Below are 111486 nucleotides of genomic sequence, written 5' to 3'. Positions count from 1 at the left end.
CGCGAACATCACGAAGAACAGCGTCAGCGGCAGCATCGCGGTCTCGGCGGCGGCGGCGACGATATTGGGCGAGACGAGCGAGGCGAGGAAATCGAGCACCTTGGGCACCTCGCCCACGCTTTGAGGCGTGTTCGCGAGGAACGCCCCCGCGCCCTGCGGCACGGGAAAGGCGCGCAGCAGTGCGGGCATGGCGATCGAGGTGAAGGCCCCGCCGGCCAGCTGCACGAAGACCATGATAGCGATCATCCGGCGTGCCGCCGTGCCGACGCGCGCGGCGAGGATCATCTGCGTGAGACCCAGCACCAGCAGCGCCGCGACCAGCGGGATGATCGTCATTTGCAGGGCGCGCAGCCACAGCCCGCCGACCAGGCCGGCGATCGCCGCCACCTCCTCCGGCGCGCCGAACGCCCCGCCGATGATCCCGAGGCCCAGCCCGCCCACCAGCGCGGCGAAGGTCAGCGTCACCGGCAGGCGGATCTCGACCAGCGCGAACCGCCCGTGGCCGGCGTGGTCCGCGCCGGCCTCTAGATCTTCACGTTCCTGCAATGCCCTGTCCTTATGCGGGCGCAGCGCCCTTCCCTTCGGGCCCTAACCGCGCCAGAAGCGCGAGACAACATGGGCCGCGTGCAGACGACAGAGGATTTGATGGCAAGAAAGCTGTTCGGAACCGACGGAATCAGAGGCCGTACCAACGAGGGCGCGATGACCGCGGCGACCGCGATGAAGGTCGGGCAGGCCGCCGGGCGCCACTTCGTGCGCGGCGGGCACCGCCACCGGGTGGTGATCGGGAAGGACACGCGCCTGTCGGGCTACATGGTCGAAAGCGCGCTGGTGGCGGGCTTCACGAGCGTGGGGATCGACGTCATCATGACCGGCCCGCTCCCCACCCCCGCCATCGCGCTGCTGACCCGCGAGATGCGCGCCGACTTGGGCGTGATGATCTCGGCCAGCCACAATCCCTTCGCCGACAACGGGATCAAGCTGTTCGGCCCCGATGGCTTCAAGCTTTCCGACGAGGCCGAGCTCGAGATCGAGCGGCTGATGGAAACCGACATCCCGCTCGCCCCGCCCGAGATGATCGGCCGCGCCCGGCGGATCGAGGACGCGCGCGGGCGCTACATCCACGCGGTCAAGACCTCGGTCGCCGCCGAGATCAGTTTCGACGGATTGAAGGTGGTGGTCGATTGCGCCAACGGCGCGGCCTATCAGGTGGCGCCGTCCGCGATCTGGGAGCTGGGCGCCGAGGTGGTGACGCTCGGCGTCAGCCCCAACGGCACGAACATCAACGACGGGGTCGGTTCGACAGCCATCGCCGCGCTCCAGGCGAAGGTGGTCGAGGAAGGCGCGGATATCGGCATCGCATTGGACGGCGACGCCGACCGCCTGATCGTGGTCGACGAGAAAGGCCGCGCGGTCGACGGCGACCAGATCATGGCGCTGATCGCCGGGCGGATGCAGGATCGCGGGAGCTTGCGCGGCGGCGGCGTGGTGGCGACGGTGATGAGCAATCTCGGGCTCGAACGCTACCTTGCCGGGCGCGGGCTCGAGCTGATCCGCGCCAAGGTCGGCGACCGCTACGTGCTCGAGGCGATGAAGGCGGGCGGCTACAATGTCGGCGGCGAGCAATCGGGGCACATGATCCTGCTCGACTACGCGACCACCGGCGATGGCACCGTGGCGGCGCTGAGAGTGCTGGCGAGCCTCGTGCGCTCGGGCAAGCCGGCGAGCGAGCTGCTGCACGTCTTCGACCCCGTGCCGCAGCTCCTGAAGAACGTGCGCTACGAGGGCGGCACGCCGCTCGAGAACGAGGCGGTCAAGGCGGTCATCGCCGAGGCCGAGGCATCGCTCGCCGGCAAGGGGCGCCTCGTGATCCGCCCCTCGGGCACCGAACCCGTCATCCGCGTGATGGCCGAAGGCGACGACCAGCGCGAGGTCGAACACGTGGTCGACACGATCTGCGAAGCGGTGCGGGCGGCGCTTTAGGAAGGGGAACCCGTTCGTGTCGAGCCCTTCGGCAGGCTCAGGCTGAACTGCCGACATTCTGTCGTCAGTCGAGACACGGGTCGCCCAGGCCTCTCGACTGCGCTCGAGGCGAACGGAACTTGGAGATTGAGGCAGATGCTCGAAATGCGTCCCGATTGCGAGATGTGCGGCGCGGGCCTGCCTGCCGAGGCGCCCTGCGCCTTCATCTGCTCCTTCGAATGCACCTTCTGCGCCGAATGCGCCGAGGACTTGGACGACCGCTGCCCCAATTGCGACGGCGAGCTGATGGACCGCCCGACGCGCGCCAAGGCGCTCCACGCCAAGTTCCCGCCGAGCACCGAGCGCAGGTTCAAGGGGTGAGCGCTGGCGCGTATCGTCTTTTGTAGTGGCGATCGTCAGCTGCACGATGATCACGCCCCGTGCGTGCGCCAGTGGTCTTGTGGACTTGGCTCGCCAGCGTGTGTAGTTGAGCGTGTCTATAGAACCGACGAGACAAGCATGGCGTCCCTCCAATCGCAAGTTGTTGACGATCTTTACCAGTCGTTGCTTCGGCGCGCTGCGGACCCCGATGCCATAGCGGTCGGGACGGCTTTCCTCGACGACGGAGGTACCGTCGCCGGCCTACGCCAGATGATCCTTGCATCGGAAGAGTACAAATCAAAGAATCCTCTGCTTGATCACCACCTCGCACACATTCCCGAGGTCTGGAACCAGCACAATATTTCTTTCTTCACGCACCGGGGACGCTTCCGTCCACTCAGTTTGATGATCGAGACGGTCAATATCTGCAACAACGATTGCCTGATCTGCCCATACTCTTCGCAGACCCGCCGCAAGCAGGCGATGCCGCTTGATCTGTTTGCCGATATCGTCGATCAATACGTGGAAATCGGCGGCGGTCCGGTTGGATTGACGCCGATGGTGGGGGAGCTTTTCCTGGACAAGCTTCTCCTGGATCGACTGCAGATCCTCAGAAAGACATCTGCGATCAGCGAAGTCTCCGCGATAAGCAATGCGAGCATGGCTTATCTTTATTCTGACGAGGAACTGACAGAGCTGCTATCTTACTTCGATCGGATCGCGATTTCGATATACGGCCTCGATCCCGACGAATTCAAGTTGATGACCCGGAAAGACGGTTACGGCCGCTTTCGCGAGCAATTGGTGCGCATCCTTTCCATCATGGGTCCGGAGCGCGTCACGCTCGGCGCTCGGCTGCTGCGCCAGCGACCGGAACCGGAAGTCAGCGAATGGTGCAATGCCCTGGCGCAGGAGGCAGGCGTCGACAAGGCGAAGGTCCGCATGAGCACGACGACGACGTATGCGAACTGGGGCTTTTTCGACACGACGCGCGCGCTCCCGCTCGACGCAAGGTGGGAGCCGGACAGGCAAAACACGGCGCAATGCGCCCTTCCCTTGATCAGCCTGCAGGTGCTGTCGGATGGGACTGTGTCTTTTTGCGGATGCGCGAACTTCGATGGCAAGTCCGAACTCACCCTGGGCAATGCCAAGGACCGACGCCTCAGATCGCTCCTCGACGATGAAAGAGTCCGCCAGCTATGGAACTGGTCCAAGTACGGGGTGCCGGAATTTTGCAAGGGCTGCACCTTCCATATGCCCGTGAAGGCGCTCGAAGGGTTGCCCCAAGCCTTCGCGGAGCCCCTGGCCACGTTCGGAGGATAGCGGCATAGCGCCGCAGCGATGTGCGAAGGCATCGTCGCTCGGGCCCCCGTGCCGATTCTCTCGCGCGTGCTGTAAGATCAGCGGTACGCCCGGCAGCAACGGCTTGCCATGCTTTCTCGTTGACCAGCCTCCCTCCCCCTGTTCGCATCCTCGCCATCGCGGGATCGGGTTCGCCCGGCCGCCCGTCCCGGTCCATGCACGGCAAGCCCCACGGCGCGAAACCTTCCCGCCCCCGGGCACCTTTGCGATGCGCAGCGCCACAACGAGGAACACGCCATGGACAACGCCCGCATCTGGGAATTCGAGGAAAGCCTGTGGGTCGGCGAAGCCGAACACTACCGCGACCTGATCGACCCCGAATGCCTGATGGTCCTGCCCGCCCACCCTTTCGTCTTCACCGGCGAGGAGGCGATCGCAGCCGTGCAGGACACGCCCCGCTGGGATGCGGTCGCCTTCAGCCACCAATCGGTCGCGCGGCCGCAGGAGGGGCTGATCGTCATCAACTACAAGGCCGACGCGCAGCGCGGCGATCAGGCCTACACCGCCTATTGCACGAGCACGCTCCGCCGCCTTGCGCATGACGAATGGCGCGTGGTGCAGCACCAGCAGACCGTGCCGCTGACCCAGGGGTGACTGGCGCGCGTCACGGGTGGTAGGGGCGCGGCGGAATGCTATGGCTGACGGCATGAGCCATTCCGCCGCCCCCCACCCTACCCGCATCCTCGCCATCGCCGGTTCGGACTCCTCGGGCGGCGCTGGCATTCAGGCTGATATCAAGACTATCACCATGATGGGCGGCTACGCGATGACCGCCGTCACCGCGATCACCGCGCAGAACACGATGGGCGTGCAGGGCATCGCGCCCATCGCACCCGCGATGGTCGCGCAGCAGATCGCCGTCTGCGTCAGCGACATCGGCGTCGATGCGGTCAAGATCGGGATGCTGCACGATGCCGAGGTGATCGCCGCCGTCGCCGCCGCGCTCGCGCCGCTGGCGGTGCCGGTGGTGCTCGATCCCGTCATGATCGCGACGAGCGGCGCGGCGCTGATCGAACCGGACGCGCTCGAAGCCTTGCGCGCCCTGCTGTTCCCGAGGGCCAGCCTCATCACCCCCAACCTTCCCGAACTCGCCGCGCTCGCCGGTCGCTCGTTCCACGGAACGGATTCGATGATCGCGGCCGCCGGGGAACTCGCCGAGGCGAGCGGCGCGGCGGTGCTGGCGAAGGGCGGGCACGCGGACGGGGCTAGGATCACCGACGTGCTGGTGGTGCCCGGCCAGGCGCCGCTCGCCTTCGAACACGCGCGGATCGACACGGTGCACACCCACGGGACGGGCTGCACCCTGTCATCGGCGATCGCGACGCTGCTGGGGCGGGGCCTGCCGCTCGCCGAAGCCGTAGGCGAGGCGCGCGCCTTCGTCTTCAAGGCCATCGCGGCGGCGCCGGGCTACGGCGCGGGGCATGGCCCGCTCGGGCATCAGGCGGTGCGGGGGGACGACCTCTCAAGCCGCTCGCCCTGAGCCTGTCGAAGGGCCGTCTTTCACTTGAGCCTGGCGTGAGGGTAGCAGGGCAAGACAGCCCTTCGACAAGCTCAGGGCGAGCGGACCATGGGGGTAGTCCTCAATCCGCCGTCGGATCCTTGATCTCGTAGAAGTCGCTGATGCACTTCCACGCTTCCTCGGCGGTTTCGCACCAGGTGATGAGGTCAAGGTCGCCCTTCGAGATCACACCCTCCTCGGCGAGCGCCTCGAAGTTGACGACGCGCTCCCAGAACTCCTTGCCGAACAGGATGATCGGCATCGGCTTCATCTTGCCGGTCTGGACGAGGGTGATAAGCTCGAAGAACTCGTCGAAGGTGCCGAAGCCGCCGGGGAAGACCGCCACCGCGCGGGCGCGCAGCAGGAAGTGCATCTTGCGCAGCGCGAAATAGTGGAACTGGAAGCTGAGGTAGGGCGTCACATAGGGATTGGGCGCCTGTTCGTGGGGCAGGACGATGTTGAGCCCGATCGATTCGGAGCCTGCGTCCGACGCGCCGCGATTGCCCGCCTCCATGATCGACGGGCCGCCGCCGGTGGTGACGACGAACTGCCTCAGCCCATTCTCGATGATGCCCTTCTCGCTGACCAGCCGGGCGAGGCGGTAGGCTTCCTCGTAATATTTCGCCTTTTCGGCGAGACGCTCGGCCACCTTCCTGTCGTAGTCGTCGCCGTCCCTGGCTGCCGCCAGCCGTGCCTCGGCCTGGGCGGGCGAGGGGATGCGGGCCGAGCCGTACATGACGAGGGTCGAGCCGACGCGCGCCTCGTCGAGCAGCATCTCGGGTTTCAGCAGCTCGAGCTGGAAGCGCACCGGGCGCAGTTCGTCGCGCAGCAGGAAATCGGTGTCGCGGAAGGCGAGCTTGTAGGCGGGATGCGCCTGCTGCGGGGTGCGCTCGGGGCCGCCCTCGGCGAAGCGGGTTTCCTCGCCGGCACGGTAGAACTTGCGGTCGGTCAGGTCGTTGTCGGTCATGCCCAGCCCCCTGCCAGACCCCCGCTAGCCCCGCAATAGCCGAGGCTTGCGGGCGTGTTTCACGTGAAACATCGCGGGCGGGCGGGGAGAGGGAGCGCTGGTGGTGGTGGTGGCTGGATGCCCCGCAAGGATTCGAACCTTGATTGACGGACCCAGAGCCCGCGAAGCAGTATTGAAGACGTTAAGTTTTTCTCGGTTGTGTTGCAGCCGTGTTGCAATGAAATGCGGGGGACCGAGCTGTAGCCCTCATCGGCCCTCCCGCCAATCATCATCGCATGGCCTTCAACAGCGCCTTCCGCTTCCCGGCACGCTAGACAGTGACGACAGTCGAGCCTTCCACGACAAGCCGCGCCCCCCGCAGACGATCAAGGCGCCGCAGCATCGTGCGCAGCTGTTCCTCCACCCTTCGGCACTCTTGGTCGCAGACAAGGTAGCCATCTTCGACCTCCGTCCCGAGCTGCATGATGATCTCGGTGTCGTCGAGCTTGAAACCACGCTGCGCGAACCGCTCGACCGCATGTTTGGTGACTGCCAAGCTCATGCACCTGCCCCCTCGTCTTCGGTCGCCGCCAGCGTGTCCTCGATCTCGCGACTAAGCTCGTCGAAGAATGCGTCACTTTCCCCTTTGCGACGATTGCCCTCCTCCCTGATCCACCCGGCCCGTTCGGAGCCGGTCCCCTTGAGCAGGTTGGCGGGGATGTCGCGGAACGGAAGACGGCCTGAGAGGATGTGCTCGGCTGCCTCAGCGTCACCGTCGAGCCACTCGATCGCGTCGGACCGGCAAATCTCGTAGTGGGGCTCGAAGTCCAGCCACCAAGTCTCGAAAGTCACGTCGTCGGGCATCTGAGGGATGAGGCTGGCCAGCGCGTCTGAAAGAGGCACCCGCCATCCGTAGTCGGGATCGAGAAATTCGCGGGTCGCACCTTCCAACTCCAGGCCGAAGATGTCGCACCGCCGAATGGAGCGCTCTTCGAGAAGCAGGAGTTCGTCATCGATGCGTTGCGCGTCGTCGAGGTAAGACGGAAGGGCGTCACGCATCTTTGTCTCGGCGTCGCGAAACCCCCGCATCCGATCACGCCTCTGCTGGAGACTTGTTTCCGCGGCCCACATGAAGAGGAATGGCGCGATCTGCACTACCTGCGACGGAGTGACACTGTAGCGGAGCGCGATCAGGGAGAACGAATTGCGGATGCGGTCGGATATCGGCTCGTCGATCAGGGCCGCTTTCCGGTCATCCGAAAGGGACGCCGCCTCTACTTCCGCAGATCCGAACTGGATCGCGCATTCATCGCGCAGGAGGCGGCGTGACAGGTGCCTCGCAAAAACCCGTCGCCAGATGCACGAATAGAACGCCATGTCGGCGCGTAAGATCTCCGCAAGCAGGCTTCGTGACCACAAGGGTCCACGGCGACGAAGGCCACGGCGGAATGCCCAGAAACGCCAGCGCAATGTGCTCCTGGAGCGCAAAGACGCGATGCTCGAAGTGCTGTATCGCGATGACGCTGAACGCGCCATGATCCACTCCGCCATGGCCTCGCGGCGATGCTCGGGTCCGCGCCGACCTGCATGGCGAGCTACCACCCGATCGCAGGCTGGCTTGCCCACGTCGCCCCCGTCCATCGCCTGCGGCTTTACCGCTCGCTCGACTACCGCGGCATGGAGATCCTCGCGGCCGCTCCTAACGAGGACGTCGCCAAGGCGATCTACAACACCACCCAGTTCGCGGCGCTCCAAGCGAGCCACCAGTGGTATATCGATGAGGTGAGCACGGAGCAGGCCGACGAGCGCTCGCCGGAGATCAAGCGGCTGCTGGAGGGCGAGCAGATCGGCATCGTCGATTTCGACGAGGAACTGGAGCGGTGGTTCGTCTGGTAGGTCATGCCCCGGCGATGCGGTAGCCTACCCCCGGCTCGTTGACGATGAGTCGGGGTCTGCCAGGATCGACCTCCAGCTTGCGCCTGAGCGCGCGCACGGCAACGCGCAGATAATTGAGGTCGTGGCGGTGGGCTGGTCCCCAGACTGTCTCCAGCAGCCGCTCGTGGGTCACGACGCGGCCTGGCTTGTCGGCGAGCGTCCAGAGCAGATCGAACTCGCGGGGGGTAAGCTCCACGGCGCACTCGCGCACCGTCACGGTGTGGGTCTCGCGGTCGATGTGCCCATCCGCGAAGTCCCGGCGCGCGCTGTTGGCGAGCGGCCCGGCCTTGCGCCGGAGCGCGGAGCGGATCCGGGCAAGAAGCTCCTCGCTGTCGAAGGGCTTGGTAACGAAATCGTCGGCACCGAGGTCGAGCGCGACAACCTTTTCTTGCGTGGCATCGCGAGCCGTGAGCACGATCACCGAGAGGCCGAGCGCGGCGAGTTGGGGCACCACCTCCAGCCCGTCGCGATCGGGCAGGCCGAGATCGAGCAGCGCGACCAGCGGCGCCGGTGTTGCCTGCGCCAGACGCAGGGCTTCGGCGGCGGTCCCAGCTTCGGTATGGGTGATCGCCGCGCGGTCGAGCGCGCCGACCAGCAGGCGGCGGATGGCCGGTTCGTCATCGACGATGAGGACGTCCTTACGCATGAACCTCGCTCTCTGCCCCGGGATCGAGCGGCAGGGCAATGGCGAACTCCGCGCCGCCACCCGCACGGTTGCTCGCTGCAATCGTGCCGCCGAGCGCCTCGACAAAGTTCCTCGCGATCCACAGCCCCAGACCCGATCCGCCAACGCGGTCGCTGCCTTCGAGCCGCTCGAAGCGGTCGAACAGCGCCTCATGGTCGGCGGGAAGACCCGGCCCCCGATCAAGCACGCGGCAAATCGCCGACGTATCGTCGCATTCGAGAGCCACTTCGATCGGGCGCTCCTCCGGCGAGAATTTGAGCGCATTGTCGAGCAGATTAATCAGCGCATGGCGCAGCAACACTGGGTCGGTGGAGATCAGCGGACAAGCGGGATCGACGCGGGTGACAACCCTCCCGCCGCTCTCGCTCTGGCGCAGGTCACGCAGAACGGCAGCAACGATGTCGGTGAGATCGACAGTTTCCGGTCGCGGCTCGATCCCTCCATCCTCGATCCGTGAGGCTTCGAGCAGGTCGCCGAGGAAGCGCTGGAGGCGGCGCGCCTCGCTGCGGGCGATGCGGACCTCCTCAGCGTAGATACCCTTGTCGGGGATGGCCTCGGCGGCGGCGATGACTGCGGTGAGCGGGGTCTTCAGATCGTGCGCGATGCTGCCGAGCAAGGCCCCCCGCAGCCGGTCGCGCTCGCGCAGCGTGCCGACCTGCCGCGCCTCCTCCTCGAGCACCAGCCGCTCGTGGGCGAGCGCCGTCTGGTCGAGCAGCGAGGCGAGGAGGGTCGCATCGTCGGCGCGGATCACCCGGCCTTGTTCGCGGCGGGCGAGACCCAGTGCGCCCATCAAGCCTAGGGAGGTCTTCAAGGGATGGAATTGCCAGTCGGACGCATTGAGCGTGCCAGTGTCGCGTCCGGTAGGAACAGCTTGCTCCAAGGTCCAGCGAGCAGCGGCTTCATCCACCGTATCGAGAGCGGTGTAGCCTTCGTTGCCACGCAACACCAGCCGTTCACCCTCCCGCGCGACGATCACCGCTTCGACATCGAGCAGTGCGCCGATCTCGCGGCAGGCGACGCGGGCGGTTTCGTCCCGGTCCGAGATACCGCCGAGCAGCCCCGCATATCGGGCCAGTGAGGCGTTGAGGCGGGCCACCCCGGCACTGGTTTCCGCTTGCCGCCTGACCCGGCTGGCCAGCGCGCCAATAATCATTGCAACGAGCGCCAGCACGACGAAGGTGACGACGTTAGCGCTATCGCTGATGAGAAGGGTGAAACGCGGTGTGGTGAAGAAGTAATTGTAGGCGAGAGCCGCCCAAAGAGCCGCCCAGAGGCCCGCCGACGTCCGCAACAGGACAGCGGCAGCAATCACCGGCACCAGTAGCGCCATGTCGATAACGGCCGGGGGCACCAGACCCTCGGCGGCGAAGAGCACAGCGACGGCGATGGCGACCGGCACCAGCGCCAGCAGGGGCGCCTGCCATGGATTGGCATCGCGGTCCTGCGCAGGCTTCTCGTCGGCCTCGTCCAGCGGAACGACATGCACCGCCACGCCGCGCGCCTTGCGGATCACGTCCTGCGCGACCGAACCGTGGCGCCATTCGAACCAGCGGCTGCGGCGGCTCTTGCCGATCACGATCTGGCTCGCCCGCAAGTTCCGTGCTTCATCCACCAGCGCCTGCGCGACATCGGTTGCGGCCACGGTTAGCAGCGAGGCACCGAGCGAAGAGGCAAGCGCAAGGTTCTCGGCCAGCTGCTCGCGCTGCTGCCCGGCGATGCTGCGCGCACCCCCGCTTTCGACCACCACCGCGGTCCACGGCGCGTGGGCGAGGTCGGCGAGACGCTTGGCATGGCGCACCACCTGCGCGCCGCCTTTCCCTGCGCTGATCGCCACCAGCAGCCGCTCGCCCACCGTGAAATCGCCCTCGGCGCCGGTGAGGGCGAGTTCGTCAAGCAGTCGGCGGTCGACCGATCCGGCGGCGAAGCGCAGCGCCAGTTCGCGCAGGGCGGCGAGCTTGGGCAGGGTGAAGAAGTTGGCGAGCGCGCGGCCCGCGGTCTCGGGCAGGTAGACCTTGCCCGCCGTCAGCCGCTCGATCAGCGCCTCGGGAGGAAGATCGACCAGAATGATCTCGGCCGAGGCGAGGATCGAATCCGGCACCGTCTCGCGCACCCGCACATGGGTGAAACCAGCGACGACGTCATTGAGGCTTTCGATGTGCTGGATGTTGAGCGTGGTGGCCACGTCGATCCCGGCGACCAGCAGTTCGGCGACATCCTGCCATCTCTTGGGGTGGCGACTTCCCGGCGCATTGGAGTGGGCGAGCTCGTCAACAAGGATGAGGTCAGGGCGCCGTTCGAGCGCGGCGTCGATGTCGAACTCTTCGAGGGTGTGCCCCTCATAACGGATGCTTTTGCGGGGCAGCACCGCGAGGGGTTCGAGCAGCGTCGCGGTTTCGCTGCGGCCATGGGTCTCGGCGATGCCGACCACTACGTCTTTGCCTTCGGCCCGCTTGCGCGCCGCTTCCTGGAGCATCCGGTAGGTCTTGCCGACCCCCGGCGCCATGCCGAGGTAGACTGTCAGCCGCCCGCGCTCCCCGCGTTGCGCGAGCCGGAGGAAGCGCTCGGCGTCGTTGGCAGGGCGGCTGGTGTTCATGGGGCTGGACTACCGCTCCTGCCGGTCGAGCGCCAGATTGAGCTGGAGCACGTTGACGATCCGTTCGGGGGCAAGCGGCCCGCCGACGCTGGTCGCCTCGGCTTCGATCAGCCGCTCCACCTCGCCGCGCGACAGGCCCCGCGCCTGGGCAACCCGTTCGGCCTGGTAGAGCGCACCGGCGAGACTGATGTGCGGATCGAGCCCGCCACCCGAGGCCGCCACGAGATCCGCAGGAAGCGGCCTGTCCCGCGTTGCACCATAGGCGGTGATCGTCTCCTCGGCGCGCTTGGTCAGATCGGGGCTGGTCGGAGACTTGTTGCTCCCCGCCGCACCCATTGCGTTGTAATCGACGGCCGACGGACGCGGCCAGACATAGCGCGGGCTGGTGAATTTCTGCGCGACGAGCTCGCTGCCCACCGCCTTGCCGCCGACCGCGATGATCGAGCCATTGGCACCAAAGGGGGCGGCGACTTGCGCAAAGCCGAGGATCAGCCCGGTGTAGAGCACCACGCAGACGAGGAAGGTGACCAGCCACAGCCGGATCGCGGGAAAGATGTATTGCATCGGGATTAGCTCCTCAGCGCATCAGGGTGACATGCTCGGCGATCGGGCCGAGCGCGGCAGCGGGGAAGAAGGTGAGCGCGCCGAAGATCACGATCACGACGAAGAGCATCACTCCGAAGGTCGGCCCTTCGACACTCAATGTGCCCGCGCTCTCGGCGCTGCGGCGCTTGGCCATCAGCGAGCCGACGATGGCGAGCGGCACGATGATCGGCAGGAAGCGCGCGATCAGCATGACAAGGCCGGTGGCGATGTTCCACGCGGGGGTGTTGTCCCCCAGTCCCTCGAAACCCGAGCCGTTGTTGGCCGCGGACGAGCTGAGTTCGTAGAGGATCTCGGAAAACCCGTGCGCGCCGGTGTTGTTGAGGGTGTCGAGGCCCCAGGGGGTCGCGGCGAACAGGGCGGTGCCGCCGAGGATCAGCAAGGGATGGCTGATGAGGGCCAGCACGACCAGCCGCATCTCGCGGCCTTCGATGCGGTGACCGAGATATTCGGGCGTGTGCCCTACCATCATGCCCGCCACGAACACCGCGAGCGCGATGTAGAGGAACATGTTGATCATGCCGACGCCGACCCCGCCGAAGGTCTCGTTGAGCCACATCCCCGCCATCGGCACGAGCCCGGTGAGCGGGTTGAGGCTGTCGTGCATCGCCCCGACCGAGCCGTTGCTCGTCGCGGTGGTGAGGACCGCCCAGAGCGGCCCGGTAATCGCTCCGAGGCGCAGTTCCTTGCCTTCCAGGTTGCCGATGTCCTGCTGCACCGGAAGGTCGGCGAAGGCCATCGTCGGCGCGCTCTCGAAGGTGGCGGCGGCGGTGAGCTTGATCACGAGCAGCGCGGCCATCACGCCGAAGATGACCGCTGCGTGCTTGGGGCGGCCGATGATGCGCCCGAACATCCAGACGCAGGCCATGGGGATGAGGATGAGCGAGACCATTTCGGCGAGGTTCGACCAGAAGCTCGGGTTTTCGAGCGGGTGGGTCGAGTTCGGCCCGAAGAAGCCCCCGCCGTTGGTGCCAAGCTGCTTTATGGCGACGAAAGCCGCCACCGGCCCGCGCGCGATGGTTTGCGTGGCGCCTTCCAGCGTGGTGACGCTGGCCGCCCCGTCGAGGGTCATCGGCACACCCGCAAGCGCCAGCCAGACGCCCACGACAATCGCCAGCGGCAACAGCACGCAGAAGGAGGCGCGCTGCACGTCGAGGAAGAAGTTGCCCATGCTGGACTGCCCCCCGATACCCCGCGCCAGGGCAGCAAGCGCCGCGATGCCGGTCGCGGCCGAGACGAATTGCAGCCACATCAGCCCGCCCAACTGCGCGAGGTAGCTCCAGGTGCTCTCGCCCGAATAGTGCTGGAGGTTGGTGTTGGTCGTGAAGGAGGCAGCGGTGTTGAACACGAGGTCGATGCTGGCCGCACCCTGACCGTCGGGGTTGAAGGGCAGGAGATGCTGGGTGGCGAGCAGCAGGAAGACGAAGCCGAACATCACCACGTTGAAGGCGATGAGGCTGAGCGAATAGGTCTTCCAGTCCTGCTCTCCCGCGCCTCCCGTGGCGGCAGTGAATAGCCGATCGGCAGCGGCGAAGCGGCCCGAGAACAGCGCGGCCATGTATTTGCCGAGCGGCCACGACAGGAGCGCCGTGCCGCCGACGACGAGGATGATGGTGAGGATGCTTGCAAGCATGTCAGATTCCTTTGCGGCTCAGGCGAGGCCGAGGCCGGCGACAGCGAGGTCAATGAGCTTGATGCCGACGAACGGCGCGATCACGCCGCCGCCGCCGTAGATCGCAAGGTTGCGCAGGAGCTGGCTCGCCGCGGGCATGGGGCGGTAGGCGACACCCTTCAGTGCCAGCGGCACCAGCAGGGGGATGATGATCGCATTGAAGATGATCGCCGATAGGATCGCACTGTTGGGGCTCGCCAGCCCCATGACGTTGAGCGCGCCGAGCCCCGGATAGAGCACCACGAAGATCGCCGGCAGGATCGCAAAATACTTGGCGACGTCGTTGGCGATCGAGAAAGTGGTGAGCGCGCCGCGCGTCATCAGCAACTGCTTGCCGATGCCGACCACCTCGATCAGCTTGGTCGGGTCGCTGTCGAGATCGACCATGTTCCCGGCCTCGCGCGCGGCCTGGGTGCCGGTGTTCATGGCGACGCCGACATCCGACTGGGCGAGTGCAGGCGCGTCATTGGTGCCGTCGCCGCACATGGCAACCAGCTTGCCCTCGGCCTGTTCCTTGCGGATGTAGGCAAGCTTGTCCTCGGGCGTCGCCTCGGCGAGGAAGTCGTCTACCCCTGCCTCGGCGGCGATAGCGGCGGCGGTGAGCGGATTGTCGCCGGTGATCATCACCGTGCGGATGCCCATGCGCCGGAGTTCGACGAAGCGTTCGCGAATGCCCGCCTTGACGATGTCCTTGAGGTGGACCGCGCCGAGCAGCCGCCCGTTCTCGACCACCGCCAGCGGCGTGCCGCCGGCCTGCGCGATCCGGTTAGTGACGCGGCGCAGTTCGGTAACGGCGGCTTCGGGGTAGTCCCCAAGGCGAAGAACGGCATCGACCGCACCCTTGCGGATGCTGCGACCCTCAAGGTCGATGCCGCTCACCCGGGTCTGGGCGGTAAAGCCCACCACCTGGGCATCTGCCGAGAGGGGTTCGCCCGCACCCGCCAGAACCACGATGGAGCGTCCCTCCGGCGTCTCGTCGGCAAGGCTCGCGAGCCGGGCGGCGCCCACCAGATCGGCCTCGGCCACCCCGGTCAGCGCCACGAACTCGCTCGCCTGCCGGTCGCCGATGGTGATCGTCCCGGTCTTGTCGAGCAGCAGCGTGCCGATGTCCCCCGCCGCTTCCACCGCACGGCCCGACTTGGCGAGCACGTTAAAGCGGATCAGCCGGTCCATCCCGGCGATACCGATGGCGGAGAGCAGCCCGGAAATGGTGGTCGGGATCAACGCCACGAACAGCGCGATCAGCACCGGAATGGCGATGCTCCCGCCAGCATAGGCAGCGAAAGCGGGTAGCGTGCCGACCGCGATAAGAAACACGAGCGTCAGGCCGGTGAGCAGGATCGTCAGCGCGATCTCGTTCGGCGTCTTCTGCCGGCTCGCGCCTTCCACGAGCGCGATCATCCGGTCGAGGAACCCGCTGCCTGGCTCGGCAGTGACCCTGATCTGAAGCTGGTCGGAGATGACGGTCGTCCCCGCCGTCACCGCCGAACGGTCGCCGCCCGCCTCGCGGATCACGGGCGCGCTCTCGCCGGTGATCGCAGCCTCGTTGACCGAGGCGACCCCTGCGACGACCTCACCGTCTGCCGGGATCTGCTGCCCGGCGACCACGATCACGACATCGCCGCGCTTCAGCTGGGTTGCCGGGATCTCCTCGGTGATGCCGCGCTTGTCGATCCGGTGCGCGACGAGCTGGTCCTTGGTGGCCCGAAGCGAAGCGGCCTGCGCCTTGCCGCGCCCCTCGGCCAGCGCCTCGGCGAAATTGCCGAACAGCACCGTCACCCACAGCCAGACCACCAGCTGCCCCTCGAACAGGATGTCGCCCGTGCCCATCGACAGGTGGTAGAACAGGATCAGCGTCGCCGCCGCCGCAACCACTGCGGTGGCGAACATCACGGGGTTGCGCGCCAGCGTGCGCGGATCGAGCTTGACGAAAGCATCGCGCGCGGCCGGGCCGATCAGCGCCCGGTCGAACATGCCGGAGTTTGCCATCAGAACCGCTCCGGGCGCAGCAGGACGAAAGTGAGATAGGCGAGCAGGCCGAGCGCGACCAGCGCGGCCAGCAGGAGATCGAAGGTCATGGGGACTCCCAATGCGCAAACACGATGAGGCCCCATGCCGCCAACCAACGTGAAATCTCGCCGCTGGAAACCGGCCTTGCGCATTAAATCTGCGTGAAATCAGCCCGCGAACCCAGGCCGGAATGTCACGCCTTCACGCAGATTTCACGCGATGCACGGTGTTTCCGCATCGCGATTTCACATTGGCTGGCGCCATTGGCGCGGCATCGGCGGCGCAACGATTGCCGCGCTTCAAGAGGAATTGCGTGATGAATCTGTCGAACCTGCCGCTCGCTGCAACGGCGCTGCTTGCAAGCCTTGGCGCGCCGCTCGCCGCTCAGGAAACGGATGCGCCGGTCGCCGAGGAAACGGTCGCTCTGGACCCCGGCCCGATCTGCACCGACCGGCCGACCAAAAGCAACGCGGTCTGCACTGTTCCCGAAGGCATGGTGCAGGTCGAAGCTGATCTGTTCAGCTGGAGCCGGATCGCAACCGGCCCCGCCCGCGCTGACGTGCTGCTCTATACCAACCCGACCGTGAAATACGGCCTCGGCACCAACAGCGACATCCAGCTGAACATCGCGCCGCTGGTCGAGGTGCGCACCCACGCGGGCGGCGAGACCGTCAGCCAGACCGGCGTGGGCGACCTGACGGTGCGCTTCAAGCAACGCCTCACCGGCGCCGAGAGCCGCGTGCAGGTCGCCCTGCTGCCCTTCGTCAAGGCCCCCACTGCCGAGATAGGCATCGGCAATGGCGAGTGGGAAGGCGGCCTGATCGTTCCGGTGCAGGTGCCGGTCGGCAAGGCCACGCTGACGCTGGTGCCGCAGCTCAACCTGCTTGCCGATGCCATTGCGCCCGAGGACCGCCATCTGGAGCTCCAGGGCGTGGTCAACCTCGCCTATCCTATCGCCGCGCGCACCACGATGGCGGTGGAACTGTGGACCTCGCAGAACTGGGACCCGGCCGGGACGGTGCGACAGTATTCGGCCGACGCGGCGCTGAGCTACCTTCTGTCCGACGAGCTACAGCTCGATGTCGGCGGCAATTTCGGCCTTAACCAGGCGACGCCCGATGTGCAGGTCTATGTTGGGATTTCGGCGCGGTTCTGATGAGGTGTGGTGGGTGCATCGACACGGGGTTGTGGCACCTGCCGTGAACCCTGGGAGACAAACGGCGGCGGAACCTCCCCAGACCTTGTTGACCATACGGCTGCGTTTGCATACGTCGCCTGGAGGATGGAAGTCCGAGGTTTTTCCGACCCATCGCACCCGGGTGCCGGCAATCAGGCGGGGTCCGGGGTCTTCCCCCATCCAGCAAGGTTTGCCACCGCTACCGACGCCGTGAGCCTACAGCAGCGCAAGCAGGCGCGCGTCAAAGGCGTCGGCGCCCGCAAGGGTCGGGTAGAACCGCGGCGCGGGGTCGCGTTCGAGGCGGTTCGGCACCGATTTGTCGTCTCGGATGCACGGGTCCAGAGGCAGCTGCGTCGGCCCCTTCTTGCGGAGTTGGAGCACCGCCTCCTTCCAGCACGGCATCAGCAGCTCGCGCCAGAAATGCCCCGCGAGGCGCTCGCAGCAGAATAGGAACTGATCGTGGCGAGTGGGTTACCGACGGCCCTCGCATACGGCAGCTATCGCGTTACGCCGTGAGGATGGAGGTCGTAGACCGGATCGCCAAGCGGGTTTCGGGATGCGGCATCGGCCCCGCTCATGGACGGTCGTGGGTGGACTGGCGAATGGCGGCTTCCCGCCTAGTCGATTAGGCTGGGCAGCCTTGTGCAGCCCAGCCCGCTCGACCGACCACTCAGGTCTTTGCCAGATCCCGGAATTGCTCAGCGACAGGGGCGAACATCTGGCTCATCATGTTGCCGACCGGGGCCGAAGCGGTGGTCATCGAACCGGCCACAATCGGCGGCTCGGGCGCGTATTCGGCCTGGAGCACCAGCGCCTCGGCATAGTCACGGCCGCGCAGCTGTTCGGTCAGCGCAATGGCGAAATCGAGCCCCGCCGAAACGCCTGCGCCGGTCAGGATGTTGCCGTCCCTGACCACGCGCTCATTGACGGGAATCGCGCCGAAATCCTCCAGCACCGGGAAGGTTGCCCAGTGCGAGGTCGCGCGCTTGCCCTTAAGCAGTCCGGCCTTGCCGAGGATCATCGAGCCGGTGCACACGCTGGTGATGTGCTTGGCGCGCGAGGCGCGGTCTTTCACCCAGGCAATGGTGCGCTGCGACTTCATCACGTCCATCGTTCCCGTGGTGCCGCCGGGGAAGAACAGCACGTCGAGATCGGCGGGGGTGTCCTCCAGCGTCACCGTGGGCGAGATCGCAAGGCCGAGGTCCGAGGCGACCGGTGCCAGATCGGCTCCGGTCGTCACCAGATGCACCTTCGCCCCGAACAGGCAGGCGAAGAAGTAGTGCGGGCCCACAAGATCGAGCGCGGTGAAGCCGGGGTAGAGCAGCATCGCGATCTGTTCGTTGCGGAACAGGTACTCGCCGAACAGGTCCTGCATCGACTGCTGATGCGCGGCCATCGCCTGCTGTTCCTCAAGGCTCGGCGAACCGGCGGCGGGGCTGTGGCCTGCATGGCCGGCGGCGCTCTGCGCCATCGCCTTTTCGAGCGCGAGCCAGGGAGCGAGCAGCGCCGCCCCCGTCATGCCGCCCAAGAGGGCGCGTCTGTCGAGTGTCATGGGTCTGTCTCCTCTCAGAAGCCGAAGCCGAGTGTGACGAAGGCCGAGCGCGGGTTGCCGGGGCGCACCACGTCCTGCGCGAAGTATTGATAGGGCACGAAGTAGTCCGCGCCGAACAGGTTATCGACCCTGAGGCCGATGCGGATGCCGCCGATCTCATAGCTCGCCTGCGCGTCGGCGACGACATAGCCATCGACCTCGGCGCCGTTGGGCAGCGCGATCACGCTGTCGCTGGCGGCGGTCAGCCCCGCACCCAGTTCCAGCCCCTTCATGCCCCCGTCGAGGAAGCGGTAGCGCGCCGCGATCCGCCCGCGATGATCGGGCACGCGCGGAAGGCGGCTACCGACCGGGATCACCGTATCGGCGGTGACGCGCGCATCGCTGTAGCCGTAGCTCGCCAGCAGCGAGAAAGCGGGGTTCGGTTCGTAGATGACATCCGCCTCGATCCCCTCGCTGCGCTGGGCGCCGGTCTGGATCGAGGTGAAGAAGGTGGTGGGATCGGGCGTCGGCACGTTGGTGCGATCGAGCCGGAAGGCGGCGATGGTTCCCGACAGGCCGGTGTCGCCAAGCGCGAACTTGACTCCGCCCTCCCAGCTTTCCGACCGCTCGGGCACGGGGCTGGTGGTGCCGTTGAAGAAGATCGACAGGCGCGATCCGGTGGCATAGCCCGCGAACAGGCTGACGCCCTCGGTGACGTCGAAGGTGACGCCCACGCGCGGGTCCCATTCGTGATAGACCTCGTCATTGCCTGCCCCGCCGACGAACTCAGTCAGGCCGAGCCGCGAATAGCGCAGCGAGGCGAGCACGTGGAGCCGCTCGCCGATGGTCAGCTGGTCCTGCACGTAGGCCGCGAGCGTCTCGTAGCGGTTGGTGTTGAACTGTGAGAGCGCCGGGATCGGGAAGAAGTCGAAATCGGCCGCCGGATCGGCATAGTCGAAGGCCTCGACATTGAAGAGGTCAAACCCGATCGCCGCATCGTAATCCGCCCGGTCCCACTGCACCCCGCCGAGCACGACGTGCTCGATGGTGCCGGTGGTGAACTCCGCCGTCAGCGAGCCGTCGACCGTCCATTCGTCAATCGAGGCGGGCAGCTGCGCGCGGATCTGCGGGCAGGAGGTGGCGTTCAGCCCCGAGGCCGCCCCGCAGGGGAAGAAGGCGAGGAAGGGCGAGGTGGCGAATTCGCGGAAGTCGTTCTCGTAGCGGCGACCGCGCAGATTGAAGGTGAGACCGTCGGAAAGGCGTTGGGTCCATTCGATCTGGGCGGTGAGGTTCTCGACCTCGGTATCGGGGGCGTTGGTCGCGCCGGTAAAGCGCTCGGGATCGACGCGCGGGTCGTCCATGAAGATCGCCGGAAGCCCCGCATATTCGAGCTGCGCGATGCGGGTATAGGTGAAGCGGCCCACGATTTCGGTGTTCTCCGAAGGCGCGAAGCGCACCGAAGGCGCGATCAGCAGGCGGTCGATCTCGACCACGTCGATATTGTCCTCGGAGGACTGGTATTCGGCAACCACGCGGGCGGAGAGACTGTCGGTCAGTGCCGCCCCGGCATCCGCCGCGATCGAGTAGGTCTCGAAACTCCCCGCGCGCACCCGCCCGTCGAGGAAGGTCTCGCCATTGGCGGTCTTCGACACAAGATTGATCAGCCCGCCCACCGGCGAGCCGATCCCGCCGCCGAACAGCGTGGAGGTCGGCCCCTTGGCGACTTCGATGCGCTCGACATTCCACAGGCTGCCCGGATCGATCACCGCGGTGTCGCCATAGCCGATCAGGCCATCGGTGAAGATCTCCGCCTCGAACCCGCGCACGATCGGGTTGACCAGCACGATCTCGGACGGGAGCGAGGGCACCACGCCCGAGACGTTGCGCAGGGCCTCGTCGAGCGTGACCAGTTCCTGGTCCTTGATGAGCTCGGCGGTGATGACCTGGATCGATTGCGGCACCTCGATCAGCGGGACGGGGGTGCGGGTGACGCTGGCCTCGTCGACGGTGTAGCTGCCACGGGAACCGGTGACGGTGATGTTGCCCGGGGTCCAGCCGCCGGTCTCGGGTTCGGGCGCGGGGGCCTGCTCCTGCGCGAAGGCGGGCGTGGCGAGCGCGGTGGCCGCCAGCAGGGCGGCAAGGGAAATGCGGTTCATTGTCGTCGTGTCCTTGATGGGGAGAGGTTTCAGCCCACCAGCCGCTTGAGCTTGGCAAGCGCGCTGGGGTTGGTTTCATCGTAGGCGATGATCGACTGGAGCTTGCCCGATGCGTCCATCAGGTAGACGCTGGCGGTGTGGTCGATGGTGTAATCGCCGCCCTTGGTCGGCACCTTCTGGTAGAAGGCGCGGTAGGCCTTGACTGCGGCGTCGACCTCCTTGTCGGTACCGGTCAGGCCGAGGATCGGGGTGCCGAACAGTTCGACATAGCGGCCGATATCCTCGGGGCTGTCATAGCCCGGATCGACCGAGACGAAGACGATCCGGAACTTGTCCCCGTCCGGCCCAAGCTGCTTCCTCAGCTGCGCCATGCGCGACAGCGTGGTGGGGCAGACATCGGGGCAGCGGGTGAAGCCGAAGAAGATCGCGAAGGGCGTGCCCTTGAGCGTCTGGTCGGTCACCCGCGAGCCATCCGGCGCGGTCAGCGCGAAGGGGCCACCGATCAGGTCGGCATAGGCCGCCCGATCGCTCGCGGGCGGGGTGCGGTTCGGGGCGAACATGGCGACAAGGCCGATGCCCACCACCAGCACCACCACGCCCCACAGGGCGAGCCGCAGGGTCTTGAGCCCCTCGGCCTGCCGCTGCGGCGACATGTCCTCCTCCAGTTCGGGGAAGGGATCAGCCATGGGGCTTGTCCTTCCCGTGCGTGCTGTGATCCATCGCGGGCATTGTGCCGGCAGGGCGAACCTCCAGCTCGGTTTCCAAAGCGCCCGCGCCCGCGAAGGTCAGGGTGAGGGGCACCTTGTCGCCCGCCTTCAGCGGCTGCTTGAGGTCCATCAGCATGACGTGGAAGCTGCCCGGCTTGAGCGTCACTTCGCCCCCTGCGGGCACTTCCAGACCGTCAGCGAGCTGGCGCATCTTCATCACGTCGCCCTCCATCGTCATGGTGTGGATCTCGACCCGCCCGGCCACCGGCGTGCTGCCGCCGGTCAGGCGGTCGGCGGCGGTGCCGGTGTTGGCGATGGTCATGAAGGCGCCGCCCGCGTTCTGGCCTTCGGCGGTTGCGCGTGACCAGGGTTCGGCCACGGCGATGATGCTGGCGGCGGTTTCGGCGGCGGCGGGGGCATCGCCCTCGGGGGCAGCGTTGCAGCTGGCGAGGAGGGCAGCACTGCCCAGCAGGGCAACGGCGAGGAGGTGACGGGTCATCGTTTGGTCTCCGAGAGATCAGAAGGACTGGGGAGCCGCACCCTGGCGGGCGGCGGCAAGTTCACGGGTGATGAGATCGGCGACCGCGCGGCGCTCCTCGAGGCCCAGGCAGGTCGCGATCTCGATCCGGCGGGCGCGGTGTTCGAGGAACAGCCGCAGGCGGGCAGGCACCGCATCGTCGATGACGAAGCGCGTGCCGAAGATCGGCCATTCGACCGTCTCGTGCGCAAGGCTGCGCCACAGCAACCGGCCCTGATCCAGCGCCAGCCACTCGGCAGCGGGCCTGGTGCGGCGATGCCAGTCGAGCACGCCGACGAGCAGCGCCATCGAACCGATCGCGAAGCCGGGCACCAGCCATTGCCCGCGCAGCGCCGGCAGGATCGCCATCGCCATGAACACGGCGATCAGCACGGTGAAGGTGACGCGCGCGTCCCGCGAGAGGTGCGAGCGGTTTTCCTGCAAGTGCAGGATCAGCCCGCCTTGCCTGGCGCGCTGCGCGGGGATTCCCCCGTCCGGCTGCCCGGCAAGGCAGCTATGAATGGCATACATCGAAAGAAGCTCCGACAGCCCGCCGCGCCCCTCTAAGGGCGCAGAGCCGGGCTTACCGACACGAAGGGGTTCAGCGTGTCAGACGGAGAGGGGCGGCCCGCGCAATTGCGGTCGCAGGAAGGGCAGATCGCGCCGGGGCAGCGCAGGGAGCGGGGCAAGCCCGATCAGCAGGATAAAGGCGATCGCGCCCGCCAGCAGCAACGGATCGGCCCCGCCGAGCGCGGAATGGCCGAGGCCGGAGAATGCGCAATGCGTTGCCTTGGAGGCGGCATCGGAATGATCGCCGCCCATATCCCGCTTGCCCGGAATGGCGATCTGCATCTGCTTGGGGCTACCGCTCGCATCCGAGCAGATCCTCACCGTCAGAAACCGGTCACCGCCCGCCGCAAGCATGAACCCCGCCGGCACCACGGCCTTCACCGCCAGCGCAAGCGCCAGCAGCACCAGCGTCAGCCGGGCATGGTCACGGATCAGGGCGCGTAGGCGGGCCATTCGAGGTGCCCATAGCGTTGCAGTGACCTTATGTCACGTTACGGTCGATGCATGGGCTGTTGCGAAGCGATCAAATGGCCGCGCCTCGACCGATCAGTACCCGACACGGAAAAGCATCATGGTAGGGGCAATTGCCGGAAGGTGTTGGCCGGATTGGGGTCGGTTGCTGAACGGCGGCCTTTATTCTCTGAAGCCACATAGCAGTCAGTTCCAGTGCGGCTGCCGATCGCTTTACCCACGCATCAAGGGGCAGGCGGCAGGACCAGACCCACATACGCACACCGTCGCATTGCCGGGTATACGCCGTTCTCGCGGCGGCGGATAGACCGCACATGATCCGCCATCTGGAAGCCCTTTGTCTCTCACCTTTGTCTCGCAGTGCGAGACAAGAAGCACGGCGGACTCTGTAACCTACGGGCACCGAGGGGCTCACCAACTGCACTTATTCAATCGGTTAGCTGTGTCGCAGGGCTGATTGTCTCGCACCGTTGTCTCGCAGGGCGCATGCGGCGGTAGGCGCTAGTCTCTCCTCATTAGGGGTGCGGCGCCCGGAGTCGGTGCCACTGCAACCTGCCGCAGCCATCCGCGGTCGCGCAACTCGCCCGAGCAGGCAAACGCTTCAAGCGGTCGGCTCTCGCACCACCGTCGCGAGACCCCTAGCGGCCATGAACGGGCAATCGAAATAGTGGAATCAGGGTGAAGCGCAGCCGGGAAGCCAAGCGCCTCCGACGGGACTGCGAGATCTACCGTTTTCTGAGGGTTGCGGCCTTTAAGGGGAGGGTGTGGCACGGCAATCTTCGGGAGCCGATCGAGCCTCTATCAGTCTACCTCGGGTGTCTACCTCGGGAAGCCGGGCCACAAACACAACCGAATCCTCACACACTTCCCCAAGCGCAAGCAACCGAACGGCAACCCCATGCCACAGTGGGACGACCTATCGAAGTGGCTGGCAGAGGGTCGAGATGTCCGCGTGGTCATGAGGGATCACATCCCGCACAAGTAGCCGCCACGTCGTCGCGGCAACCGACGAGCACGCGGCAATGGTCATCGATGATCACATTCAGGCGCTCGACGTGAAGGGCGTGCTCTACACGCTCGAACGGGTTGATCATACCCTGCCTGAGGAGTGGGGTGGCGGCGATGAACTCGACAACATCCTCGAAAACGCGCCGGCGGGCCTGGTAAGCTTCACCGACATCGGATGGGTGATTCACAGCGCACCTGTCCACAAGCTGCGCCTGTTCGCATCGCACGACCACCGCGGCAAGCCGATCTATGCGGCTGCACCCAGCGTCACGGTCGCCCTCGCGATCATGGTCAACACGCGGCTGCCGGACACCAGCCGCGTCCACACGTTCAAGATCACCGACGTGACCGACACCCTCCCCGAGCCGGAGCGCAAGAACCTCGACGAGGTGCTCGCGGCGGGCCAGGCCGGGGTCGCGGATTGCGACGAGGAACACGACGGCTGGTGGGTCTGGTAGCGCAACGATGTTGAACACCAAGCGGTAAGAACTTCGCCCACTCGGATGTGGTTGGCCCAGAGTGTGCCACCTGCAAGCGTCGCATCGGTGAGGCTTGGGCTGACGCAAGCAACGGGCACTGCCAGTTCTGCATGCCGACTGATCGCAACTTCGCGCTGATCGATCGCACCATCGACGCTTAGGGTTAAGCTTCGCGCCCATGCGCGTGCGGCTGTGAGGGTGGAAGTCCAAGAACGGGTCACCCACTCGCACCCGGATAGAGGCAACCAGGCAATGTTCTGCGCAATTGCCCGTCCACCGGCGTGTTGCATCTGTGTTGCATGGAGTCGCCGAGACAGCACCGGAATCGACGGGAATCCGCAGGATTGCGCGGGATGCGATAGAAAAGCCCCGCGGGGGGCTTTCGTGGAGCTAACTTACTGATTTTCTGATGAAAAGCTGGATGCCCCGCAAGGATTCGAACCTTGATTGACGGAGTCAGAGTCCGCTCTCTTACCATTAGAGGACGGGGCATTGGCCGGGCTGCGAGAATCTGTCCCGAGGCGTCAGCGAGCGCGCTCCCTAGTTTCGTGCATCGGATAGGTCAAGCGCTGACGTGCCCCCGCCTGCTTGCGCAGGCTCGAGGCTTGGAGTAGCTTGGCGTCAAGTGCCATTCGCATGGGGGAGGGCCTCGGGCGCATGGTGAGATGAAAGCGTTGCGAACATGGCGGAGCATTTACCGCCGGACACAGAGAGAAGTGCTGGGAATAATCGGGGCGGCAAGTCCGGCAAGGTAGCCGATTTCCGCTACAAGCGCCCCCCTCAGCAAGACCCGAGAAGCGGCGGCCGCGACGGTCGTCCCAAGGATTCACCCCGGGAACAGCGCCGTCAGTCGAGCCCCGCCACCGGCGGCGGCCCCCGGCCTCGACCCGATCTCGCCGACATCGGCGCGCTCAGGGCGCAAGGCGAAGCCTATGCGGCGCTCGACCTCGGCACCAACAATTGCCGCCTGCTGATCGCCCGGCCCTCGGGCCGCGACTTCACGGTGATCGACGCCTTCAGCCGGGTGGTGAAGCTCGGCGAGGGGCTCGCCACCAGCGGGCGCCTGTCGGAGGCGGCGATGGACCGCACGCTCGCGGCGCTCGCCATCTGCGCCGACAAGCTCCAGCGCCGCAACGTGCGCCTCGCCCGCTCGGTGGCGACCGAGGCCTGTCGCCGCGCCGAGAACGGCCCCGCCTTCATCGAGCGGGTGCGGCGCGAGACCGGCATCGCGCTCGACATCATCAGCGCCGAGGAAGAAGCGCGCCTCGCGGTGCTCGGCTGCCACATCCTGCTCGAATCCGGGGATGGCCCGGCGGTGATCTTCGACATCGGCGGCGGATCGACCGAGCTCGTGCTGGTCGAGGCGGGCCGCGAGGGCGGCGCGCGGGTGCCCTGCATCCTCGACTGGCAGAGCGTGCCGTGGGGCGTCGTCTCGCTCACCGACACCGTCGGGCGCGGCGAGGACAGCGAGGCGGCGCGGATCGCCCGCTTCGCGGCGATGCGTCAGATGGTCGCCGACAGCTTCGCGCCTTTCGCGAATCGCGTCGCGGCGGCGGCGCAGCATCCCGATATCCGCCTGCTCGGCACCAGCGGAACGGTGACGACCCTCGCCAGCCTGTATCTCGAACTGCCCAGCTACGACCGCAAGGCTGTCGACGGGCTGATCGTCCCTGCGCCCGCAATGCGCGACATCAGCGCGCGGCTGTCCGTCATGACCCCGTTCGAGCGCGCGACGCTGCCCTGCATCGGACAGGACCGGGCGGATCTGGTGGTGGCGGGCTGCGCGATCCTCGAGGCGATCCTCGACCTGTGGCCGGCGCGGCGGCTCGGGGTGGCCGATCGCGGCATCCGCGAGGGCATCCTGCGCAGCCTGATGGCGGCCGAGCAGCACTCCGAACGCAGCCTCAAGGCGCTCGCCCGCCAGCGCGGCGGCCAGGGCGCGGGGCCGACGAGGCGATGACGCGCGGCGCGAAGGACACCGGCAAGCGGGTCAAGACCGCACGCGGGCGCACCGCGAGCCAGGTGCGCTGGCTCGAGCGGCAGCTCAACGATCCCTACGTCAAGCAGGCCAAGGCCGATGGCTACCGCAGCCGCGCGGCCTACAAGCTGATCGAACTCGACGAGCGCTTCGGCCTGCTCAAGAACGCGAGCCGCGTGGTCGATCTCGGCATCGCCCCGGGCGGGTGGTCGCAGGTGGTGCGGGCCAAGCGGCCCAAGGCCGAGGTGGTGGGCATCGACCTCCTGCCGGTCGAACCGCTCGAGGGTGTGACGATCTTCGAAATGGACTTCATGGCTGACGAGGCCCCTGCCCGCCTTGCCGAGGCACTCGGCGGCAAGCCCGATCTCGTGCTGTCGGACATGGCCGCCAACACCGTCGGCCACAAGCAGACCGATCACCTGCGCACCATGGGCCTCGTCGAGGCGGCGGCGTGGTTCGCGGCGGAAAACCTCGCCCCGGGCGGGGCCTTCGTCGCCAAGGTGCTGGCGGGCGGGACCGATGCCGATCTGCTCGCGCTGCTCAAGAAGCATTTCACGACCGTCAAGCACGCCAAGCCCCCGGCGAGCCGCAAGGGCTCGTCGGAGTGGTACGTCATCGCTCAGGGGTTCAAGGGCTAGGCCGCGCGCCGCACGGCCCGCCGCCACCGCCTTATTCGGCCGGGGTCTCGGTCGCCGCCGGGGTCTCGGCACCCGCGGGGGCCGCTTCATCCGCAGGCGCGGCCGAAGCCGCCGCATCGGCGACGAAGGTCGGCACCGGCAGGTTCGAGCCCTGCGCGTTGAGGTACATCGCCACCGCCGCGCGGTCCTCGACCTTGGCGAGCCCGTTGAAGCTCATCTTCGTCCCGGCGGCGAAGGCCTTCGGGTTCTTGAGCCACTGGTTCATGTTCTCCCAGTCCCAGTTGCCGCCCTTGGAGACGAGGGAATCGGAGAAAGCGAAGCCGCCACCCTGGGCAATCGGCTGACCCATGACGCCATGGAGATTGGGCCCGATGCCGTTGGCGCCGCCGGCGTTCACCGTGTGGCAGGACTGGCACTTGGCAAAGACCTTCTCGCCCGCCGCAACCAGCTCGGCCGCCGGCATCTTGTTGAGCGCTTCGGCCATGCTCATTTCGGCTGCACCCGAGCCCGCGCTCTCTTCGACCGCGCCTTCGATCACGTAGCCGAGCTTTTCGGGACGCTGCGGCTTGTCGCCGTGGAAGAACTTGCCCGACAGGATCGAGAGACCCAGCCCGAGACCGGCTGCGAACAGCACCCAGCCGGCGGCGGTGTTGAACAGAGTGCCGCCCGCATCCGGAGCTGCGGCCTTGGCTTGCGAAGAGTTGTCCTGTGTCATCCCGCGCGGCTCTTAATGTCGCGCTCCCACACGCGCAAGACCGATCGTGCCTCAATTTCTTGCGCCTTTTGCAAGCAGCCTCTAGGCGCGTGCACCATGCGATCCTTCCCCGGCCCTGCCCTTGCCATCGTCGACCGGATGCGCGCCGCTGCCGCCGCCGATCCGGCGCGGGCGATCGCCTTCCAGGGCTCGCCCGGAGCCAATTCGCACCGCGCCGCGACCGAAGCTCGGCCCGACCTGGCGCCGCTCCCCTGCTTCAGCTTCGAGGACGCGCTCGAGGCGGTGAAGGACGCCCGCGCGGGCGCGGCGATCATCCCGATCGAGAACTCGCAGCACGGACGCGTCGCCGACATCCACTTCCTGCTGCCCGAAAGCGGCCTTGCCATCGTCGGCGAATACTTCATGCCGATCCACCACGCGCTGATGGCGCTGGGGGAGGCAGCGCCGGGCCGGCGTTTCGAGGCGGCCTATTCGCACCCGCAGGCGCTCGGCCAGTCGCGCCATTACCTGCGCGCGCGCGGGATCGTGCCGCTGAGCCACGCCGATACCGCCGGTGCCGCCGCCTACGTCGCCGAGCGCGGGGACATGACCGTCGCCGCCATCGCCCCGGCGCTTGCCGCCGATCTCTATGGCCTCACCATCATCGAGAACAATGTCGAGGACAGCGCGGACAACATGACCCGCTTCGTGATCCTGGCGAAGGAGGCGCTCGCGCCTGCGGCGCTCGCGGGGAGGCCGGTCATGACCACCTTCGTCTTCGAGGTGAAGAACATCCCCGCCGCTCTCTACAAGGCGCTTGGCGGCTTTGCCACCAACGGCGTCAACATGACCAAGCTCGAAAGCTACCAGCAGGGCACGAGCTTTGCCGCGACCACCTTCTACGCCGATATCATCGGCGCGCCGGGCGATGCCGCCGTCGACCGCGCGCTTGAAGAATGCGCCTTCCATTCCAAGGAATTGCGCATTCTCGGCAGCTACGAACAGGCGCGCCCGCGGGGCTGAGGCGCTTTGCCGTTGCGCAGGCGCGGCGGGCGTGTCACCACGCTGGCCGGGATGACCGCAGCCTCGGCAAACCTCTCCGACCCGCCCGCCGTGCCCTCGGGATCGCCGCCTGCCGGATGGGAGGCGCTGCACGCCGACGGCGCGATCCAGTTCGCGCCGGTCGCCGTCCAGCCCGCACTGCCGTCCGAGCCGGGCTGGCTGCTGCGGGCATTGAACCGCCTGTTCGGGATCCTCGCCGAGCTCTTCGCGCCGCTCGGCAGGGTCTTCGCGGGTGCCTGGGGGTGGCTGCAATGGGTGTTGCTGGCGCTTGCGATCCTGTTCGCGCTGGTGCTGCTGGCGCGGCTGCTCGGCCCGGGCCTCGGCACCAGGAACAAGCGCAAGTCCGGCGGTCCGCAGCAGGAGGAGTGGCACCCCGATGCCGCCGCCAGCCTCGCCCTCCTCGAGGATGCCGACCGGCTCGCCGCCGAAGGACGCTACGAGGATGCGACCCACCTCCTCCTCCAGCGCAGCGTCGGCCACATCGCCGCCGCGCGGCCCGACTGGGTGGAGCCGTCCAGCACCGCGCGCGAACTGGCCGCGCTCCCCGCCCTGCCCGATGCGGCGCGCGCCGCGTTCCGCACGATCGCCGAGCGGGTCGAGCGGTCGCTCTTCGCGCTTGGCACGCTCGATCGCGGCGACTGGGAGGCCGCCCGCGCCGCCTATGCCGAATTTGCGCTGGCGCGGCTCGGGCCCGAAGGGCGCCCGACATGACCGCCACGGGCGCGGCCGCGTCCCCCGCCTTCTCGAGGGGCGGCGCGCTCGCGCTGGCGGGCGGCGGGCTGGCGCTGCTGCTGGCGCTGCTCTACCTGATCAGCGCGGGCGCCGAATTCGGCGGCGGCGAGCGGGGCGGCGGGCAGGCCCATGCGGCGGCGAACGGCCTCAACGGCTATGCGGGCCTCGTGCGGTTGACCGAGGCGCAGGGCTATACGGTGACCCGCTCGCGCAGCGGCGCGGGGCTGAAGACCGACGGCCTTCTGGTGCTCACCCCGCCGCTCGCCGCCGATCCCGAGGCAATCGGCAAGCTGCTCGCCGAGCGCCGGTTCACCGGGCCGACGCTGCTGATCGTGCCGAAGTGGACGGCGCTGCCGCCCCCGCCCGATCTGCCCTCCACCGAGCGCGCGAAGTTCAAGCGCGGCTGGGTGCGGCTCGCCGGTGCCGAGCCGAGCGGCTGGCCCGAAGCACTACCTGCCCCCTACGCCTTCACGCTCGCACTGGACGGCACCGAGGCGGGCGCGGTGCCCACACGGTGGAGCGGCATGGGCCGCACCGGCGCCCTGCCGACCGCGGCGGTGCTCCACGCGAAGATCGGCGCGGGCCAGCGCACGCTCGTCACCGATGCGCGCGCACGGACGCTCGCCTTCGCGATCGCGGCCGAGGGCGGCAACCCGGACGAAGAGCCCTTCCCGGTCGCGGTAATCGCCGAGCCGGATCTTTCCAACAATTACGGCCTCGACGATCCCGCCCGCGCCGCGGCGACGATCGCGATCATCGACGCGCTGACGGATGATGGCGAGATCGGGGCCGTCACCTTCGACATGACGCTGAACGGCTTCGGCGCCTCGGAGAACCTCCTCACCCTCGCCTTCCGCCCGCCTTTCCTCGCCGCGACGCTGAGCCTGCTTGTCGCGCTGCTTATCGTCGGCTGGCGCGCCTTCCAGCGCTTTGGCCCGCCCGCTGCCGCCGCGGGGCCGGACATCGCCTTCGGCAAGCGCCAGCTGATCGTCAACGGGGCGGGCCTGATCCTGCGCGCCCGCCGCTTCCGCCTGCTGGGTGCGCCCTATGCCGCCATCGCGGCGCGGCGCATCGCCGAACGGCTCGGTGTGCCCCGCGCCGAACCCGAGGCGATCGACGCCGCCCTCGCCCGGCGCCTGCCGGACGAGGAACCCTTCACCCGCCGCGCCGCGCGGCTCGAGGCGGCGGACAAGCCCGCCGCGATCCTCGCCGCCGCCCGCTCGCTCGACGATCTTGCCGCCAAGTTGCAACAGGGACCCACCACCCGATGACCATGACCCTCGACGATGTCCGCAGCCTCGCTGACGCGATCCGCGCCGAAACCGCCAAGGCGATCGTCGGGCAGGAGGCGATGGTCGATATGCTGCTGGTCGCGCTGCTGTCCGAAGGCCACGTGCTGCTCGAAGGACCGCCGGGGACCGCCAAGACCTTCCTCGCCAACAGCTTCGCGAGCGCACTCGGCCTCGATTTCGGGCGCATCCAGTTCACGCCCGACCTGCTGCCGGGCGACATCCTCGGCTCCAACCTGTTCAACTTCCAGACCAGCCAGTTCACCCTGACGCGCGGGCCGATCTTCCGCGACCTGCTGCTCGCCGACGAGATCAACCGCACCCCGCCCAAGACCCAGGCCGCGCTGCTGGAAGCGATGCAGGAGCGGCGCGTCACCCTCGACGGCGAGACGCACCTTTTGCCCGATCGCTTCATGGTCATCGCGACGCAGAACCCGATCGAGAACCAGGGCGTCTATCCCCTGCCCGAAGCCCAGCTCGACCGCTTCCTGTTCAAGCTGCTGGTGCCCTACCCCGCCGAGGCCGAGGAAACGCGGATCGTCGCCACCTACGGGCAGCGCTCGGGCCCGCAGCGGCCCGCCGATCTGGGCGTTCGGGCGGTCACAGACGCTGCCGGGATCGCGGCGGCGAGTGCGGCGCTGGATGAGGTCACACTCGCCGAGGCCATCGTGGGCTACGTCGTGCGGCTGGTGCGTGCCACCCGCGAGCATCCGGAACTGACCGTCGGCGCCTCCCCGCGTGCCGCCGTGCTGCTGGCCAACGCCGCCCGCGCCCGCGCCGCGCTGGAAGGGCGCTCCTATGTCATCCCCGACGACGTCAAGGCTCTCGCAGTGCCGGTGCTGCGCCACCGCCTCACGCTGTCGCCCGCCGCCGAGATCGAGGGGCGCGACATGGAGGCGCTAGTCGCCGAGCTGGTCGAGGCGACCGAGGCGCCCCGCTGAGGTGACGCGCCGCTTCGCCTTCCTCGGCCCGCTGTTCGCGCCGCTGCGGCCGCTGCTGGCGATCGCCCCCACCGAGCGGGCGGCATGGGTTGCGGCTGCCCTCGCGCCGGTCGCGGTGGTGATCGCCGCGACCGCGCCGGGCGCATGGGTGATCGCCCCGGTGCTCGGCGCGGCGCTGCTGGCGCTGGTGGCGCTCGATGCGGTGCTGGCCGGACGGCTGGGCACATGGGCGCTGACGGCGCCTGCCGATGGCGAGGTGGGCCAGCCTGTGAGGCTCGTCGTGACGGCCAACTTCGCAGACCGCGCGCCGGCACGCGCGCAAGCGGCCATCGCCTGCGACCCGCGGCTCGCCGCCGAAGGCCGGGTGGTCTTCGCTCTCGTCCCGCAGGCTCTGGAGCCCGGCTGGAGGGGCGAGGCCGTGTGTACCCCCAACCGGCGCGGCACCGCACCGATCGAGCGGCTGTGGCTGCGCTGGGAGGGGCCGCTAGGGCTCGGCGCGCGGCAGGTCGCCATGGCGCCGCAACGCGGGGTGCAGATCTGGCCCGACTTGTCGCCGGTCCGCTCGCCCGACCTCCAGACCTTCCTGCGCAACGCCGAGATCGGCCTCATCGCCCGGCGCATCCGCGGCGAGGGCACGCAGTTCGAGGCGCTCTCCGAATACGAGGCGGGCATGGACCGCCGCCGCATCGACTGGAAGGCGAGCGCGCGGCACACCCGCCTGTTCGCGCGCGAGAACGAGAGCGAGCGCAACAACCAGATCGTCTTCGCCTTCGATTGCGGGCAGGCGATGTGCGAACCGATCGACGGCTTGCCGCGGATCGACCGGGCGGTGAGCGCGGCTTTGACCTGCGGCTATGTCGCGCTGAAGGGCGGGGACAAGGTCGCGCTGTTCGGCTTTGCCCGCCGCCCGCTGCTGTTCACCCCTTTCATCGGCGACGCGCGCGCCTTCCACCGTCTGCAAAGCGCGGCGGCGAGCCTCGACTACGAAAGCGCCGAGCCCAACTTCACCCTCGCCCTCGCAACGCTTACGGCGAAGCTCAAGCGGCGGTCGCTGGTGGTGGTGTTCTCCGACTTCACCGATCCCACCGCAGCCGAACTGATGGTCGAAAGCCTCGGGCGGCTGGTCGGCAAGCACCTCGTGCTGTTCGTCACCATGACCGACAGCGAGATCGAAGAGCTGGTCACCGCCTCACCCGGTGACATCGCAACCCTTGCGCGTGCGGTCACCGCCGACAGTCTCGCACAGCAGCGCAAGCTGGTCCTCCAACGGCTGCGACGGCTGGGGATCGACGTGCTGGAGGCGCCGTGGGAGAGCATCGGCCCGCGCCTCATCGACCGCTATCTCGCGATCCGGGGCAGCGAGGCGATCGGATGAAGGCGCCGATCCTCTCTGCGTGGTTCGGCCGCGGCACGGTCGAGGCGCCCGCCGACATCGCCGGCGCGACGCTGCGCTCCGACCGCTTCCGGCTGGAGCGCGAAGGCGAGTGGCGCAGGCTCGAGGCGATCGTCGCCCGCATGGAGAAGGGCGGCCTCAGGCGTATCGACGACGCCGACCTGATCGCTCTTCCAGCGCTCTACCGCACCGCCGCCTCGAGCCTTGCCGTGGCGCGCGAGACAAGCCTCGATGCGGCGACCCTCGCCTATCTGGAAGGGCTGGTGCAGCGGGCGTGGTTCCAGGTCTACGGGCCGCGCATGGGCTTCACGCGCTGGCTGCGCGGCTTCCTGTTGGGGGGCTGGAGCCGCGCGGTCCGCGCCTTGTGGCTCGATATCGCGATCGCCCTGTTCGTGATGGTCGCGGGGACGATCGTCGGCTGGCTGCTCGTCGCCCGCGACGAGGCGTGGTACTATCGCATCTATCCGGCCGGGAGCGGCGATCCGCGCGTGCCGGGGGCGAGCCGCGAGCAATTGCTCGCGACGCTCGGCCATGACGAGGGCGCCTTCGGCCTTGCAGGGTTCGCGGCGCAGCTGTTCAGCAACAACTCGGCTGTGTGCATCCTCGCCTTTGCGCTGGGCTTCGCCTTCGGCATCCCCTCGCTGCTGCTGCTGGTCCACAATCTCGCGCTGCTCGGCGCGCTGCTGTGGCTGTTCCACGGGCAGGGGCTGACGGTGGAGCTCGCCGCATGGCTTTCGGTCCACGGCACGACCGAGCTCACCGGCATCATGCTGTCGGGCGCGGCGGGGCTCCATATCGGACGGGCGATGGCGTTCCCGGGCACGCTCCCGGTGCTCGATGCCGCGGCGGCGGCGGGCCGGCGGTCGGCGGTGGTGATGGTGGGCGTCGTCATCATGATGGTCGTCGCCGCCGTGCTAGAGGCCTTCCCGCGCCAGCTGGTCGAGGATACCGCCGGGCGGTTCATGATCGGGGCAGCGATGCTGACCTTCTGGCTGGCCTACTTCATCCTCTATCGCCCCGCGCCGGCCACGGGTGAAGCGGCAGAGGCCGGATGAGCCGCCGCGCTGCCCCGTCCCGCACACGCGACCGCGCCCGCCCGCCGGGCGACGATCGCCGCACGCGCACGCTCGTCACCCCCGAAGGACTTGCCGTGTCGCTCACCCTCGCGCCGCGCGGCAGCCGCGCGGGGGCGCTGGTCATCGACGTGACGATCATCCTCTTCACCCTGATCGCGGTGGCGCTCGCGCTCGCTTGGGCGCTCACCGGGGCGCTCGACGGGACCGGCCTCGATCCCGATCAGCTCTCGCGCGGCGCGGGAGAGTTCATCGGCGTGGTGCTGACTCTGTTCGTCTTCGGCTTCTGGTACGGCTACTTTCTGGTGCAGGAGTTGGGCCCGCGCGGCGCGACCTTCGGCAAGCGCATCGTCGGCATCCGCATCGCCGCGCGCGGCGGCAGGCGGCTCACGCCCGAGGCGGTCATCGCCCGCAACCTGCTGCGCGACATCGAGATCTTCTATCCGCTGGTGTTCCTGTCCCAGCTCGCTGCGCTCGGCCAGAGCGGCGAGGAAATTGGCGTTCTCGGCTGGGCGGCGACCGGCTGGTTCGCGCTTTTCGCGCTCTTCCCGTTCTTCAACCGCGATGCCTTGCGCGCCGGCGACATCATCGCGGGCACCTGGGTCGTCGAACGCCCGCGTGCGCGGCTCGCCGCCGTGCTGTCCGCACAGGGCGCCGCCGCGCGCGCCGGGGAAAGCGCGGTGACGGGGGTGCGCTACGACTTCGGTGAGGCGGAGCTTTCGGTCTACGGCGAAAAGGAGCTCCAGACGCTCGAGCGGATGCTGCGCGAGGCGAGCCCGGAGGCCCTGCAGGCGGTTCATGCGACGATCTGCCGCAAGATCGGCTGGGATCCGGGTGCAGGCGACGAGCGGGCTTTCCTCGAGGCCTTTTATGCGCAATTGCGCAGCCGGCTCGAAGCCGACATGAGGTTCGGCAAGCGCAAGGCGGACAAATACGCATGAGCATGGACCGGAGGCACTTCATCGGCGGAACGCTGGCACTGGGCGCGGCGGCCTGCATCCCGCCCGACCAGAGCCCGATCGGCAGGCTCGAGACCGAGCTGCGCCTGATCGAAGGCAAGTCGGGCGGCACGCTGGGCGCCGCGCTCTATAACACGGCGAGCGGGATGACCGTCGGCATCAACCGCAACCGCCGCTTCGGGCATTGTTCGTCGTTCAAGCTGTCGCTGGCGGCGATGGTGCTCGCCTATGACGCGAGCGGCCGGGCCGATGCCAGCCGAATGGTGGCTTGGAGCGAGGCGGACCTCATGCCGGTCTCCCCCTTCACCCGCGAGCGGCTCGCGGACGGGGCCTCGTTGCGCGAGCTCGCCCGGGCGACGCAGATCACCTCGGACAACGCCGCCGCCAACGTGCTGCTGCGCGATTTCGGGGGCCCCGCTGCGCTCACGCAGTTCTGGCGCGACATCGGCGACAATGTGAGCCGCCTCGATCGGACGGAGCCTGCGCTCAACAACGTGCCGGTGACCGAGTTCCGCGACACCACCACGCCCGAGGCCATGGCCCTGACCGTCGCGAAGCTGGTCTACGGCAACGTGCTGCCGGAGGCAGCGCGCGAGGAGCTGAAGGGCTGGATGATCGCGACCGAAACCGGGCTCAAACGGGTGCGCGCCGGCCTGCCCAAGGGCTGGGTGGCGGGTGACAAGACCGGCACCTCATTGGACGGCGCGGGCGGCAATGCGATCTATGTCGATATCGGCTTTGCGGAAGGACCGAAGGACGCGCCGCCGATCACCTTCGCAACCTACTTCATCGCCCGCGAGGCGCACGACGACATGGACGAAGGCGCGCTGGCCACGCTCGCCGAGGTCGGCCGGGTGATCAAGGAGTTCGCCGAGCCCGAGAAGGGCCTGCCGCTGGTGGGCAAGCTGTATTGACCTTCTCGCCCTCCCGCTTGCGGGAGGGGGCCGGGGGGTGGGCACATGGGGGATGTGAGGCATCCCCACCCCCCCAACCCCTCCCGCAAGCGGGAGGGGAGAAGCTGGCTCAGTGGTTGGGCGCCTTCGACACGCGCGCCTCGCCGCCGAAGATCGCCACCTCCCGCATCCCCGCGCTGGTCGCCCGGCCGCGGTACATCCCGGTGGTGTTGAAGCTGTAGACCGGATCGCCCTCGGGCGTGACGAGGATCACCCCGCCGTCGCCGCCCAGCTGCGCGACATCCGCCATCACCGCGTCGGCAATGTATTGCGCCTCCGCAGCCTTCACGCCGCCGTCCTCGGCGTCTTCGCCCGCAAGCGCGACCTTCGCCTCGCGGGTCGCCCTGAGCCGCGCGCAGATCTCGTGCGCGACGCCGACGCGGATGAAGAACTCGCCCCAGCCGGTCGCCGACACCGCGCAGCTCCGGTTGTCGGCATAGGTGCCGGCGCCGATCAGCGGGGCATCGCCCACCCGGCCCCAGCGCTTGCCCGTCATCCCGCCGGTGGAGGTGCCGGCCGCAAGGTTGCCCTTCTGGTCCAGCGCCACCGCGCCCACCGTGCCGAACTTGTGGTCGACATCGAGCGCGGAGAGCTTCTCCGCCTTCAGCCGCTCGAGCGCCTCGCGGCGTTCGGGGGTGGCGAAATATGCGGGCGGCGTGACGGCGAAGCCCTTCGTGGCCGCAAAGTCCTCGGCCCCCTTGCCGATCAGGAAGACGTGCTCGCTGCCGGTGCGCACCGTGTCGGCAAGCAGGATCGGGTTCTTCACCGTCTTCACCCCGGCGACCGCGCCCGCGCTGCGGTCACGCCCGTCCATGATCGAGGCGTCGAGCTCGTTGGTGCCGTCCCAGGTGAACACCGCGCCCTTGCCGGCGTTGAACAGCGGCGAATCCTCCATGATGATGATCGCCGCCTTGACCGCGTCCAGCGCCTCGCCGCCGCCCGCGAGCACCTTCGCGCCCGCATCGAGCGCGGCTTGCAGCGCCGCCTCGTAGGCGACCCGCTTTTCCGGCGTCATCTGCGCCGGATCGAGCGTGCCGGCACCGCCGTGAATGGCAAGCGACCATTTCGCGGCAGGGTCCTGGGCGCGGGCGGGCTGGGTCATGAGGGCGAGGGCAATCAGCGCGGCGAGTTTCTTCATGGGCTGGCGGTGTAACGTGCCCCTGCGGCTTTCGCCAGCTTAACAGCGCGCCCGCGCGGGGCTAGGGCACAGCCATGATCCTGCGCCCTGCCACCCCCGCCGATGCCGCGCCCCTCGCCGCGCTCGGTGCGGAGACCTTCGTCGCCGCCTTCGGGCACCTCTACCGGCCGGACGACCTCGCCGCCTTTCTCGCCGAGGTGCATGACGAAGCGGCCGTCGCCGCCGAAATCGCAGGTGAGGAATGCACCCACCGCCTCGTCGAGGTGGACGGCGGACTCGTCGCCTTCTGCAAGCTGCGCCATCCGACCAAGTTCATGGCCCATTCGGACGCGCGCGATCCCATCGAGCTCGCCCAGCTCTACGCCTTGCCGGGCTACACGGGACGCGGCGTCGGCGCACAACTGATGGACTGGGCGCTGGCCCACGCGCGGGCGGGCGGGCACGATGCGGTTCTGCTCAGCGTCTATGCCGACAACTTCGGCGCACAGCGCTTCTATCGGCGCTACGGCTTCGCCAAGATCGCGGACATCACCTTCAAGGTGGGAGATCACCTCGATCCGGAGTATCTCTACGCATTGAAGCTATGACGAGAGGGAGAGGAACATGAGCGATTTCGGCTGGGCGAGCACCACCGACGAGGTGCTGGCAGGCAAGGACCTGTCGGGGCGCACGGTGTTCATCACAGGGGCCAATTCGGGACTCGGGCAGGAGACCGCGCGGGCCTTCGCCGCGCGCGGCGCGCACGTGGTTATGGCGGGGCGGGACCAGGCGAAACTCGATGCGGCGGTCGCGGCGATCCGTGCGGAGGTGGCCGACGCGCAGCTCGACACCCTCACGCTCGACCTCACGTCCCTTGAAAGCATCCGCGCCGCCACCTCGCGCGCGCGCCAGCAGTTCCCGGCGATCGATCTGCTCATCAACAATGCCGGCGTGATGGCGACCCCCTTCCTGCACACGCAGGACGGGTTCGAGATGCAGCTGGGCACCAACCACTTCGGCCACTTCGCGCTGACCGCCGAGCTTATGCCCGCGATCGAGCGCGGGAGCCTGAGGCGCATCGTCAACCTCTCGAGCCGCGGGCACCACATGGCGCCCTTCGATTTCGACGATCCCAACTTCGTGCATCGCCCCTACAACCCCTGGGCGAGCTACGGCCAGTCGAAGACCGCCAACGTGCTGTTCACCGTCGGCCTCGAACAGCGTTTCGCGGTGCTCGGCATCCATGCCTATGCGGTGCATCCCGGCGGGATCGACACCAATCTGGACCGCCACATGACCGAGGAGATGCGCGAGGGCCTGATGCAGCGCATCGCCAAAAGTGACCCCGGCTTCCGCTTCAAGACCATTCCCCAAGGCGCGGCGACGAGCTGCTGGGCGGCGACCGCCGAGGAACTCGAGGGCCGGGGCGGGGTCTATTGCGAGGACTGCCATGTCGCCGAGGTCGATGACGAGCGCAGGGACGGCGGGGTGCGCTCCTATGCGCTCAACCCAAGCTTCGCCGAGCGGCTGTGGAAGCTGTCCGAGGAATTGACCGGCGCCAGGTTCCCCAGCTGATCCGGCTCACTCGCGCAGGAATTCCTTGAGCAGCCCGATCGTGTCCTTCGCCTCGCGGGTGGGGGTGATCGCCATGAAGACGTGCGGGGCGGCCTCGTATTCGTAGAACTTGGCGTCGACGCCTGCCGCCCTGAGGCGCCGCACGAAGCTGCGCGAATCGATGATGAACAGGTCGTGCCGGCCGGTCCAGATGCGGGTCGGGGGAAGCTGGGCGAGGTCTTCGGCGCGGGCGTAGAGCGGGCTGACCGCCGGATCGTCGATAGCCCGGCCCGCCGCCACCAGCTTGCCGCAGGCGCGCAGTGTGCCGATCTTCAGCATCAGGTCGAAGGGCTCGATGGCGGCGATCGCCGGGTCGGCGAGGCCGAGGTCGAGCCACGGCGCGAACAGCGCGAGCTTGCCCGGCAGCGGGCCGCCGGCCTTGACCAGCCTGAGCGCCAGCGCGAGCGCCATGTGCCCCCCGGCGCTATCGCCATTGAGGATGATCCGCGCTGGATCGTGCGAAGCGGCAAGTTCGGCATAGACCGCATCGGCGAGCGCGTCCTGATCGCTCGCGGACGCTTCAGGCACCACGGGGTAGAGCGGCACGGTCACGCTTATCCGGCACTGCTTCACCATTTCGGCGACCAGCGGCCAGTGCTCCTTGAACATCGGCCGCACGAAGCCGCCGCCGTGGAAGTAGAGCATGCGCCACGCCCCCGGCCCCAGCAGCGGGTGCAGCGTCACCACCTTGTGCCCCAGCACCTCGCGCTCCTCGATGCGGAACTTCTTGCGGAAGGTCTCGGGCATCGGTGCGTCGAGCGGGAGCTTGCGTCCTGCCATCACCGCGTGGAAGCCCGCCTCGTCGGCGGGGAAAACCGGCGGGCGGCGCCCGATCAGCCATTTCACCGCGCGCATCAGCAGGCTCGGGCTCGCACTTCTGAGGACGATCGCGGTGTCGGTCAGCATGGTCTTCCCCCGTTTCGCCGCCCACCCTGCCGCCGGCGCCTCGTGTGTCAAGCGCCCGGCGTGCTTCTCATTGCTCCGCGCAGCTTTGCCGACTATATGGCCGCCCATGTCTTCCATCCGTCCGTGGCGCACGATCGAGCGGCGCAAATCGCGTCAGATCATGGTGGGGAATGTCCCCGTTGGCGGTGATGCTCCCATCACCGTGCAGACCATGACCAACACCCCCACCGAGGACATCAAGGCGACGATCGACCAGATCCGGCGCTGCGAGGAGGTGGGCGCCGACATCATCCGCGTCTCCTGCCCGACCGAGGAATCGACCCGGAACTTCAAGCAGATCACCCGCGCTGCGCGCATCCCGGTGGTCGCCGACATCCACTTTCACTACAAGCGCGCCCTCGAGGCCGCCGATGCGGGCGCGGCGTGCTTGCGGATCAACCCGGGCAATATCGGCTCGGCCGACCGCGTGGCGGAAGTGGTGCGCGCCGCCAAGGCCAATGGCTGCGCGATCCGCATCGGCGTGAACGCGGGCAGCCTCGAAAAAGACCTGCTCGAGAAATATGGCGAGCCCTGCCCCGAAGCCTTGATCGAAAGTGCATTGGATCACATCAAGCTGCTGCAGGACCACGATTTCCACGAATACAAGGTGGCGGTGAAGGCCTCCGACGTGTTCCTCGCGGTCGCCGCCTATCACGGCCTTGCCGAAACGGTCGATTGCCCGCTGCACCTCGGCATCACCGAAGCGGGCGGCCTGATCGGCGGGACGGTGAAGTCCTCCATCGGAATCGGCAGCTTGCTGTGGGCTGGGATCGGCGACACCATCCGCGTCAGCCTTTCCGCCGAGCCCGAGCAGGAGATCAAGGTCGGTTTCGAGATGCTGAAAGCTCTCGGCCTGCGCACTCGCGGCGTGCGGATCGTCTCGTGTCCCTCGTGCTCGCGCCAAGGCTTCGACGTGATCCGCACCGTGGAGGCGCTCGAGCAGCGGCTCGAGCACATCAAGACGCCGATGAGCCTCTCGATCCTCGGCTGCGTCGTCAACGGCCCGGGCGAAGCGCGCGAGACCGATGTCGGCCTGACCGGTGGCGGCGCGGGCAAGCACATGGTCTATCTGCGCGGCGTGACCGACCACACGATCCAGGACGAGGACATGCTCGATCACATCGTGCGCCTCGTGGAAGAGAAAGCCGCCGAGATCGAGCGGGGCGAGCAGGTCGCCTTCGATCCCCACGCCGCGCCGCAGCCCGCCGTCGCCGCCGAGTAGGGCGTGGGCTGGGCCTACCTGCTGCTCGCCGGCCTCTTCGAGGTCGGCTTCACCACGGCAATGCGCTACACGCAGTCGGTCCGCTTCGACTGGCCCAATCTCGCCTTCGTGGTCTGCGTGGTGCTGAGCTTCGGCTTCCTTCAGGAAGCGCAGAAGACCATCCCGCTGGGCACCGCCTATGCGGTCTGGGTCGGGATCGGGGCGGTGGGCACGATTGTGGTCGGGGTGGCGCTCGGGTTGGAAAGCCTGAGCCTTGCGCGGGGGCTGCTGCTGGCAGGGCTGGTGGGATGCGTGATCGGCCTCAAGGCGCTGCATTGACCTTGCGGATCGCCGCCGCCCTGTCGGCCTTGGCGCTGGCTGCCTGCGCGACCACGCCGCCAGGTGCGGCCCATCCCGAGGCGCGCGCCTATGCTGTCGGCGCCGACGCCAAGGCCGATGTCGAGGCGGCGCTCGCCCGCGTGGGTGCATCCGGCAAGCGGGTGCTGCTGGTGCTCGGCGCCGACTGGTGCCACGACAGCCGCGCGCTCGCCGGGTGGCTCGCAACCCCGCGCTTCGCCGCGCTGCTCGCCGCGCGCTACGAGGTGGTGTTCGTCGATGTCGGGATGCCGCAGATGGGCGAGGGGCGGAACCTCGACGTGCCGCGCCGCTTCGGCCTTGCCGACATGAAGGGTACCCCTGCCCTCCTCGTCCTCACGCCCGAGGGCACGCCGGTGAACCTCGACACCGCCGCCAGCTGGCGCAATGCCGCGAGCCGCGACGAGGACGCGATCTTCGCCGAGCTGGCGAGGCTCGCAGACACGCCGGCGCCATGATCGAAGCCCTTCTCCTCGCGCTCGCGCTCGCGATGGACGCCTTTGCGGTCGCGCTCACCCAGGGCGCGAAGTTCCGGCCGAGCCTGCGCGGCGGGCTCGCGATTGCGCTGACGTTCGGGATCTTCCAGGCGGTGATGCCGCTCGCCGGATGGGCTTTCGGCATGGTCGCGCTCGCCTATGTCGAGGCGGTCGATCACTGGATTGCCTTCGGGCTTCTGACCTTCCTCGGCGCAAGGATGCTGGGCGGCCATGTCGGCGACGAGGAAGCCTCGCGCGCGCTCACCGGGCGCACGCTGCTGCTCGCGGGTCTTGCCACGAGCATCGATGCGCTGGCGGCGGGGATCACCTTGCCCGCCCTTGGCGTCCCGCCGCTCCTGGCGGTGGCGCTGATCGGCGGCGTGACCGCGCTGATGAGCGGCGCCGGGGTGCTGCTCGGCCGCCGCGCGGGCGAACACCTGGGCGAATGGGCCGAGCGTGCGGGCGGGCTCATCCTGATCGGCCTCGGCGTCAAGATCCTCGCCGAACACTCGGGCTGGATCTAGGGCGGGAGCGATGCTCCACGTCGTCCACCACGCCGACTACATGGCGCCCCGGCCGGAGCGCGGAAGCTTCCGCTTCGACAAGTACTATCTTGTCATGGAGGAGCTGCGCGCGAGCGGCTATCCCGTCACCATCCACGCGCCCGAGCCGATGCCCCGCCAATGGCTCGAGGCGATCCACGATCCGGACTATGTCGACGAGGTCTTCCGCGCCGATGTCCCCCGCCACAAGGAGCGGCGGATCGGCTTTCCCGTGACCCCCGCGATCGCCTCGCGCGTGCGCCACACCAACGGCGGCACCTGGCTCGCAGCGCAGCTTGCCCGCCACCACGGCTACGCCGCCAATTCCGCCGCCGGGAGCCACCATGCGCTGCACGACACGGGCGCGGGCTACTGCGTGTTCAACGACCTTGCCGTTACAGCCAACCGCCTGATTGCGGAAGGGGACGCGCGCCGGGTGCTGATCGTCGACCTCGACGTTCACCAGGGGGACGGCACGGCAAGCCTCACGGCGGGCCGCGAGGACATCTTCACCCTCTCGCTCCATGCCGAAAAGAACTTCCCGGTGAGGAAGGCCCGCTCCAGCCGCGATGTCGCGCTTCCCGATGGCACGGACGACGATGGCTACATGGCCGCTCTCACCCGGCACCTTCCCGAGGTCGTTGCCGATTTCGCGCCTGATTTCGTGCTCTACCAGGCGGGTGTCGATCCGCATCGCGAGGACAAGCTCGGGCGGCTCGCACTGACCCACGAGGGTCTTGCGGCGCGCGACCGCTTCGTGGTCGGCGAGGCGCGCCGGCGGGGCCTGCCGATAGCCAGTGCGCTGGGCGGAGGCTATGGCGACGATCCGCGCGCGGTGGCCGGCCGGCACGCCGCCTCGATGCTCGCGATGGCGCAGCAAAATGCCGCGTTTCCGCCTCCCCCGACGATGAGCGGAGACTAACATACGATAGAATGCGTAAGGCCTTATTGGGAACGCAGGGGCAGACGTTTACGTTACGTGGTGATGAAGCGGCGCGACCTTCTGAAAGGCACTCTGGCAGCGGGGGCAGCGCTTGCCTTGCCCACCCGCGTCTTCGCCTCGGTCGCGCCCGGTTCGCCGCGCGATCGCGTCCTGTTCGACATCGCCAAGCGCGAGTTGCTGCGCGCGGGCGATGGGATCTGGAAGCACGACATCGTCGGCATCGCCGATTTCGGCCTGCACTCCGCCAAGCCCCGCTTCCACTTCGTCAATCTCGAACGCGGCGAGGTACGCTCGCACCATGTCAGCCACGGGATGGGCTCGGACTGGCAGCACGACGGCTGGCTCAAGCAGTTCTCGAACATGGAAGGTTCGAACGCGACCAGCCGCGGGGCCTATGTGACCTGGGAGTGGTACAAGGGCCGCTACGGCACCTCGGTGCGCTTGGGCGGCCTCGACCAGACCAACAGCGCGGCCTTGCAACGCTACATCGTCATGCACCACGCCGACTATGCCGAGCCTGCGCACCTGGCGCGCTACGGCAAGCTCGGTCGCTCCAACGGGTGCTTCGCGATGGGCACCGAACAGTTCCACGAGGCGCTGATGCACCTCTCGGGCGGGCGGCTGCTGTTCGCCGACAGCCTTGGGCTCGAGGAGGACGGCAGCATTCAGCCGATCCCCGCGCTGGCGATGTACGACCGCCAGCCGCTCGACTTCGGTCCGGGGCCGGTCGCCAGCGCCTACTAGAGCGTCCGTCTCTCACCCGATCCTTGCTGGGTCTGACGCAGCGACACGCGACGAAGAAACTCAGGATCGAACGCGCCGGACCGCCGGACCGACCGCGAAGTTGAAGGCTAACTGCGGGTCGGCCTGGTCCTCAGGTGTCCTTGAGGTCATCCTCGATCACGATAACCTCGCTCGTCGGCTTGTCTGAGCGATTGCGCACGCGCGGCTTGTCGAGGCTGGCGAGCACCGGCGCGTCGCGGCCGTAGACGTCCTTGAAGGTCGCCATCTCGCCGTTGATGTCCGAGGCCATGGTGAAATAGGTGATGTAGGCCGCCCAAGGCTTCTCCAGCTTCACCTTGGTGTATTTGCGCGAATTGGAGATCGCGACCGCCTCGTCCTTGGTCGCGCCCTTGCCGAGGATCGCCATCGTCATTGCCAGCTCCAGCGCCCGCTCGGTGCGCACGCAGCCGTGCGAGAGGGCGCGGAAATCGTTGGCGAAAAGGTGGCGCGAGGGCGTGTCGTGGAAGAAGATCGCGTGCTCATTGGGCATCTCGAGCTTCATGAGGCCCAGCGAATTGCCCGGACCCGGCTGCTGGACAACGGTGATCATCCCGTTCGCCGAGCGCGTTCCGACATAGCCATTGGCCCGCGCCCAGCCGGGGTTGCCGAGGACCCTGGCGCCCAGCCCCTCGCCCTTCACGATCGACTGCGGCACCGTCCAGGTCGGATTGAACACCACGCCCTCGACCGTTTCGGCGAGCTGCGGGGTGGCGGTGCGCCCGGGCTTGCCGACGATCGTGCGGTAGGTGCTGATGATCTTGTTGCGCACGGTCAGCCGCAGCTGGAACTCGGGCACGTTGGTGATGAGGTATTGCGAGCCCAGGTCGCGCGCCAGCCAGCGCCAGCGGTCCATGTTGGCGCGGATCAGCTTGCGCTTGGCGGCGTTGCTCGCGGGCGTCGCGGCGAGCTCGGCCTTGAGGCGAACGTAATCCGGGTGGGTCGGATTGAGCTTGGCGAGCGCAGCGGCGATGTCGCCGCCCTTCAACGCCTCGGCGAGCACGTCGCCGGTGCGGTAAAGATCGCGGTCGGGATCGACCACGAACCACTGCTGGCGCGCGTCCATCGGGGTGCGCCCGTCACGCAGGTCCTCGACCAGCCAGGCGAAGCTCTGCGAGGCGAGCTGGTTCAGCTCATCCGACGGGCCCGAGGCGATCGCGGTCCTCAGCGCAGGCAGATCATAGTCCTTGGGGTCGAGCCCCTCGGCACCGATCCCCTCGATCAGCGCGGCAAGCTGCCGGGCCTGCGCCACGGTCCACGCCTGCACCAGCGGCGCCTCGGCCGGGAGCGCCTGAACGACCGGCTGCGCGGTCGTCGCCGGGAAAGCCTGGGTGAAGGCGTCGGAGGAAGGCTTGGGCGAAGGCGCGGGCGCAGGCGTCGGCGTGGTCGGGGCGGGCACCACGAGCGGGCCGCCGGTCTGCTGGCCGCCCGGGATCATCGTCTGCTTCGCCGCATCGCCATCCTGTGCGAGCGCCGCTGTCGCCACCAGCGCCGCCACGGCGCTGCCGCCTGCGAATTTACCCAGAAGCCTGATCATCACTCTTCGCTTTCGTCGCCCCTGCCGCGCCAATTGCAGCATTGTAGTGCGCGCGCAGCCTTACCCGCTGCGCCCGGTCCCTATCAACCATGTTCGCTTTCACCTGCATTAATGTTCACAGGCGTGACCTTGCGACTTGCCACGCCTATGGAGCCCGTCATGTCGCCGCGCAGCCACCCTCTTCTGCCCTTCGCCGCCGCGCTGATGGGGGTGGGGTTCCTGTCGGCGATGGACGCCTTCATGAAGGAGGCCGCGCTGCTCATCGGGGCCTACACGGCAACGGTGATGCGGGCCTTCATCGGTGCGGGGCTGATCGCCCCGCTGTGGCTGGCGCGGCGCCCGGCCATGCCCACCCGCGCGGTGTGGAAGCTCCACCTCGTGCGCGGCGTGGTGTCGGCCTTCATGGCGCTGACCTTCTTCTATGCGATCACCAAGCTGCCGCTGGCCGAAGCGATCGCCTTGAGCTTCATCGCCCCGCTGATCGCGCTCTATCTCGCGAGCGCGCTGCTGGGGGAGACGATCAGCCGGGCTGCGATCGGTGCTAGCGTGCTGGGCTTCGCCGGCACGCTGGTGATCGTTGGCGGACGGATCGGGCAGGGAGAGTTCGATCGGGACGCGATGCTTGGCACCGCGATGTTGTTCGTCTCGGCGCTGCTCTATTCCTACAATTTCATCGTCATCCGGCGGCAGGCGCAGGTCGCGGGGCCGCTGGAGATCGCGACCTTCCACAGCGGCATCGGCGGGGTGGTGCTGCTGACCCTCGCTCCCGTCCTGTGGGAGACGCCGCGCGCCGAGGCGTTGGTGCCGCTGATGGTGGCGGGCGCGCTGACGGTCGCGGGCTCGCTGTCGATCGCCTGGGCCTACGCCCGCGCCGAGGCGAGCGCCCTGGTGCCGACCGAGTATTCGGGCTTCGTCTGGGCGGCGATCTTCGGCTGGGCCTTCTTCCGCGAGCCCGTCACCTGGCCGACGCTGGCAGGCACGGCGCTGATCGTCACCGGCTGCTGGCTCGCCGCCCGCGCGCCCCGCGCCGCCGCGGCCGCCACCGCATAGGCCCTTTACCCAAGGGCACCCCCCTTGACCTCGCGCGCGCGGCAGCGCAGGGACGCGGCGCAAATCCTACGCCCTTGGTGGATCGGGGGCGGGACAACCTCGAAAGGACGGACCTCTCCCATGACCGCAATCGGCCAGGATTCGCTCGGCACCCGCCAGATGCTTGACGTGAACGGCAAGCAGTACGCCTATTACTCGCTGGCGAAGGCCGCCGAGCAGCTGGGCGACATCAGCGAGCTGCCGATCTCGATGAAGGTGCTGCTCGAAAACCTGCTGCGCTTCGAGGACGGCGGCTTCACCGTCGCGCGTGAGCATATCCAAGCGCTGGTCGACTGGCAGGCGAACCCCACTACGGGCGAGGAAATCCAGTATCGTCCGGCGCGCGTGCTGCTGCAGGACTTCACCGGCGTGCCCTGCGTGGTCGACCTCGCCGCGATGCGCGATGCGATCAAGAAGCTCGGCGGCGACACCGCCAAAATCAACCCGCTGGTGCCGGTCAACCTCGTGATCGACCACTCGGTGATGGTCGATGAATTCGGCCATCCCAAGGCGATGGAAGCCAACATGGCGCTCGAATATGAGCGCAATGCCGAGCGCTACGACTTCCTCAAGTGGGGCTCCAAGAGCTTCCAGAACTTCACCGCCGTGCCCCCAGGCACCGGGATCTGCCACCAGGTGAACCTCGAACACCTCGCCCGCGCGGTGTGGTCTTCGGAAGGGCCGGACGGCGTGATGGTCGCCTATCCCGACACCTGCGTCGGCACCGACAGCCACACCACAATGATCAACGGCCTCGGCGTGCTGGGCTGGGGCGTCGGCGGGATCGAGGCCGAGGCCGCGATGCTCGGCCAGCCGGTTTCGATGCTGATCCCCGAAGTCGTCGGCTTCTACCTCGAAGGCGCGATGGCCGAGGGCGTCACCGCGACCGACCTGGTGCTGACCTGCGTGCAGATGCTCCGCAATGTCGGCGTCGTCGGCCGCTTCGTCGAGTTCTACGGCCCGGGCGTCGCCAACCTGACCCTCGCCGACCGCGCCACCATCGCCAACATGGCCCCCGAATATGGCGCGACCTGCGGCTTCTTCGGGATCGACGACAAGACCCTCGATTACCTGCGTTTGACCGGCCGCAGCGAGGACACCATCGCGCTGGTCGAAGCCTATGCCAAGGCGCAGGGGATGTGGTTCGATCCGGCCAACGAGCCGGTCTTCACCAAGACCCTGTCGCTCGACATGGCCGCCGTCGTCCCCAGCCTCGCCGGCCCCAAGCGCCCGCAGGACAAGGTGATCCTCCAGGAGGTCGATGACCTGTTCAACGCTGACCTCACCAAGGCCTATGGCAAACCCGCGCCCGCGCGCGTCGCGGTCGAGGGCAAGGACCACGACATCGGCGACGGCGACGTGGTGATCGCCGCGATCACCTCCTGCACCAACACCTCGAACCCCGACGTGCTGATTGCCGCCGGGCTGGTGGCTAAGAAGGCCAACGAGAAGGGGTTGAAGCCCAAGCCGTGGGTCAAGACCTCGCTCGCCCCCGGCTCGCAGGTCGTCACCGACTATCTCGTGAAGTCGGGCCTGCAGGAGCATCTCGACGCGGTGGGCTTCGACCTCGTCGGCTATGGCTGCACCACCTGCATCGGCAACTCCGGGCCGCTCGCCGCGCCGATCAGCGCCGCGATCAACGGCAACGACATCGTCGCTGCCTCGGTCCTTTCGGGCAACCGCAACTTCGAAGGCCGCGTCTCGCCTGATGTGCGCGCCAACTTCCTCGCCTCGCCGCCGCTGGTGGTCGCCTATGCGCTGAAGGGCACTGTCACCGAGGACATCACCACCACCCCGATCGGGCAGGACCAGAACGGCAATGACGTGATGCTCGCCGACCTCTGGCCGACTAACGCCGAAGTCGCCGCGCACCGCGCCGCCAACATCGACCGCTCGATGTTCGAATCGCGCTACGCCAACGTCTATGACGGCGACGAGCACTGGCAGGCGATCACCGTCGAGCCCTCGGACACCTACCAGTGGCGCGCCGGTTCGACCTATGTCGCGAACCCCCCGTATTTCGAGGGCATGACCATGACCCCGGCGCCGGTCACCGACATCGTCGATGCCAAGCCGCTGGCGATCCTCGGGGATTCGGTCACCACCGACCACATTTCGCCCGCCGGCTCGATCAAGGAGGACAGCCCCGCGGGCAAGTTCCTGATGTCGAACCAAGTCACCAAGCGCGACTTCAACTCCTACGGCTCGCGCCGCGGCCACCACGAAGTCATGATGCGCGGCACCTTCGCCAACATCCGCATCAAGAACGAGATGGTCCCGGGCGTCGAAGGCGGCTTCTCGACCTATGGCGGCGAGACCATGCCGATTTACGATGCAGCGATGAAGCACAAGGAAGACGGCACGCCGCTGGTGGTCATCGGCGGCAAGGAATACGGCACCGGCTCCAGCCGCGACTGGGCGGCCAAGGGCACGATCCTCTTGGGCGTTCGGATGGTGATCGTCGAGAGCTTTGAGCGTATCCACCGCTCCAACCTCGTCGGGATGGGCGTGCTACCGCTCCAGTTCAAGGAAGGCGACACCCGCCAGAGCCTCGGCCTCACCGCCACCGACAGCTTCTCGATCCGCGGCCTTGCCGACCTCACCCCCGGCCAGGACGTCACAGTCGAAGTCACCCGCGAGGACGGCACCCAGTTCAGCTTCACCGCGCTGTGCCGCATCGATACCGCAAACGAGATGGAATATTACCGCCACGGCGGGATTCTCCATTACGTTCTGCGCAAGCTCGCGGCATAAGGAAGGCCGCCATGCGCCTCCGTTCCGCCTTGCGCCTCGCTGCCGCCCTGCCGCCGCTGCTGGCGCTGGCGGCGTGCGGGGGCGAGAGCGATGCGGACAGGCGCCACGCCCCTTCGGCGCCGATGGGCTTCGAACTGGCAGCGGCGAGCACGGCGGACAAGGCCGCGCCGGTCGCCGCTTCGGTGGTCGAGGTCAGCCCCGAAGCGCTCTGGGCACAGATCGAGGCCGGCAAGGTGCGCGTCATCGACGTGCGCACCCGCGAGGAAGCGGTCGCGGGCGTGATCCCCGAGGCCGAGCACATCCCGCTCGACCGCTTCGATCCGGCCAAGCTCGATCTCTCCGACGGGCGCAAGGTGGTGCTCTACTGCCGCTCGGGGCGGCGATCCGAGATCGCAGCGGAAAAGCTCGCCGCCTTCACCGGCCAGCCGGTGGAGCACCTGGCGGGCGGAATGCTCTCGTGGGAAGCGGCGGGCCTGCCGATCGACAAGCCCGAACAGCTCGCGGACTAGCGGACCCGGCAGCGCGAACGAAAAGGGGCGGCCCGCGATGGGCCGCCCCTTTTTTTTTCAGCATGGTCGCCGCGCGTCAGCCGACGAATTTGCGCCGCCCGAGGATCGCTGCGGCGGCAAGGCCGAACAGCACCGTCATCGGCGGGGCGGGCACGTCGTGACCGCCGGTCGAGCCGCTCGAGCCGCTGCTCGACGAGGACGAAGACGAGGACGAAGAGCTGCTGCTGCTCGACGAGGAGCTCGAACCCGAAGAACCGCTGCTGCCCGAGGAGCCGGAGGAACCGGAAGAGCCGCTCGAGCTGCTGCTCGAGGACGAACTCGACGAGGACGACGAGCTGCTGCTGGTGCTGCTGGTCATGTCGCCCGAGGACGAGGAGGAGCCCGAGCTGCTCGACGAGGACGAGGACGACGAACTGCCGCTGCTGCCCGAAGAACCGCTGCTGCCGCCCGAGGAACCGCTGCTGCTCGACGAACTGCTGCTGCTCGACGAACTGCTGCTGGAGGACGACCCGCTGCTGCCGCCCGATGAGCCCGAGCTGGACGAGCCGGACGACGAGGAGCCCGAGGACGAGGAACCCGAGCCCGATCCGCCCGAGCTGGTCCCCGGCTTGCCGGGCTTGCCGCTGCTCCCGCCGCCGGAGGACGAGGACGAGGAGGACGACGAAGACGAGCTGGAGGATGAGGACGAGGACGAGGACGACGACGAACCCGAGCTGGTCACCGCCCCGGTCGACGAACTGACGTTGCCCGAGGAACTCGAGACGTTGCCCGAGGAACTCGAAACGTTGCCCGAGGAACTCGAAACGTTGCCCGAAGAACTCGACACGTTGCCGGAAGAGCTCGAGACGTTGCCGGACGAAGACACCGCCCCCGTCGAGCTCGACACGTTCCCCGAGCTCGACACCGCACCGGTGCTGCTCGAGACTTGGCCGGTCGAGGAGCTGATCGTGCCCGAAGACGATGTCGTGGTCGTCGAATTGTCGACGATCACGGTCACGCCGCCGCTGCTGCTGCTGCCGCCTGTGGTGCCGCCGTTGCTGGTGCCGCCGTTGCTGGTCGAACCGCTGGTGCTGCCGCCCGAGGTCGAGGTGGTGGTCGACACCGACACGTCGCCCGAGGACGATCCGCCGCCGCCGAAGAACCCGCCGAAGAACCCGCCGCCGAAACCGCCACCGCCGAAACCGCCGCCGAAGCCGCCACCCCAGCCGCCGCCCGGCCCGCCGCCGCCGGTGATCGGCGGCAGCGCGGGCAGCGGTGCAGGCATATAGGCGACCTGCTGGAGCGGCGGGCACTCGGCCGCGTCGTAATAGGCCTGTACCGCACCCGCCGGACGGCTGGCCGCACCGGCGGCACCCGCCGGACCGACCGGCTGGCATTCGATGGTGCGTTCGACGATGCGGCGCTGGCGAACTTCGGGCGGGGTCGGGATGATCCGCTCGCGCGTCTTGATGTAGCGTGCGCCGCTCACCGGATCGACCTTAATGAGCTTGCCGTCGATGTTGGTCGAGAAGTCCGGCTGATCGGTGTTCATCGGCTCGGCCATACGGACCGCACCACCTTGGAGCAGCGCCACACCCGCCGCAGCGGCGGACAGTTTCGCGATGGCCATCTTGAGCGACATGGTCGTGTACCCTGTTTGCCTGCGGACGACGGGGCCGGGGCCAGGCCGTCCTTACAATTCCAGCCTTCTTGTGATGTCATAAGGCCGGCAGGGGCAATGCGGATTAACCATCTCCGCGCACTCGGAGCCGCCTGAATCCGCCACCGGAACGCCGATTTCAGGGTCGCTGTCCCGAACTGGCACCGAAAGGCCGGGTCAGGTTAGCCTAAGCGTTAATGCGGGTTCGGGAGTCAGTCCTCGAACAGCCCGGACTGCGCGGGGGGTGATTCTCTGGGCGGGGTCAGTTCGAGGTGCGCCCAGCCCGCATCGTTGAGAACGCGGCCCCGCGCGGTGCGGGCGACAAGGCCGAGCTGGATGAGGTAGGGTTCGACCACCTCCTCGATGGTATCGCGCGGCTCGGCGAGGCCCGCCGCGAGCGTCTCGATCCCCACGGGGCCGCCCTTGTAGGTGGTGGCGATCATCGCGAGGTAGCGGCGGTCCATGGTGTCGAGCCCGAGCCGGTCGATCTCGAGCCGGGTGAGCGCCTCGTCAGCGACGTGGCGCGTGACGCTGGCCGCCCCGGCGACATGGGCAAAGTCGCGCACGCGCCGGAGCAGCCGCCCCGCGACGCGCGGGGTTCCGCGACTGCGCCGCGCGATCTCGCGCGCGCCCTCGGGCTCGATGGCAAGGCCGAGGAGGCCTGCAGCGCGGGTGATGACGCGGTCGAGTTCGTCATGGGTGTAGAAGTTGAGCCTGACGGGAATGCCGAAGCGGTCCCGCAGCGGCGTGGTCAGCAGGCCCTGCCGCGTGGTCGCCCCGATCAGAGTGAAGGGCGGCAGGTCGATCCGCACCGAACGCGCCGAGGGCCCCTCGCCGATGATGAGATCGAGCGCGCGGTCCTCCATCGCCGGGTAGAGCACCTCCTCGACCATCGGCGAAAGGCGGTGGATCTCGTCGATGAACAGGACGTCGTTGGGCTCGAGGTTGGTGAGGAGTGCCGCGAGGTCCCCCGCCTTGGCGATCACCGGGCCGGAGGTGGCGCGGAAGCCGACGCCCAGCTCGCCCGCGATGATCTGCGCGAGCGTGGTCTTGCCGAGGCCGGGGGGGCCGAAGAACAAGGTATGGTCCATCGCCTCCCCCCGCGCGCGCGCGGCGGCGATGAAGACGGCAAGGTTCCCCTTGGCTGCTTCCTGCCCGACGAACTCGCTGAGCCTGCGCGGGCGCAGCGCCGCGTCCGGGTCGCCGGGCTGGCGGGTGGGGGAGTGGAGGGGGTCCGTCATGCGCTATACCCTACCGCATCCAACCGTGACCGCGCTGCGTCGAGTATAATCGTCTCAAACTTGTCGGGAAACTTTAAAGCGACAGCCTCAAAGGAGAGGTAAAGCATTTCTCGGTCGAGCAGCATCCGGAAGCCTTCCGACGGCGGTCCAGCTACAAGGTCCGCAACACACCGGACTTCCCCATGCCGTGCGATTTTCTGGCGTGTTCGCGCGAGAAGAATGGTTTTCCCGCGCTCCTGCTTCAAAACGTCCTCAAGCGCGTAGATAGATTGCCAAACTGCGTGTTCAAAGGTCCCGGGTTTCTCCGCGGGAAGTACCTCGTAGAGCCGCAGACGCGCGGCCGTGGCCAGAGCAGGCTCCCCACCTGCCTCTGCGTTCTTGGCAATTTGCCTCAGCTTGTCTGGCTCGGCACAGCGGGCGACGAACTCCATCATTTTGGAGACCTGATTATTCATCACCCCGCCGCCTTCTTGAGCGCGACCCGGATGAGGTCACCCTCGCTCGCACCCTCGCCCAGTTCTTCCAGCGCCCGCGCCACCGCCTGCGCCGCCACCGCCGGCTTGAAGCCGAGGTTCTCGAGCGCGCTCGCCGCGTCCGCGCCGAGGCCGCCTTGCGGCCGAGGCGCGCTCCCGCCACCGGCTAGGCTGCCATGGCCGGCCGGGCCGGGCATGGCTCCGGCTTTCTCCTTGAGCTCGTTGACGATCCGGCCCGCCAGCTTCGGCCCCACGCCCTGCGCCCGTGCCACCATCGCCGCGTCGCCCTTCCCGCAGGCCTCGCGCAGTTCGCCGGGCGAGAGCGCGGACAGGATCGCCAGCCCCACCTTGCTCCCCACCCCCTGCACGCCAGTCAGCAGCCGGAACCAGTCGCGCTCTCCCCTGTCGGCAAACCCGAGGAGGCGCATGTCGTTCTCGCTCACCTGCAATTCGGTGTGGACGGTGCAGGCCTCCCCCATTTCGCCCAATGCGGCCAGCGTGCGGCTGGAACAGTGGACGAGGTAGCCGACCCCGCCGACGTCGACGATCGCCCAGTCCTCACCGGTCGCATCGAGCCTGCCTGAGAGCTTCGCAATCATGGTTTGTTCCTTACCGTATCGCCGCAACTTGGCTAGAGCCAACCCTCCTACAATCCCCGTCCGCCTCGCGCGCCCGCTCTTCGTCCGTTCGCCTCGAGCGAAGTCGAGAGGCTCCTGCGCAAGGTGGCTCGACTTCGCTCGACACGAACGGTGTTCGGGCAGGGCCTCGGCGCTCGACACGAACGGGAGTTTGGGTAAAGAACCGCGCGCATGAGCTGGAACACCTTCGGGCGCGTCTTGCGCTTCACCACCTGGGGCGAGAGCCACGGGCCGGCACTCGGCGCGGTGGTCGACGGGTGCCCGCCGGGGCTCGCGATCTCGGAGGAGGTCATCCAGCCCTACCTCGACGCCCGCAAGCCCGGGACCAGTCGCTTCACCACCCAGCGGCGCGAGGATGATCTGGTGCGCATCCTCTCAGGGGTGTTCGAGGGCAGGACCACCGGCACGCCGATCAGCCTGATGATCGAGAACACCGATCAGCGCTCCAAGGACTACTCCGAGATCGCCCAGCGCTACCGCCCGGGCCATGCCGACTACGCCTATGACGCCAAATACGGCATCCGCGACTACCGCGGCGGCGGGCGTTCCAGCGCGCGCGAGACGGCCGCGCGGGTGGCGGCAGGCGCGGTGGCGCGGCTGGTGATCCCCGAAGTCACCATCACCGCCTATGTCTGCGAACTCGGCGGCGACCGGATCGACGTGGCGAACTTCGACGCGGCCGAGATCGCCAACAACCCCTTTTTCTGCCCCGACCCGGCAGCGGCGAAGCGCTGGGAGGAGAAGGTCGACGCCGCGCGCAAGGCCGGATCGTCCCTCGGCGCAATTGTCGAATGTGTCGCCACCGGCGTCCCCGCCGGATGGGGCGCGCCGATCTATGCCAAGCTCGACAGCGACCTCGCCGCCGCGATGATGAGCATCAACGCGGTCAAGGGCGTGGAGATCGGCGACGGCTTCGAAGCCGCGCGCCTCACCGGCGAAGAGAATGCCGACCGGATGCGGCCCGGCCCAGACGGCAAGCCGGTCTACCTCGCCAACCACGCGGGCGGCACGGCAGGCGGCATCTCGACCGGGCAGCCGGTGGTGTGCCGGGTGGCGTTCAAGCCGACCTCCTCGATCCTGACGCCGGTGGAATCGATCAACTCTGCGGGCGAGGCGGTGGAAGTCGTCACCAAGGGCCGCCACGACCCGTGTGTGGGCATCCGCGGCACCCCGGTGGTGGAGGCGATGATGGCGCTGGTGCTGGCGGACCACAAGCTGCTGCATCGGGGGCAGATTGGTCACTGATGGCACAGATGGCGACGCGCTGACCCGCCCTGCGGGAATACCGTTGGCCTCAGAGGCTTTTCCGATTGGTTCCCGCGGCACTCATTGAAAAATCCGATTTTCGCAATCGCACAAATCTACTTTTGTGCAGCGCGCAAATGCCTATCTGGGCAACGTCGGCAACGACCCCCTTTCCTCACGACCCAACACAAGGACAAACTCCCATGGGTATCATCGGTTCGACTCTCAAGCCGTTCACCGCCACCGCCTTCCAGAAGGGCAAGGACTTCTTCACCGTCACCGACGCGGACCTCGCCGGCAAGTGGTCGGTGTTCTTCTTCTACCCGGCCGACTTCACCTTCGTGTGCCCGACCGAGCTCGAAGACATGGGCGAAAAGTATGCCACCCTCCAGGCGATGGGCGTCGAAGTCTATGCCGTCTCGACCGACACGCACTTCAGCCACAAGGCGTGGAGCGACACCTCGGACAAGATCGGCAAGCTGACCTTCCCGTTCCTGGGCGACCAGAACCACGTGCTGTCGAACAACTTCGGCGTGCTGCGTGAAGGCGCCGGCCTGGCCGACCGCGCGACCTTCGTGGTCGATCCCGATGGCGTGATCCAGATCATGGAAATCACCTGCGAGGGCGTCGGCCGCAACGCCAACGAACTGACCCGCAAGATCAAGGCCGCGCAGTATGTGCGCGCCAACCCCGGTCAGGTCTGCCCGGCGGCGTGGGAAGAAGGCAGCGACACGCTGGCCCCCTCGCTCGACCTGGTTGGAAAGATCTAAGGGGGTCGGCAAGATCTAAGGCCGCAAGGCCACACCAGACCGGCCGCGCGGGGCTTCTCCCCTCCCCCTCGGCCCCGCGCCGGTCGTAAAATCCCGAAGGCCATTCAAGGAGCCCTCGGGTCGTAGCCGGGACCGGATGTCCGCCCCTCCCCCCTTTAGGGCAGGCTATCCGGTCCCGCGTTACCCTGACACACGGATCACACCATTCTCGCGCGGATCGCCCCGCGCCCGGAGGACACCCATGCTCGATGCTGCCATGCAGGCCCAGCTCAAGACCTATCTCGGCAATCTTCGCGAGGGCGTCGAACTGATTGCCAGCCTCGACGACAGCGAGAAGTCGCGCCAGACACGCGCGCTGATCGAGCAGATCGCCTCGCTGCACGATCTCGTCACCGCGCGCTTTGACGGCACCGATGCGAGGAAGCCCAGCTTCGTCATCCGCCGCGCGAGCGATGCGGAGAAGTGGGTGCGCTTTGCCGGCCTGCCGATGGGCCACGAATTCACCTCGCTGGTACTCGCGCTGCTGTGGGCCGGCGGCCACCCGCCCAAGGTGGATGCCGACCTGATCGAACAGGTCCGTGCGCTCGAGGGCGACTACCACTTCGAGATGTTCTTCTCGCTGACCTGCCACAACTGCCCCGACGTGGTGCAGGCGCTGACCCTGATGGCGCTCGAGAACCCGCGCATCACCGCGACCCTGATCGAAGGCGGCACCTTCCAGGACGAGGTCGAACGCCGCGACATCATGGCGGTCCCTGCGACCTTCCTAAACGGCGAGCCCTTCTACAATGGCAAGATGGAGCTGGCCGAGATCCTCGCCAAGCTCGACAAGAATGCGGGCGCCAAGCAGGCCGAGAAGCTCGCCGCCAAGGCACCCTTCGAAGTGCTGGTGGTCGGCGGCGGTCCGGCGGGCGCGGCGGCGGCGGTCTATACCGCGCGCAAGGGTTTTCGGACGGGCATCGCTGCTGAGCGTTTCGGGGGGCAGCTGATGGACACATTGGGGATCGAGAACCTCCCCGGCACCCCCTACACCGAAGGCCCGAAGCTGACCGACAGCCTGAAGAAGCACGTCGGCGAATACGAGATCGACCTGATGGACCTCGCCCGTGCGGTCGAGCTTCGCGCGGCGAAGGACGTGGGCGGCGATCATGAAATCGTGATGGCCAACGGCGCGACCCTTCGCGCCCGCTCGCTGATCCTCTCCACCGGCGCGCGCTGGCGCAACCTCGGCGTGCCGGGCGAGGCGGAGTATCGCAACAAGGGCGTGGCCTATTGCCCGCACTGCGACGGCCCGCTGTTCAAGGGCAAGCGCATCGCGGTGATCGGCGGCGGCAATTCGGGCGTCGAGGCGGCGATCGACCTCGCGATGATCGTCGGCCATGTGACCCTGATCGAATTCGACACCAAGCTGCGCGCTGACGAGGTGCTCCAGTGCAAGCTGCGCTCGCTCGCCAATGTCGAGATCATCACCAACGGCCAGACCACCGAAATCCTCGGGGCCGATGGCAAGGTGAGCGGCCTCGTGGTCAAGAACCGCGCCAATGGCGAGGAACGCCGGATCGCGCTGGAAGGCGTGTTCGTCCAGATCGGCCTCGTCCCCAACACCGAATGGCTGCGCGAGACCGGCCTCGAACTCAGCAAGTTTGGCGAGATCGTGATCGACGACCACGGCGCGACCAACATCCCCGGCATCTACGCCGCGGGCGACTGCACCACCGTGCCGCACAAGCAGATCGTCGTCGCGATGGGCGAAGGCGCGAAGGCGGGTCTGGGGGCGTTCGACTTCCTCATTCGCAACGAGCCGGTGGAAGAAGTGGCGCAAGCAGCGTAAGGCACATTCCCACCCCCGGCCCCTCCCGCAGGCGGGAGGGGAGAAACAGCGCGAAACAGTCCCCCTCCCGCCTGCGGGAGGGGCTGGGGGTGGGCCCGAAGCGGCCCGCCCTTTTTCATATGCGCGCCGCCCCCACTAATCGCCCCGCTCAATCAAACCTTCCGCATTAATCGATTGGACGCAAGTTCCTGAAAGCGTCATTCTCTCCCCATAGGCTACGCGGCAGCGACGCGAGTCTGCATTTCGCCATGTCAGAGGAGAGACTATCATGGACGCAAAAACCGGAGAGATGAGCGGGGGCTGCCCGTTCCACGGCAGCGTGGATATGCGGGGCCTGCTGGGCCGCACCAACCGCGACTGGTGGCCGCAGGCATTGCAGGTCGACATCCTCACCGAGCAGGGCAAGAGCGCCAATCCCTATGGCGAGGACTTCGACTATGCCGAGGCGTTCAACGCGCTCGATTACGCTGCGCTCAAGGCCGACCTCACCGCGCTGATGACCGACAGCCAGCCCTGGTGGCCCGCGGACTACGGCCACTACGGCCCCTTCTTCATCCGCATGGCCTGGCACGCCGCGGGCACCTACCGCACCGGTGACGGGCGCGGCGGCGGCAATTCCGGCCAGCAGCGCTTTGCCCCGCTCAATTCCTGGCCCGACAACGGCAACCTCGACAAGGCGCGGCGCCTGCTGTGGCCGATCAAGCAGAAATACGGCAAGAACATCAGCTGGGCCGACCTCTTCATCCTCGCCGGCAATGTCGCGATCGAGAGCATGGGCGGCCCGGTGTTCGGCTTCGGCGGCGGCCGTGCCGACGTGTTCGAGCCCGAGAGCGTCTACTGGGGCACCGAGGAGCAGTGGGTCAACGAAGGCGTCGCCACCCGCATCCAGCCCAAGGAAGGCCGCGCGCTCGAAAACCCGCTCGCCGCGATCCAGATGGGCCTCATCTACGTCAACCCCGAAGGGCCGCAGGGCAACCCGCATGACCCCGAGGGCATGGCGCGCGACATGCGCGAGACCTTCGCCCGCATGGCGATGAACGACGAGGAAACCGTCGCCCTCACCGCGGGCGGCCACGCCTTCGGCAAGGCCCACGGCGCGCACCCCGCCGACACCTTCGGCGGCGCTCCCGAGAGCGAAGACCTGCACCTGATGGGCTTCGGCTGGCTCAACGATGCCGACGAGATCGCCGCGGGCAACATCACCACCTCGGGGATCGAGGGCGCCTGGACGCCGAACCCGACCCAGTGGGGCAACGACTACTTCCGCCTGCTGTTCAAGTATGACTTCGAACTGGTGAAGTCCCCCGCCGGGGCTTGGCAGTGGCAGCCGATCAATCCCGATCCCGAAGACATGGCCCCCGACGCCCGCGACCCGTCGAAGAAGGTGCCGACGATGATGACCACCGCCGACATGGCATTGAAGAACGACCCGGAATATCGCAAGATTTCCGAGAAGTTCCTGAACGATCAGGCGGCGCTCGACGATGCCTTCGCCCGCGCGTGGTTCAAGCTGTGCCACCGCGATATGGGGCCCAAGATCCGCTACCTCGGCCCGGAAGTGCCCGAAGAAACGCTGATCTGGCAGGATCCGGTTCCGGCTGGCACCACGCCTTCGGATGCCGAAGTCGCCCGGTTCAAGGACGCGATCCTTGCCAGCGGCCTGTCGGTCCGTGAGCTGGTCAAGGCGGCCTGGGCCTCGGCCTCGACCTATCGCAACTCCGACCACCGCGGCGGCGCCAACGGCGCGCGCATCCGGCTGGAGCCGCAGCGTTCGTGGGCGGTCAATGACCCGGCGGAGCTCGGCAAGGTGCTCGATACCATCGAAGCCCACCGGGGCAGCCTCAGCATGGCTGATGCCATCGTGCTGGCGGGGTCAGCAGCGGTCGAGAAGGCGGCGAAGGATGCCGGGTTCGACGTCACCGTGCCCTTCCTCGGCGGGCGCGGCGATGCAACCGAAGAGCACACCGACGCGGCGAGCTTCGAACCGCTCGAGCCCTTCGCTGACGGCTTCCGCAACTACCTCAAGACCAAGGCGCAGGTCCGCACCGAGGAGATGCTGATCGACCGGGCACACCTGCTCGGCCTGTCGGTCCCAGAGATGACCGTGCTGGTCGGCGGGATGCGCGCGCTGGGTGCGGTGAGCGATCACGCCCATCACGGCCACCGCATCGGGGTGCTGACCGAGACCCCGGGCAAGCTCACGCCCGACTTCTTCCGCAACCTGCTCGACATGGGGACCAAGTGGTCGCCGGTCGACGACAGCGGGGACGAGGAATATGTCGGTGTCGACCGCGCGACCGGCGAGGAAAAGTGGCGCGCCACCCGCACCGATCTCGTCTTCGGCTCGAACTCGATCCTGCGCGCGCAGGCCGAAGTCTATGCCGAGAGCGGGAACGAGGGCAAGTTCGTGTGCGACTTCATCTCGGCCTGGACCAAGGTGATGAACGCCGACCGCTTCGACGTGACCTGGGCCAAGTACCACGCCTGAGCGATCAAGCGGTGACACAAAAAGGGGCCTCCGGTGGCGACACCGGGGGCCCTTTCTTCATCTCCCCCTCCCCTCGGGGAGGGGGTCGGGGGGTGGGGGCTCCCCCGCCAGCGGCCGCGCACGAGGCCGCTCGGCCTCGCTCCATCCCCGCACCCTCCATGAAGGGTAGGGGGAATGCGCAGGGACCGCCCGCTGCGCACCTGCCTCACCGCGCCGATGATCTTCGGCATCGCCGCCTTCCTCGTCCCAAGCCAGCTGATGCACGTCCTTGCCTTCGCGTCATCTTGAACGGCGCGGCGCACCCTCTAGTGTGCCGCGCCATGACGATCCGCACCGCCCTGCTCCTTGCCGGAGCCGCCGCTTTCCTCGCCCCGCCGCTCCTTGCCGAGGACATCCCCAATCCCGCCGACACCCGCCCCGAGGCCACCAAGGGCATCGGCCCCGGCGCGCGGCCGGTGGGTGCCGCGTGGAGCCGCAGCCCGGTGGTCGCCCCGCACGGCATGGCCGCCACCGCCCACCCGCTCGCGACGCAGATCGCGCTCGACATCCTCAAGGCGGGCGGCAGCGCGGTCGACGCGGCGATCGCCGCCAACGCGGCGCTCGGATTGATGGAGCCGACCGGCAACGGGATCGGCGGGGATCTGTTCGCGATCGTGCTCGACCCCGCGACCGGCGCGCTGGTGGGTCTCAACGGCTCCGGTCGCTCGCCCAAGGGGCAGACGCTGGCACAGCTCAAGGCCAAGCTGCCGAAAGGTGCGACCAGCCTGCCGCCGGTCGGCGCGCTTCCGGTAACCGTCCCCGGCACGGTCGACGCGTGGTTCGCGATGCATCGGCGCTACGGCAAGCTGCCGATGGAACAGGTGCTCGCCCCCACGATCCGCTATGCCCGCGAGGGGCACCCCGTCGCGCCGGTGATCGCGATGTATCTGGAGCGCGGGCTGAAGAACTACGAGGCGCAGCAAAAGCGCACCCCGTTCGAGTTCGAGAACGCAAAGCGGACATGGTTTGCTCGCGGCCGCGCGCCCCGGCCCGGCGAGATGTTCCGCAATCCCGATCTGGCAAGCACGCTGGAAGCGATCGCCCGGGGCGGGCGCGATGCCTTCTATGCCGGGCCCCTCGCCAAGGTGATGGTCGACTACCTGCAAAGGCAGGGCAGTGCCTTTACCCTCGCCGATTTCGCCGCACACCAGAGCGAGTGGGTCGAGGTCGCCTGCGTCCCCTATCGCAAGGGCTACGAGCTGTGCGAACTGCCGCCCAACAGCCAGGGCTTCGCGGCGCTCCAGATGGTCAACATCCTCAGGAACGTGGAGCTCAGCCAGTGGGAGCGGGGCAGCCCCGAGGTGATCCACTACATCACCGAAGCCAAGCGCCTCGCCTTCGAGGATGCTGCGCGCTTCTACGCCGATCCGGCCTTTGCGCGGACGCCGGCGGAACTGCTCAGCGAGGAATATGGCAAGCAGCGCTTCGCCCTGATCGATCCCGCAAAAGCGACCCCTGCCTTTACCCCCGGTGCGCTGGTCGCCCCCAAGCTGGAGGGCGAGGGCGACACCACCTACATGACCGTCGCCGACAAGGACGGGATGATGGTCAGCCTCATCCAGTCGAACTATCGCGGCATGGGCTCAGGGCTGGTGGCGGACGGCCTCGGCTTCATGTTCCAGGATCGCGGCGAGCTCTACAGCCTCGATCCCGCGCACCCCAATGCCTATGCGCCCGCCAAGCGCCCATTCCAGACGATCATCCCGGCCTTCATCCGCAAGGACGGCAAGCCTTGGGCCAGCTTCGGGCTGATGGGTGGCGGAATGCAGCCGCAGGGGCACGTGCAGGTGCTCGTCAACATCGTCGACTACGGCATGAACCTGCAGGAAGCGGGGGACGCCGCGCGGCTCCACCACGATGGCGGGCGCCAGCCGACCGACGCGCTGGCGGGGAGCCCCGCCGACACCGTACCCATCGACACGCTGGGCGTGCTTCAGGTGGAACCCGGCATTCCGGCAGCGACGGTCGAGGCGCTCAGGGCGATGGGCCACAAGGTCGAGGTCGAGACCACCGGCATTCCTTTCGGCGGCTATCAGATCATCGCCCGCGATTCCGTCACGGGCGTCTACACGGGGGCCACCGAGATGCGCAAGGACGGGCAGGCGAGCGGCTACTGAGGCAGCGGCAGGGGCTCGGTCTGCCCCGCATACGAAACCGCTTGACGGCCATCGAGGCTGATATAAATGTGATATCACTTTTATATCGGAATGGAGATTCGTCATGCCTCCCCACGAAACCCCCGCGCTCAACCGCAGCCGCGAATATGCGGCCACCACGCAAAGCGGCTATGTCATGCTGCTGGTCAGCCTTGCGCTGGTCGCTCTCGGGGCGTGGCTGTTCATCGGCGCCGTCGAGGGCGAGGGCCCGCCCGCCGGCCTGCCGCTGATTGCCGCGCTGGTGAGCGGCTTCATCGGCCTGTTCATCCTCACCGGCTTCTACATGATCAACCCCAACGAGGCCGCCGCGATCCAGCTGTTCGGCGCCTACAAGGGCACCGACCGCAACGAGGGGCTGCGCTGGGTGCTCCCCTGGCTTGCCCGCAAGAAGATCGCGGTGCGCGCCAACAACGTGATCTCCGAGAAGATCAAGGTCAACGACGCGCGCGGCAACCCGATCGAGATGGCCGCGCAGGTCGTGTGGCGCGTCACCGACACCGCGCAGGCGCTGTTCGACGTCGACGACTACCGCGAGTTCGTGACCGCCCAGATCGAGGCGGCGGTGCGCTCGATCGGCTCGCGCTATCCCTATGACGACATCGAGCACCTCGAGGTGACGCTGCGCGGCAACCACGAGGAGGTCGGCGCGGAGCTGCGCCTCGCCCTGATCGAGCGCTTGCAGGTCGCCGGGATCACCGTCGACGAATGCGGCCTCACCCACCTTGCCTATGCTCCCGAGATCGCCGGCGCGATGCTGCGCCGCCAGCAGGCCGAAGCGGTGATCGCCGCGCGCGCCAAGCTGGTCGAGGGCGCGGTCTCGATGGTCGAACTCGCGCTCACCCAGCTTTCCGAGAAGGACGTGGTCCATCTCGACGACGAGCGCCGCGCGGCGATGGTCTCGAACCTGATGGTGGTGCTGTGCTCGGAACGCGACACGACCCCGGTGGTCAATGCGGGGAGCCTCTATTGACCCCTGTTCCGTTCGTGTCGAGCGAAGTCGAGACACTTCGCTCCGGCACGGCGGTTGCAAGACATCTCGACTTCGCTCGATGCGAACGGAGAGAGATCGACAGATGACAGCGAAGAAGGCCTTCCCCCTGCGCCTCGATCCGGCGCTTCACGATGCGGTGCAACGGCTCGCCGATGCCGAGCTGCGCAGCGTGAACGCCGAAATCGAGGTGCTGCTGCGCGAGGCGCTGGCGAAGCGGGGGGTCAAGGTCGAACGCAGCCAGCCCGCGCGGCGCGGCCGCCCGCCGGCCGATCAGGGTGCCGGTCCGACCGAAATGTGACAGGCGGACACTTGTTTCCGATCGGTCGAAGAATCGTCTTGCGCGCCTGTCCGGGGGGCTGCAATGCCCTGATATCACGCGGGAGGAGGCATCGCACGCCGCCCCCCGCCTCGGGAGTAGGTGATGCGCGAAAGGGACAAGCCCTTCGTCCTCTACAGGGGCGGGTTGGTGAGCCTCCTTATCGTCCCGCGCGGGATCAGGGGCTGGGGTCAGTTCGCCCTGTGGCTCGGCCTTTGCGTTCCCCTCTTCGTATGGCTGGGCGATCATGTCCGCACCCATCCCGACGGGCCCGATTACCTCGCGGGCGTCATGCTCTTCGTGTTCGGCGTCATCGTCTGGCTGATCGGCGGGCTGTGGTGGATGCTCGCGCGGGCCGAGGTGATCGAGATGGTCGAGGTGCGCCGCAGCCGGCAATACGAGCGGTGGGAGCGCGAACGGGCACGGCGCCGCCAGCAGGACACCGCCCGGCAGGACGCCGCCCGCCACGACTAGGAACACGCGGCGCTTGCTGGCATGAGGGCGCCATGTCGCCCCGCCACCTTGCCGCACTCGCCTGTGCCATCTGCCCGGCCATCCCCGTCGCCGCCGGACAGACGGTCGCCGAGCCCGCCCCAGCATCCGCGCCCGCGCCCGCGCCGCTGCCGGAGGAGCTGGTGCTGGAGGGCGACGCCATCGTCACCGTGCTTCTGGACGGCGTGCCGCTGCGCCTCGCCGTCCGGGCCGAGGCCTTCGGCGCGCCGATCGTCAATCCCGATGTCGCCGCGCGGCTCGCCCTTGCCGCCACAGGAGAGCGCGGCTGGCGTTATGGCCCGGTGGTGGTCACCGGCAGTTCGGCCGAAGCGAGCGCCGATTTCGGCGCGGGGCCGACGCCGCTGACGGTGTCCTGGGCCGACCGCCCCGTGATCGCGGGCGCGGACGGGGTGATCGGCGTCCACGCCCTGCCCTACGCCCGCGTCACCTTCGCCTACCGCCTGCCGCACGATGACGAAGTGGTGCAGCGCTTCGCGCTCAAGCGCAGCGGCGGGCGGGCCAACACCCGGCTCGGCACCGAGGTCGGCGTCGGCAAGAAGCGGCTGATGATGATCTTCGCCCCGGAGCGCCGGGAAAATCTCGTCACCGCGCCCACCGCGAACTTCATCGCCACCCACCAGGAGGGCGGGTTCGAACCGGATTCGCAGGGCATCGCGGTCATGGACTTCGGCGTCGAGCGTCCCACCCGCACGATGCGCATCGCCGTGCCCGTCGCACTCGGCAGCCTCATCGTCGATCGCTTCGCGGTGCGGATCGAGGACTACGGCCAGCCCAACCGGGTGGGCGAGATCGCGGCGGACGACCCGCGCTTCGATCCCGACAACATCCTCGTCTCCGCCCGCAAGGGACGCGGGCGGCCCGATCTGCTGACCCGGATCGGCGGCGACCAGATCGCGCATTGCTCCCGCCTCACCTACGATCTGGCGGGCGGCGAGATCCGCTTGAGCTGCCGTCCCGCGCCGCTCTGATCACGCCCGTGCAGGCACCGGAAGCGCTTGACGCACGGCACGTTCCAGGCCCGCCTTCAGTCGCTTGATGCCAACCCGGAGCGTGTCGCGATACTGAAGGAGATCCGCCTCAGCTGCGGGGCCCTGCCCTCCGGGTGAGCCGTCCCCTTCGCGCGATGGCGTAGGCACGGGCGGGGATATGGTCGCGGTCCGGCTCCAGCATCCGGCAGGTGCAATCCGCCGCGACGAGCGACCCGTAAAGGCGGGTGAAGACGGCCGCGTACCAGGCGAACAGGCTGTCGGGCGGCGGCAGGCTGTCGGGCGCTGCGCTGCGATCGATGGTGAAGGCCCACGCGCCGGTCGGCGCGAAGGCTCCCGCGCCGACGAAGGTCCAGGCGTGCTTGCGGATCGCGGCCATCAGCAGCGGCGCGGCGACCATCGCTGGCACGTGGCGCAGCAGCCAGACGGCCGCGCGCGGGATGCGGTGGGCGATGATGTAATCAGCCGTCCGCGCGCCTGCCTCCTCGGCGATGACGAAGGCGCCCATCGGATCATGCAGCGTCAGCCAGCGGTGGAGGCGCAGCGCCTCGATCTCGGGGATCATGTGCTCGCCCGAGGGGAGGCGGTCGATCTGTGCGTCGCTGAGGATCGCGGCGGTTTCGGCAGCCCCGAGCCGCTCCTCCATCACCGCCACCGCCTGAAGCACCGCATTGGGCCCGATCAGCGCGCCGGATTTCCGGCGTGGATGAAGCCTCGCCTCAATCGACATCGATCCGATCCCGCCGGCGTGTCTCACCCCGCTGTTTCATCTGCGCGCGGACAGCCTCGCGGCGCTCCTGCGCCTGAGCGGCACGGTCGGCGGCGGTCTCCCAGTCGGCGGCCGCGTCGATCGCGGCGGCGCGGCTTTCGTCGAAGTGGAATGCGACGCTCTTCTTGGTCTGCGGCCCCCAATATCCCGCCTTGCCCAGATCGTAGAAGGTCCGCTTGAACCCGGCGCGCAGGAAGGCCCACAGGCATCCCAAGAGATACCGCCGCCGGAAGCCGGTGCCGCGCCACGGGTAGTGGAACAGCGCCTTGCGGCTGTAGAACCTGCGGTAGTTCTTCATCACCCCGTCGAGCAGCTCGCCCCGCTCCATCGCCGCGGGCTTCATGATCGGGGTGACGAAATTGTACTTGCTGAAATCGTGGACCTCGACCTGGTCCTTCAGCGTCTCGAACAGGGGCGTGTAGGGCCAGGGCGTATACATCGCCCAATTGGCGAGATCGGGCTGCCAGTCCCACGCCATCTGGAAGGTCTCCTCCAGCGTCTCGGGGGTTTCGTTGTCGAGCCCGACGATGAACTGCGCCTCGACGAAGATGTCGGCCTCGCGCAGCAGGCGGATCGCCTCCTTGTTCTCCTCGACCCTGGTTTCCTTGTTGAAGCGGTCGAGCTTCATCTGTGCGGCGGCTTCCGTGCCCAGGCTGACGTGCACCAACCCGGCACGACGGTAGAAGGGGAGCAGTTCCTTATCTCGATAAATGTCGGTGACGCGGGTGTTGATCCCCCACTTGACCTTGTCGGGCAGGCCGCGGTCGATCAGCTCCTGACAGAATTTGATGAAGGTCTTGCGGTTGATCGTCGGTTCCTCGTCCGCAAGGATGAAGAAGCCGACGCCGTGCTTTTCGTGCAGCTCCTGGATTTCGTCGACGACGTCCTTGGGATCGCGCACGCGGTAATCGCGCCAGAACTTCCACTGCGAGCAGAACGAGCAAGTGAAGGGGCAGCCGCGCGCCAGATTGGGGATGGCGACGCGGGTGCCGAGCGGGATGTAGGTGTACTGGTTCCAGTCGAGGATATCCCAGTCGGGCTTGATCGAGGCCATGTCCTTGATCGTGTCGGCGGCCTCGGTGGCGACCACTTGCTCACCCTCGCGGAAGGCAAGGCCCTTGATGGCACGCGCGTCCTTGGGCCAGCGGCCCTGCTCGATTGCGGTGAACAGCGCGACCGCGATTTCCTCCCCCTCGCCGCGCACGATCACGTCGATATGCGGGGCTTCGGCGAGCACCTGCTGGTACATGAAGGTCGCATGGATGCCGCCCAGCACCCGCACCGCCTGCGGCACGTGGAGCGCGGCGATCTCCAGCACGCGCTCGGCAGCGTAGATCGAGGGGGTGATCGCGGTGGTGCCTACCACATCGGGCTGGAGCGCGGTCATGCGCTGGCGCAGCTCGTCGTCCGAGAGCCCCTCGGTCATCGCGTCGATGAAGGTGATGTCGTCGAACCCGGCGCGCTTCAGCGGGCCGGTCAGGTAGGCGACCCAGGCGGGCGGCCACGTCCCGGCGATCTCCGCGCCCCCCGAGCGATAGTTGGGATGGACGAACAGGATGCGCATGGACTCAACTCCCCCTCTTGGATGCTGCCAGGGTGGGGGAGACGGCGCGCGGGGGCTTTGCGCTGGATCAAAACGTCTTTCGCCCCTTCCCCATGGGGAAGGGGTTGGGGATGGGGGTTCGACGTCCGATAGGGCAGAGCCCCCACCCCCAGCCCCTCCCCTAGGGGAGGGGAGAATCAGCCCTTCGCCGCCGCGTGCTCCGCGCGGGCAAGCTCGTGGAGCCAGTCGGCGTGGCGCGGGGCCTGCTTGGTTCGGCTCCACTCCTCGAGCATCACCGGCGCGACGCGGGCGAGTTCCGCATATTGCTCCGGCGTGCCGATATCGGCGGCGAGTTCCACGCGGTGGCCGTTGGGATCGAAGAAGTAGATCGACTTGAAGATGCCGTGATGCGTCGGCCCGAGCACGTCGATCCCTTGCGCCTCGATATGCGCCTTGGCCGCGAGCAGCGCGTCCTCGGATGGCACCTTGAGCGCGAGGTGCTGCACCCATTGGGGCGTGTTCGGGTCCTTGCCCATCTCGGGCTGGTTGGGCAGCTCGAAGAAGGCGAGAATGTTGCCACCCCCCGCATCGAGGAAGATGTGCATGTAAGGATCATATTCGCCCGTGGAGGGCACGTGATCCTCGGCAAAAGCGGTGGTGTAGGTCATGCCGAGCACGCGGGCGTACCACTCCACGGTCTCCTTGGCGTCCTTGCAGCGATAGGCCGCGTGGTGGATGCCGGCGAGGTTGACGGGGTGGGTGGTCATATCAAACTCCGTTCGGGCTGAGCTTGTCGAAGCCCCGCACTTTCATCAGTCCCGCCAGTCCAAGAGAAGGACGGCCCTTCGACAAGCTCAGGGCGAACGGGAGTGGGGAGAGTTACTCCGCCGGTTCCTCGACATTGAGCACGCCGCGCTCGATCTGGTCGCGTTCGAGGCTTTCGAACAGGGCCTTGAAGTTGCCCTCGCCGAAGCCCTCGTCGCCCTTGCGCTGGATGAACTCGAAGAACACCGGCCCGACCTGCGCCTGCGCGAAGATTTGCAGGAGGAGGCGGGGCTGGCCGCCTTCCGTGGTGCCGTCCAGCAGGATGCCGCGCATCTTCAATGCGTCAACATCCTCGCCGTGGCCGGGAAGGCGTTCGGCGAGCATGTCGTAATAGGTCGCGGGCGGCGCGGTCATGAAGGGCACGCCGAGCTTCTGCAGGCGGTCCCAGCAGGCGGGCAGGTCGTCGCAGATCAGCGCGATGTGCTGGATGCCCTCGCCGTTGAAGGCGCGCAGGAACTCCTCGATCTGGCCCTTGCCGCCCTCGCCTTCCTCATTGAGCGGAATGCGGATCTTGCCGTCGGGCGCGGTCAGGGCCTTGCTGGTGAGGCCGGTGTATTCGCCCTTGATGTCGAAGAAGCGGATCTCGCGGAAGTTGAAGAGCGTCTCGTAATAGTCCGCCCAGTACTTCATCCGCCCGCCATAGACGTTGTGGGTGAGGTGATCGATGGTGTGGAAGCCCGCGCCTTCGGGGCGGCGCTCGACACCGGGGAGGTACTCGAAGTCGATGTCGTAGATGGTGAGGCCGTTGCCCCCTTCCGCGCCCTCATAGCGGTCGACGATGTAAAGGATCGCCCCGCCGATGCCGCGGATCGCGGGGATGCGCAGCTCCATCGGGCCGGTCTGGACGGCGACGGGCTCCGCGCCCTTGCTGATCAGGTGTTCATAGGCCTTGGCCGCATCGCGCACGCGGAAAGCCATGCCGCAGGCCGAGGGGCCATGCTCGCGGGCAAAATACCATGCGGCCGAGCGCGGCTCGTAATTGGCGATGAGGTTGATGCCGCCCTGCCGCCAGAGGTGCACGTCCTTCGAGCGGTGCTGGGCAACACGGGTGAAGCCCATCGCTTCGAACACCGGCTCGAGCACGCCCTTCTCGGGGGCGCAGAACTCGACGAATTCGAAGCCGTCGAGGCCGACGGGGTTGTCGAAGAGGTCTTTGCTCTGGGCGTTCATCGCGTCGCGCTCCCTGTTGGTGGAGATAGTTTCAATTGAAACCATCTACCGCAAGCGACCGAGTCGCGCAAGATTGCGGCAGGGCTGCGGGCATGACTTGCGGTGATGGGCCGCAAGGCGCGGCGCGCGATCAGGTCACCCGCCCCATCGTCCTCCCGCGCGCGTCGTGCGACAGGGCGAGCCGCGCCCCGAAGGGCTCGCCGCCCGCGAAGGCCGCGGCGGTCGCGGGGTCACCGAGATCGGCATTGCCCACCACCCGCTCGCCCGCGTCGCTCCGGCCGATGAAGATCGCCTGATCGCCCTTGGGGCTGCGGTTGATGGTGTAGGTCTCGACCACCGCGCTCGCCACCGGCCCCGTCGCCACAGGCACCTTCTCGGTCGCCTTGGGGAGCACGGCGAAGCGGTCATTGCCGCTCCAGTCGGCGGGGTCGGTGGAGTAGATGCCGGTCGCATATTTGCTCATCCACCCGCCGTTCGCGCCGACCAGCGCGAAGCTGCCGCGAGCCGCGCGCACCCGCTGCACCGCTTCGGCGATGGCGTGGGCCGAGTAATTGTTCCCCGCCCCGCCGAAGAACGGCAGGCCCCCGGTGAGCGTCAGCCCCCTCGGATCGTCGGCGGAAAGGCCGAAGTGGTCGCACTGGTTGAACACGGGGATCGCGAAGCACGAGTAGAAGTCGAGATAGGCCATCTCGTCCATCCCCTTCCCCGCCCGCGCCAGCGCCGCCTCGACGCTGGCGATCGAGGCCGGGCACGCCGACAGGTCGGGCCGCTCGGACAGCTTGAGCTCGGTAGCGCCAGTGACGGCGTGGATGTGGACCCACCGCTCCTCCGGCACGCCCAGCTCGCGCGCCAGCCCGGCGCTGGCGACGATCACCGCTGCCGCCTGGTTCACCTGATCGCGCGCCACGGTCATGCGGGTGTAGGGCTCCGCGACGACGCGGTTCCGGTCGGTGACGGTGGCGAGTTCCTCGGCCGTCCGTTCGACCGGAGCCGCCGAATGCGGGATCGCCGCTGCCACCTTCGTGAACGGCGCGAACAGCCTGCCGATGGCCAGCCGGTAGTCCTCGAGCCCCATGCCGAGCCGGTGCCGCCGCGCGTTCTCGGCTAGCGCATAGAGCGGGATCGCCCCGGTCGCGCCGTGCAGCATCAGCGCAGGCTCGAGCAGGTCCTCGACGCCGAAGCCCTGATCCTCGCAGTCGCCCGGCACGTCCTCCGACCAGTCGGGGATTTCCCCCTTCGCGGTGAGCGCCAGCACGGTCGAGATCGCCTCGCTCCCGACGATCACAGCGCAGCGGCTCTCCCCTGCGGCGATGGCGCTCGCAAACTCGCCCACCAGCTGCTGGTTGGTCTGCCCGCCGGTGGTGGTGAGGATCGCGCGCTTGGGATGAGCGCCCACCCGCCCCGCAATCGCGCGCGGCACATTGTTCGCCGCCCCGAAGGGCGGCTTCCTGTCGGGCCGCGACATCTCGAAGGCGCGGATCCCGGCGAGGGTGTCGATGGCGCCTGCCACCGACCCGCTCGCCCCGCTGTCGGCAATCGCCGCCCCGAGCGCTCGTCCCGCAAGGTCCATGTAGGAAAGGGCGGCATAGCCGGGCTCGCCGACCCGCTCCGAGTATTGGCCCACCCCGATGATCACCGGGGTGTTGTCGGCAACGTAGCCCCCCGGCTCAGTCGACAAAGCCGTCGACCCGCTCGACGATGATCGCCGGAGCCATGCCGCCCGCCGCGCACATGGTGACGAGGCCGTAGCGCCCGCCGCGGCGCTCCAACTCGTCGACGATCGTGCCGATCAGGATCGAGCCGGTTGCGCCGATGGGGTGGCCCAAGGCGATCGAGCCGCCGTTGACGTTGACCTTGTCCCAGTCGAGCCCGAGATCGCGCACGAACTTGGCGGCAACCACCGCGAAGGCCTCGTTGATCTCGAACAGGTCGATATCGTCGGTCGTCAGCCCCGCCTTGGCCAGCACCTTCTTCGCCGCCGGCACCGGCGCGTTGAGCATCAGCGTCGGATCATCGCCCATGTTGGCGGTCGCGACAATGCGGGCGCGGGGCTTCAAACCGTGCTTCTCGGCATAGGCTTTGCTCGTGATCAGCACGGCGGCCGCACCATCGACCACGCCCGAGGAATTGCCCGCGTGGTGGAAGTGCTTGATCTCCAGATCGGGATACTTGCGGTTGACCAGCTTGCGGAAGGTCGTGCCCTCGGCATCGAGCGGCATATCGGCGATCTTGGGGAAGGCGGGCTCGAGCTTCGCCAGATCCTCGCGGGTGGTCTGCGGGCGCGGATATTCCTCGCGGTCGAGAATCACCGTGCCGTCGTCCGCCACCACCGGCACCACCGACTTCGCGAAGCGGCCCTCGCTGATCGCCTCGGCAGCGCGCTGTTGCGAGCGGTAGCCGACCTCGTCGAGTTCCTCGCGGGTGAAGCCTTCCAGCGAAGCGATGGCATCGCCGCAGATGCCCTGGTGCGACTGCGGGTGGACCGCCTGGAGCCGCTCGTTGTAGCTGCCCATCATCGGCGGCTTGATCCCTGCGCGCATCTTCTCCTGGCTCATCGCGGCGGTGAGGCTCATCATCTCGGTGCCCCCGGCGACGACGCAGTCCTCCATGCCGCTCATCACCTGCGCGGCGGCGAGCGCGACGCTGGTGATGCCGCCGCCGCAGAACCGGTCGAGCGTGGTGCCGGACGAGGTGATGTCATAGCCCGCATCGAGCGCGGCCATCCGGCCCATGTCGCCCGCCTGCATCCCGTCCTGCGTGCTGACCGACCAGATCACGTCGTCGACGGTCTTGGTATCGAGGTTGTTCCTGTCCTTGATCGCCTTCAGGACCGTGGCGGCGAGGTGCTGCGGGTGGCACGCGGCCAATGCGCCCTTGCCCTGCTTGCCGATCCCGCGCGGGGTGCGGACGGCGTCGATGATGTAGGCTTCGGCCATGGAATGATCCTCTCTCGTCTTTGCGCGAAATTGCGGTTGACGCCTGCGTAAACCCACTGCACCAATCGCACAAGAATTGCGTTTCAAAATGCAATCACATTTTCGAGCAGGAGAGAGAGCCGTGAGCGAGACCGCCGCCCCCGAAGTGCTGACAGACGTCGAGGACGGCGTCCTCATCGTCACCATCAACCGCCCCGATGCCAAGAACGCCATGAGCAAGGCCGCGGCCGAGGGGATCGCGGCGGCGATGGACCGGCTCGACGCCGAGGACGACCTCAGGGTCGGCATCCTCACCGGCGCGGGCGGGACCTTCTGTTCGGGGATGGATCTGAAGGGCTTCCTGCGCGGCGAATCGCCCACCGTGGAAGGCCGGGGTTTCGGCGGCGTGGTGCAGGCCCCGCCCAAGAAGCCGCTGATCGCCGCGGTCGAGGGCTATGCACTCGCCGGAGGCCTCGAGCTGATGATCGCCTGCGATCTGGTGGTGGCGAATGCGGGCGCGAAGTTCGGCATCCCCGAAGTGAAGCGCGGCCTGGTGGCGGCGGCGGGGGGCGTGATGATGCTGCCCGACCAGATCCCCGAACGGATCGCGATGGAGCTGGCGCTGACCGGCGACTTCATCGACGCCGCGCGCGCCTACAGCCTCGGCCTCATCAACGAGGTGACCGAAGGCCCGGCGCTCGACGCGGCGAAGGCGCTCGCGGCGCGGATCGCGGCGAACGGCCCGCTTGCGGTGCGGGTGTCCAAGCAGATCGTCAAGGAATCGCGCGGCTGGGCGATGGAGGAGCGTTACGCCAAGCAGGGCGCGCTGATCGGCCCGGTGTTCGTCAGCCACGACGCGCGCGAGGGCGCCGCCGCCTTCGCCGAGAAGCGCAAGCCCAACTGGACCGGCCGCTAAGTCCGTTCTTGCAGGGGGCTTGCCCGCGCAAAGTGCGTGCTTGCCCCCCGCCAGCCACCCCTTTGACCCATTGTTTCACGTGAAACATCAGGAGAGACCGATGCCTGTCATCGAAGTGCCCCAGCCCGCCTTCATGGAAGACGAGGAAATCGCCATTTTCGCCGACGCGGTCGGCAAGTTCTACCAGCAGCACGCCCCGGAAAAGCGCGTCCTCAAGTGGCGCGAGGACGGCCAGGTCGAACGCGAGTTCTGGCGCGAGGCCGGGGCGGCGGGTCTGCTCGGCGTGTCGGTGCCCACCGAATATGGCGGCCACGGCGGGGACTTCCGGCACGACATGGTGGTGATCGACCAGCAGGCGAAATACGGGGTCGAGGGCTTCGGCGCCTCGCTCCACAACACCATTATCCTGCCCTATCTGGTGCGCCATGGCACTGAGGAACAAAAGAAAAAATACCTGCCGCGCCTCGTGACCGGCGACCTCGTCAGCGCCATCGCGATGAGCGAGCCCGATGCGGGGAGCGACCTCCAGTCGATCAAGACCACGGCGTTGAAGGACGGCAACGGCTACCGGCTGAATGGCTCGAAAACCTGGATCTCGAACGGGCAATTGGCCGACTTCATCATCGTCGTCGCCAAGACCGATCCCAGCGAGGGCGCCAAGGGCATCTCGCTACTGCTGCTCGAGACCGAGGGGGCAGAAGGCTTCCAGCGCGGCAAGAAGCTCGACAAGATCGGGCTGGACGCGCAGGACACGAGCGAGTTGTTCTTCGACAACGTGTTCATTCCGGCCGACAATCTCCTCGGCGGGATCGAGGGGCGCGGGTTCTACCAGCTGATGGGCGAGCTGCCACAGGAGCGCCTGGTGATCGCCATGAACGCCATCACCGGAATCGAGAAGGCGCTCGACGTGACGGTCGAATATGTCAAAAATCGCAAGGCCTTCGGCAAGACGATCTGGGACTTCCAGAACACCCAGTTCACCCTCGCCGACCTCAAGGCGCGCGGCACGGCGGCGCGGGTGTTCGTCAACGACTGCATCGCCAAGCTGCTCGAAGGCAAGCTCGACGTGGCGACCGCGAGCATGGCGAAGTACTGGGTGACCGAACTCCAGTCGGAGGTGGTCGACAAGTGCCTGCAATTCCACGGCGGGGCGGGCTACATCAACGATTACGCCATCGCCCGGATGTACCGCGACACCCGCATCGCGCGGATCTATGGCGGGTCGAACGAGATCATGAAGATGCTGATCGCGAGGTCGATGTAAACGCAGCCGCCTTGCGCGGCTGCGTCCTCGCCGAATCTCAGGCCCTTGTTGGCCTGATCGCCTGCGGGGCGGCCGCGTGGCCTTGCGGTCGCTGAAGCGACCGATCTGGCAGCAAGCGCCAACAAGAAAGGGGCGGCTCGGATACCCGAGCCGCCCCTGTTCTTTGCTTCCGCTTCAGGCGCTTAGAACTTTGCGCGCAGCGTCACGCCGTATTGGCGCGGCGGCAGGGTGAAGGCCGAGCGCGAGTTGGCGAAGCCCGAGCCGCGCAGCGTGGTGTTGAAGGTCACCCCGCGCACCACCTCGTCGGTGAGGTTGTTCACCCAGCCCTCAAGCGCATACTTGCCGTCCATGAACCTGAGCCCGGCGCGCAGGTTGACGAAGGCCTTGCCGTCCTGGATGTCGGCGACGATCAGCGGCGCGGCGGCGGCAGCGGCTTGAATCTGCGCTTGGCTCGCCCCGGCCGGCACCGTCGGCGGCACGATCGCCTGCGTCGAGGTCCGCTGGTCGCTCTCCAGACGCACCTGCCCGGCCACGAAGAATTCGACCGTGTCGCTGATCGGCCTGTCCCAGTTCACGCCCGCCAGCGCGACCACTTGCGGGGCGTTGGTGAGCTCGTTGCCGCACAGCGAGACGACCGTGACCGAGGCAAGGTTGCCCGCGCAATCGTTGGGGTAGCGCGCCTCGAGGATCGTCGCCGCGAGGTTGAAGGTCAGGCCGGTCGCCGGGCGGATTAGGCTCTCGATCTCGACGCCCTTGGTCCGCGCCTTGGGCACGTTGAAGGTCTGGAACGCGGTGCCGGTGAACTCGAGTACCTGGAAGTTCGAGAAGTCTTCGTAGAAGGCCGCGACGTTGACGGTCAGCGCGCGGTTGGCGGTCTGCGCCTTGATCCCGATTTCGAAGGAATCGACCTCTTCCGACAGGAAGCGCGGATCAGCGCCGCCGTTGGCTGCGGTGGTATCGAGGTTGAGGCCGCCCGCCTTGTAGCCATGGGTGAAGCTCGCGTACGCGTTGACGCCCGGCGAGAACTCGTAGGCGAGCTTGCCGGTGTAGATCAGCTCCTCGTCCTTGAAGTTCGACTGGAAGGTGCGCGGCAGGAGAATGTTCAGGGGGAAGGCAGGGTTCGTCGCCTGCGGCAGGTTCACCGGTGCGGTGAAGCCGAAGCAGCCCAGCGTGACAAACGTCGGCGCAAGGGCTCCCAGGGCCCCGACCCTGCTGAGCACGGCCGGGCAGAGGCGATTGTTGACCGCGGTCTGGGTGAACCCGCCCGACTTGTCTTCCCACGAATAGCGCGCGCCCACGGTCAGCTCGAGACCGTCGGTGAGCTCGAGCGTGTTGTGGGTGAAGATCGCGTAGCTGGTCGCGTCCTGCTGGAAACGGTTGGTGTTGTTGACGGTCGACGGGGCGATGCCGGTCAGGCGCTCGAGCGGCCGCGGTCCGAAGAACAGCGGCGAGAGCGGGTTGAGCGAGGCGCCGCTGGTGCCCCCGGCGAGCAGCGCACCGACGTTCAGGTCGTATTCGGTGCCGAGCGCGAAGTCGATCGACTGGTCGATCTGCTCGTTCGAGTAGAAGCCGCCCACCATGTAGTTGAGCTTGCCGCCCAGCGTCTCGCCTTGGAGGCGCAGTTCCGCGGTCCAGGTTTCGAGGTCGAGGGCGATCCGGTTGACGTTGAAGAGGTCAGCCGCGGTGAAGTCGGAATCGTAGGCCTCGAAGGCCTTGTACTTGCGCCACGAGCCGATGAAGATGAGGTTGGCGTTGTCAGAGACCGGGAATTCGAGTTCGCCGGTGACGCCGTAGTTGTCGATGTCGGCCGCCGGCAGGCGGTTGGCGGACACCACGCGGTTGTCCATCGCCCGCTCGAAGCCGCCCTGGTCGCGATTGCCGGTGGCGGTGAAGGGCTGGCCGTTGCCGCCATTGGCACCGAGCCCGACCGCCTGGTAGAGCCCGGCGGTCACCAGCGGCGACTGGTAGAGCTCGATCGCACCGCAGCAGCTCGACTTGCTGCGTGAGTAATCGGCGATGATCCGGCCGCGAATGCCGCTTTCGGTGTCCCATCCGATCTGGCCGCGCACCAGCCACTGGTCGGCATTGTTGGTCTCGCCGATTTTGCGGCCGGTGCGGTCCACCACGTCGAGGAAGCCGTCGCGCTGCCGCCACGCGCCGGTGAGGCGCACCGCGAGCGTGTCCTTGACGACCGGCACGTTGATCGCCCCCTGGAGGCTGCGCTCGTTGAAATTGCCGTATTCCGCGTTCACGAAACCGCCGAAGCCGGTCACGTCGGGGCGCACGTTGGTGATGTTGAGCGCGCCCGCGGAGGTGTTGCGGCCGAACAGCGTGCCCTGCGGCCCGCGCAGCACCTCGACCCGCTCGACATCGACGAATTCGCTCAAAGCGACGCCGGGGCGCGAGGCGTAGGCACCGTCGATGAAGATACCGACCGCGCTCTCGAAGCCGATGTTGTTCGAGGTCGTCCCGATGCCGCGCACGCGCAGCACCACCGAGCCCGATGCGAGCTGCGCCTGGCTGGCGGTGAAGGACGGCGCAAGGGCCGAGATCTGCTGGATGTTGACGACGCGCTGCGTCTCGAGCTGTTGCGGGGAGATCGCGGTCACCGCGAGCGGGATGTCCTGCACGTCCTGCGCGCGGCGGGTGGCGGTGACGATGATGACGCTGTCGTCGTTCCGCGGCGCGGCTTCCGGGGCGGTGTCCTGGGCGAAGGCAGGGGTGGTCAATGCGCTGCAGGCCATGAGGCCGCAGGCATAGCTTGCGAACTTGCGCATGATGGTTTCCTCTCTCTCCACAAACCAGCCGGTCTTGAGCCGGCTTGGTGAGCGGGATGAAACCTATCAGCGCCGCGGGCCCTCACAAGAGCGGCGCAACGGTTCTCGTCCGACAGTAGCAAAAATGCCACAATTGCCGCTCTCGCGCAGGATTGCTGCGCACATTGCTTGGGGTAAGCAAGTATCTGCCGAAAGCCGGGATTTCAGAATCCGTAGCGGATGCCGATCCAGCCCGTGCGCGGAATGCCGAAATCGCGCGATCCGCCCTGGTTGCGGGTGACGATCGTCTCGCCCGTCAGGTTCTCGGCCCGCACGATCAGCGCGAGCTTGCCGGTAAGCGGGGCGGCGAGGAAGGCGTCGAGCGTGGTCGCCGGCGGCAGGCGGTCGGTCTCGCGGTCGTCCTCGAACTGCGAGGACGTGTAGCGCAGCGTGCCCGCCACCCGCCAGCCAGGCGCGGGCTGCCAGCCGAGCGTCATGCTGGCCGCCAGCCGCGGGGTCTGCGCGGGGCGCTTGCCGTCCAGTTCGGCGGAAGGGCCGGTCCCGCCGCGCACCTCGGCATCGGTGAAGGCCAGCGAGCCATCGAGGCTCACCGCGCCGAGCTTGACGCCGAGGCTGGCCTCCACTCCGCGCGCGCGGATTTCGGGCAGGTTGGCACGGCGGCGCAGGTTGGGGCCGACCGTGACATTGGCAATGGCGTTCTTCACCCGGTTCTCGAAGGCGGTGACCGAGAGCACCACGGCGCTGACCGGCTGCCAGTCGAAGCCTGCCTCGAACCCGCGCAGCCGCTCGCTTTCGAGATCGGCATTGGCCTGGGTCGTCACCGGCACCACCACGAAGGGGCGGTAGAGCTCATTGAGGGTCGGCAGGCGCAGCCCGGTGTAGGCGGCGGCGCGCAGTTCGAGGCGGCGGGTGGCGTAGAGCAGCGCACCGGCACGCCAGCTGGCCGTCCACTCCGAACGGTCGGCGGGGAGGATCGTCGCGACCGGCACCCCGGTGGGGCTGACCGCGCGGTAGAAGCCGCCGGTGATGCTGCTGCGATCCGCGCGCAGGCCGCCGTTCAGGGTGAGCGGGCCGATCTGCCAGTCGTCCTCGATGAAGACACCGAGATTGTCGATTGTCCCCCCGGCGCGGCGGCTCTCGGTGATGCGGCCCGTGACGGCGTTGATCGCATCCTCGTCGGTCTCGCCGGTGGCCCGGCGCCAGTCGGCCCCGATGCGGATGTCGTGCCCTTCGAGCAGCGGCGGGCGCAGTTCGAACTTGCCGCCGACCCCGGTGGAGGGGGTGGCGCGCTGGTTCAGGGTCGGGGTGAAGCGGGTCGCGGAGATGACGATGTTGGTGAAGTCGCGCGCCTGGACATAGGCCAGCACGTCGAACGGCAAGGCGCCGCGCCCGACGAGGCGGATCGAGGCCTCCTGGCCCTCGCTGGTCGACAGCGCGCCTGCGAAGCGCAGGGTTCGCGCGTCACGGAAAGCGGCGACGCGGGCCTGGAGCTCGATGTCGGGCGTCAGCGGCGCGGCGGCGCGCAGGGCGACATTCCAGCTGTCGAACCGCGCCCGGGCGGTCGCCGGGACGCGCTCGGCGGGCGGCGTGGTCAAGAAGCCCTGCCCGCGGTCCCAACGACCGCTCGCGGTGGCGAAGCCCGCGCCCAGTCGCTGGGTCAGCACCGCGCTCGCCTCGGTCTCGGCACGGTCGTTGATCGCCGCGCTGGCGAGCAGCGGATTGAGACCGCCCGGCTCGGCGCTCTCGAGCTCGATGGTGCCGGCCAGCGCCCCCGCCCCGAACGGACCCGAACCGCCGCCGCGCGTCACGCGGATCGCACCCAGCGTTTCGGGCGGGATCGCGGACAAGGGGATGTAGCCGAAGAAGGGATCGGCGACCGGCACCCCGTCCAGCAGCACCAGCGCGCGGCTCGTGGCGTTGCCGCCGAGCGCGCGCAGTGTCACCCCTTGCGCACTGGGGTTCGAGGAGCGGCTGTCGGAGCGGCGGAACTGCTGGAAGCCGGCGACATTCCGCAGCACGTCCTCGATCCGCCCCGAAGGCGCGGCGATAATCGTCTCGCGCTCCAGCGTGGTGGTCGCGTAGATCCCGCTCGACAGCGCCGGGTCGAGCCCGCGCCCGGTGACGATGATCTCGCCCTTCGGCACCTCCTCGTCCGGCGGCTCGTCCTGCGGATCGGCTTGCAGCTCCTGCGCGGCGAGCGGGGCGGCGATCAGCAGCGGCAGGGCACAGGCGAGCAGTCGGGCACGGAATGTCATGATCTTACCTCTACGGAGCGGCGCGCGAGGTGTCACCTCGGACCAAAGTCGCACACCAAACTCGGTTGCAATTTGCCATTCGAGACTCGCTTTTGCCCGAACGGTGTGATTACATCGGCGACGAAACAGGGAGAGAGAGGCCCGCCATGCCCGCATCGCCGCCAGATTTCGACGTGCTGATCGTCGGCGCCGGGATATCCGGCATCGGCATGGCCGCGCACATGGGGATGAAGGCGCCCGGCCACTCCTACTGCATCGTCGAGCGGCGCGACAATCTCGGCGGCACCTGGGACCTGTTCCGCTATCCCGGCATCCGCTCGGACAGCGATATGCACACCCTGGGCTTCGACTTCGAGCCCTGGACCCACGAGAAGTCGATCGCCGATGCGCCCGCGATCCTCGAATATCTCGATCGGATCGTCGACGAGCGCGGCATTCGCCAGCACATCCGCTTCGGCCACAAGGTGCTCTCCGCCGATTTCCGCCACGACGAGGCGCGCTGGCACGTGGAGATGGAAAAGGCCGACGGCAGCCGCACACACCTCACCGCCAACTTCCTCTACTTGGGCGCCGGCTACTACGACTACGACGAGCCCTACGACCCCGGCTTCGACTTCGGCGAGTTCGAAGGGCAGGTGCTGCACCCGCAGTTCTGGCCGCAGGACCTCGATTACGCGGGCAAGAACGTGGTTGTGATCGGCTCGGGCGCGACGGCGGTGACGATCGTGCCCGCGATGGCGCAGCAGGCCAATCACGTGACGATGCTCCAGCGCACCCCGACATGGATGTTCACCCGCCCCGCCAAGGACGGCTTCGCCAACTTTCTGCGCAGGATCCTACCCGAAAAACTCGCCTACCGGGTGACCCGCTTCAAGAACATCAAGATGCAGGACTTCTCCTTCAAGCTGGCCCGCGACAACCCGCAGAAGGTGATCGACGCGCTTTACAAGAAGATCGAGAAGGCACTGGGGCCGGACTACGACAAGGCTGCCTTCACCCCGCCCTACAACCCGTGGGAGCAGCGCCTGTGCCTCGTGCCCGACGAAGACCTGTTCCGCGCCATGAAGGAGGGCCGGGCCGATGTCGTCACCGGGCACATCGCGAAGTTCGAGAAGGGCGGCGTGCGCCTTGCCGACGGGCGCTTTCTGCCGGCCGACATCGTGGTCACCGCCACCGGCTTGAAGCTCGCGGTGGCGGGCAAGATCGACGTGCGCGTGGACGGCGCGCCGGTCGCGTTCAACGAGCGGTTCTACTACAAGGGCTGCATGTTCTCGAACCTGCCGAACCTTGCGGTGGTGTTCGGCTACCTCAACGCCAGCTGGACCCTGCGCGCCGACATCAATTCGGACTACGTGTGCCGCGTCCTGCAGCATATGCGCGCGACCGGCACGGTCATCGCCACCCCGGTGCTCACGAAAGAGGCAGAGGCCGCGATCGTCGAGGACGACGTGTTCGATTTCTCGAGCGGCTACATCCAGCGCGGCAAGCATATCATGCCGCGCAACTCGATCAGCTACCCCTGGCGGCTCAACCAGGAATATGTGGTCGACAGAAAACGCATGAAGGACGACCCGCTGACCGACGGGATCCTGACCTTCACGAAGCCCGGCGCCAATGCCCGCGCGGCCGACCAACAGCTCGAGGCGGCGGAGTAGGGGTTATTCGCCGTGTTCGTGTCGAGCGAAGTCGAGACACCTGTGCGGCGGCCTCTCGACTTCGCTCGAGGCGAACGGGGGGGTGATGAAATCCTTCCGCTCCCTGCCAATCTCCCCTAACCTTGCCCCCATGACCTCTCCCGACAAGATCTGGACCGCCGGCCTCATCGTCATCGGCGACGAAATCCTCTCCGGCCGCACCCACGACAAGAACATCGCGCAGGTGGCAAGCTGGCTGCAGGTGCAGGGCATCCGCCTCGTAGAAGTCCGGGTGGTGCCCGATATCGAGGCACGCATCGTCGCGGCGGTCGAAGCGCTGCGGGCCGAGCATGACTATTGTTTCACCACCGGCGGGATCGGCCCGACGCATGACGACATCACCGTCGACGCGGTGGCGACGGCGCTCGGCGTGCCGGTGGTGATCCATCCCGAGGCGCGCGCGATGCTCGAGCGCTACTATGCGACCCGCGGCGGCCTCAACGAGGGGCGCCTCAGGATGGCCCGCGTGCCCGAGGGTGCCGAGCTCATCCCCAACCGGATGTCCGGCGCGCCGGGCATCCGCATCGGCAACCTGTTCCTGATGGCCGGCGTCCCGCACATCACCGCCGGAATGCTCGACGCGCTGACCGGCACGCTCGAGGGCGGCGCGCCGCTGCTGTCGGAGACGCTCGGCTGCTGGGTCGCCGAAAGCGAGGTTGCTACCCTGCTGCGCGAGGTGGAAGCGGCCCATCCGGCCTGCCAGATCGGCTCCTACCCTTTCTTCCGCGAAGGCCGCGTGGGTGCCAACTTCGTCATCCGCTCGGTCAGCGCCGAGGACCTCGCGCGGTGCAGCGCGGCGCTTGCCGAAGGGCTGGACGCGCAGGGCCTCGCCGTCACCGCCGGCGGCATCTGAGGCCCGGGGAGACATCATCACCTCATCTTAACCCTCTGCTTGTACAGGGGGAGCATGACCACACGCGTGTTCATAACCATCGACACGGAGTACTCCTCGGGCCTGTACAACGGGCCAGGGGACCGTGCGGAGAACTTTGCGCGGTCGATCGCCTGCGTCACCCGCGATGGCCCCTCGGGGATCACCCACAAGCTCCAGCTCCTCGCCGAACACGGGCAGAAGGCGGTGTTCTTCGTCGATCCGATGCCGGCGCTGGTGTGGGGCGTGGCCGCGATCGAGGACGTGGTCGGCCCGATCATGGAGGCCGGGCAGGACGTGCAGCTTCACTGCCACACCGAATGGCTGGCGCTCGCCGGCGCGGGCAATCCGCTGCCTTCGAAAGCGACCGGCAAGTTCCTCTACGACTTCCCCTTCGAGGAGCAATGCGCGATCCTCGACTATGCGCGCGCGACGCTGATCGCAGCCGGTGCCCCGGCGCCGGTCGCCTTCCGGGCGGGCAATTACGGGGCGAATGACGACACGCTGCGCGCGCTCGCGGCGATCGGGCTCCATTACGATTCGAGTCACTGCCCGGCGCTCCCCACGAGCGGGGCCCGCATCAGCCTGGGCGCCGATGATCGCGACCCGCTCGGCCACATGGGCGTGGTCGAGGTGCCGGTGGGGGCGATCGCCACCCTCGGCGGCGGCCTGCGCCATGCCCAGATCACCGCGCTGACCCTCGCCGAGATGCTCGCCGCGATCCGTCACGCCCGCGACACCGATCGCGACAGCTTCACGCTGGTCAGCCACTCCTTCGAGCTCATCAACCGCCGCCGGCAGGCGGTGAATTACGTGGTGCGGCGCCGCTTCGCGGGGCTGGTCAAGGCGCTGGCAGGAATGCGCGGGGTGACGACCGGTACCTATGCCGAGATCCCGCCGCGCCTGCACCTGACCGGGCGCAACACCGCGCTGCCGCCGAGCACGCTGCGGACCGGCATCCGCATCGCCGAGCAATTCGTCTCCAACGCGCTTTACGGCGCGACCTGAGGCGGCACGCGGGCCCGCGCACGGCATGAGCGCCATCGATTTCACCCTCGGCTCGCGCCGCCTGGCAAGCGTGCCGCGCCGCGTGTCGACCTGGGCGTTCACGCTCGAGGACGTGCTGGCCGGCGCGCTACCCGACGCGCCGCCGGGCGGGCGGGACGGGGTGCGCGTCCTGTCCGCCCCGACGGCGCGCCTTGCCGAGGCGGTGACGCGCTATCCGGGTTTCGTCGCAGGCGCCCGGCAGGACTATCGGCGCCACTACATCGCGATGGACGGCAGCTTCGAAGCTTACATGGCGCGCTTTTCGGGCAAGACGCGCTCGACCCTGCGCCGCAAGGCGAAGAAGCTTGCCGAGGAGGCGGGCGGCTATGCCGTGACCGAACATCGGACCCCGGCCGAGGTCGAAGCCTTCCTTGCCGCCGCCCTACCGCTCTCGGCACGCACCTACCAGGCACGGCTGCTCGATGCGGGCCTGCCCGGCACGCCCGCGGCGCGGCAGGCGATGCTGGAAGCGGCCGAGGGCGACCGGATGCGCTGCTTCCTGCTGCGCGCGGGCGGGCAGGCGATCGCCTACCTCTCGCTGCCGGTCACCGGCGCGACGCTCGTCTATGCGCACCTCGGCTACGATCCCGACTGGGCGCGGCTCTCGCCCGGCACGGTGCTGCAGATGGAAGCGTTGGAGCGGCTGTTTGCCGAACAGCGCTACCGCTGGTTCGACTTCACCGAGGGCGAAGGTGCGCACAAGGCGATGTTCGGCACCCACTTTGCCGAATGTTCGAGCCTGATGCTGCTCGCGCCCACCCTCGCCAACCGCACCCTGCTGGGCGCGCGGGCGGGGTTCGACGGTGCGGTCGCGGGGGCGAGGGCCATCGCCGACAGGTCAGGGGCGCTCGGCCGCATCCGGGCGCTGCTGCGCGCCTAGCCGGGTCTTCTCGTCGGCGCTCCGCCGGTTGCGGGCATGGGCCTCGGCGCTCTCGACCATCGCCCTGCGCGCAGAGCGGGCACCCGACAGGCTGCCGTAGCGCAGCGCCAGATAGAGCCACACGATGGCGACGCCGCCGAACAACGCGCCGGCCGCGATCCCGAGCCGCACGTCGAAACTGGCCAGCAGCCCGAGCTCGGCAAGCGCCACCGCGGCAATCAGCCACTTCGTCGCCAGCCAACCGGTCAGGCTCTCCGAATCCCTCGGCATTTGCAGACAGACCTCTCCTGAACGGCGCGCGTCGGGGAGGAGGGTGCGCGCCTCGCCCAACGATGTGGCGAACCGCAGCGCAAAAGCAAGGGGTCGGGCGCGCCGGCGCTAGAGATCCTTGCCGGCCCCTCCTCGCGCTGGCGGCGGGTGGCGGCCTCGGTCCGGCGCACCTCCTCGGGGCGTGAGCCGCGATTCCATAGCCAGGTGGCGAGCATCACCGCGAACAGCGCTGCTGCCCCCACGCCCGGTGCAATGAAGGACCGGGTGATGAAGGTGGCGACCAGGGTTGCAAGGATGATGGCGATGATGGCGGCGCGTAACCTGGCGGGCTCCTTCGCAAGGACCCTACCCCCGCGCCGCAGCGGCGATCCGCTACCGGGGTGCCCCGGTCGTGCCCCTGAAGCCGTCCGATGCAAAAGGGGCCGAAAGCGCGATGCTTCCGGCCCCTTGCGGATCGGTTGAACCGGATCGGGCGGCTTACGCGCCCTCGACTTCCGACAGGTCGACCTTGAGGCCCGGGCCCATCGACGAGGTCACGGTGACCTTGCGGACGTACTTGCCCTTGGCGCCCGAGGGCTTCGACTTCACGACCGCATCGGTCAGCGCCTTGAAGTTCGCCTTCAGCGCGTCGTCCGAGAAGCTGAGCTTGCCGATGCCGGAGTGGATGATGCCCTGCTTTTCCACGCGGAACTCGACCTGGCCGGCCTTGGCGTCCTTCACCGCCTGCGCCACGTTCGGCGTGACCGTGCCGAGCTTGGGGTTCGGCATCAGGCCCTTGGGGCCGAGGATCTTGCCCAGACGCCCCACCACGCCCATCATGTCGGGCGAGGCGATCACGCGGTCATAGTCGAGGTTGCCGGCGATCATGTCTTCCATGAGGTCTTCCGCGCCCACCTTGTCCGCGCCGGCGGCGAGCGCCTTCTCGGCATTGTCGCCGCGCGCGAACACAGCCACCTTCACGTCCTTGCCGGTGCCCGAGGGCAGCGACACCATGCCGCGAACCATCTGGTCGGCATGGCGCGGATCGACGCCGAGGTTCATCGCGACTTCGACGGTCTCGTCGAACTTGCTCTTGTACTGGCGCAGCGTCGCGAGAGCCTCTTCAACGGTGTAGAGCTTCTCGCGGTCCAGCGCGCTGAGGACCTTCGCCTTCTTGGTCATCTTGCCCATGTGCTTAGCCCTCCACCACTTGCAGGCCCATCGAGCGGGCCGAGCCGGCGATGATCTTCATCGCCTGGTCCACGTCGTTCGCATTGAGGTCGGCCATCTTGGCTTCGGCGATCTCGCGGATCTGCGATTCCTTGATGGTCCCGGCCGACACCTTGCCCGGCTCCTTGGAGCCCGACTTGAGGTTGGCCGCCTTCTTGAGGAAGAACGACGCGGGCGGGGTCTTGGTGACGAAGGTGAAGGAGCGGTCGCCATAGACCGTGATCACGGTCGGGATCGGCATCCCCTTTTCCATTTCCTGCGTGGCGGCGTTGAACGCCTTGCAGAATTCCATGATGTTCACGCCGCGCTGACCCAGCGCCGGGCCGATCGGCGGCGAGGGGGTGGCAGAGCCCGCGGGCACCTGCAGCTTGATATAGCCTTCAATCTTCTTGGCCATGAATCCTTACTCCTGTCGCACTGTTGCCGCGCTGTTTCCAGCCCGGCTCATGGTGAGCGGTCGAACGCCGTGGCCTGTGCACGCCAGCGGCTCCCGCACGGAATCACCCGGACCCGAAGCCCGAGCGAAGGCGCGCGCGTAGGCGCAAGTTGGGCAAAAAGCAACCCGGCTGTGGCCGCGCCGCGAGCCAGCGGACAAAGTGGACACGCTGTCCGATTTGCAGACGGTCAACTTCAGTATCCACTTCAATAAGCTAGGCCCGAGTTTCTTGAACGACGGGCACGGGAGCGTGGCGCAAAAACGCATCTGGGAGGCAAACGGCCTAAAAGCCCGGGCAGAACGATGGGACAGAGCCGGGCACATCCTGGAGGCCGGCGGAGGCGTAGGGAATGTCCGCGATCGCGGCCCTGCCGCCGAAAGCTGCCCTTCAGCTAGCGCTCACTTGTTGACACTTACGCATTCAATCATCTTGGGCCTATGCAGAGAGAGAGCGACACCAATGGGAGCTCGAGGCCCCTTCGCATGATTCGCTCTATTATTCGTCGTATTGGCCGTCCTCACTATTGTCCGCGCGCCTCTTCACGGTGCCGCGCTGATCGTCAGAGATTGGCTCAAGAAATAAGACTCAAGACTGTCCTGTTTCCACCCACTTCCGGTCATTCGCCCCAGCATTACACGTGCCCGGAAGCGGAAGCGCGCGGCACCCTCAAACCCTTGGTGCGGCTAGTGAGGTGGAAGCCGCGGCACAGCCCACATCTGTAGGCGCGCAATGGGGTGTCGGCGGCGAGGGCGACCGCCTCTGCCGCCTCGCGCGTGGCGAAGCGGCGCTTCTTCCGACAGATGCCGGGGCGGGTTTTCACTTCCGCCCCTTGTCCATCCCAGGTCCGTTCGCCTCGAGCGAAGTCGAGAGGCCAGTGCGTGTCGGTGTCTCGACTACGCTCGACACGAGTGGAGGGATCGACGTGGGCCGGAGGCGCCTTACTTCACCAGTTCGACTTCCTCAAAGCCCAGTTCCACCGGAGTGGCGCGGCCGAAGATCGAGACGCTGACCTTGACCCGCTGCTTGTCGAAATCGAGCTCTTCGACGATCCCGTTGAAGCTCGCGAAGGGCCCCGCGTTGACCTTGACCGAATCGCCGATCTCGTAATCGACGCTGATGTCGCGCTTGGGCGCGGCCTTGGCTTCTTCCACTCCGCCGAAATAGCGCGAGGCTTCCTTCTCGGAAATCGCCTGCGGCTTGTTGCCCGAGCCGAGGAAGCCGGTCACCTTGGGGGTGTTCTTGACGAGATGGTAGATATCGTCGGTCATGTTCAGCTTGGCGAGCACGTAACCGGGCATGAACTTGCGTTCGACCTGCACCTTCTTGCCGCGCTTCACTTCGGTGACGGTCTCGGTGGGAACCTGCACTTCCTCGACGCCTTCCGACAGGCCGAGGCGCTCGGCCTCGGCGATGATCGCGTCGCGCACCTTGTTCTCGAAACCGGAGTAAGCGTGGATGATGTACCAGCGGGCCATGGGTTGTCCTTGGAAATGGGTCTGTCGGTGGGAGGCGGCGGAGCTCGGCAGGCTTACTGGAGCAGCCCGATGAGCGCGCGCACGACCATGCCGAACAGGCTGTCGATGCCGAGGAAGAACAGCGATAGGATGGTCATGAAGATGAACACGAAGATCGCGGTGCGGACCGTCTCCTCGCGGGTCGGCCAGACGATCTTGTTCGTCTCGGCGCGCACCTGATTGACGAACTCGCCGGGCGAGGTCCTGGGCTTCTTCACTTCGGCCCCGTCCTTGGGGGCGATCATCTTGTCGGCCATGGAAGCCTTATCCTTCGCGCAATGCCTTCACGTCTCGTCCGGCCGGCTGTGAGGTAGGGCTCCGCGCCGCCCGGGACAAGGTCGCCGGAGGGGCTGGAGGATCTGCCGATGTCGGAAAGACGAGTGCGCCTTACGCCGAAGGCGGCGCGATTGCAAGATGCTCGCGGGACCCCGCCTCGGGCGTCAGCGCAGGCCGACCAGCCGGGGCGAGAAGCGAGCGCCCGGCACCTCGCCGCAAGGCACGGTCACGCGGTCCGGCTAACCGACAGGCGACTCGACGACAATGGGAGGCAACTCGGCAGGAATACGAGGTATGGCTGCGGTAAACCGTTAATTTACACATCGCCGATAAATCCCCGTCTGAAGTGTCGCTCGGACACGGCCGCGCTGCCGCACGGCGCCGCAAGACGGGGTGTGAATCGATGAGGCTTGTTCCGCTGATCCTGGCTGCTGGCCTGCTGGCCGCACCGGTCGCGGCCGTTGCCCAGACGGTCCGCTACGACGTCAATGCGCAGGTCCGGCAGATTTGCGGCGCCTACAACACCGAAGGTCAGGTCGTCGCGGTCGATTTCGGCGCGCTCGCGAACATCCTGCCTGCCCAGTTCGTCCAGCGCAGCGCCGGCGACATCACCTATCGCTGCAACGTCCCGGCCGGCTTCACCCGCACCGTCGCTTCCCAGAACAGCGGCTGGCTGACGCTCGGCGGCCAGGCCACCACCAGCGCCAATCGCCGCATCCGCTTCACCATGCAGCATCAGGGCGCCGACGGTTTCGGCTATGCGCAGCTGACCGCGCCGCGCGTGCGCACGCTCGTCGATGCGCCGAACAGCCGCCGCTACCTCAACGGCCAGACCGCGATCATCCGCTTTCGCGCCTATGGCGTTCGCGGCCCCGCCACAACCGCCGGGCCGACCGCCACCACCGTCTTCGCGGGCAATTACCGCGATACCGTCACGCTCACCATCACCGCCAACTGACAGGCCTGACATGGAGAAGATCTTGCGCACGTCCACCATCCTCGCCGCCGGTCTCGCCGCGCTCGCCGCAGCGCCGCTGGCGGCGCAGAACCTCACCTACGACATGAGCGCGCAGGTTGCGCCGGTGTGCGGTGTCTACAGCTCGACCGGCACGGTGATCGATGTCAACTTCGGCTCGCTCGCCACCGTCGACACTGCCGCTACCGTCAACGCGCCCGCGGGCAGCGCAACCTATCGCTGCAATTCGGTGGCCGGCTTCACCCGCACCATCGCCTCGCAGAACAGCGGCTGGCTGACGCTCGACGGTGCGCCCACGACGCAGGCCAGCCGCCGCATCCGCTTCACCCTGACCCATGGCGGCGGCAGCGGGCTCGGCTTTGCCGCGCGCCAGCTGACCGCGCCGGTCACGGGCAGCTTTCCCGGCAACGGCACCTGGCTTGGCGGCCAGACCGGCGGGATCTCGTTCCAGGCGTCCGGGGTGCGCGGTGCTCCGGCGGCCAACGGCGTGCCGGGCACGACCGTGCTTTCGGGCAACTACCGCGACACCGTGACGATCACGCTTACCGCCAATTGACCAACCAATCTGTTCACCACCTGACCAAAGGACCACAACCATGAAGACCAAGATTGCCCTCATCGCCGCCGGGTTTGCCGCTTTCGCAGCCGTCCCCGCCTCGGCCCAGAGCCTGACCTACAACCTCAACGCCCAGGTCGCGCCGTCGTGCGGCGTCTATAACTCGGGCGGCGCTACCGTGGCGGTCGATTTCGGCCAGCTCGCCACTGTCGCGACTAGCAGCACTGTCGATGTCGCCGCCGGCGAGGCGACCTATCGCTGCAACAGCGTCAACGGCTTCACCCGCACCATCACCTCGCAGAACAACGGCTACCTCACCCTCGGCGGCCAGCCGACGACCGATAACGCGCGCCGCATCCGCTTCAACATGGCGCACACCGGCGATGCCGGCCTTTCGTTCGCCGCCCAGCAGCTGACCTCGCCGGTGGCGACCACCTTCGGCGGCAGCACCGCGTTCCTCGCGGGCGAGACCGGCGCGGTGAGCTTCCAGGCCTTCGGCGTGCAGGGTGCCGCCGGCGGCAACGGCGCGCCGGGCACTACCGTCTATGCGGGCAACTACCGCGACACCGTGACCATCACCGTCACCGCGCTCTGATCCGTCGCCCGGGGGCCCTGTCCCCCGCCGCATGACACACGCGAAGTGGTGGAGCCCCCGGGGTTCCACCACTTTTTTCGTGAGCGGCTTGCCCGCAGGCAAGGTTAGTCCATATCAACAAACCAGATTAACCTTCGGCAAGATTGGCTCCCATCATCATGAACATCAGCACGAGGCTATCGGTCCTTGCCGAGCGCAACCTGCGTGCCCTGCGGCGCCTTGCGACGGCCTTCGCGGCCGGGCTTGCGCTGGTCCTTTCGGGCGCACTGCAGGCCTATGAAGTCACGCCGATGCGCGTCTTTCTCCAGCCCGGCGGAGGCCAGAACAGCGCCACGATCACAATCAACAACATCCGCACCGAACCGCTCCCGGTCGAGATCCAGGTGCTGCGGCGGGTGGTCAAGCCCGACGGCGAACAGGTGTTCGAACCGGCCGAGGAGGAATTCATCACCTTCCCCCCGCAGGTGCAGATCCCGGCGGGCCAATCGCAGGCGATCCGCATCCAGTATGTCGGCGATCTGGGCGAGACGGCGCAGGCTTTCGTGGTGCAGGTGACCGAGGTTCCGGTGAACAAGCTGGAGGGCACTGGCATCCAGTTTACCTACAATTTCGGCGTCGCGGTCTATGTCCAGCCCCCCCGGGCGCGCGCCCGGCTGGCGGTGAGCGACACGGCGGTCGCGGACGGCATCCTGCGCTTCAAGGTCGCCAACAGCGGCAACGACTATGGCTTCCTGACCGGGCAGGCACTCGAATACAATGTAGGCGGCACGCGCGTCACCCTGACCCCGGACGACGTCGCGACCCTCGTCGCCAATCCGATCGTGCCGCCCGGTGCGACCCGCGAATTCGCGCTCCCGCTCGACAGGAGCATCGCCGCCGGGGCGGGCGGGCCGACCGAAGTCCGGCTGCTGCGCGGTGAAAGCTGAGACAGGCGGCACGGCTGCGGCCCAGCCGAGCGACGGGGGCCTGCCGGTGGTGATGGCCTGATCCGTGGGGCGCGGGGGCCGTAACCTGGGGGTGACGCGGCACGGGCGGCTAATGCTGGTCCCGCTGCTGACCGCGACGGGCAGCGCGGCGTGGGCTGCTCCCGGCGGGCTCACCGTGGCCGACGGCGCGGCGGCGATCCCGCCTCCCCCGCCGTCGTCCGATCTGGCGACCGCTCTCGCTGCCGCGGCTGCGGTGTGGAGCTCGCCCGCGCCGCAAGCGAGCCTGTTCATCATGCATCCGGTGCTCGAAGGGCACCGCCTGCCGCAGGTCACGGCCGAGTTCAACGCGATCGAGCTGCGCGGGATCGAGGCGGGTTCGCTGGCGCTGGCGCTCGGCAACCGCCTGACCGCGGTCCACCGCGAGCAACTGCGGCGCGAGGCGGGCCGCTTCCTGCCGGTGGCGCGGCTTCAGGAGCTGGGCATCGTGGCCGCCTACAACCCGGCGAACCTCACGCTGAGCTTCGCGCTGGTACCCGAGGTCGCGGGCACGCAGGTTCTTCCCCCCGGGACGGCGGGCGAGGCGGGCGGCGCGCGTCTCATCGCACCGGTCGCCCCGATCGACCTGCCCGATCGGGCCGCCCCCTTCCTGTTCGGCAACCTCGTCGATCTCGCCGCGCAGTCCCTGCGCAAGGTCGAGAGCGGCCGACTGGTTGCGGTCACGGCCGATGGCAGCGTGGTTCCGGTCGACAAGGCAGAGACACCTGCGCCCGCCGCGCCGGAGCCAGAGCCGGAGCCGCCGCCGCCGCCACCGCCTGCGACAAGTGCCGCGCTGACCGCCGCCAGCAACGCTCCCCCCCCTCGGCCGCCGCGGGTCAGCCGGATCTCCATGCCCCCGATGCTGGCGGGAAACCGGCTGGCGCCGATCACCGCCGAGCTGACCCCCACCGAACTGCGCGGCATCGAGGCAGGCTCGCTCGAACGCGCCCTCAGCGACAAGCTCGCCGCCGCGCGGCGCGATGACCTGAAGCGCGAGGCGGGCAGCTTCCTCTCCCTCGAACGGCTGGCGACGCTCGGCATCACCGCCACCTATGATCCTTCCAGCCTCACCATCGGTCTCGCGCTGTCGCCCGATGCGGTGGGGGCGCAGACCTTCGACTTCATGGGCGACGTCAAGCTGGGCGCAGCCGAGCGCGTCGCGCCGGCGGACCTCGCCTTCGGCGTGACCGGCAACCTTGTGGGCAGCCACGATTTCAGCGATCCGCAGCGCAGCACGCGCCTTGCCTACAACTTCGCCGGGTTCCTCAACATCGGCGGGCGGGATCGCGGCGGCTATCTGCTGTTCGGCGGCCTCGTCAATCTGGCCGGGCAAGGCCAGCGCACCTTCGAGCGCGACCGCCTGATCGCCTTCAAGGATTTCGAGGGCCCGGCGCTGCGCATGGCGGCAGGCGATCTCAATGCGGGCCTGCCGCTGATCGCAGGCGAGGTCGACGTTGCGGGGCTATCGCTCGAGCGGCGCTACGACGCGCTCCAGCCCCTGCGCAACATCCGCCCGACCGGCCGCCGCCAGTTCACGCTCGACCGTCCGGCGCGGATCGAGATCTATGCCAACGGCGCGCTGGTGCAGGCGCTCGACGTCAATGCGGGGCCGGTCGATTTGAACCGCATCCCGGCGCTCTCGCTGTCGACCAACATCCGCATCATTGTCGAGGATGCGACCGGGCGGCGCGAGATCGACAGCTTCACGCTGGCCAACGACATCGAATTACTCGGCAAGGGCCTCAGCGAGTTCAACGTGACGGCGGGCTTCATGCGCAAGCCTGCCGCGCGCGGCTTCGCCTATTCCGCCACGCCCCTGTTGACCGGCCAATACGCCCGCGGCTTCAGCGACGTGCTGACCGCGGGTGCGCATTTCGCGCTGATGGCCGATTACCAGAACCTCGGCGTGACGCTCGCTGGCGTGGTGCCGGGCGGCACCTTGATCCTGGGCGCGAGCGCGAGCCACCATCGTCCCAGCGATGATGTGGGCTATGCCGTCAGTCTCGCCTATCGCGGCGATCCCTTCCGCCTGTCGGACCTCGGCAGCCAGCTCAATCTCCGGGTCGATTACCGCTCGGCCGATTACCGGCGGCTCTCGCAGTCGCTCGAGCGCGATCCGGTCAAGCTCGACATGGCGCTCGATTACCGGGTGAGCCTGTCGGAACGCGTCGCCTTGTCGGTGGGGGGCAATTTCCTCGAGAACCATGATGGCGGGCCCGCAACCCGCGCCGTGTTCGCCGGGGTGCAGGCCTCCTTCGGCCGCGTGCTCGCCTCGGCGACCGCGCGCTATGCCGATATCGGCGGGCGCGCGGACCGGGGTATTCTCGCGACACTGACCATCCCGCTCGGGCGCAGCCATTTCTCGACCGCCAGCTATGACAGCGTCACCCGGCAGGCGCGCTTCGAGGCGCGGCGGGTGCGCGACATCACCGTCCCTGAATTCGATTACGGGCTGATTGCCGAGCGCACCCCGCTGTTCGGCCGCCTGACGGGCCAGGCGCGCTATGCCAATTCGCGCTTCAATCTCGATGTCGAGATGGTGGGGACCCGGGCAGAGGCGGCGAGCGGGATGCGCGATTCCAGCATCGTCAATTTCCGCCTGCAATCGGGGCTGGCCTTTGCCGACGGCGAGTTCGGCATCGGCCGCAATCCGGGGCGCGGCTTCGTGATGGTGGACCGCCACGCCTCGCTCAAGGAGGCGCGCGTCGAGGTTGAGACCAGCGGGATCGGGCGGCGCGCGGGGCAGAGCAACAAACTGGGCCCGGCGGTGATCAGCCAGCTTTCGGGCTACCGGCCCGACAATATCCGCGTCAGCGTGCTGGGCGCGCCGCCGGGCTACGATATCGGCGCGGGCGAATACCTCACCCAGCCCGGCGCGGCGAGCGGCGTGCGGCTGACGATCGGCAGCGACGCCTATCGCTCGGCGCTGGTGACCTTCGTCATGCCCGATGGCGCCCCGGTGAAGCTCGCCGACGGGTTGCTGCGCAACCTCGCCACGGGCGAGACGAGCGGGGTGTTCACCAATGCCGCCGGGCGCGCGGTGCTCTCGAAGCTGAGCGCGGGACGTTACCGGGTGGAATTCGTCGGCGGGGATCTGGTGTTCACCTTCGCGGTCGGCGAGGATGCGCCCGCGATCATCCGGTTGGGGACGCAGACAGTCGAGGTGGCACCATGAACGGGCTTCGGATCGGGCTGGCGATGCGCGCCGCGGCGGCAGTGCTGCTGGTGTTGGCGACCCTTGCGGCAGGCACCGCCGCGCTCGCGCAGAACGGCGGCGGCGCCTGTTCCGAGGGCTACCGCATCACCGGCCGGCAGGCGAGCGGGCAGAGCTATGATCCCAACCAGGCCAACCGCACCGTGCTCCAGATCACGCTTCAGGCTGCGGGCGAGGACGTGCCGCGCGGCTGCACCAGCGCAGCCGTTACGATCACCCCGCAATCGGGGACCGCGTTCGTCTTCGCCAATGGCAGCTACCAGCTGGGCTTCGTCCAGCTCAATTCCGCACAGGTCTCGCAGGCCAACGTCACCCGCTTCGAACTCGCCGGCAATGCCCGCAGCCGGCTGGTGCGCGGCGAGGCGGTGACGATCGACCTGTTCGAACTGAGCGCGGGGCAGTTTCCTGCCGCGGGCGAATATCGCGGCACGGTGCTGGTGCAGGTCGGCAACGGCCTGCCGCAGGCCGTGCTGTTCACGATCACGGTGCGCCCGGCGATCAAGTTCCTCGCCGAACAGGGCGCGATGAGCCGCGATCTCAGTTTCGGCGAGGTGACCGCAGGCTCGGTGATCCGCACGGCGGTGTTCTACCAGAGCAACGCGGCGGTCAACATCACCATCCAGTCGCAAAACCGGGGCCAACTGGTCCACACCGTGCAGGGTGCGCGGACTGCGATTGCTTACCGGCTGACCTATGACGGGGCGCCGGTGAACCTCGCCGCCGGGGCGCAGATCAACCGCCCGTTCCGCGGCCTCATCGCGCAGCGCGAGGAAATGGTGCTCGAGGTTGCGCCTGGCACCAACCGCTTCGCGGGCGATTACCGCGACGTGCTGACCTTGCTCTACACCGCCTACTAGAGCGGCTGGACGGTCACGGCGAACCGCTCTGTGCCGACCGGTTCGGCGAGCTCGATCGTGGTGAGGGCATAGCCCGGACGGGTGCTGGTGATGGTGACGGCGCTGCCGCTGATCTGCACGGGGCCTGCCGAACTGCGCGCCGCGCGCAGGCCCGCAGGGCCGGCGGCGCGGGTGACCGTGAGCTGGTAGCGCTCGGCATTGCAGCTGGTCGCCACCGCAAGGCCGGCCGGCTGGTCGGCGCGGGTCTGGACTTCGAGGATTGCGCAGATCACCGGCACGGTCGCCTCGAGGTTCCAGCGCAGCCCGTCCGCCGCAAGCGCTCCGGAGGCTGCGAGCACGCCCAGAGGGCCGGCCAAGGCGCCCGCCCGCAGCACGGTGCGACCCTGCCGGAAAGGGCTGTGCCCGGAACGGTACGGCTGCGGCATCGCTCGGCCTCCCTGGGGAACGGCATGACCAGACCTGCCCTGCGCCGACAGGCCAAGCGGCCTTGCGGGGAGCAGAACGGCCCAAGCTTGCCGCGCTTAAGAGGCACTTCGCAATCGCACGCGGGCGCCCGTTTGGGCGCCGTGCCGTGGGGGGACGATCGGACCGCGGGAAGTTGAGAGCGCGCTCGCCCGCCTCGGTCGGCAGGCGCCGGGCGTTCCCGGGATGGCGCGCGGGCGCTGACCGGCGCGTGGCATCGCTGCATCCCGTTCAAAGATTATGGGCGCGAGCGGCTCCCGCCCGACGTGCCGCTTCAGCCAGCGCGCGGCGCTTCAGCGCATGACACCCGCCCCTGATGCAAGTGATCGACCTTCAGCCCCGGCGGTTCCCGCGAGGCTGCAAGCGCCTCTAGCTTGCCGCATCGGGTGCTGCGCTCTCCACACCCTCCCATCCGCCCCCGAGCGCGCGGAAGACGGTGACCTGCGCCTCGGCGCGGGCGCCGGCAGCTTCGGCGTATGACGCTTCGGCCGCGCGCCACTGGCGCTGGACCTCGATGAGACGCAGCGCATCGTCGCTGCCTGCCTTGAAGCGCAATTCGGTCAGCCGCGCGGTCTCCTTCGCGGCATCGGCCGCCTCGAGGAGCTTCGCCTCCGCGGCCAGGGCACCCGACAGGCGGGCGAGCGCCTGCTCGACCTCCTGAAGCGCGCCGAGCACCGCAGCATCGAAGCGCGCGAGCGATGCGTCGGTGCCCGCCCGCGCGGCCCGCACGCGCGCGCGCGCGGCGCCGTTGAAGGGGAAGTTCCAGCTGATTGCCGGCCCGATCGAGAAGCCGAAGCTCGCCGCGTTGCCGAGGTCGCCGATCCGCGTCGAGCCCAGCGAGGGCGTGCCGAGCAGGCGGATCTGCGGATAAAGCGCGGCGATGGCGACTCCGACCCGCTCGGTGTCGGCGGCGAGCGTGCGTTCGGCCGCGCGGACATCGGGGCGGCGGGCGAGCAGCGCCTGCCCGTCGCCCACCGGAAGCGGCGCGGCAAGGCCCGGCACGGCGGCGCAGGCGGCGGCGCTGTCCGAGACATCCTCGGGCGGATCGCCCGTCAGGAAGGCGAGCGCATAGAGCGAGGCGCGCCGCTCGGCGATGAGCTGTGGCAGCGCGGCCTCGGCCTGGGCGAGCGCGGTGCGCGCGGCGGCAAGGTCGCGTGCGTCGGTGTAGCCGGCGCGCGTGGTGCTCTCGACCAGCGCGAGCGAGCGGCGGGTGAGGGCGACGGCCTCCTCGGCGGTCTTGACCCGCACCGCGAGCGCGCAGCCTTGCGTGTAGGTCCGTGCGACCTCGGCGGCGACCGCGACCCGCGCGGCATCGACCTGCGCGCGGGCCGCCTGCTCGTCGGCGATGGCGGCGCGCACCGCGCGGCTCACCCCGCCGAACAGGTCGATCTCGTAGCTCGCATCGACCCCGGTGGTGAAGAAGTCGGTGGTCACCACCGGCACGTTGCCGATCGCGTTGAACACCTGCCCGCCGAAGCGCTGGCGCACGTATTGGGCGTTCAATGTGGTCGACGGCAGGCGCCCGGCGCGCGCCTCGGAGGTGAGGGCCCGGGCGCGCTGGAGGTTGGCGGCGGCGATGCGCAGGTCGGTGTTGCGATCGAGCGCGCGGGTGACGAGGGTGTCGAGCACCGGATCGCCGAACAATCGCCACCATTGCGGCGGCAGCGGGGTCGGCGCGGTCGCCACCGCATCGGCCTCGGTGAGCCTCGGCGAAGGGCCTCCGGGCGAAGGCGGCACGGCATAGTCGGGCCCGACCGCGCAGGCGCCGAGGGTCAGCGCGGCGGCGAGCGGAACGAGGGCGCGCGCGCGGCTCATGCGCCGGGCTCCGGCTGGGGCGGGGAGGAGGGCGCAGGGGGCGCCTCGCCTGCGGCTTCGGCGGGGGGCTTGCGGCGCTTGAGCCGCCGGCCCACCCAGTCGCCGAACAACCGGGCGATGACGTAGAAGGCGGGGGTGAAGATCAGGCCGAACACGGTCACTCCGAGCATCCCGAAGAACACCGCGACGCCGAGCGCCTGACGCATCTCGGAGCCCGGACCCTGGCCCAGGACCAGCGGCAGGACGCCGAGAATGAAGGCGATCGAGGTCATCAGGATCGGCCGCAGGCGCAGCTTCGCCGCCTCCTGCGCCGCCTGCCGCAGCTCCATGCCATGGTCCTCGTTCTGCCGCGCGAATTCGACGATCAGGATCGCGTTCTTCGCCGCGAGCCCGATCAGCACCACGAGGCCGATCTGGGTGAGGATGTTGTTGTCGAGCCGCATGACATTGACCCCCAGCAAGGCGGCCAGCAGGCACATCGGCACGATCAGGATCACCGCCAGCGGCAGCACCAGGCTTTCATATTGCGCGGCGAGCAGCAGGAAGACGAACACCACCGCAAGGGCAAAGGCGATTGTCCCGGTGTTGCCCGCCTGCTTCTGTTCGAAAGCAAGCTCGGTCCAGTCGAAGGCGAAGCCCTGCGGCAGGGTTTCATCGGCGAGCTTTTCCATCGTGCCCAGCGACTGGCCCGAGGAGAAGCCTGGCAGGGTGTTCCCCTGCAATTCGGCTGCAGGATAGAGGTTGTAGCGCACCACGCGGTAGGGACCGCCCTCGTTGCGGATCGTCAGGAACGCCCCTAGCGGCACCATCGCGCCGCTGTCGGAGCGCACGCGCAGGCGCAGGATATCGGCCGCGCTTTCGCGGAACGGGGCGTCGGCCTGCGCCGTAACCCGGAAGGTGCGCCCCAAGAGGTTGAAATCGTTGACATAGGTCGAGCCGAGATAGGTCGCGAGGGTGGCGAACACATTCTCGAGCGGGACGCCCAGTTGTTCGGCCCGCTCCCGGTCGATATCGGCGTAGAGGCGCGGGGTGCGGGTGTTGAAGGTGGTGAAGGCCCCGCCGATGCCCGGCGCCTGGTTGGCCTTCATCATCATCGTGAAAGCGACCGTCTCCAATGCCTGATAGCCCGCCCCGCCGCGGTCCTCGAGCATCATCTTGAAGCCGCCGCCGGTGCCGATCCCGGAGACGGGCGGCGGCGGGATCACGAAGATGCTGCCTGCCGTGATCGACTGGAGCGCGCCGTTCAGCTCGCCGAGGACCTGGTTCGCGCCCGCGCGCTGATCCTTGGGCTTCAACGACACGAACATCGCCGCGGCATTGGGCGCATTGGTGAAGGTCGCCCCATCGAAGCCGCCGAAGGCCACGGTGCTGGCTGTCGCCGGGTTGGCGAGCGCGATCTTCTGCGCCTGCTCGAGCGCCTCGGTGGTGCGCTCGAGCGAGGTGCCGGGGGGCATTTGCAGGACCGCGATGAGATACCCTTGGTCCTGCGCCGGGATGAACCCCGAAGGCGTCTCGGCAAAGCGCCAGACGGTGAGGCCGATCAGCGCGCCATAGGCGATGCCGACGATCGCCAGCATCCTGACCGCGCGCGCACTGAAGCGGCCGTAGCGGCTCGACAGCCGGTCGAAGCCGCGGTTGAAGCCGCGGGCGAAGCGCGTGCCCCAGCCGCGCCAGCCGGGCGCGGGGGGCGTGTCGCCGTGCGCCTTGGGCTTGAGAAGCAGCGCGGCGAGCGCCGGCGACAGGGTCAGCGACACGAAGGCCGAAATCGCCGTCGCGCTCATGATGGTGAGCGCGAACTGACGGTAGAACTGGCCCGAGATGCCGGGGATGAAGCTGGTCGGCAGGAACACCCCGATCAGCACCAGCGCAATCGCGATCAGCGCGCCGGAGACCTCGTCCATCGTCTTGTGCGCCGCCTCGCGCGGGGAGAGGCCCTCCTCCTCCATCACGCGCTCGACGTTCTCGACCACCACGATGGCGTCGTCGACGACGATGCCGATGGCGAGCACCAGCCCGAACAGCGAGAGGTTGTTGAGGCTGAAGCCGAACGCCGCAAGGAAGGCGAAGGAGCCGATCAGCGAGACGGGGATGGCGATGATCGGGATCAGCGCCGCGCGCCAGCTTTGCAGGAACACCAGCACCACCAGCGCGACCAGCACGATCGCCTCGAACAGCGTGTCCTCGACCGCCGCGATCGAGGCTTCGATATAGGTCGTGGGCGCATAGGGGATCGCGTATTCGAGCCCCGGCGGGAAGTCCCGCTTCGCGCTGTCGAGCTCGGCGCGCACCGCCTCGGCGGTCGCGAGGGCGTTCGATCCCGGAAGCTGCGAGACGACCACGGCGACGGTCGACTTGCCCGAATTGAAGGCGTTGACGCTGTAGTCCTGCGCGCCGAGCTCGATCCGCGCCACGTCGCGCAGGCGGATCAGGCGCCCGTCGTCGAACCGCTTGACGATGATCGCGCCGAAATCCTCGACGGTCACCAGCCGCCCCTGCGTCTGGATGTTGAGCGTGAAGGCGGTGCCGCCGGTATTGTAGGGCGGCTGGCCCACCGCGCCCGCGGCGACCTGCACGTTCTGCGCGCGCACTGCGGCGACGATCTCGGAGGCATCGAGGTTCAGCGTGGCCGCCCGGTCCGGGTCGATCCACACCCGCATCGAATAGTCGCGCCCGCCGAAGATGCGCACGCTCCCCACGCCCTCGACGCGGCTCAGCCGGTCGACCAGCTGGAGCGTCGCGTAGTTCGACAGGTATTGCTGGTTGTAGCGATCGTCGGGCGAGATCAGCGTCGCGACCATCAGCAGGTCGGGCGAATTCTTGCGCACCGTGACGCCCAGCCGCCGCACATCCTCGGGCAGGCGCGGCTCGGCGGTCGAGACGCGGTTCTGCACCAGCACCTGCGCCTGATCGACATCGGTCCCTTGCGCGAAGGTGACGGTGATCGTGACATTGCCGTCCCCGGTGGAGGAGGAGGACATGTAGAGCATATCCTCCACCCCGTTGATCTGCTCCTCGAGCGGGGCGGCGACGGTCTCCGCCAGGGTCTCGGCCGAGGCACCGGGGAAGCTGGCCGAGACGACCACGGTGGGCGGCGCGATCTCGGGATATTGGGCCACGGGCAGGGCCGGGTAGGCGATCGCGCCGACGATCACGATCAGGATCGACAGCACCGCCGCGAAAATCGGGCGGTTGATGAAGAAGTGCGGGAAGGTCATCGCGGCCCGCCCTTACTGCGACTTGGCTTCGGCGGCCGGCGGCGCGGAGACCGGCAGCGCGACCGGCGCTGCGTTCTTGGCGCGCGGGCGGATCGCACCCTGCTTGGGCGTCACCACCGCACCGGGCTGGAGCCGGGCGAGGCCGTCAAGCACGACCTTGTCGGTCGGCTTTAATCCGCTCCTGACGGCCCTCAGCCCTTCCACCATCGGGCCGAGTTCGACATTGCGCATCTCGACCTTGTTGTCCTTGCCGAGCACGAACACCGCGCGGCGGGTCTGGTCGGTGATCACTGCCTCGTCGGGCACCAGCAGACCGTCATAGGCCCCCGAGCCGAGCAGCCGCGCGCGGCCGAACAGGCCGGGGACAAGGAAGCCGCTGGGGTTCGCCACCTCGGCGCGCGCCTTGATCGTGCCCGAGCGCGGATCGAGCGCGTTGTCGACAAACACCATGCGGCCCTTCCAGCGATAGCCTTCCTCGTCGGCCAGCTGGATCTCGACAGGGTTGGGGGCATAGCGCGAGGACTTGCGCTCGCCGCTCGCGTCCTGGCGGATATACTTGAGGTAGAAGCTCTCCGCCCCGTCGAAGGTGAACCAGATCGGGTCGACGGAGACCACGCGGGTGAGCACGGTCTGCCCTGCGGTCACGTAATCGCCGAGCGAGGCGCGGCGGTCGGAGACGCGGCCGGCGACGGGGGCGCGGACCTGGGTGAAGGAAAGATCGAGCTGGCGCGCCTCAGCGCTCGCGCGGGCGGCGGCAACCGCGGCATCGGCGGCGCGGGCAGCGGCGCGCTTCTGCTCGTAGAGCTCCTTGCTGATCGCGGCGTCGGGCAGCAGCGTCTCGGCGCGGGCGAGCTCGCTCCTCGCGACCGCCGCGTTGGCGCGGGCGCGTGCCACCTCCGCCTCGGCCTGGGCCAGCGCGGCGCGGAACGGGCGGGGATCGATTTCGTAGAGCACTTGGCCCTTGCCGACTGTCAGACCCTCGCGGAAGGCGATGCGGGTGACGTTGCCCGACACCCGCGGCAGGACCTCGACATCCTCGATCGCCTCGAAACGTCCCACATAATCGTCCCAATCGGTGATGCTGCGCTTGAGCGGCGCCGCCACCGCCACGGTCGGCGGCGGCGGAGCCGCAGGTTCGGGCGCGGAGCAGGCGGCGACCGCCAGCAACCCGGCGGCGAGGATTAGCAACTTGATACTGTTCATATTCGCCCCTGTTCGGCCATACGATGCTACAGAATTGTGGCCATTTCGCGAACCTCTCCCCCGCGGCGGGGCGAGCGGCAGTTTCGGTCCCCTCGGCACGGCCGGAATCTCACTTTCGTAGCGCCAGGCGCGCCATCACCAGCACGGCGGGAAGGCCCACCGCCGCAAGGCCGAACGTCGTCTGGGACAGCGCGCCAGCCGCGCATCCTGCGGCAAAGCCGATCACCGCGCGCAGCATCCTCGCTTCGGGCCTGCTCGCATCCGAGGTGCCGCCCGCCGACGGCGGGGCGAGGTGCAGGACCTCGGCGGTGCGGATCGCGAGCGCGGCGACATTGCCGGTCATCACCGCAAACGGCGGGCCCATCGCGGGATTGAGCCGGTGCGCGGCATTGAGCATTCCCATCGCCGCGATCAACACCACCGCGCTCGCCGCATCCCACGGCCCGCTGCCCAGCACCGCGCTCGCCCCCGCGACACAGAGCATCAGCAGCATCGCGCTCCACACGATCCCCGCGAGGCTGCGGTCCGGCGAAAGCCGCCCGGCGATGGCCCCCGTCAGCATGGCGGCCACGAAGAACACCGGAAGCGCGGCGAGCTGCAGCGCTTCGGGGCCCTTGCCCGCGATGGCCCCGCCGCTCGCCAGCGCGGCGCCCAGCAGCACGAAGTTGCCCGTCACGTGGGCCACGAACAGGCCTTTCATGTGGATGAAGGCCGCGGTGTCGACGAAGCCCGACAGGAAGGCGAGCAGCGTGGCCAGCGACAGAAGTCCGGCGGGCTTTCCCGCGCTCATCCCGGCCTCCGCGCGCTAACCCATGCGGCAAGCCCGAGCCCGGCGATGAGTGCGACATGCTCGAAGAAGGTGGTCGCATCGCGCAAGGCCGTGCCCGCCGGCCGGTTCCAGAAGTCGTGCGCGACCAGCGTCGCGACCAGCGTGAAGCCGGCGAGCAGCGCCGCGCCGATCCCCACCGCCCACCCTCCGGCAAGCAGCAGCGCGGATCCGCCGAGTTGCACCGCAACTACCGCGGCGGCGAAGGCGCCCGCAGGCTTCAGCCCGGTCAGGCCGCGCACCTCGGCGGTCGCGCCGGTGAAGTCGAGGGCCTTGGTCAGCCCGCTGAACAGGAAGGGCGATGCCAGCGCAAGGCGCAGGAGCCAGAGGGGAAAGGCGCGGGGCGTGTCCATGCTCACACCGCCCAGCACGCGCAGCCGAGCGCGCCCCAGAAGCTCCTGAGATCGGCGACCGGGAGCCCTGCGCCCCAGCTCTTTGCGTGGTCATGACCGTGGACGCCGCAGCTGGTTGCGCAGCCGCAAGACGACGCGGCGACCTTCGCCAGCGCGGTGGTCGCCGCGTCGGGCGCAGTCTTGTTGTAGCCGCCCCAGGTGTTGACCGGGGACCAGTCGGGCATCGCAGGCGGCAGCGGCGGGGCGAGACCTTCGAAGCCGTCCGCGCCGTAGACCGGCTTGCCGTCGACGATCGTCAGCACCGCCGTGATCTGGCGGATCTCGTCCCCCGGCACGGCGAAGTAATCGCGATCGAGCACGGCAAGGTCGGCCAGCATCCCCGCTGCGATGCGACCCTTCTTGCCCTCCTCGTTCGAGAACCACGTGGTGTTCTCGGTCCACATCCTCAGCGCCGTCTCGCGGTCGAGGAGGTTCCTTTGCGGATAGAGCCCGGTCCCGCCCAGCGTCTTGCCGGTCACCAGCCACGACAGCGACACCCACGGATCGTAGGAAGCGACGCGGGTCGCATCGGTGCCGGCCGAGGTCTTCACCCCCGCCTCCAGCACCCGCTTGAACGGCGGCGTCGCCTCGGCAGCAGACGCGCCGTAACGCGCAACGAAATACTCGCCCTGGTAGGCCATGCGGTGCTGGAAGGCGATCCCGCCGCCCAATGCCGCGACCCGATCGATCGAGCGTTCGCTGATCGTCTCGGCATGGTCGAAGAACCAGTGGATGCCATCCAGCGGAATGTCGCGATTGACCTTCTCGAGCACGTCGAGCGCGCGGGTGATCGTCTCGTCGTAGGTCGCGTGCAGCCGCCACGGCCAGCGGTTCTGCGCGAGAATGCGGATGACGCCCTCGAGATCGCCCTCCATGTTCGCCGGCATATCCGGGCGCGGCATCCGGAAGTCCTCGAAATCGGCGGCGCTGAACACCAGCATCTCGCCCGCGCCATTGAGGCGGAAATAGTCGTCGCCCTGATGATACTGCGCGCTCGCCGTCCAGCGCAGGAAGTCCTCCTTCTCCTCGCCCGCCTTCTGGGTGAAGAGATTGTAGGCGATCCGCACGGTGAGCTGGCCTTCGGCGTGCAGCGCCTCGATAACGGCATAGTCGTCCGGGTAGTTCTGGAAGCCGCCGCCTGCGTCGATCACGCTTGTCACCCCGAGGCGGTTCAGGTCGCGCATGAAGTGGCGGGTGGAGTTGAGCTGGTATTCGAAGGGCAGCTTCGGCCCCTTCGCCAGCGTCGAATAGAGGATGCCCGCATTGGGCGAGGCGATCAGCAGCCCGGTCGGGTTGCCGCTCGCGTCGCGCTGGATTGCGCCGCCCGGGGGGTCGGGCGTGTCCTTGGTGTATCCCACCGCCCGCAGCGCTGCAGCGTTGAGCAGGGCGCGGTCGTAGAGGTGGAGGATGAACACCGGCGTGTCGGGCGCAGCGGCGTTGATCTCGTCCAAGGTCGGCAGGCGCTTCTCGGCGAACTGGTGCTCGGAAAAGCCGCCGACGACGCGCACCCATTGCGGCGCGGGCGTTCTCGCTACCTGCGCGCGCAGCATCGCCATCGCGTCCGACAGGCTGGCGAGCCCGTCCCAGCGCAGCTCCATGTTATAGTTGAGACCACCCCGGATGATGTGGATGTGATTGTCGGCGAGGCCCGGAATGACCCGCCGCCCGCCAAGATCGATTACCTGCGTCCCCGGCCCGCGAAGCGCCATCACCTCGGCCGTGTCGCCCACCGCAAGAAAGCGGTTGCCGGCGATCGCCACCGCCTCAGGCGCGGGGTTGGCGCGGTCGAGGGTGGTGAACGCGGCGTTCACCAGGATGATGTCGGCGGTCGATCCGGCAGCGTTCAAGGGCGATCCTTTCCAGAGCGGTGCGAGCCCCGCCACGGCGAGGCCGGCAGTGACGGTGCGCCGGTCGATCATGCCTCGCGCCCGGCCTGCGCGGTGTCCTTGAGCCCCGCGCGGGCCGGGAGCGGGCCGAGGATGTGCTCGGCGCAATCCGCCCGGGTCGCGGCGACGACTTGCGGGTGGCCATACCACACGCGCTTGGCGAAAGGCACGATCTGCTCGCCGACGAGGATGCCGAGGAGCCCGACCAGCGCGATCACTAGCGGGGCGGGAGAGCGGACATTGAGCAGGCTGTAGACGATGCCCACCAGAAGTCCGGCACCCAAGGCGGCGAGGTAAGGCTTCATCGCAAGGCTCCTGGTTGTTGCGCTCAGGCGATCGGGGCGGCCGGCGGGGCCGGAAAAGGGACAGCCCGGCCGCCCCCTCACCGCCGATCATCGGCCGGCGGGGTGGCGGCGCGGGACCCGTCAGCCCTCGTGGGCATCCGGCCCGAGCATGGTCTTGGCGTAGATGAGGCCGAGGCCGTAGGCACCTCCGAAGGCCATCGCTGAGTGCGTCACGGCGTCGTAGGTTTCGTGCCGCGCCCAGTCGCGTTGCAGCTCGAGCAGATATTGCAGCGCGGTGATCGGCCGCGCGCCCATCTGCACCATGCGGTCCATCGCGCGCTCGTGCGCTTCCTCCGAGACATCGCCGCAGGCATCGGCGATGACGTAGACCTCGAAGCCCTGGTCGAGCGCCGAGAGCGCCGGGCCGACGATGCACACGCTGGTCCACAGGCCGGCGAGCACGATGCGGCTCTTGCCCGCTTCGTTGACGGCAACCGCGATGCGTTCGTCCTCCCAGGTGTTCATCGTGCTGCGGTCGATCACCTCGTGGCCCGGAAACTGGCTCTTGATCTCGTCGAACATCGGGCCGGAGAAGGTCTTCTCGGCGACCGTGGTGAGAATGGTCGCAACCCCGAAGATGCGGGCCGCGTTGCTGACCAGCGCGGCGTTGTTGCGGAGCATGATCGCGTCGATCGACTTGGTCGCGAAGCTCATCTGCGACTGGTGGTCGATCATGATCAGCAGGTGATCCGAAGGCGCCAGCAGGGCGGCACCGGGGGCGGCGATAGCGGTGGGCATGAGAAAGAATCCTGTCGCAGGGGTTGCGGCGCGCACGATAGACTATCTCGCGCGCCCGCGCACCGCCGCTCTTGCGGCGAGTGGACCGAACTTGCTGTCAAGCAGGCCCATGGCGCGGCGCGGCCGACGCGGCGCTTTGCAGGCGCGCCGATCCGCTGTAAGCTGCGCCACGCACGGGATCGATCGAAGCTATGATGCGGTCCGGATTTTGCCATGGTCCGGACTGCCCACCCATGATCGGGACCGCAAGGATGCAGCCACCACCCCGCTTCTCCCCGCGCCCGCGACCCGGACACGGCCTGCGCTTCGACGAATGCTACATCGAGGGCGAACATGGCCAGTTCGTCCGTAGCGCCGCCAAGCTCGGCAGCTACGGGGCGAGCGCGCTGCTGGTCGATCAGCCGGCCGGCCACTACACGACCGCCGGCACCGATGACCTGGTGATGTGCGCGATCCTCGGCGATCCGGTCGCCGCCGCGATCGACTTCGGCGCAGGGATGTTCCGCTTCCAGAGCGCGCACACCCCCTTCTTCCTGAGCCCGGCACGGGCGCCGTCGGTCTTCGCGGTCGAGAACCCGCACCTTGCGCGCCTGATCGCGGTGCCGATCGGCGAGGTGCGCGAACTGCTCGGCCGGCATGGCCTGCGCGCCGATGCCGAGCTCGAACCGCTCTATGCCGGCGGCTTCGAGGATCCCTTCCTCGCAAGCCTCATGCCGCAGCTGGGCCAGTCGCTGACCTTCGAGGGCGAGACCGGGCTGCTGATCCAGGATTCGCTGCTGGTGACGATCATCCTCGCCCTGCAACAGGTCGGCAGCGCGCGCCGCACCGCGCGCCCGACCGTGGTGGGCGGGCTCAGCCCGGCGATGATCCGCAAGGCGACCGCGTTCCTGATGGACGGAATTGGCCAGCCGAAGGGCCTGAAGGCGCTTGCCGAGCACTGCGGGATGTCGGAATTCCACTTCCACCGCGCCTTCACCCTGTCCTTCGGCTGTTCGCCGCACCGCTGGCAATTGCAGCGCCGGATGGAGATGGCCTGCGAGCTGCTGCGCCTGCCGGGGACGAGCGTGATGGAGGTCGCGATCGCGGTCGGCTATGACACGCCGCAGGGCCTTGCGCGGGTGTTCCGCCGGCATTTCGGCTGCACCCCGATGGAATACCGGCGCGCGCTGCAATAGGGGCCCGGGTTTCCCGTCGTCAGAACGTCACCTGCACCGTCGCCTCGACGAAATCCGAAGGGTCCGAAGGCCCGGTCGCGCGGATGAAGCCCTGCGGCCTGGAGTGGGTGGCGACGAGGCTCAGCAGCAGGCCCGGGCGCGGCGTCCATTCGGCCACCCCCGACAGCGCCGCATCGACGAACCGCGCGCGCGTTTCGTCCGGCGCGCGGATCAGCGCGCCCTGCGGCGAATAGACCCCGTCCTGCCGCGACAGCCGCCAGAACAGGTTGAGATCGAGGCCCAGCGTCAGGTCCTCGCGCGGATGGACGGTCACATAGGGGTGGAAGTTGAAGAAGTTGGACGGCCCGAGCACCGCGTCCTCGGAGAAATAGCTCGCGTTGGGGTAAAGCGCGTTGAACGTGCCGAGGCGCCCATCCCCCCGCGCGCTGTCGCCCGAGGCGATGTTGGCCGAGAACATCACTTCGGGTCGCCACGCCGCCTGCTCCCAGCGGTGCCCGGTCTTGCTGGCGAGGGTCCAGGCGCGGATCGTGCCCGTGCCCAGCCGTCCCATCTGGTAGACCGCCTCCCAGTCCCAGAACCACCCGCCGCGTGCGCCTGCCGCGCGCAGCCCGAAGGAATGGCGACGCTCGTCGGCGGTGCCCTCGAGAGTCCGGCGCGCGTCGATGCTGGTGGCGAGCCAGTAGGCCTCGAGGGTCCCGGACAGCGCCGGGAAGCCCGCCTGCACACCCGCCAGATCGCGCCCCTCGTTGCGGCCATCGTTGAACACCCCGGCGGGCCGAACCGCAACGAGCCGCAGCGCGAAGGCATCGAGCGCCAGCTTCCCGAGCGCGGCATGACCCCGCACGCCATCCCAGGTGCGGCGCACCGTGGTTCCCTCGCGCACTGCGACGAGGCGCTGCGAGCCGAGGCGGATTTCCTGCCGCCCGAGCCGCAGGAACGCGGCTTCGGGGCCGATCTCGAGGAACGCCTCCTGCACATCGAGCACGTTGCGCTCGGCAGGCGAGGTCTCGTCGCCCCCCGCGATCAGCGCGCTGACAAGGCTGGCGCGGGCGCGCAGCTTCGGCGCAATGTCGGCATCGGCGGTGAGCGTCGCGCGCTGCGTCCAGAACAGCCCGGCGGTCGGATCGCTGCGATCGAAGGCAATTGCCGAGAGCCAGCTGATGCGCTCGCGCAGCTGGCCTGACAGCCGGATCGGCGCTGCCGCGCTCTCGGCTCCGCCCTGCCCTGCCGGCGTTACCGGCGACGCAGCCCCGTCGGTCGGCTGACCGGCAGCCGGCACGCCGCAGGCCAGCATCGCCCCCGCCACCGCGCCCGGCACGCGAGCGCTGAGGCGGCGGGCTCGCGGTGCGCTTGGACGAACCACGGTTGCTTGTCGGTCTTGCGGCTGATCCCGGTGAAACGATCGGCGGTGTCCTGGCGCCCCCCGGCCGCCGCCGCGTCGGTTCAGATCGCTTGGTCGGCCCATGCACGTCTCCGGCTCCGCCCTGTTCGGCGCGGCGCCTGCTCTAGACGCCGGTCGATCCGGATCGTTCCGAAATGGGACGCCTGCACCATCTTCGGCGCTCTTGCCCGGTATGGGTTCTTCTCGGGATCGGGCGGGCGGGCGGGACGATGGAGGACATGATGCCGATCCGTTCCTCCGGCGCGCGCCAAGCTGCGGCCATGACAGCTCGCAGGCGCTCTTGCGGGGGTCGGTCAAGAGGTTCGGCAGTTCGGCCGACAGCACGGCGGAAACGCGGCGCGAGCGGCTTTCCGGTCCCCGGGACCCGCGGAGGATGTTGGCAGGGGTGACAGGATTCGAACCCGTGGCCCTCGGTTTTGGAGACCGATGCTCTACCAGCTGAGCTACACCCCTGCAGCGCCGGAGCGGCGGCCTTTACCGAAGCCGTCCGGGATAGGCAATCCACTTTACCTCGCGCTCACCGCGCCTGTAGTATGGCCTACGCCATGCACGCGCCCAACCGCCCTCCGGTCCCGGTCGAAACCCTGCTGCTCGCCTATCGCAGCGGCATCTTCCCGATGGCCGACCGGCGCGAGGATCAGGAGGTGTTCTGGGTGGAGCCGCGCGAGCGGGCGGTGATCCCGCTGGACGGGCTCCACGTCTCCAGATCCCTGCGCAAGGTGATCCGCGCCGACCGCTTCCGGGTGACGGTCGACCGCGCCTTCGAACAGGTCATCCGCGCCTGCGCCGAACCGCGCCCCGAACATCCGGAAACGTGGATCAGCGAGCGGATCGTGCAGAGCTATATCGGGATGCACCGCGCGGGCCATGCCCATTCGGTGGAATGCTGGATGCCGGACGAGGCGGGCGATTCGCAGCTCGTCGGCGGCCTTTACGGGGTCAGCTTCGACCGGGTGTTCTGCGGCGAATCGATGTTCAGCCGGTTGCCCGACACCAGCAAGGTCGCGCTCGCCTGGCTGGTGGCGGTGCTGGGTCACGCGGGCTACGCGCTGCTCGACTGCCAGTTCATGACCGAACACCTGCGCTCGATGGGCGCGGTGGATCTGCCGCAGTCCGAATACCGCCGCATGGTCGAGCGCGCGCAGGGCCAGCCGCGCCTCAGCCTCGGGATGGCGTGGCGCTGGTTTGCCGAGGGCTATGCCGCGGGCGTCGTCGCCGGAGCCGGGGCCGGAGCCGGCGCGGGCGGCGCGGCAGCCGACGGCGCGGCCGAGGGCCGGGCCGAAGGTTCGGCCTTGGGCGAGGCCGGGCCTTCCTCGCCCGGAAAGCGCATAATGCAGTCCTTGACGAAGACGTCGTAGATCGGGTGCTCGACCACGTTGAGGCTCGGGCTCTCGAGGAACAGCCAGCCCGAGAAGACGCGGGCGTGCTGCGGCTGGCCGCGCCCGCGGATGTCGACCTGCACGAAGGCGCCGGTCTGCTGCGGCAGTTCCCACGGCGCGGTGCGCTCGCAGGCGGAGACGCGCACGATGACCGGGCCGATCTCCTGCGCCTCGCCGGGCTTGAGGCGCAGTTCCTCGGAGACGTTGTTGCGCTTGTTGAGGAGGCCGATCACCGCGACGCGCTCGTTCATCGGGGTCGCGCCGGTCGCCCCGGCCGCAGCAGCGGTGGCGTCAGCCTGCGGGGCGGCGGCGGCAGGGCTCGCCTCGTCGAGCGGGACCTTGACCGTCTCGGGCGCCTTGGGCGCGATCCAGTCGCAACCGGCAAGCGCCAGCGGCAGCAGGAGGACGAGCGCGCGCATCCGCCCTGTCAGCCGTCCGCGCCGGGGGTCCAGGCCTCGTAATCGCCGACCGCCCGGGCGCGCACACCGCCCCGCTCGAGCGCGCCTTGCGGGCGATAGGCCGCAGCGGTGCCGGTGGCGTTGGGGGTGTAATCCGCTTCCCACACCTTGGGCGGCGGCAGGTGGCTTTCGGGCACCTCGTCATAGGTGCCGTGGAGCCAGCCGTGCCATTCGGACGGCACGCGGCTGGCATCGTTGGCGCCCTTGTAGATCACCCAGCGCTTCTCGCGCGCGGTGTAGGAGCCGGTCCGCTTGCCGGTGTCCTTGGTGGCTGCGCGGTAATACCTGTTGCCGGCGGCATCGGTGCCGACGTGCTCGCCCTTGACGCGGCTTGCCCACAGGTGGGTGCCGATGGTGGCACCGTCCCACCAGGTGAAGATCTTTGCGAGGATACCCATGGCCGCCGCGCCTAGCGGAATTGCCGGTAGCGGCCAAGGTGGGATTTCATGTCCCGGCCCAGCCCGCGCCGTGCGGCGGAGCCGCCCCCGCGCCCTACCACGTGACCTTGTCCCCCGGCACGATGCCCAGTGCCGCCGCGCGGCCCGCGCGCAGTTCGAGCACGGCGCCCGCGTTCCCCTTGGAGCTTACCGAGGCGAGCGAATAGGGCTCGGTGTTGGCGGCGATGTTGAGGATGCGCCCGTCCGCGCCGATGAAGATGATGTCGAGGCTGAGCGGCGTGTTCTTCATCCAGAAGCTGCGCGGCTCGGGCGTGTCGGAGGGGAAGATCATCCCCTCGTTGTCGCCGAGGCTCTGGCGGAACATCAACCCGCGCGCCTGCGCCTCGGGGGTGTCGGCGACCTCGACCCTGAAAGGGAGCTTTTTCCCGCCGCGATCGACGGTGAGGTCGATCACCCGGAGGCCCGAGACCGGGTGGACGGTCGCCCCGGCCTGCGCGGGCGCGGGGGTCTGCGCGGAAGCGGTGGCGCTCTCGCTCGTCGAGCAGCCCGCCAGACCCAGCACCAGCGCGGCAGCGGCCAGGAATTGCCTTACCATCGTTCCTCGATCCCTTCCTCGTCCGCCGCTTCGGCGACCCATTCGGCGACATCCTCCTCGCTGGCAGCGGCGAGGATGAAGCGCGCGTGCTCGTACTGGTGGCCTGCGCGCAGCATTGCTGCAACGGCTTTTTCGTGGGCCTTGCGCGCCGCGAGCGGGTCGAGCGCGCCCGCCGGTGCGGCGAACGGGCCGAGCCGCCGCTTGGCCGCCAGCAGCGCCGCCG

The 111486-nt window shown here is 68.2% G+C and carries 103 protein-coding genes, 2 tRNA genes and 2 pseudogenes (1 of these 107 only partly in view); 53 read left to right on the top strand and 54 right to left on the bottom strand.

The window, feature by feature from the left end; all coding sequences use genetic code 11:
* Positions 1-546: the 5' portion of a dicarboxylate/amino acid:cation symporter gene (locus OPU67_RS01665; protein WP_267617066.1), read on the bottom strand. 753 nt of this gene lie to the left of the window's left edge; the window shows 546 of its 1299 coding nt (coding positions 1-546); it begins with the start codon at positions 544-546; its stop codon lies off the left edge, out of view.
* 99 nt (positions 547-645) lie between these two features.
* Here OPU67_RS01665 and glmM point away from each other — a divergent pair, with 99 nt between their 5' ends.
* From glmM to thiD, 5 genes are all read left to right on the top strand, one after another.
* Entirely contained in the window at positions 646-1983 is a 1338-nt protein-coding gene (glmM, locus tag OPU67_RS01660; protein WP_267617064.1) for a phosphoglucosamine mutase, read from the top strand.
* Between the two features lie 135 nt (positions 1984-2118).
* Positions 2119-2343: a DUF1272 domain-containing protein gene (locus OPU67_RS01655; RefSeq protein WP_267617062.1), complete on the top strand. Its 225-nt coding sequence runs from the start codon at positions 2119-2121 to the stop codon at positions 2341-2343.
* 138 nt (positions 2344-2481) lie between these two features.
* On the top strand, positions 2482-3666 hold the full coding sequence (locus tag OPU67_RS01650) for a radical SAM/SPASM domain-containing protein (RefSeq protein ID WP_267617061.1): 1185 nt from the start codon (positions 2482-2484) through the stop codon (positions 3664-3666).
* Positions 3667-3942: 276 nt separating this feature from the next.
* Positions 3943-4299 carry a DUF4440 domain-containing protein gene (locus OPU67_RS01645; RefSeq protein ID WP_267617060.1) on the top strand — a complete coding sequence of 119 codons (357 nt, stop codon included), beginning with the start codon at positions 3943-3945 and terminating at the stop codon, positions 4297-4299.
* A 40-nt stretch (positions 4300-4339) separates the two neighbouring features.
* Positions 4340-5185 carry a bifunctional hydroxymethylpyrimidine kinase/phosphomethylpyrimidine kinase gene (thiD, locus tag OPU67_RS01640; RefSeq protein WP_267617058.1) on the top strand — a complete coding sequence of 282 codons (846 nt, stop codon included), beginning with the start codon at positions 4340-4342 and terminating at the stop codon, positions 5183-5185.
* 100 nt (positions 5186-5285) lie between these two features.
* Here the strand turns inward: thiD and OPU67_RS01635 are convergent, their stop codons facing one another.
* The 3 genes from OPU67_RS01635 to OPU67_RS01625 all read right to left on the bottom strand — a co-directional run bounded on the left by OPU67_RS01635 (position 5286) and on the right by OPU67_RS01625 (position 7526).
* Positions 5286-6170 (bottom strand): LOG family protein, encoded by an 885-nt coding sequence (locus tag OPU67_RS01635; RefSeq protein ID WP_267617056.1) that lies wholly within the window; start codon positions 6168-6170, stop codon positions 5286-5288.
* Between the two features lie 310 nt (positions 6171-6480).
* Positions 6481-6705 (bottom strand): hypothetical protein, encoded by a 225-nt coding sequence (locus OPU67_RS01630; protein WP_267617055.1) that lies wholly within the window; start codon positions 6703-6705, stop codon positions 6481-6483.
* Between the two features lie 2 nt (positions 6706-6707).
* Complete coding sequence (locus tag OPU67_RS01625; RefSeq protein ID WP_267617053.1) at positions 6708-7526, bottom strand: hypothetical protein; 819 nt, start codon at positions 7524-7526, stop codon at positions 6708-6710.
* Between the two features lie 210 nt (positions 7527-7736).
* On the opposite strand from OPU67_RS01625, the gene OPU67_RS01620 reads away from it, so the two are divergent.
* The gene (locus OPU67_RS01620; RefSeq protein WP_267617052.1) at positions 7737-8045 is read left to right on the top strand and encodes a hypothetical protein; all 309 of its coding nucleotides are present in this window, start codon (positions 7737-7739) and stop codon (positions 8043-8045) included.
* Between the two features lies 1 nt (position 8046).
* On the opposite strand, the gene OPU67_RS01615 is transcribed toward OPU67_RS01620, so the two are convergent.
* The 6 genes from OPU67_RS01615 to kdpF are packed head-to-tail and all read right to left on the bottom strand — an operon-like array spanning position 8047 to position 15715.
* Entirely contained in the window at positions 8047-8730 is a 684-nt protein-coding gene (locus OPU67_RS01615) for a response regulator transcription factor (protein WP_267617050.1), read from the bottom strand.
* Entirely contained in the window at positions 8723-11362 is a 2640-nt protein-coding gene (locus tag OPU67_RS01610) for a sensor histidine kinase (RefSeq protein ID WP_267617049.1), read from the bottom strand. Before OPU67_RS01610 ends, OPU67_RS01615 begins: the two co-directional genes overlap by 8 nt.
* Positions 11363-11371: 9 nt before the next feature.
* Entirely contained in the window at positions 11372-11926 is a 555-nt protein-coding gene (locus tag OPU67_RS01605) for a potassium-transporting ATPase subunit C (RefSeq protein ID WP_267617047.1), read from the bottom strand.
* Between the two features lie 13 nt (positions 11927-11939).
* Positions 11940-13598 carry a potassium-transporting ATPase subunit KdpA gene (kdpA, locus tag OPU67_RS01600; RefSeq protein ID WP_267617046.1) on the bottom strand — a complete coding sequence of 553 codons (1659 nt, stop codon included), beginning with the start codon at positions 13596-13598 and terminating at the stop codon, positions 11940-11942.
* Positions 13599-13616: 18 nt separating this feature from the next.
* Positions 13617-15626 (bottom strand): potassium-transporting ATPase subunit KdpB, encoded by a 2010-nt coding sequence (gene kdpB, locus OPU67_RS01595; protein WP_267617044.1) that lies wholly within the window; start codon positions 15624-15626, stop codon positions 13617-13619.
* On the bottom strand, positions 15626-15715 hold the full coding sequence (kdpF, locus tag OPU67_RS01590) for a K(+)-transporting ATPase subunit F (protein ID WP_267617043.1): 90 nt from the start codon (positions 15713-15715) through the stop codon (positions 15626-15628). Before kdpF ends, kdpB begins: the two co-directional genes overlap by 1 nt.
* A 248-nt stretch (positions 15716-15963) precedes the next feature.
* Here kdpF and OPU67_RS01585 point away from each other — a divergent pair, with 248 nt between their 5' ends.
* Positions 15964-16803, top strand: coding sequence for a transporter (locus OPU67_RS01585; RefSeq protein WP_267617042.1), 840 nt, complete (start codon positions 15964-15966; stop codon positions 16801-16803).
* Between the two features lie 237 nt (positions 16804-17040).
* Here OPU67_RS01585 and OPU67_RS01580 read toward each other — a convergent pair whose 3' ends face one another.
* The 7 genes from OPU67_RS01580 to OPU67_RS01550 form a co-directional block, all read right to left on the bottom strand.
* On the bottom strand, positions 17041-17205 hold the full coding sequence (locus OPU67_RS01580; RefSeq protein WP_267617041.1) for a hypothetical protein: 165 nt from the start codon (positions 17203-17205) through the stop codon (positions 17041-17043).
* Positions 17206-17494: 289 nt separating this feature from the next.
* On the bottom strand, positions 17495-18376 hold the full coding sequence (locus OPU67_RS01575; RefSeq protein ID WP_267617040.1) for a DJ-1/PfpI family protein: 882 nt from the start codon (positions 18374-18376) through the stop codon (positions 17495-17497).
* Between the two features lie 14 nt (positions 18377-18390).
* Positions 18391-20511, bottom strand: coding sequence for a TonB-dependent siderophore receptor (locus OPU67_RS01570; RefSeq protein ID WP_267617039.1), 2121 nt, complete (start codon positions 20509-20511; stop codon positions 18391-18393).
* A gap of 29 nt (positions 20512-20540) precedes the next feature.
* Positions 20541-21197, bottom strand: coding sequence for an SCO family protein (locus OPU67_RS01565; protein WP_267617038.1), 657 nt, complete (start codon positions 21195-21197; stop codon positions 20541-20543).
* Entirely contained in the window at positions 21190-21717 is a 528-nt protein-coding gene (locus OPU67_RS01560; protein WP_267617036.1) for a copper chaperone PCu(A)C, read from the bottom strand. The genes OPU67_RS01565 and OPU67_RS01560 overlap by 8 nt, the downstream gene beginning before the upstream one ends.
* Positions 21718-21735: 18 nt before the next feature.
* Positions 21736-22266: a DUF2244 domain-containing protein gene (locus OPU67_RS01555; protein WP_267617035.1), complete on the bottom strand. Its 531-nt coding sequence runs from the start codon at positions 22264-22266 to the stop codon at positions 21736-21738.
* 78 nt (positions 22267-22344) lie between these two features.
* A complete protein-coding gene (locus OPU67_RS01550; protein ID WP_267617034.1) occupies positions 22345-22758 on the bottom strand; it encodes a DUF2946 family protein in 414 nt (137 codons plus the stop codon).
* A 1040-nt stretch (positions 22759-23798) separates the two neighbouring features.
* Here OPU67_RS01550 and OPU67_RS01545 point away from each other — a divergent pair.
* On the top strand, positions 23799-24242 hold the full coding sequence (locus tag OPU67_RS01545) for a hypothetical protein (protein ID WP_267617032.1): 444 nt from the start codon (positions 23799-23801) through the stop codon (positions 24240-24242).
* 439 nt (positions 24243-24681) lie between these two features.
* Here OPU67_RS01545 and OPU67_RS01540 read toward each other — a convergent pair.
* Positions 24682-24755 (bottom strand) — tRNA-Gln (locus OPU67_RS01540).
* A gap of 190 nt (positions 24756-24945) precedes the next feature.
* Here OPU67_RS01540 and OPU67_RS01535 point away from each other — a divergent pair.
* A complete protein-coding gene (locus OPU67_RS01535; RefSeq protein WP_267617031.1) occupies positions 24946-26223 on the top strand; it encodes a Ppx/GppA phosphatase family protein in 1278 nt (425 codons plus the stop codon).
* The gene (locus tag OPU67_RS01530; protein WP_267617029.1) at positions 26220-26879 is read left to right on the top strand and encodes an RlmE family RNA methyltransferase; all 660 of its coding nucleotides are present in this window, start codon (positions 26220-26222) and stop codon (positions 26877-26879) included. The genes OPU67_RS01535 and OPU67_RS01530 overlap by 4 nt, the downstream gene beginning before the upstream one ends.
* Positions 26880-26910: 31 nt before the next feature.
* On the opposite strand, the gene OPU67_RS01525 is transcribed toward OPU67_RS01530, so the two are convergent.
* Positions 26911-27594, bottom strand: coding sequence for a c-type cytochrome (locus tag OPU67_RS01525; protein ID WP_267617027.1), 684 nt, complete (start codon positions 27592-27594; stop codon positions 26911-26913).
* A gap of 96 nt (positions 27595-27690) precedes the next feature.
* Here OPU67_RS01525 and OPU67_RS01520 point away from each other — a divergent pair, with 96 nt between their 5' ends.
* Genes OPU67_RS01520 through bla form a run of 8 tightly spaced genes read left to right on the top strand, consistent with a single transcriptional unit; the run spans position 27691 to position 35936 of the window.
* A complete protein-coding gene (locus tag OPU67_RS01520; RefSeq protein ID WP_267617025.1) occupies positions 27691-28596 on the top strand; it encodes a prephenate dehydratase in 906 nt (301 codons plus the stop codon).
* 51 nt (positions 28597-28647) lie between these two features.
* Positions 28648-29346 carry a hypothetical protein gene (locus OPU67_RS01515; protein WP_267617024.1) on the top strand — a complete coding sequence of 233 codons (699 nt, stop codon included), beginning with the start codon at positions 28648-28650 and terminating at the stop codon, positions 29344-29346.
* On the top strand, positions 29343-30638 hold the full coding sequence (locus tag OPU67_RS01510) for a DUF4350 domain-containing protein (RefSeq protein WP_267617022.1): 1296 nt from the start codon (positions 29343-29345) through the stop codon (positions 30636-30638). Before OPU67_RS01515 ends, OPU67_RS01510 begins: the two co-directional genes overlap by 4 nt.
* Positions 30635-31597, top strand: coding sequence for an AAA family ATPase (locus OPU67_RS01505; RefSeq protein WP_267617020.1), 963 nt, complete (start codon positions 30635-30637; stop codon positions 31595-31597). Before OPU67_RS01510 ends, OPU67_RS01505 begins: the two co-directional genes overlap by 4 nt.
* 1 nt (position 31598) lies before the next feature.
* Positions 31599-32972, top strand: coding sequence for a DUF58 domain-containing protein (locus tag OPU67_RS01500; protein ID WP_267617018.1), 1374 nt, complete (start codon positions 31599-31601; stop codon positions 32970-32972).
* Positions 32969-34045, top strand: a complete 1077-nt coding sequence (locus OPU67_RS01495; RefSeq protein ID WP_267617017.1) for a stage II sporulation protein M — start codon at positions 32969-32971, stop codon at positions 34043-34045. Before OPU67_RS01500 ends, OPU67_RS01495 begins: the two co-directional genes overlap by 4 nt.
* Positions 34042-35004: an RDD family protein gene (locus tag OPU67_RS01490; protein WP_267617016.1), complete on the top strand. Its 963-nt coding sequence runs from the start codon at positions 34042-34044 to the stop codon at positions 35002-35004. Before OPU67_RS01495 ends, OPU67_RS01490 begins: the two co-directional genes overlap by 4 nt.
* Positions 35001-35936: a class A beta-lactamase gene (gene bla, locus OPU67_RS01485; protein WP_267617015.1), complete on the top strand. Its 936-nt coding sequence runs from the start codon at positions 35001-35003 to the stop codon at positions 35934-35936. The genes OPU67_RS01490 and bla overlap by 4 nt, the downstream gene beginning before the upstream one ends.
* A gap of 109 nt (positions 35937-36045) precedes the next feature.
* On the opposite strand, the gene OPU67_RS01480 is transcribed toward bla, so the two are convergent.
* Positions 36046-37113, bottom strand: a complete 1068-nt coding sequence (locus tag OPU67_RS01480; RefSeq protein ID WP_267617013.1) for an isoaspartyl peptidase/L-asparaginase family protein — start codon at positions 37111-37113, stop codon at positions 36046-36048.
* 74 nt (positions 37114-37187) lie between these two features.
* On the opposite strand from OPU67_RS01480, the gene OPU67_RS01475 reads away from it, so the two are divergent.
* The gene (locus tag OPU67_RS01475; protein WP_267617011.1) at positions 37188-37700 is read left to right on the top strand and encodes a GNAT family N-acetyltransferase; all 513 of its coding nucleotides are present in this window, start codon (positions 37188-37190) and stop codon (positions 37698-37700) included.
* 16 nt (positions 37701-37716) lie between these two features.
* Positions 37717-38667 (top strand): SDR family NAD(P)-dependent oxidoreductase, encoded by a 951-nt coding sequence (locus OPU67_RS01470; RefSeq protein WP_267617010.1) that lies wholly within the window; start codon positions 37717-37719, stop codon positions 38665-38667.
* A gap of 6 nt (positions 38668-38673) precedes the next feature.
* On the opposite strand, the gene OPU67_RS01465 is transcribed toward OPU67_RS01470, so the two are convergent.
* Complete coding sequence (locus OPU67_RS01465; RefSeq protein ID WP_267617008.1) at positions 38674-39612, bottom strand: alpha/beta hydrolase fold domain-containing protein; 939 nt, start codon at positions 39610-39612, stop codon at positions 38674-38676.
* Between the two features lie 106 nt (positions 39613-39718).
* On the opposite strand from OPU67_RS01465, the gene ispG reads away from it, so the two are divergent.
* From ispG to OPU67_RS01435, 6 genes are all read left to right on the top strand, one after another.
* Positions 39719-40873, top strand: a complete 1155-nt coding sequence (ispG, locus tag OPU67_RS01460) for a flavodoxin-dependent (E)-4-hydroxy-3-methylbut-2-enyl-diphosphate synthase (RefSeq protein WP_267617006.1) — start codon at positions 39719-39721, stop codon at positions 40871-40873.
* A 3-nt stretch (positions 40874-40876) separates the two neighbouring features.
* Positions 40877-41191: a DMT family transporter gene (locus tag OPU67_RS01455; protein ID WP_267617005.1), complete on the top strand. Its 315-nt coding sequence runs from the start codon at positions 40877-40879 to the stop codon at positions 41189-41191.
* Positions 41188-41685 carry a thioredoxin family protein gene (locus tag OPU67_RS01450; RefSeq protein WP_267617004.1) on the top strand — a complete coding sequence of 166 codons (498 nt, stop codon included), beginning with the start codon at positions 41188-41190 and terminating at the stop codon, positions 41683-41685. Before OPU67_RS01455 ends, OPU67_RS01450 begins: the two co-directional genes overlap by 4 nt.
* Complete coding sequence (locus tag OPU67_RS01445; RefSeq protein ID WP_267617002.1) at positions 41682-42227, top strand: manganese efflux pump MntP family protein; 546 nt, start codon at positions 41682-41684, stop codon at positions 42225-42227. The genes OPU67_RS01450 and OPU67_RS01445 overlap by 4 nt, the downstream gene beginning before the upstream one ends.
* Before the next feature lie 10 nt (positions 42228-42237).
* Positions 42238-43167 (top strand): histone deacetylase, encoded by a 930-nt coding sequence (locus OPU67_RS01440; protein ID WP_267617001.1) that lies wholly within the window; start codon positions 42238-42240, stop codon positions 43165-43167.
* Positions 43168-43230: 63 nt separating this feature from the next.
* Entirely contained in the window at positions 43231-43932 is a 702-nt protein-coding gene (locus tag OPU67_RS01435) for a murein L,D-transpeptidase catalytic domain-containing protein (protein WP_267617000.1), read from the top strand.
* A 130-nt stretch (positions 43933-44062) separates the two neighbouring features.
* Here the strand turns inward: OPU67_RS01435 and OPU67_RS01430 are convergent, their stop codons facing one another.
* The gene (locus OPU67_RS01430; protein ID WP_267616999.1) at positions 44063-45505 is read right to left on the bottom strand and encodes a L,D-transpeptidase family protein; all 1443 of its coding nucleotides are present in this window, start codon (positions 45503-45505) and stop codon (positions 44063-44065) included.
* Between the two features lie 147 nt (positions 45506-45652).
* Here OPU67_RS01430 and OPU67_RS01425 point away from each other — a divergent pair, with 147 nt between their 5' ends.
* The 3 genes from OPU67_RS01425 (at position 45653) to OPU67_RS01415 (ending at position 49857) form a co-directional block, all read left to right on the top strand.
* Positions 45653-46555, top strand: coding sequence for a DMT family transporter (locus OPU67_RS01425; RefSeq protein ID WP_267616998.1), 903 nt, complete (start codon positions 45653-45655; stop codon positions 46553-46555).
* 120 nt (positions 46556-46675) lie between these two features.
* Positions 46676-49348, top strand: a complete 2673-nt coding sequence (gene acnA / locus OPU67_RS01420; RefSeq protein WP_267616996.1) for an aconitate hydratase AcnA — start codon at positions 46676-46678, stop codon at positions 49346-49348.
* 11 nt (positions 49349-49359) lie between these two features.
* The gene (locus OPU67_RS01415) at positions 49360-49857 is read left to right on the top strand and encodes a rhodanese-like domain-containing protein (RefSeq protein ID WP_267616994.1); all 498 of its coding nucleotides are present in this window, start codon (positions 49360-49362) and stop codon (positions 49855-49857) included.
* A 76-nt stretch (positions 49858-49933) separates the two neighbouring features.
* On the opposite strand, the gene OPU67_RS01410 is transcribed toward OPU67_RS01415, so the two are convergent.
* On the bottom strand, positions 49934-50215 hold the full coding sequence (locus tag OPU67_RS01410) for a hypothetical protein (protein ID WP_267616992.1): 282 nt from the start codon (positions 50213-50215) through the stop codon (positions 49934-49936).
* Between OPU67_RS01410 and OPU67_RS01405 the strand changes: the two genes are divergently transcribed.
* Complete coding sequence (locus tag OPU67_RS01405) at positions 50214-51125, top strand: hypothetical protein (RefSeq protein WP_267616991.1); 912 nt, start codon at positions 50214-50216, stop codon at positions 51123-51125. The genes OPU67_RS01410 and OPU67_RS01405 overlap by 2 nt on opposite strands.
* A 583-nt stretch (positions 51126-51708) precedes the next feature.
* Here OPU67_RS01405 and ruvB read toward each other — a convergent pair.
* The 3 genes from ruvB to ruvA are packed head-to-tail and all read right to left on the bottom strand — an operon-like array spanning position 51709 to position 53809.
* Positions 51709-52737: a Holliday junction branch migration DNA helicase RuvB gene (gene ruvB / locus OPU67_RS01400; RefSeq protein ID WP_267616989.1), complete on the bottom strand. Its 1029-nt coding sequence runs from the start codon at positions 52735-52737 to the stop codon at positions 51709-51711.
* Positions 52734-53192 (bottom strand): hypothetical protein, encoded by a 459-nt coding sequence (locus OPU67_RS01395; protein WP_267616987.1) that lies wholly within the window; start codon positions 53190-53192, stop codon positions 52734-52736. The genes ruvB and OPU67_RS01395 overlap by 4 nt, the downstream gene beginning before the upstream one ends.
* On the bottom strand, positions 53192-53809 hold the full coding sequence (gene ruvA / locus OPU67_RS01390; RefSeq protein ID WP_267616986.1) for a Holliday junction branch migration protein RuvA: 618 nt from the start codon (positions 53807-53809) through the stop codon (positions 53192-53194). Before ruvA ends, OPU67_RS01395 begins: the two co-directional genes overlap by 1 nt.
* A 210-nt stretch (positions 53810-54019) precedes the next feature.
* On the opposite strand from ruvA, the gene aroC reads away from it, so the two are divergent.
* The 9 genes from aroC (at position 54020) to OPU67_RS01345 (ending at position 65165) form a co-directional block, all read left to right on the top strand.
* Positions 54020-55093, top strand: a complete 1074-nt coding sequence (gene aroC, locus OPU67_RS01385; protein ID WP_267616985.1) for a chorismate synthase — start codon at positions 54020-54022, stop codon at positions 55091-55093.
* Positions 55094-55296: 203 nt separating this feature from the next.
* A complete protein-coding gene (gene ahpC, locus OPU67_RS01380) occupies positions 55297-55863 on the top strand; it encodes an alkyl hydroperoxide reductase subunit C (protein ID WP_017664572.1) in 567 nt (188 codons plus the stop codon).
* A gap of 241 nt (positions 55864-56104) precedes the next feature.
* Complete coding sequence (gene ahpF, locus OPU67_RS01375; RefSeq protein WP_267616982.1) at positions 56105-57694, top strand: alkyl hydroperoxide reductase subunit F; 1590 nt, start codon at positions 56105-56107, stop codon at positions 57692-57694.
* 268 nt (positions 57695-57962) lie between these two features.
* A complete protein-coding gene (katG, locus tag OPU67_RS01370; RefSeq protein ID WP_267616980.1) occupies positions 57963-60182 on the top strand; it encodes a catalase/peroxidase HPI in 2220 nt (739 codons plus the stop codon).
* Positions 60183-60502: 320 nt separating this feature from the next.
* Positions 60503-62338: a gamma-glutamyltransferase family protein gene (locus OPU67_RS01365; RefSeq protein WP_267616979.1), complete on the top strand. Its 1836-nt coding sequence runs from the start codon at positions 60503-60505 to the stop codon at positions 62336-62338.
* A gap of 103 nt (positions 62339-62441) precedes the next feature.
* On the top strand, positions 62442-63347 hold the full coding sequence (locus OPU67_RS01360) for an SPFH domain-containing protein (protein WP_267616977.1): 906 nt from the start codon (positions 62442-62444) through the stop codon (positions 63345-63347).
* A gap of 103 nt (positions 63348-63450) precedes the next feature.
* Entirely contained in the window at positions 63451-63666 is a 216-nt protein-coding gene (locus tag OPU67_RS01355; RefSeq protein ID WP_267616975.1) for an Arc family DNA-binding protein, read from the top strand.
* A 123-nt stretch (positions 63667-63789) separates the two neighbouring features.
* Entirely contained in the window at positions 63790-64158 is a 369-nt protein-coding gene (locus tag OPU67_RS01350; RefSeq protein ID WP_267616973.1) for a hypothetical protein, read from the top strand.
* Positions 64159-64190: 32 nt separating this feature from the next.
* The gene (locus OPU67_RS01345) at positions 64191-65165 is read left to right on the top strand and encodes a hypothetical protein (RefSeq protein WP_267616971.1); all 975 of its coding nucleotides are present in this window, start codon (positions 64191-64193) and stop codon (positions 65163-65165) included.
* A gap of 109 nt (positions 65166-65274) precedes the next feature.
* Here the strand turns inward: OPU67_RS01345 and bchJ are convergent, their stop codons facing one another.
* From bchJ to OPU67_RS01315, 6 genes are all read right to left on the bottom strand, one after another.
* Positions 65275-65913, bottom strand: a complete 639-nt coding sequence (gene bchJ / locus OPU67_RS01340) for a bacteriochlorophyll 4-vinyl reductase (RefSeq protein WP_267616969.1) — start codon at positions 65911-65913, stop codon at positions 65275-65277.
* Positions 65903-67516: a magnesium-protoporphyrin IX monomethyl ester anaerobic oxidative cyclase gene (gene bchE / locus OPU67_RS01335; protein WP_267616967.1), complete on the bottom strand. Its 1614-nt coding sequence runs from the start codon at positions 67514-67516 to the stop codon at positions 65903-65905. The genes bchJ and bchE overlap by 11 nt, the downstream gene beginning before the upstream one ends.
* A 176-nt stretch (positions 67517-67692) precedes the next feature.
* Entirely contained in the window at positions 67693-68262 is a 570-nt protein-coding gene (locus OPU67_RS01330; RefSeq protein ID WP_267616966.1) for a VOC family protein, read from the bottom strand.
* Between the two features lie 112 nt (positions 68263-68374).
* Positions 68375-69490 (bottom strand): 4-hydroxyphenylpyruvate dioxygenase, encoded by a 1116-nt coding sequence (gene hppD, locus OPU67_RS01325; RefSeq protein ID WP_267616965.1) that lies wholly within the window; start codon positions 69488-69490, stop codon positions 68375-68377.
* A 130-nt stretch (positions 69491-69620) separates the two neighbouring features.
* A complete protein-coding gene (locus OPU67_RS01320; protein ID WP_267616964.1) occupies positions 69621-71168 on the bottom strand; it encodes an acetyl-CoA acetyltransferase in 1548 nt (515 codons plus the stop codon).
* The gene (locus OPU67_RS01315; RefSeq protein WP_267616963.1) at positions 71158-72426 is read right to left on the bottom strand and encodes an acetyl-CoA C-acetyltransferase; all 1269 of its coding nucleotides are present in this window, start codon (positions 72424-72426) and stop codon (positions 71158-71160) included. Before OPU67_RS01315 ends, OPU67_RS01320 begins: the two co-directional genes overlap by 11 nt.
* Positions 72427-72547: 121 nt before the next feature.
* On the opposite strand from OPU67_RS01315, the gene OPU67_RS01310 reads away from it, so the two are divergent.
* Positions 72548-73321: a crotonase/enoyl-CoA hydratase family protein gene (locus OPU67_RS01310; protein ID WP_420708933.1), complete on the top strand. Its 774-nt coding sequence runs from the start codon at positions 72548-72550 to the stop codon at positions 73319-73321.
* Positions 73322-73421: 100 nt separating this feature from the next.
* Positions 73422-74585 carry an acyl-CoA dehydrogenase family protein gene (locus OPU67_RS01305; RefSeq protein WP_267616961.1) on the top strand — a complete coding sequence of 388 codons (1164 nt, stop codon included), beginning with the start codon at positions 73422-73424 and terminating at the stop codon, positions 74583-74585.
* Between the two features lie 182 nt (positions 74586-74767).
* On the opposite strand, the gene OPU67_RS01300 is transcribed toward OPU67_RS01305, so the two are convergent.
* Positions 74768-77362 (bottom strand): TonB-dependent receptor, encoded by a 2595-nt coding sequence (locus tag OPU67_RS01300; RefSeq protein WP_267616960.1) that lies wholly within the window; start codon positions 77360-77362, stop codon positions 74768-74770.
* 203 nt (positions 77363-77565) lie between these two features.
* Positions 77566-79617 (bottom strand): TonB-dependent receptor plug domain-containing protein, encoded by a 2052-nt coding sequence (locus OPU67_RS01295; protein ID WP_267616959.1) that lies wholly within the window; start codon positions 79615-79617, stop codon positions 77566-77568.
* A gap of 146 nt (positions 79618-79763) precedes the next feature.
* On the opposite strand from OPU67_RS01295, the gene OPU67_RS01290 reads away from it, so the two are divergent.
* The 4 genes from OPU67_RS01290 (at position 79764) to OPU67_RS01275 (ending at position 84109) form a co-directional block, all read left to right on the top strand.
* On the top strand, positions 79764-81272 hold the full coding sequence (locus tag OPU67_RS01290) for a flavin-containing monooxygenase (RefSeq protein WP_267616958.1): 1509 nt from the start codon (positions 79764-79766) through the stop codon (positions 81270-81272).
* A 130-nt stretch (positions 81273-81402) separates the two neighbouring features.
* On the top strand, positions 81403-82164 hold the full coding sequence (locus OPU67_RS01285) for a competence/damage-inducible protein A (RefSeq protein ID WP_267616957.1): 762 nt from the start codon (positions 81403-81405) through the stop codon (positions 82162-82164).
* 54 nt (positions 82165-82218) lie between these two features.
* Positions 82219-83190, top strand: coding sequence for a polysaccharide deacetylase family protein (locus tag OPU67_RS01280; protein ID WP_267616955.1), 972 nt, complete (start codon positions 82219-82221; stop codon positions 83188-83190).
* A gap of 25 nt (positions 83191-83215) precedes the next feature.
* Positions 83216-84109 (top strand): GNAT family N-acetyltransferase, encoded by an 894-nt coding sequence (locus OPU67_RS01275; protein ID WP_267616953.1) that lies wholly within the window; start codon positions 83216-83218, stop codon positions 84107-84109.
* Here OPU67_RS01275 and OPU67_RS01270 read toward each other — a convergent pair.
* The 5 genes from OPU67_RS01270 to secE all read right to left on the bottom strand — a co-directional run bounded on the left by OPU67_RS01270 (position 84068) and on the right by secE (position 87796).
* The gene (locus OPU67_RS01270; protein WP_267616951.1) at positions 84068-84379 is read right to left on the bottom strand and encodes a hypothetical protein; all 312 of its coding nucleotides are present in this window, start codon (positions 84377-84379) and stop codon (positions 84068-84070) included. The genes OPU67_RS01275 and OPU67_RS01270 overlap by 42 nt on opposite strands.
* A 477-nt stretch (positions 84380-84856) precedes the next feature.
* Positions 84857-85549, bottom strand: coding sequence for a 50S ribosomal protein L1 (gene rplA, locus OPU67_RS01265; protein ID WP_267616950.1), 693 nt, complete (start codon positions 85547-85549; stop codon positions 84857-84859).
* A 4-nt stretch (positions 85550-85553) separates the two neighbouring features.
* A complete protein-coding gene (gene rplK / locus OPU67_RS01260; protein ID WP_267616949.1) occupies positions 85554-85985 on the bottom strand; it encodes a 50S ribosomal protein L11 in 432 nt (143 codons plus the stop codon).
* Between the two features lie 978 nt (positions 85986-86963).
* Positions 86964-87500 (bottom strand): transcription termination/antitermination protein NusG, encoded by a 537-nt coding sequence (nusG, locus tag OPU67_RS01250; protein ID WP_267616946.1) that lies wholly within the window; start codon positions 87498-87500, stop codon positions 86964-86966.
* 53 nt (positions 87501-87553) lie between these two features.
* Entirely contained in the window at positions 87554-87796 is a 243-nt protein-coding gene (secE, locus tag OPU67_RS01245) for a preprotein translocase subunit SecE (protein WP_267616944.1), read from the bottom strand.
* A 422-nt stretch (positions 87797-88218) separates the two neighbouring features.
* On the opposite strand from secE, the gene OPU67_RS01240 reads away from it, so the two are divergent.
* From OPU67_RS01240 to OPU67_RS01215, 6 genes are all read left to right on the top strand, one after another.
* Positions 88219-88773, top strand: a complete 555-nt coding sequence (locus OPU67_RS01240) for a hypothetical protein (protein WP_267616942.1) — start codon at positions 88219-88221, stop codon at positions 88771-88773.
* Between the two features lie 22 nt (positions 88774-88795).
* On the top strand, positions 88796-89347 hold the full coding sequence (locus OPU67_RS01235) for a hypothetical protein (RefSeq protein WP_267616940.1): 552 nt from the start codon (positions 88796-88798) through the stop codon (positions 89345-89347).
* A gap of 40 nt (positions 89348-89387) precedes the next feature.
* The gene (locus OPU67_RS01230; protein WP_267616938.1) at positions 89388-89942 is read left to right on the top strand and encodes a hypothetical protein; all 555 of its coding nucleotides are present in this window, start codon (positions 89388-89390) and stop codon (positions 89940-89942) included.
* A 158-nt stretch (positions 89943-90100) separates the two neighbouring features.
* Positions 90101-90868, top strand: a complete 768-nt coding sequence (locus OPU67_RS01225) for a molecular chaperone (protein WP_267616937.1) — start codon at positions 90101-90103, stop codon at positions 90866-90868.
* Positions 90869-90980: 112 nt separating this feature from the next.
* Positions 90981-94079 (top strand): fimbria/pilus outer membrane usher protein, encoded by a 3099-nt coding sequence (locus OPU67_RS01220; RefSeq protein WP_267616935.1) that lies wholly within the window; start codon positions 90981-90983, stop codon positions 94077-94079.
* A complete protein-coding gene (locus OPU67_RS01215) occupies positions 94076-94975 on the top strand; it encodes a hypothetical protein (protein WP_267616933.1) in 900 nt (299 codons plus the stop codon). Before OPU67_RS01220 ends, OPU67_RS01215 begins: the two co-directional genes overlap by 4 nt.
* On the opposite strand, the gene OPU67_RS01210 is transcribed toward OPU67_RS01215, so the two are convergent.
* From OPU67_RS01210 to OPU67_RS01170, 9 genes are all read right to left on the bottom strand, one after another.
* Positions 94972-95400 (bottom strand): hypothetical protein, encoded by a 429-nt coding sequence (locus OPU67_RS01210; protein WP_267616931.1) that lies wholly within the window; start codon positions 95398-95400, stop codon positions 94972-94974. The two genes, OPU67_RS01215 and OPU67_RS01210, sit on opposite strands and share 4 nt — an antisense overlap.
* A 406-nt stretch (positions 95401-95806) precedes the next feature.
* Entirely contained in the window at positions 95807-97252 is a 1446-nt protein-coding gene (locus OPU67_RS01205) for an efflux transporter outer membrane subunit (RefSeq protein ID WP_267616929.1), read from the bottom strand.
* Positions 97249-100467 (bottom strand): efflux RND transporter permease subunit, encoded by a 3219-nt coding sequence (locus OPU67_RS01200; RefSeq protein ID WP_267616927.1) that lies wholly within the window; start codon positions 100465-100467, stop codon positions 97249-97251. The genes OPU67_RS01205 and OPU67_RS01200 overlap by 4 nt, the downstream gene beginning before the upstream one ends.
* 12 nt (positions 100468-100479) lie before the next feature.
* The gene (locus OPU67_RS01195; RefSeq protein ID WP_267616925.1) at positions 100480-101670 is read right to left on the bottom strand and encodes an efflux RND transporter periplasmic adaptor subunit; all 1191 of its coding nucleotides are present in this window, start codon (positions 101668-101670) and stop codon (positions 100480-100482) included.
* Positions 101671-101779: 109 nt separating this feature from the next.
* Positions 101780-102460, bottom strand: coding sequence for a DUF1275 family protein (locus OPU67_RS01190; protein ID WP_267616923.1), 681 nt, complete (start codon positions 102458-102460; stop codon positions 101780-101782).
* On the bottom strand, positions 102457-102849 hold the full coding sequence (locus OPU67_RS01185; RefSeq protein ID WP_267616921.1) for a DoxX family protein: 393 nt from the start codon (positions 102847-102849) through the stop codon (positions 102457-102459). The genes OPU67_RS01190 and OPU67_RS01185 overlap by 4 nt, the downstream gene beginning before the upstream one ends.
* Before the next feature lie 2 nt (positions 102850-102851).
* Entirely contained in the window at positions 102852-104807 is a 1956-nt protein-coding gene (locus OPU67_RS01180; protein ID WP_267616919.1) for an amidohydrolase, read from the bottom strand.
* Entirely contained in the window at positions 104804-105079 is a 276-nt protein-coding gene (locus tag OPU67_RS01175) for a XapX domain-containing protein (protein ID WP_267616917.1), read from the bottom strand. Before OPU67_RS01175 ends, OPU67_RS01180 begins: the two co-directional genes overlap by 4 nt.
* A gap of 120 nt (positions 105080-105199) precedes the next feature.
* On the bottom strand, positions 105200-105856 hold the full coding sequence (locus OPU67_RS01170; RefSeq protein ID WP_267616915.1) for a hydrolase: 657 nt from the start codon (positions 105854-105856) through the stop codon (positions 105200-105202).
* 251 nt (positions 105857-106107) lie between these two features.
* On the opposite strand from OPU67_RS01170, the gene OPU67_RS01165 reads away from it, so the two are divergent.
* Entirely contained in the window at positions 106108-107031 is a 924-nt protein-coding gene (locus OPU67_RS01165; RefSeq protein WP_267616913.1) for a helix-turn-helix transcriptional regulator, read from the top strand.
* A 19-nt stretch (positions 107032-107050) separates the two neighbouring features.
* On the opposite strand, the gene OPU67_RS01160 is transcribed toward OPU67_RS01165, so the two are convergent.
* A complete protein-coding gene (locus OPU67_RS01160; RefSeq protein ID WP_267616912.1) occupies positions 107051-108394 on the bottom strand; it encodes an alginate export family protein in 1344 nt (447 codons plus the stop codon).
* Between the two features lie 416 nt (positions 108395-108810).
* A tRNA-Trp gene (locus OPU67_RS01155) sits at positions 108811-108886 on the bottom strand.
* A gap of 80 nt (positions 108887-108966) precedes the next feature.
* Between OPU67_RS01155 and aat the strand changes: the two genes are divergently transcribed.
* Positions 108967-109791 carry a leucyl/phenylalanyl-tRNA--protein transferase gene (gene aat, locus OPU67_RS01150; RefSeq protein ID WP_267616910.1) on the top strand — a complete coding sequence of 275 codons (825 nt, stop codon included), beginning with the start codon at positions 108967-108969 and terminating at the stop codon, positions 109789-109791.
* Between the two features lie 35 nt (positions 109792-109826).
* On the opposite strand, the pseudogene OPU67_RS01145 reads toward aat, so the two are convergent.
* The 4 genes and pseudogenes from OPU67_RS01145 to OPU67_RS01130 form a co-directional block, all read right to left on the bottom strand.
* Positions 109827-110063, bottom strand: a pseudogene (locus OPU67_RS01145) (DUF2155 domain-containing protein); the annotation flags it as partial.
* Between the two features lie 176 nt (positions 110064-110239).
* The gene (locus OPU67_RS01140) at positions 110240-110668 is read right to left on the bottom strand and encodes an NADH:ubiquinone oxidoreductase subunit NDUFA12 (RefSeq protein ID WP_267616908.1); all 429 of its coding nucleotides are present in this window, start codon (positions 110666-110668) and stop codon (positions 110240-110242) included.
* 94 nt (positions 110669-110762) lie between these two features.
* Positions 110763-111263 carry a DUF192 domain-containing protein gene (locus OPU67_RS01135; RefSeq protein ID WP_267616906.1) on the bottom strand — a complete coding sequence of 167 codons (501 nt, stop codon included), beginning with the start codon at positions 111261-111263 and terminating at the stop codon, positions 110763-110765.
* A pseudogene (locus tag OPU67_RS01130) lies at positions 111257-111486 on the bottom strand (RecX family transcriptional regulator); the annotation flags it as partial. The pseudogene OPU67_RS01130 and the gene OPU67_RS01135, both read right to left, overlap by 7 nt.

The organism is Erythrobacter sp. WG (genome assembly GCF_026586795.1).
Taxonomy (GTDB): Bacteria; Pseudomonadota; Alphaproteobacteria; order Sphingomonadales; family Sphingomonadaceae; genus Erythrobacter.
Note: the sequence above shows the minus strand (reverse complement) of the source record. Positions and strands in the feature narration are given on the sequence as shown.

What these genes read in the sequence shown, in the direction of transcription:
- glmM (WP_267617064.1), top strand. Translation starts at nt 646, where the DNA reads ATGGCAAGAAAGCTGTTCGGAACCGACGGAATCAGAGGCCGTACCAAC.
- OPU67_RS01655 (WP_267617062.1), top strand. Translation starts at nt 2,119, where the DNA reads ATGCTCGAAATGCGTCCCGATTGCGAGATGTGCGGCGCGGGCCTGCCT.
- OPU67_RS01650 (WP_267617061.1), top strand. Translation starts at nt 2,482, where the DNA reads ATGGCGTCCCTCCAATCGCAAGTTGTTGACGATCTTTACCAGTCGTTG.
- OPU67_RS01645 (WP_267617060.1), top strand. Translation starts at nt 3,943, where the DNA reads ATGGACAACGCCCGCATCTGGGAATTCGAGGAAAGCCTGTGGGTCGGC.
- thiD (WP_267617058.1), top strand. Translation starts at nt 4,340, where the DNA reads ATGGCTGACGGCATGAGCCATTCCGCCGCCCCCCACCCTACCCGCATC.
- OPU67_RS01635 (WP_267617056.1), bottom strand. Translation starts at nt 6,170, where the DNA reads ATGACCGACAACGACCTGACCGACCGCAAGTTCTACCGTGCCGGCGAG.
- OPU67_RS01625 (WP_267617053.1), bottom strand. Translation starts at nt 7,526, where the DNA reads ATGGCGTTCTATTCGTGCATCTGGCGACGGGTTTTTGCGAGGCACCTG.
- OPU67_RS01620 (WP_267617052.1), top strand. Translation starts at nt 7,737, where the DNA reads ATGGCGAGCTACCACCCGATCGCAGGCTGGCTTGCCCACGTCGCCCCC.
- OPU67_RS01615 (WP_267617050.1), bottom strand. Translation starts at nt 8,730, where the DNA reads ATGCGTAAGGACGTCCTCATCGTCGATGACGAACCGGCCATCCGCCGC.
- OPU67_RS01610 (WP_267617049.1), bottom strand. Translation starts at nt 11,362, where the DNA reads ATGAACACCAGCCGCCCTGCCAACGACGCCGAGCGCTTCCTCCGGCTC.
- OPU67_RS01605 (WP_267617047.1), bottom strand. Translation starts at nt 11,926, where the DNA reads ATGCAATACATCTTTCCCGCGATCCGGCTGTGGCTGGTCACCTTCCTC.
- kdpA (WP_267617046.1), bottom strand. Translation starts at nt 13,598, where the DNA reads ATGCTTGCAAGCATCCTCACCATCATCCTCGTCGTCGGCGGCACGGCG.
- kdpB (WP_267617044.1), bottom strand. Translation starts at nt 15,626, where the DNA reads ATGGCAAACTCCGGCATGTTCGACCGGGCGCTGATCGGCCCGGCCGCG.
- kdpF (WP_267617043.1), bottom strand. Translation starts at nt 15,715, where the DNA reads ATGACCTTCGATCTCCTGCTGGCCGCGCTGGTCGCGCTCGGCCTGCTC.
- OPU67_RS01585 (WP_267617042.1), top strand. Translation starts at nt 15,964, where the DNA reads ATGAATCTGTCGAACCTGCCGCTCGCTGCAACGGCGCTGCTTGCAAGC.
- OPU67_RS01575 (WP_267617040.1), bottom strand. Translation starts at nt 18,376, where the DNA reads ATGACACTCGACAGACGCGCCCTCTTGGGCGGCATGACGGGGGCGGCG.
- OPU67_RS01570 (WP_267617039.1), bottom strand. Translation starts at nt 20,511, where the DNA reads ATGAACCGCATTTCCCTTGCCGCCCTGCTGGCGGCCACCGCGCTCGCC.
- OPU67_RS01565 (WP_267617038.1), bottom strand. Translation starts at nt 21,197, where the DNA reads ATGGCTGATCCCTTCCCCGAACTGGAGGAGGACATGTCGCCGCAGCGG.
- OPU67_RS01560 (WP_267617036.1), bottom strand. Translation starts at nt 21,717, where the DNA reads ATGACCCGTCACCTCCTCGCCGTTGCCCTGCTGGGCAGTGCTGCCCTC.
- OPU67_RS01555 (WP_267617035.1), bottom strand. Translation starts at nt 22,266, where the DNA reads ATGTATGCCATTCATAGCTGCCTTGCCGGGCAGCCGGACGGGGGAATC.
- OPU67_RS01550 (WP_267617034.1), bottom strand. Translation starts at nt 22,758, where the DNA reads ATGGCCCGCCTACGCGCCCTGATCCGTGACCATGCCCGGCTGACGCTG.
- OPU67_RS01545 (WP_267617032.1), top strand. Translation starts at nt 23,799, where the DNA reads ATGGTCATCGATGATCACATTCAGGCGCTCGACGTGAAGGGCGTGCTC.
- OPU67_RS01535 (WP_267617031.1), top strand. Translation starts at nt 24,946, where the DNA reads ATGGCGGAGCATTTACCGCCGGACACAGAGAGAAGTGCTGGGAATAAT.
- OPU67_RS01530 (WP_267617029.1), top strand. Translation starts at nt 26,220, where the DNA reads ATGACGCGCGGCGCGAAGGACACCGGCAAGCGGGTCAAGACCGCACGC.
- OPU67_RS01525 (WP_267617027.1), bottom strand. Translation starts at nt 27,594, where the DNA reads ATGACACAGGACAACTCTTCGCAAGCCAAGGCCGCAGCTCCGGATGCG.
- OPU67_RS01520 (WP_267617025.1), top strand. Translation starts at nt 27,691, where the DNA reads ATGCGATCCTTCCCCGGCCCTGCCCTTGCCATCGTCGACCGGATGCGC.
- OPU67_RS01515 (WP_267617024.1), top strand. Translation starts at nt 28,648, where the DNA reads ATGACCGCAGCCTCGGCAAACCTCTCCGACCCGCCCGCCGTGCCCTCG.
- OPU67_RS01510 (WP_267617022.1), top strand. Translation starts at nt 29,343, where the DNA reads ATGACCGCCACGGGCGCGGCCGCGTCCCCCGCCTTCTCGAGGGGCGGC.
- OPU67_RS01505 (WP_267617020.1), top strand. Translation starts at nt 30,635, where the DNA reads ATGACCATGACCCTCGACGATGTCCGCAGCCTCGCTGACGCGATCCGC.
- OPU67_RS01495 (WP_267617017.1), top strand. Translation starts at nt 32,969, where the DNA reads ATGAAGGCGCCGATCCTCTCTGCGTGGTTCGGCCGCGGCACGGTCGAG.
- OPU67_RS01490 (WP_267617016.1), top strand. Translation starts at nt 34,042, where the DNA reads ATGAGCCGCCGCGCTGCCCCGTCCCGCACACGCGACCGCGCCCGCCCG.
- bla (WP_267617015.1), top strand. Translation starts at nt 35,001, where the DNA reads ATGAGCATGGACCGGAGGCACTTCATCGGCGGAACGCTGGCACTGGGC.
- OPU67_RS01480 (WP_267617013.1), bottom strand. Translation starts at nt 37,113, where the DNA reads ATGAAGAAACTCGCCGCGCTGATTGCCCTCGCCCTCATGACCCAGCCC.
- OPU67_RS01475 (WP_267617011.1), top strand. Translation starts at nt 37,188, where the DNA reads ATGATCCTGCGCCCTGCCACCCCCGCCGATGCCGCGCCCCTCGCCGCG.
- OPU67_RS01470 (WP_267617010.1), top strand. Translation starts at nt 37,717, where the DNA reads ATGAGCGATTTCGGCTGGGCGAGCACCACCGACGAGGTGCTGGCAGGC.
- OPU67_RS01465 (WP_267617008.1), bottom strand. Translation starts at nt 39,612, where the DNA reads ATGCTGACCGACACCGCGATCGTCCTCAGAAGTGCGAGCCCGAGCCTG.
- ispG (WP_267617006.1), top strand. Translation starts at nt 39,719, where the DNA reads ATGTCTTCCATCCGTCCGTGGCGCACGATCGAGCGGCGCAAATCGCGT.
- OPU67_RS01445 (WP_267617002.1), top strand. Translation starts at nt 41,682, where the DNA reads ATGATCGAAGCCCTTCTCCTCGCGCTCGCGCTCGCGATGGACGCCTTT.
- OPU67_RS01440 (WP_267617001.1), top strand. Translation starts at nt 42,238, where the DNA reads ATGCTCCACGTCGTCCACCACGCCGACTACATGGCGCCCCGGCCGGAG.
- OPU67_RS01435 (WP_267617000.1), top strand. Translation starts at nt 43,231, where the DNA reads ATGAAGCGGCGCGACCTTCTGAAAGGCACTCTGGCAGCGGGGGCAGCG.
- OPU67_RS01430 (WP_267616999.1), bottom strand. Translation starts at nt 45,505, where the DNA reads ATGATCAGGCTTCTGGGTAAATTCGCAGGCGGCAGCGCCGTGGCGGCG.
- OPU67_RS01425 (WP_267616998.1), top strand. Translation starts at nt 45,653, where the DNA reads ATGGAGCCCGTCATGTCGCCGCGCAGCCACCCTCTTCTGCCCTTCGCC.
- acnA (WP_267616996.1), top strand. Translation starts at nt 46,676, where the DNA reads ATGACCGCAATCGGCCAGGATTCGCTCGGCACCCGCCAGATGCTTGAC.
- OPU67_RS01415 (WP_267616994.1), top strand. Translation starts at nt 49,360, where the DNA reads ATGCGCCTCCGTTCCGCCTTGCGCCTCGCTGCCGCCCTGCCGCCGCTG.
- OPU67_RS01405 (WP_267616991.1), top strand. Translation starts at nt 50,214, where the DNA reads ATGTCGCCCGAGGACGAGGAGGAGCCCGAGCTGCTCGACGAGGACGAG.
- OPU67_RS01410 (WP_267616992.1), bottom strand. Translation starts at nt 50,215, where the DNA reads ATGACCAGCAGCACCAGCAGCAGCTCGTCGTCCTCGTCGAGTTCGTCC.
- ruvB (WP_267616989.1), bottom strand. Translation starts at nt 52,737, where the DNA reads ATGACGGACCCCCTCCACTCCCCCACCCGCCAGCCCGGCGACCCGGAC.
- OPU67_RS01395 (WP_267616987.1), bottom strand. Translation starts at nt 53,192, where the DNA reads ATGAATAATCAGGTCTCCAAAATGATGGAGTTCGTCGCCCGCTGTGCC.
- ruvA (WP_267616986.1), bottom strand. Translation starts at nt 53,809, where the DNA reads ATGATTGCGAAGCTCTCAGGCAGGCTCGATGCGACCGGTGAGGACTGG.
- aroC (WP_267616985.1), top strand. Translation starts at nt 54,020, where the DNA reads ATGAGCTGGAACACCTTCGGGCGCGTCTTGCGCTTCACCACCTGGGGC.
- ahpC (WP_017664572.1), top strand. Translation starts at nt 55,297, where the DNA reads ATGGGTATCATCGGTTCGACTCTCAAGCCGTTCACCGCCACCGCCTTC.
- ahpF (WP_267616982.1), top strand. Translation starts at nt 56,105, where the DNA reads ATGCTCGATGCTGCCATGCAGGCCCAGCTCAAGACCTATCTCGGCAAT.
- katG (WP_267616980.1), top strand. Translation starts at nt 57,963, where the DNA reads ATGGACGCAAAAACCGGAGAGATGAGCGGGGGCTGCCCGTTCCACGGC.
- OPU67_RS01365 (WP_267616979.1), top strand. Translation starts at nt 60,503, where the DNA reads ATGACGATCCGCACCGCCCTGCTCCTTGCCGGAGCCGCCGCTTTCCTC.
- OPU67_RS01360 (WP_267616977.1), top strand. Translation starts at nt 62,442, where the DNA reads ATGCCTCCCCACGAAACCCCCGCGCTCAACCGCAGCCGCGAATATGCG.
- OPU67_RS01355 (WP_267616975.1), top strand. Translation starts at nt 63,451, where the DNA reads ATGACAGCGAAGAAGGCCTTCCCCCTGCGCCTCGATCCGGCGCTTCAC.
- OPU67_RS01350 (WP_267616973.1), top strand. Translation starts at nt 63,790, where the DNA reads ATGCGCGAAAGGGACAAGCCCTTCGTCCTCTACAGGGGCGGGTTGGTG.
- OPU67_RS01345 (WP_267616971.1), top strand. Translation starts at nt 64,191, where the DNA reads ATGTCGCCCCGCCACCTTGCCGCACTCGCCTGTGCCATCTGCCCGGCC.
- bchJ (WP_267616969.1), bottom strand. Translation starts at nt 65,913, where the DNA reads ATGTCGATTGAGGCGAGGCTTCATCCACGCCGGAAATCCGGCGCGCTG.
- bchE (WP_267616967.1), bottom strand. Translation starts at nt 67,516, where the DNA reads ATGCGCATCCTGTTCGTCCATCCCAACTATCGCTCGGGGGGCGCGGAG.
- OPU67_RS01330 (WP_267616966.1), bottom strand. Translation starts at nt 68,262, where the DNA reads ATGACCACCCACCCCGTCAACCTCGCCGGCATCCACCACGCGGCCTAT.
- hppD (WP_267616965.1), bottom strand. Translation starts at nt 69,490, where the DNA reads ATGAACGCCCAGAGCAAAGACCTCTTCGACAACCCCGTCGGCCTCGAC.
- OPU67_RS01315 (WP_267616963.1), bottom strand. Translation starts at nt 72,426, where the DNA reads ATGGCCGAAGCCTACATCATCGACGCCGTCCGCACCCCGCGCGGGATC.
- OPU67_RS01305 (WP_267616961.1), top strand. Translation starts at nt 73,422, where the DNA reads ATGCCTGTCATCGAAGTGCCCCAGCCCGCCTTCATGGAAGACGAGGAA.
- OPU67_RS01300 (WP_267616960.1), bottom strand. Translation starts at nt 77,362, where the DNA reads ATGCGCAAGTTCGCAAGCTATGCCTGCGGCCTCATGGCCTGCAGCGCA.
- OPU67_RS01295 (WP_267616959.1), bottom strand. Translation starts at nt 79,617, where the DNA reads ATGACATTCCGTGCCCGACTGCTCGCCTGTGCCCTGCCGCTGCTGATC.
- OPU67_RS01290 (WP_267616958.1), top strand. Translation starts at nt 79,764, where the DNA reads ATGCCCGCATCGCCGCCAGATTTCGACGTGCTGATCGTCGGCGCCGGG.
- OPU67_RS01285 (WP_267616957.1), top strand. Translation starts at nt 81,403, where the DNA reads ATGACCTCTCCCGACAAGATCTGGACCGCCGGCCTCATCGTCATCGGC.
- OPU67_RS01280 (WP_267616955.1), top strand. Translation starts at nt 82,219, where the DNA reads ATGACCACACGCGTGTTCATAACCATCGACACGGAGTACTCCTCGGGC.
- OPU67_RS01275 (WP_267616953.1), top strand. Translation starts at nt 83,216, where the DNA reads ATGAGCGCCATCGATTTCACCCTCGGCTCGCGCCGCCTGGCAAGCGTG.
- OPU67_RS01270 (WP_267616951.1), bottom strand. Translation starts at nt 84,379, where the DNA reads ATGCCGAGGGATTCGGAGAGCCTGACCGGTTGGCTGGCGACGAAGTGG.
- rplA (WP_267616950.1), bottom strand. Translation starts at nt 85,549, where the DNA reads ATGGGCAAGATGACCAAGAAGGCGAAGGTCCTCAGCGCGCTGGACCGC.
- rplK (WP_267616949.1), bottom strand. Translation starts at nt 85,985, where the DNA reads ATGGCCAAGAAGATTGAAGGCTATATCAAGCTGCAGGTGCCCGCGGGC.
- nusG (WP_267616946.1), bottom strand. Translation starts at nt 87,500, where the DNA reads ATGGCCCGCTGGTACATCATCCACGCTTACTCCGGTTTCGAGAACAAG.
- secE (WP_267616944.1), bottom strand. Translation starts at nt 87,796, where the DNA reads ATGGCCGACAAGATGATCGCCCCCAAGGACGGGGCCGAAGTGAAGAAG.
- OPU67_RS01240 (WP_267616942.1), top strand. Translation starts at nt 88,219, where the DNA reads ATGAGGCTTGTTCCGCTGATCCTGGCTGCTGGCCTGCTGGCCGCACCG.
- OPU67_RS01230 (WP_267616938.1), top strand. Translation starts at nt 89,388, where the DNA reads ATGAAGACCAAGATTGCCCTCATCGCCGCCGGGTTTGCCGCTTTCGCA.
- OPU67_RS01225 (WP_267616937.1), top strand. Translation starts at nt 90,101, where the DNA reads ATGAACATCAGCACGAGGCTATCGGTCCTTGCCGAGCGCAACCTGCGT.
- OPU67_RS01220 (WP_267616935.1), top strand. Translation starts at nt 90,981, where the DNA reads ATGCTGGTCCCGCTGCTGACCGCGACGGGCAGCGCGGCGTGGGCTGCT.
- OPU67_RS01215 (WP_267616933.1), top strand. Translation starts at nt 94,076, where the DNA reads ATGAACGGGCTTCGGATCGGGCTGGCGATGCGCGCCGCGGCGGCAGTG.
- OPU67_RS01210 (WP_267616931.1), bottom strand. Translation starts at nt 95,400, where the DNA reads ATGCCGCAGCCGTACCGTTCCGGGCACAGCCCTTTCCGGCAGGGTCGC.
- OPU67_RS01205 (WP_267616929.1), bottom strand. Translation starts at nt 97,252, where the DNA reads ATGAGCCGCGCGCGCGCCCTCGTTCCGCTCGCCGCCGCGCTGACCCTC.
- OPU67_RS01200 (WP_267616927.1), bottom strand. Translation starts at nt 100,467, where the DNA reads ATGACCTTCCCGCACTTCTTCATCAACCGCCCGATTTTCGCGGCGGTG.
- OPU67_RS01195 (WP_267616925.1), bottom strand. Translation starts at nt 101,670, where the DNA reads ATGAACAGTATCAAGTTGCTAATCCTCGCCGCCGGGTTGCTGGCGGTC.
- OPU67_RS01190 (WP_267616923.1), bottom strand. Translation starts at nt 102,460, where the DNA reads ATGAGCGCGGGAAAGCCCGCCGGACTTCTGTCGCTGGCCACGCTGCTC.
- OPU67_RS01185 (WP_267616921.1), bottom strand. Translation starts at nt 102,849, where the DNA reads ATGGACACGCCCCGCGCCTTTCCCCTCTGGCTCCTGCGCCTTGCGCTG.
- OPU67_RS01180 (WP_267616919.1), bottom strand. Translation starts at nt 104,807, where the DNA reads ATGATCGACCGGCGCACCGTCACTGCCGGCCTCGCCGTGGCGGGGCTC.
- OPU67_RS01175 (WP_267616917.1), bottom strand. Translation starts at nt 105,079, where the DNA reads ATGAAGCCTTACCTCGCCGCCTTGGGTGCCGGACTTCTGGTGGGCATC.
- OPU67_RS01170 (WP_267616915.1), bottom strand. Translation starts at nt 105,856, where the DNA reads ATGCCCACCGCTATCGCCGCCCCCGGTGCCGCCCTGCTGGCGCCTTCG.
- OPU67_RS01165 (WP_267616913.1), top strand. Translation starts at nt 106,108, where the DNA reads ATGCAGCCACCACCCCGCTTCTCCCCGCGCCCGCGACCCGGACACGGC.
- aat (WP_267616910.1), top strand. Translation starts at nt 108,967, where the DNA reads ATGGCCTACGCCATGCACGCGCCCAACCGCCCTCCGGTCCCGGTCGAA.
- OPU67_RS01140 (WP_267616908.1), bottom strand. Translation starts at nt 110,668, where the DNA reads ATGGGTATCCTCGCAAAGATCTTCACCTGGTGGGACGGTGCCACCATC.
- OPU67_RS01135 (WP_267616906.1), bottom strand. Translation starts at nt 111,263, where the DNA reads ATGGTAAGGCAATTCCTGGCCGCTGCCGCGCTGGTGCTGGGTCTGGCG.